This window comes from Pseudomonas gingeri, assembly GCF_013386115.1.
Classification (GTDB): Bacteria; Pseudomonadota; Gammaproteobacteria; order Pseudomonadales; family Pseudomonadaceae; genus Aquipseudomonas; species Aquipseudomonas gingeri.
Map to the genome: position 1 here is coordinate 1 of NZ_JACAOR010000006.1, position 115,343 is coordinate 115,343.

The window sequence follows — 115,343 nt, forward strand, 5'->3', positions numbered from 1 at the left end:
GAAGTGGGGCGAATTATAGGCCTCTGTAATTCGCCGTCAAGGGTTAATTTCAGGTTTATTCGGATTTCAGCGTAATACGCGCAAACGCCTTCTTCCCGGCCTGGCAAACATGGGTAGCGCCCAGCTTGTATATAAAGGTGCGATCGACAACCTCACCATCTATACGCACACCACCCGAACCGAGCAGGTCACGAGCGACCGCCGAGTTCTTGACCAGGCCCGCCTTGTTGAGGATCGCCGCGATCGGCATGTCTTCCGCCGCGCTCAGCTCGACTTCCGGCAGATCATCCGGCAGCTCGCCGTCCTTCATGCGGTTGCCGGCACCGCGATGCGCATTGGCCGCAGCCTCCTCGCCATGGAACCGCGCAACGATCTCTTCCGCCAGCTTGATCTTGATATCGCGCGGGTTCGCACCAGCCTCGACATCCTTGCGGAACTGATTGATCTCATCCATCGAACGGAAGCTCAGCAGCTCGAAGTAGCGCCACATCAACGCATCGGGGATGGAGACCAGCTTGCCGTACATCACACCCGGCGCCTCCTGGATACCGACGTAGTTGCCCAGGGACTTGGACATCTTCTTCACGCCGTCCAGACCTTCGAGCAACGGCATGGTGAGGATGCACTGCGCTTCCTGCCCATAGGCGCGCTGCAACTCGCGCCCCATCAGCAGGTTGAACTTCTGGTCGGTACCACCCAGTTCGACATCGGCACGCAAGGCCACCGAGTCATAACCCTGCACCAGCGGATAAAGGAACTCGTGGATCGCGATAGGCTGCTTGGAGCTGTAGCGCTTGTCGAAGTCATCACGCTCGAGCATGCGCGCCACGGTGTACTGCGAAGTCAGGCGAATGAAGTCCGCCGGCCCCATCTGATCCATCCAGGTGGAGTTGAACGCCACTTCGGTCTTGGCCGGATCGAGGATCTTGAATACCTGAGCCTTGTAGGTCTCGGCATTGTCGAGCACCTGCTCACGCGTCAGCGGTGGACGCGTCGCACTCTTGCCGCTCGGATCACCGATCATCCCGGTGAAATCGCCAATCAGGAAGATGACCTGGTGGCCCAGCTCCTGGAACTGGCGCAGCTTGTTGATCAGCACCGTGTGACCCAGGTGCAGGTCCGGCGCCGTCGGGTCGAAGCCAGCCTTGATCCGCAGCGGCTGGCCGCGCTTGAGCTTCTCGACCAGTTCGGCCTCGACCAATATCTCTTCCGCACCACGCTTGATCAGCGCTAGCTGCTCTTCAACCGACTTCATAACCAACCTGCAAGGCTCAGATTCAAAGGGATCCAACCATACAAGATCGCCGCCCAAATACAAGTTTTGCCCGGCGTACGGCCAAGGTTCTGCGGGCCGGCACATGACAGACTTGCTTCAGAGATGTTTTGGTTATATTTTATACAGTTATTTCATCTTCATCATGTCATTCATCTTTTCCAATTCATCTTCTTCAAAGTCAAATTACCTATGACCACAGAACCGTCTAAAGCGCCGCCGCTTTATCCGAAGACCCACCTGCTAGCCGCAAGTGGTATCGCCGCCCTCCTCAGCCTGGCGCTGCTGGTATTCCCTTCCAGCGATGTAGAAGCCAAAAAGACGACCCTGAGCCTTGAACTGGAAAGTCCTGCCGCTCAACTGACACAAGACAATGACGCTGTAGACCTCGATCAAGCCACAAATGAAGGCAATCCATCGCCCTTCGCCCAGATCGACAACAGCGCCGAAGATACCAAGGACACCGCCAAGACCGAGGCGGCGCCTGCTTTAGAAGAGAAAAAGGCCCCCGGCCACCGCGAAGTGATCGTGGCCCGCGGCGATACGCTCTCCACCCTGTTCGAGAAGGTCGGCCTGCCTGCTGCCTCAGTACATGAGGTCCTGGCCAGCGATAAACAAGCCAAGCAGTTCTCCCAGCTCAAGCATGGCCAGAAACTGGAGTTCGAACTGAGCCCCGATGGCCAGCTGAACAACCTGCACAGCAAGGTCAGCGACCTGGAAAGCATCACCCTGACCAAGGGTCCGAAAGGCTTTACCTTCAATCGCGTAGTCACCAAGCCCACCGTGCAGTCGGCTTATGTCCACGGCGTCATCAACAGCTCCCTGTCCCTCTCGGCCCAGCGCGCGGGCATGCCCCATAGCCTGACCCGGGAAATGGCCAGCGTGTTCGGCTATGACATCGACTTCGCCCAGGACATCCGCCCTGGCGACGAATTCGAGGTGATCTACGAGCAGAAAGTGGTCAACGGCAAGTCCGTCGGCACCGGCAATATCCTTTCCGCCCGTTTCACCAACCGTGGCAAGACCTACACCGCCGTGCGCTACACCAACAAGCAGGGTTCCAGCAGCTACTACACGGCTGACGGCAACAGCATGCGCAAGGCCTTTATCCGCACGCCGGTGGATTTCGCGCGTATCAGCTCGCGCTTCTCCATGGGCCGCAAACACCCGATCCTGAACAAGATCCGCGCCCACAAAGGCGTCGACTATGCCGCACCGCGTGGTACCCCGATCAAGGCAGCGGGCGATGGCAAGGTACTGCTGGCCGGTCGCCGTGGCGGCTACGGCAATACCGTGATCATCCAGCACGGCAATACCTACCGTACGCTCTATGGCCACATGCAGGGCTTCGCCAAGGGCATCCAGACCGGCAGCAACGTCAAGCAGGGCCAGGTGATCGGCTATATCGGCACGACCGGTCTCTCCACCGGCCCGCACCTGCACTATGAGTTCCAGGTCAACGGCGTCCACGTCGATCCACTGGGCCAGAAGCTGCCCATGGCCGACCCGATCGCCAAGTCCGAGCGCGCCCGCTTCCTGGCCCAGAGCCAACCGCTGATGGCGCGCATGGACCAGGAAAAGGCCACCAAGCTCGCCTCGGCCAAGCGCTGAGTCATGGCGCTCTATATCGGCGTGATGTCTGGCACCAGCCTGGATGGGCTGGATATCGCGCTGGTCGAGCTGGATACACGGATCAGGTTGCTGGCGACCCACTACATCCCCATGCCTGACGCCCTGCGCCACGAGTTGCTCGGCCTGTGTGCCAGCGGCCCGGATGAAATCGCCCGGGCCGCGATTGCCGAGCACAACTGGGCAACCCTCGCCGCGCAAGGCATCAACACCCTCCTCGCCCAACAGTCACTGGCGCCTGAAGCGATTCGCGCCATCGGCAGCCATGGCCAGACCATCCGCCACGAACCCGCCCGCGGCTTTACCGTGCAGATCGGCAATCCGGCACTGCTGGCGGAGCTGACCGGCATCAGCGTCGTCAGCGACTTCCGTCGGCGCGACGTCGCCGCCGGCGGCCAAGGTGCGCCCCTGGTTCCAGCCTTCCACGAGGCACTGTTCGAAGAGCGCAACGGCACAGCGCTCAATAGTAGTGCGGTGTTGAATATAGGCGGCTTCAGCAACCTGAGCCTGATCGAACCGGGCAAGCCCGTCTCTGGCTTCGACTGCGGCCCCGGCAACGTGCTGCTGGACGCCTGGATCCATGACCAGCGCGGTGAAAGCTATGATCGCAACGGCCAATGGGCGGCCAGCGGCCAGGTCGAGCCGGCGCTGCTGCAAGCGCTGCTCGGCGACCCCTTCTTCCGTGCCACCGGCCCCAAGAGCACCGGACGCGAAGTCTTCAACCTGAACTGGCTGAAACAGCATCTGGGACAACTGCCCGCCTTCAAGGCCGAAGACGTCCAGGCCACACTGCTCGAACTGACAGCGCAGACCATCATCGAGTCGCTGACGAGCGCCCAATCCGCCACGCAGGAATTGCTGGTGTGTGGCGGCGGCGCCCATAACGCGGCCCTGATGAGCCGCCTAGGCCAACTGCTGCCAGGTGCGACGGTCGCCAGCACCGCGAGCCATGGTGTCGATCCCGACTGGGTGGAAGCCATGGCATTCGCCTGGCTGGCCCATTGCTGCCTTGAAGGCATCCCGGCCAACCGCCCCAGCGTCACCGGCGCCCGCGGCTTGCGGATACTGGGCGCGATCTACCCCGCCTGAGCCCCTCGAGAAAAAAGGCCCACACAGCAAAACGCCGCGAAGATTCGCGGCGTCGAGGGTGAAACACTTGCCAATCGATCAGATCGAGAACGACGAGCCGCAACCACAAGTCGTGGTGGCATTCGGGTTCTTGATGACAAACCGGGAGCCTTCCAGGCCTTCCTGGTAATCCACCTCTGCGCCTGCCAGGTACTGGAAGCTCATCGGATCGACCACCAGACTGACGCCCTCGCGCTCGACGATGGTGTCATCATCGGCGACATCTTCATCGAAGGTGAAGCCGTACTGAAACCCTGAACAACCGCCGCCCGTAACGAATACGCGCAGCTTCAAGCGATCATTACCCTCTTCATCGACCAGGCTCTTCACCTTGTGCGCGGCACCGTGGGTGAATTGCAAAGCCGTGGGGGTGAAGGATTCGACGCTCATGCTGACTATCTCCCGGCGTTACGCCGCCATAATGCGTGATGACGCGCATTATCCGCTTCTCCTAGAAAAGCGGTCAACTATTGTTATGGTATATCAATCAACCCGCACGGCATCACGGAATGCAAAAAGGCCCGCTTGACGGGCCTTTCCGTTGAACGAGGGCGCTGCGTTACGGCAGCATGCCGGCATGGGACAAGCCCAGGCGTTCATCCAGGCCGAACAGGATGTTCAGGTTCTGTACCGCCTGGCCCGAAGCGCCCTTGACCAGGTTGTCGATCACCGAAAGCACGACCACCAGGTCACCATCCTGTGGGCGATGCACGGCAATCCGGCATACGTTCGCACCACGCACACTGCGGGTTTCCGGATGGCTGCCGGCCGGCATCACGTCAACGAACGGTTCGTCGGCATAACGCTTTTCGAACAGTGCCTGCAGGTCGACGGAACGATCCACCACGGTCGCGTAGAGCGTCGAGTGAATACCGCGAATCATCGGCGTGAGGTGAGGAACGAAGGTCAGGCCGACGTCCTTGCCCGCGGCACGGCGCAGACCCTGGCGGATTTCCGGCAGGTGGCGGTGGCCCTTGACGGCATAGGCCTTCAGGCTTTCCGAAGTCTCGGAGTACAGCGAACCGACACTGGCACCGCGGCCGGCGCCGCTGACACCGGATTTGCAGTCGGCGATCAACCGCGAAGTATCAGCCAGGCCGGCTTCGAGCAACGGCAGGAAACCCAGCTGGGTAGCGGTCGGATAGCAGCCGGGCACGGCAATCAGGCGCGCCTGCCGGATCTTCTCGCGATTCACTTCCGGCAGGCCATAGACCGCCTCGTCCAGCAGGGCTGGCGCGCCGTGCGGCTGGCCGTACCACTTGGCCCACTCATCGGCGTCCTGCAGGCGGAAATCCGCGGACAAGTCGATCACCTTGGTCCCGGCGGCCAGCAATTCACCGGCCAGGGCATGGGCAACTCCGTGAGGCGTGGCGAAGAACACCACGTCGCAGGCGCCGAGGGTCTTGATATCCGGCACGCTGAACGCCAGGCCATCGTAATGGCCGCGCAGGTTCGGATACATGTCAGCCACGGCCAGCCCAGCCTCGGATCGAGAAGTGATGACCACCACTTCTGCCTGCGGATGCTGCGCCAGCAGACGCAGCAATTCGACACCGGTGTAACCCGTGCCGCCGACGATACCGACCTTGACCATGACCTGCCCCTCAACGAAACCACTGGAAAGCCCACGATAATAGGGGCCGCGCGCGCCTGCGACAACCGTCAAGGTGACGTGCGGACGCTCAAGCCTCTACTATTCGGCCTACCGTGAACCTGGGAATAACCAAAAATGCTTTATCTATGGCTCAAAGCCTTTCATATCGTCAGTGTCGTCTGCTGGTTTGCCGGCCTGTTCTACCTGCCACGCCTGTTCGTCTACCACGCCCAGAGCGAGGATGCGCTCAGCAAGGAACGCTTCAGCGTCATGGAGCGCAAGTTGTATCGCGGGATCATGGGACCGGCGATGATCGCCACGCTGATCTTCGGTGGCGGGCTGATCGCCCTCAACCCGGGCATCTTCAGCCAGGGCGGCTGGATACACGCCAAGTTGACCCTGGTGGTGTTGCTGATCGGTTACCACCACATGTGCGGCGCCCAGGTGAAGCGTTTTGCCCGTGGCGAGAACACCCGCAGTCATGTCTTTTATCGCTGGTTCAATGAAGTGCCGGTTCTGATATTGCTGGCTATTGTAATTCTGGTCGTGGTCAGACCGTTCTGAATTCAACCCGCCTTCACTCTCGGAGTACCGCCAATGTCGCTGCCCGCTCTGCTCGAACAACGCCTGCGCCTCCCCGTCGTGGCCGCACCCATGTTCCTGATCTCCAACCCGCAACTGGTGCTGGCGTGCTGCCGCAACGGCGTGGTGGGCAGCTTCCCGGCACTCAACCAGCGGGAAAGCAGCGGCTTCAAGGCCTGGCTGGAAGAAATCGAGGCCGGCCTGGCACAGCTGGATGATCCGGCACCCTATGCCGTCAACCTGATCGTGCACAACAGCAACCCGCGCCTGCAGGCAGACCTGCAGATCTGCATCGAGCACAAGGTGCCGATCGTCATCACCAGCCTGGGTGCGGTCAAGGAGCTGGTGGATGCGGTCCACGACTATGGCGGCCTGGTCTTCCACGATGTGACGACCCGGCGCCACGCGGAAAAAGCCGCCGAAGCGGGAGTCGACGGCCTGATCGCGGTTGCCGCCGGTGCCGGTGGCCATGCCGGCACCTGGAGTCCGTTTGCCCTGATCGCCGAGATCCGGCAGTTCTTCGACAAGACCCTGCTGCTGGCCGGCTGCCTCAACCACGGCCATGAGATTCTCGCCGCACAGTTGCTGGGGGCCGACCTGGCCTATTTCGGCACCCGCTTCATCGGCACCACGGAAAGTCATGCCCCAGAAGCCTATAAGGAGATGTTGCTGACCTCCCGCGCCGCCGATATCGTGCATACCGCCGCCGTCTCGGGCGTGCCGGCCAGCTTCATGCGCCAGAGCCTGGAAAATGCCGGCTTCGACCTCGCCGCCCTGCAGGGCAAGGGCGAAGTCAACTTCGGTTCGAAGCTCAAGCCCCTCAGCGACGAGGCCAAGGCCTGGAAGACCGTCTGGTCGGCGGGCCAGGGCGTCGGTGAGATCGGTGACTTGCCGAGCGTCGACCAGTTGATCGCACGACTCGATGATGAGTACCGCAAGGCCCAGGCCCTCGCCGCCCAACTGCCACAGCGCTGGCCACGCTAGCAACCGTATGGCCTGCAAGCACCTTGCGGGCCTACACTACGCGCCAACACTGCCGCGACAAGGACGCCCTCCATGAGCAACAACCGCTTCAAAATCGTATTCGACGGCGCCCTGCTGCCCGGAGTGGAACAAACCACTGCCCAGTTCAACCTGGCCGAACTGTTCAAGACCGATGTCGCCTCCGTGGAAAAACTGTTCAGCGGCCGGCCGATCGCCCTGAAACGCGATCTTTCCTCCGTCGAGGCGCACTCCTACCTCGAAGCCCTGCGCAAGACCGGTATCGATGCCCGCATCGAAGAGGAAGCGCCAGCCGTCGAACTGAGCCTGGCGGATATCAACGAACTTCCGCCGAGTGTCGCGCCGCCGGCCACCCGCATCGCAGATTCGCCTTACGCACCACCAACCGCCCAGGTCGGCGAGAGCCTGCCGACGTTCGGCCCGCTCAAGGCCTTTACCGCCAAGGGGCGGATCGGTCGGCTTCGCTACCTGGCCTGGAGCATGGTTGCCACGTTTATCGCGCTGATCGCCGTCGCCGTGATTGCAATCGCCCTGAGCGGGTCCACCTCCGCCGGTATCAGTCTGGCCCTGATCGCGATGGCCGTGTTCATTGTCTGCACCATCCAGATCGCCATCCAGCGCCTGCACGACATCGGCTGGTCCGGCTGGCTCTGGTTGTTGACGCTGGTGCCCTTTGTCGGCAGCGTGTTCCCTTTCGTCCTCGCGTTCTACCCGGGCAATGCCGGCGCCAACCAATACGGCGCCCCGCCACCGCCCAACAGCACCGCGGTCAAGGTACTGTCGGTTCTGGCGGTGATCGGTATCGTCGCCATTATCGTTTTTGGCGCAGGAGGTGGCGTCAAGGACATCGAGGATCGCTACAACAATGAAGCGGCCAGCCAGTCCGACAACCGCGACGAGGCAGCCGAAGCCGCCGCGCCCGCTGTAGACTATGAGAAAGAATAAACAGCGCTGACCTTGCGACCTCCCTGTCCCAAGGCTCTGCGCCGTTGCCATGGAGAATTGCATGACCCGTTACGCCCTGATCACCGGCGCTTCCAGCGGTATCGGCCTGGCCCTGGCCGAAGCGCTGGCACGCCGCGGTCGCAACCTGATTCTGGTTGCCCGTCAACGTGATCGGCTGGAAAGCATTGCCATCGAGTTGACCCAGCGCTTCGGCGTCGAAGTACTCTTCCGGGCCTGCGACCTGGGCGAGCCGCTGCGCCTGTCCGGATTTCTGCTGGAGCTGGAGGAAGGTGAGCGCCAGATCGACCTGCTGGTCAACTGTGCCGGCATCGGCACCTGCGGTCCGTTCCTGGCCCAGGACTGGGGCACCGAGCAGGACCTGATCGAAGTGAATATCCTCGCCCTCACCCGCCTGTGCCACTCACTGGGCAACCTGATGGCGATACAGGGCGGCGGGCAGATCCTCAACGTGGCGTCCGTTGCCGCCTTTCACCCCGCGCCATGGATGAGCAGCTACTACGCAAGCAAGGCCTACGTCCTGCATTTCAGCGAAGGCCTGCGCGAGGAACTGAAAAAAACCGGGATCAAGGTCTCGGTACTCTGCCCCGGCCTGACCCGCACCGCGTTCTTCGATACCGCCCAGTTGCAAGTCGACAAGCTGCGTAACAACAAGCTGATGATGAGCCCCGAAGAAGTTGCGCTCTACACCGTCCGCGCCCTGGAAAAAAATCGCGCGGTGATCATCCCCGGCTGGCGCAACCGCTGGTTGTCCCGGGCTCCGCGCCTGGGCAGCCGCTGGATGGTGCGCAAGCTTGCCGGCTGGGTCACCCGCGGCTATTGCCCGCGCTGACACTTGAACTCATGGCCCGCTGCAGACAGACTCTGGCCCGCCCCCACCCAAGGAGAAACAGCTGTGGATACTCTGTTCACCAAGATCATCAACCGGGAAATACCCGCGAAGATCATTTACGAGGACGACCAGGTCCTGGCCTTTCACGATATCGCCCCGCAGGCCCCGGTGCATTTCCTGGTGATTCCGAAGAAACCGGTACGCACCCTCAACGACCTGACCGAGGATGACAAGGCGCTGGCCGGGCATATCCTGTTCACCGCCCAGCGCCTGGCACTGGAGTTGGGCTGCGAAGAAGGTTTCCGGGTGGTGATGAACTGCAACGAGCTGGGCGGACAGACGGTCTATCACATCCATATGCATGTGCTGGGTCAGCGCCAGATGAACTGGCCACCGGGCTGATAAACCAGAAAGCACGCAATTGCCCTGTAGGCACTGGTTTGCGGCCGCCATCGCTGGCAGGCCGGCTCCTGCAGGTCTGGCGGCGCCTGAAAAATCGTGTCCCGTCGTCTCTACCTCATGACCCAACGCAAACCTTCCCCGCCCGATTGCGGTAAACTGCAGGCCGAGATTCCTCCGGAGGTCAGCATGACTACCCAACGTCACTACTCGCCGATTGACCGTCTGCTACTGCAAGCCGATACGGCGATGCGCACCTTGCTGCCATTCAGCGGCCAGCCATATCGCCCGTCGCCGGCCATTGTCGAGCCCGAAGCGCAGATGAGCGAGGACGACACCCGGCACGTCGCGGGGCTGATGCGGATCAACCACACCGGCGAAGTCTGTGCCCAGGCGCTGTATCAGGGCCAGGCACTGACCGCCAAGCTGCCTCATGTACGCGAAGCGATGGAACACGCTGCCGAGGAAGAAATCGATCACCTGGCCTGGTGTGAGCAACGCATCCGCCAGTTGGGCAGCCATCCCAGCGTGCTGAACCCACTGTTCTATGGCCTGTCCTTTGGGATCGGCGCGGTTGCCGGACTGATCAGCGACAAGGTCAGCCTGGGATTCGTCGCAGCGACCGAAGACCAGGTGTGCAAACACCTGAACGAGCATCTCGAACAGTTGCCCGTGGAGGATGAGAAATCCCGGGCGATTCTCGAACAGATGCGCATCGACGAAGAACACCACGCCGAATCCGCGCTCGACGCCGGTGGCTTTCGCTTCCCGGCACCGGTGAAGTTCGGCATGAGCCTGCTGGCCAAGGTCATGACCAAAAGCACCTACCGCATCTGAGGCAGCAGATCGCGAAGACAAAAAAGGGCGCCCTGTGCGCCCTTTTCACTGCCTGCCCGTTTTCAGCGCAGGCGAAACCTCGACTCAGCCGAGCTCGATGATCTCGTAGTCATGGCTGATGGCGACGCCCGCGGCACCGAGCATGATCGAGGCCGAGCAGTATTTCTCGGCGGACAGCTCGATCGCCCGCTTGACCTGGGCTTCCTTCAAGCCACGGCCCTTGACCACGAAATGCAGGTGAATCTTGGTGAACACCTTCGGATCTTCGGTCGCCCGCTCGGCTTCGAGGAAGGCTTCGCAGCTTTCGATGGCCTGACGCGACTTCTTCAGGATGCTGACCACGTCGAAATTGCTGCAACCGCCCAAGCCCAGCAGGAGCATTTCCATGGGACGCACGCCCAGGTTGCGGCCACCGCTTTCCGGCGGGCCATCCATCACCACCACATGCCCGCTACCCGACTCTCCGAGGAACATGGCTTCGCCAGCCCATTGGATGCGTGCCTTCATCGCCAAGACTCCACTGCTAAAAAAGGGTCGCCAGCTTAGCACAGCGCCAGACGCGTCCAGGCGACGACCGGCCGGTCGACCCGCTAAATTCCCAAATCTCGACACAATGTGTCTGTTAAGCTGGCGCCAAATCGCTGGCGTTCTGCCAGCTTTCGAGCTACGACTAAAAAAACAAACCACACCGTGCAGTCTTTTCGGGATACAACCATGGTTGCTCTGGCTTCCGCTTCCGCCCCCAAGATCAAGAACCTCGACAAACTGCTGATGCATTGTCAGCGCCGACGCTACCAGGCCAAGAGCAATATCATTTGCGCCGGTGACCGTTCGCAAACCCTGTTTTTCATTGTCAAAGGCTCGGTCACCATCCTGATCGAGGACGATGACGGCCGGGAAATGATCATCGCCTATCTCAACGCCGGCGACTTCTTCGGTGAGCTGGGCCTGTTCGAGCAGGCCGGCCATGAACAGGAGCGCAGTGCCTGGGTACGCGCCAAGATCGAATGTGAAGTGGCGGAAATCAGCTACTGCAAGTTCCGCGAACTGGCCCAACAGGACCCGGACATTCTCTACGCCCTCAGCGGACAGATCGCCCAGCGCCTGCGCAACACCACCCGCAAGGTCGGTGACCTGGCGTTCTTCGACGTCACCGGACGTGTCGCCCGCTGCCTGCTGGAACTGTGCAAGCAGCCGGATGCCATGACGCACCCGGACGGCATGCAGATCAAGATCACCCGCCAGGAAATCGGGCGTATCGTCGGCTGTTCACGGGAAATGGTCGGCCGCGTGCTCAAGGATCTGGAAGAACAGAACCTCGTTCACGTCAAAGGCAAGACCATGGTGGTGTTCGGGACACGCTAGACGGACAGCATGTCCGCCAGCATCTGCTGGTACACGCCGGCCAGGCGCTCAAGGAATAGCGGGGCCGGATACACCTCGTGCAGGGCAATATGGCTTGAAGCACGTACCCGCTGCTCCAGCCCACACGCCTGATTGAAACGATTGACCGCCGCGACCATCGAATCGCGTTCGTCGTCGATCAGCATCGCCCCGTGCACCAGGCCCACCGGGCGGGTTCCGCCGCGACTTTGCCGCCAGCGCTGGGCCGTGCCGACCATCTTGCGACCATTGAGGTTGACGTTATAGCGGCCATCGCAAAACGCGCCCTCGATTTCCCCCAGGGAGGCCGTCCCGCCCAACTCGTCCAGCACCGCACAGATCGGCTGGCACAGACGCAGGTAGCCGGTTTCAATACGGTTCTGATCACCCTCGCTGCGCGGCGGCGCGTAGACCAGGGCGACATTGACCGTCGAGGCGGATTGCGGCACCGGTTCGCCACCGGTCTCGCGTAACAGCACCGGCCAATCGTCGGCCGCCAGCGCTTCACAGGCCGCCTCGAAGCCCGGCAGACGGCTCAGGCGCCGGGGCATGACCAGCGCGCGGTCGGTGGGCTGCCAGAACAGCAGGCCCCACTCCTGCTCACCGGCACAGACTGCCGCGAGCAAATCCTGTTCGGCGCGCAGGCCGGCTTCGACGGTAAGGGCAACGGGCAGTGTCATGGCAAGAAGATCCCTCTTTATCGTGCCTGCAAGCAAGGCCGGTGGGAGCAGGTTGTGTGGGAGCGGGCTTGCCCGCGAAGAGGCCCTCAAGACCGCCAAGAGCTTCGCGGGCAAGCCCGCTCCCACAAAAGCGCCTCATAAAGGCTCACATCGCAAACAAGCCCATTCCTACATTCGAACAGCTCGATTCAATCGAGGGTAGAACCGCTGACCACGGGCGATCCGCGCTCCGGGAAGAACAGTCGCTGCAGCTCGTCGCCCGGGCTTTCCGCGCGCATGAACGCTTCGCCAACCAGGAACGAGTACACCTCGCTGATTTCCATCAGCTCGACGTCGGCACGATTGAGGATACCGCTCTCGGTAATCACCAGGCGGTCGCGCGGCACGATCGGCAGCAGGTCGAGGGTAGTTTCGAGGCTGACTTCGAAGGTATGCAGGTTACGGTTGTTGATACCGATCAGCGGCGTATCGAGGTGCTTCAGCGCCCGTTCCAGTTCGGCGGCGTCATGGGACTCCACCAGCACATCGAGGCCGACGCCCTTGGCGACCGCGGCCAACTCGGCCATCAACCCGTCGTCCAGTGCCGCGACGATCAGCAGGATACAGTCGGCGCCCATCGCCCGGGCCTCGACGATCTGGTATGGATCGACCATGAAGTCCTTGCGGATCACCGGCAACTTGCAGGCCCCGCGGGCCTGTTGCAGGTACAGGTCCGAACCCTGGAAGTAATCGACGTCGGTGAGTACCGAAAGACAGGTCGCCCCACCCTTCTCGTAGCTCCTGGCGATATCGGCAGGGATGAAGTTCTCGCGAATGACGCCCTTGCTCGGCGAGGCCTTCTTGATTTCGGCAATCACCGCCGGCTGCTTCAGCCGGGCCTGCTCGATCAGCGCCTTGGCGAAGCCACGCGGTGCGTCAGCGGCCCGGGCCAGGTTTTCCAGCTCGGCCAGGCTCACGCGAGCGCGACGCTCAGCCACTTCCTCGGCCTTGCGGGCGAGGATCTTCTCCAGAACGGTCGGCACACTCATGCTTCATTCTCCTGCTTGAACACGGCGGTGAACGCGCCCAGCTCTTCGAGCTTCTCACGGGCCAGGCCGGTGTGAAGTGCGTCGTGAGCCAGGGCAACGCCCTCTTTCAGGCTGCTGGCATGATCGGCGGCATACAGCGCGGCACCGGCATTGAGCACGATCATTTCCGCGGCTTTCTGGCCATTCTCGGTTTTGCGGCGACCCAGCGCATCACGGATCAACTCCAGGGACGCCGCCGGACTATCCACCACCAGGCCGAACAGACTCTGGCTTTTTATACCCAAGTCTTCGGGCTGAACCCAATATTCTGTTATTGCATCGTTTTTCAGCTCGGCCACATAGGTCGGCGCCGCCAGGCTGAATTCGTCCAGGCCGTCCTGGGAGTGCACCACCAGCACGTGCTTGCTGCCCAGGCGCTGCAGGACTTCAGCCAATGGACGGCAGAGCGCCTGGGTGAAAACGCCCACCACCTGATGCTTCACGCCGGCCGGATTCGTAAGCGGGCCGAGCATGTTGAACAAGGTGCGCAGGCCGAGATCACGGCGCGGACCGGCCGCGTGCTTCATCGCACGGTGATGGGTCTGGGCAAACATAAAGCCGATGCCGACATTGTCGATGCAGCGTGCCACCTGGACCGGTGTCAGGTTCAGGTAGATGCCGGCCGCCTCAAGCAGGTCGGCGCTGCCGCTCTTGCCCGACACCGCGCGGTTGCCGTGCTTGGCGACGGTACAGCCGGCCGCCGAGACCACGAAGGCCGAGGCGGTGGACACGTTGAAGATATTCGCGCCATCGCCGCCGGTGCCGACCACGTCGACCACGCCGTCGAGGCTCTTGAGCTCGACCTTGTCCGCCAGTTCGCGCATGACCGATACCGCGCCGACGATCTCGTCGATGCTTTCGCTCTTCATGCGCATGGCCATCATGAAGGCGCCGATCTGCGCCTCGGTGCATTGCCCGGTCATGATTTCACGCATGACATCGCGCATTTCTTCGGTACTCAGGTCCAGATGGCCGACGATACGGCTCAGGGCAGTCTTGATATCCATGAAAAGTCCTTAGCGCGTGCCGCCGGTCTGCTTGAGAAAGTTGGCGAACAGCTGGTGGCCCTGCTCGGAAAGAATCGACTCGGGGTGGAATTGCACCCCTTCGATGTTCAGTGTCTTGTGGCGCAAGCCCATGATCTCATCGACCGAGCCGTCCTCCAGTTGCGTCCAGGCGGTCAGCTCCAGGCACTCGGGCAGGGTTTCGCGCTTGACGATCAGGGAATGATAGCGGGTGACGGTCAACGGCAGGTTGAGACCTTCGAACACGCCCTTGCCTTCGTGGAACAACGGGCTGGTCTTGCCGTGCATGACCTGGCGGGCACGCACCACATCGCCGCCAAAGGCCTGGCCGATGGACTGGTGCCCCAGGCAGACGCCGAGAATCGGCAGCTTGCCGGCGAAATGCCTGATCGCCTCCAGGGAAATACCGGCTTCGGTCGGCGTGCAGGGCCCCGGCGAGACCACGATGCGCTCAGGCTTGAGGGCTTCGATTTCGGCCACGGTCAATTCGTCGTTACGCACGACCTTGACGTCCGCGCCCAGCTCGCCGAGGTATTGCACGACGTTGTAGGTAAACGAGTCGTAGTTATCGATCATCAGCAACATGACAAAAAGCTCCTCAGGCGTCGGACGCGGGGGTTTGTTCAGCGAGGGCGACCGCACGGAACATCGCGCGACGCTTGTTCAGCGTTTCCTCCCACTCCAGCGCCGGCACCGAGTCGGCGACGATACCGCCACCGGCCTGCACATGCAGCTCGCCGTCCTTGATCACCGCGGTACGAATGGCGATAGCGGTGTCCATGTTGCCGTTCCAGGCGTAGTAACCGACCGCGCCGCCGTATACGCCGCGCTTGACCGGTTCGAGTTCGTCGATGATTTCCATGGCGCGGATCTTCGGCGCACCGGACAAGGTGCCCGCCGGCAGGATCGCCCGCAATGCATCCATGGACGTCAGGCCGCTTTTCAGCTGGCCGGTGACGTTGGACACGATGTGCATGACGTTGGAATAGCGTTCGATCACCATCTTCTCGGTGAGTTTCACCGAGCCGATCTCGGATACCCGCCCGGTATCGTTGCGGCCCAGGTCGATCAGCATCAGGTGCTCGGCGATTTCCTTGTCATCGGACAGCAGGTCCTCTTCCAGCGCCCGGTCGGCTTCTTCGGTGGCGCCCCGCGGACGGGTACCGGCGATCGGCCGCACGGTGATCAGGTTGTCCTCGACCCGCACCAGCACTTCCGGCGAACTGCCGACGACATGGAAATCGCCGAAATTGAAGAAGTACATGTACGGCGTCGGGTTGAAGCAGCGCAGCGCCCGGTACAGGTCGATGGGCGCGGCCTTGAAGTCGATGGACATGCGCTGGGACGGCACCACCTGCATGCAGTCGCCGGCCAGGATATATTCCTTGATGGTATCGACCGCACGCTCGTAGTCGCCCTGGGTAAAGCTCGAGCGGAATACCGGGTCGGCGGCCGGCGGCCGGTCGAGTTCCAGCCCGCGGCGTGGCGTGATCGGCTGGCGCAATTGCCCCAGCAACTCCTGCAGGCGTGCCTGGCCCTGTTCGTAGGCATTGTCCCGGGAAGGGTCGGCCAGAACGATGGCGTGCATCTTGCCGGCCAGGTTGTCGAAGACCACCACGGCGTCGGAGACCATCAACAGGATATCCGGCACGCCCAGCGGATCCGGATTCGGGCATTTGCCCAGGCGCTTCTCGACGTAGCGCACGCAGTCATAACCGAAGTAGCCCACCAGGCCGCCGTTGAAACGCGGCAGGCCGGCGATGGTCGGTACGTTGTAGCGAGCCTTGAATTCCTCGACGAAGGCCAGGGGATCCTCGGCTTCGCAGCTTTCGATCTCGACGCCGTCATGGGTCACGCTGATGCGGTGGTCATGCACCCGCAGCACGGTGCGGCACGGCAGGCCGATGATCGAGTAGCGGCCCCATTTCTCACCGCCCTGCACCGACTCCAGCAGATAGGAATTGGGCTGGTCGGCCAGTTTCAGGTAGATCGACAACGGCGTATCGAAGTCGGCCAGGGTTTCGCAGGCAAGCGGGATGCGGTTATAGCCGGCAGCGGCCAAACGCAGGAATTCTTCGCGGGTCATGATATGCCTCGTGGCTTGAGGTTCAAACAGTCAGGTATGCAAACGCGCCGCACAGGCGGCCAGGATCATGTCAGGCGCGCCAACGCCAACGGGCCAGGGCCTTGATGACTTTCATCCAGAGTTTGCGAGTGACCACCACGATGGCGTTTCCAGGAGGGGATTGAAGACAGTCCGCCGACATTAGCTCAGCGCCAGCTTCCAGGCAACCGGGAATCAGTGCGCGCAGGTCGTCGATGACCAGCGCCGGCTGTTCTTCGGCGATCGGCCGGCCATGGTTGTAGCCATAGCTGAGGGCCACGCAGATGACACCCGCCGCCTTGGCGGCCTGCACATCGTTGCGTGAATCGCCGACGAACAGGCACTGCGATGCAGGAATCCCGGCCATTTTCATCACATGGAACAACGCCGCGGGGTCGGGCTTGCGCTGCGGCAGGGTATCGCCGCCGATGATCCAGCGGAAAAATCGCCCCAGCTTCATTTCATCGAGCAGCGGCGCGACAAAGCGTTCGGGCTTGTTGGTGATCAGGGCCATTTCCACGCCCTGCTTCTGCATCCACTTCAGGGCTTCGCGCACGCCGGGGTAGACCGTGGTCAGGTCATGGCCGCCGTCATAGGCGTCCATGAAGATTTCCAGCGCATGCTCGGCTTCGCTGTCGGCCACCGCCGCATGATCGAGACCGCCGGCCAATGCCCGGCGCACCAGCACCAGGGCACCGTTGCCGACCCATTCGCGCACGGCCTCGAGGCCGGCGGCGGGACGTCCCAGGGTGAGCAGCATCTTGTCCACCGCCGTCGCCAGGTCCGGCACCGAATCGATCAACGTGCCATCCAGATCGAACATCACCAGTTTGGGCAGACGGCCCGGAAAGAGCTGCTCGAAGCCGCTCATGGACGAGCCAGCGCCAGTTCGGCGCGCATCTTCTCGATCACTTCCCGGTAGTCCGGGGCGTTGAAGATCGCCGAACCGGCGACAAAGGTATCGGCTCCGGCGGCGGCGATTTCGCGGATGTTGTTCACATTCACGCCACCGTCGATTTCCAGGCGGATATCCCGGCCCGAGGCGTCGATCAGCGCCCGCGCCTCACGCAGCTTGTCGAGGGTGCCGGGAATGAACTTCTGTCCGCCGAAGCCCGGGTTGACGCTCATCAGCAGGACCATGTCGACCTTGTCCATCACGTACTTGAGCACGTCGAGCGGCGTCGCCGGGTTGAACACCAGGCCGGCCTTGCAACCGCCTTCGCGGATCATCTGCAGGGAGCGGTCGACGTGCAGCGTGGCTTCCGGGTGGAAGGTGATGTAGGTCGCGCCGGCTTCGATGAAGTCGCCGATGATGCGGTCTACCGGGCTGACCATCAGGTGCGCGTCGATCGGCGCGGTAATGCCGTATTTGCGCAACGCCGCACAGACCATCGGGCCGATGGTCAGGTTGGGGACGTAATGGTTGTCCATGACATCGAAGTGAACGATGTCGGCGCCGGCGGCGAGAACATTGTCCACTTCCTGGCCCAGGCGGGCGAAGTCGGCGGAGAGAATCGACGGAGCAATTGCGAAGGGCTGCATGACGCACCTTTTTTGAGCAGAATCACGGTGGCGCGCATTGTATACCTCCTGCTTCGCCACGCGCACCGTGACCGCGATGATTGGCCGCACCGTCGCCAGGCAGCCTTGCTGCGACTTCAGTAGGCGGCGCGGTAGATCTTCTCGATATCCATCGCACTCAACCGCCGCGGGTTGTTGCGCATCAGCCGCTCGATGCCCGCCGCCTCCACGGCCATGGCCGGGATCGCGTCCATGGGTACGCCGAAGCTGTTCAGGCCGACCGGAATCTCCACCGCGCGACACAGTTCACTCATCGCGGCGACCGCCTTGTCCGCCGCCTCGATGGTACTCAGGCCGGCAATATTCACGCCCATGGCAATGGCGATGTCCTGCATGCGCTCGACACAGGCCAGCTTGTTCCACTGCATGACATACGGCAGCAACAGTGCATTGCTCACCCCGTGGGCGATATTGAAGCGCCCGCCGAGAGGATAGGCCAGGGCATGCACCGCGCCGACGCCGGCATTGCCGAAGGCCATGCCGGCCATCAGGCTGGCCGTGGCCATGTCTTCGCGGGCCGGCAGGTTGGCCGGGTTGGCATAGGCCTTGGGCAAGGCCCTGGCAATCAGCTTGATGGCGCCAATGGCCAGGGCGTCGGTGATCGGCGAGGCGTTGAGCGACAGGTAGGCCTCGACCGCGTGCACCAGCGCATCGACACCGCTGGCGGCGGTCACGCCACGGGGGCAGGTCAGGGTCATCTGCGGGCTGACCAGCGCCACGTCCGGCAGCAGGTAGTCACTGACAATGCCTTTCTTCAGTTGCGCCTGCTTGTCGGAAAGGATCGCCACATTGGTCACTTCGGAACCGGTGCCGGCGGTGGTCGGGATGGCAATCAGCGGCGGGCCTTTGCGCGGTACCTGATCGACGCCGAACAGGTCCTCGAGGGCGCCGTGATAACCGGCGTAGGCGGCGACACTCTTGGCGATATCGATGGCGCTGCCGCCACCCAGGCCGATCAGGCCGTCGTGCCCGCCTTCACGGTAGACCTGCATGCAGTCTTCGACAATGGCGATTTCCGGGTCGGGCATCACCCGGTCGTAGATCTCGTAGCTGCGTCCACCCAGATGGGCGAGGGCCAGTTCGACAGTACCGGAGGTGACCAGCGCGGCATCGGTCACGATCAGCGGGTTGTCGACATCCAGCCGGGTCAGTTCATCGGCCAGTTGCTCGATGGCGCCGGAGCCGGTGATCAGTTTATGGGCGATCTTGAATGCGGAAATGCTCATGGTCGCAGCCTTCTTGTCGTGATGATCAGGGCACGAGCAAGAATAGCCGGGGATTGGCCTTTTTCAGCCTATTCAAACGATGAATGGCAAGCCGATCGTTCCCCCGCAGGCGCGAGGGAACGATCGGACAGCTTGTTCATACCTGGGTGGTACGCAGTTTCTCGCTGCGCCCGCGCAACCACTCCAGGGTCAGCAACAGGATCACCGAGAAGACGATCAGCAGCGTGGCGGCGGCGGCAATGGTCGGGCTGAGGTTCTCGCGGATGCCGCTGAACATCTGCCGTGGCAGCGTCGCCTGCTCGGGACCTGCCAGGAACAGCGTCACCACCACTTCATCGAACGAGGTGGCAAAGGCGAACAGCGCCCCGGAAATCACCCCCGGCGCGATCAGCGGCAAGGTCACCCGGCGGAACGTTGTCAGCGGCGAAGCGCCGAGGCTGGCCGCGGCCCGCACCAGATTGTGGTTGAAGCCCTGCAACGTCGCCGAGACGGTAATGATCACAAAGGGCACGCCCAGCACCGCATGCACCACGATCAGGGAAAAGAAGCTGTTGCCCAATCCCAGCGGCGCGAAGAACAGGTAGCTCGCCACGCCGATGATCACCACCGGCACCACCATCGGTGAAATCACCAGGGCCATGACCAGCGACTTGCCCGGGAAGTCGCCGCGGGTCAGGCCGATCGCCGCCAGCGTGCCGAAGACCATCGCCAGCACGGTCGCCGCCGGCGCCACGATGATGCTGTTCTTCAAGGCACGCATCCACTCGGCCGAGCCGAAGAAGTCCTGGTACCAGTGCAGGGAAAAGCCTTGCAGCGGATAGACCAGGAAGCTGCCCGAGTTGAACGACAGGGGAATGATCACCAGCACCGGCAGGATCAGGAACAGCAGGATCAGCCCGCACAGAATGCGCAAGCTGTAGAACCAGACCCGCTCGACGGGCGACATGTACGGACTCAGCATTTCGATTCTCTCCTTAGCTCAGGCGCAGGCGGCTTGCACCGACCAGCCGGCTGTAGATCAGGTACAGCAGCACGGTGGCCAGCAGCAGCAAGCCACCCAGTGCCGTCGCCATGCCCCAGTTGATGCTGGTGTTGGTGTAGAAGGCGACGAAATAGCTGACCATCTGGTCGTTCGGGCTGCCCAGCAGTGCCGGGGTGATGTAGTAACCAATCGCCAGGATGAACACCAAGAGACAGCCCGCGCCAACCCCGGCATAGGTCTGCGGGAAGTACACCCGCCAGAAACTGGCGAACGGATGGCAGCCCAGGGAAATCGCCGCCCGCATATAGGTCGGCGAGATACCCTTCATCACGCTGTAGATCGGCAGGATCATGAACGGCAGCAGGATGTGCACCATGGAGATGTAGACCCCGGTACGGTTGAAGACCAGTTCCAGCGGCTTGTCGATCACGCCCATGGCCAGCAGGGCGCTGTTGATCAGGCCGCCCGACTGCAGCAGCACGATCCAGGCCGCGACCCGAACCAGGATCGATGTCCAGAACGGCAGCAGCACCAGGATCATCAGCAGGTTGCTCTTGCGCGCCGGCAGGTTCGCCAGCAGGTAGGCCAGCGGATACGCCAGGACCAGGCAGATCGCGGTGATGACCAGGCCCATCCAGAACGTGCGGGCAAAGATATCCAGGTAAATCGCCTGGTCCGGAGTGGCCGGGGCCAGTTCGCCGAGGTCGTCGATCCGATGGTCGACGGCCGCCAGCAGGTAATAGGGGGTCATGCTACTGGTGTTGCGGCGGATCGCCTGCCAGTACGCCGGGTCGCCCCAACGCTCATCGAGGGCTTCCAGGGCTTCTTTATAAGAGGCCGGCTCGGTCTTGAACGGCAAGGCGCGGGCGGTCTTGGTCAGCAGGCTGCGGTAGCCGGCCAGTTCCATGTTCAGGCGCTTGGACAGATCGCCCAGGGTCTGGTTCTTGCGCGCTTCGCCCAGGTCTTCGCTGAGGGCCTTGTACACCGGCTCGCCGGGCAGGCTCTTGCCGTCCCAGGCAGCGACGGCGGCCACGGTCCGTGGCATGGCACCGACCACCTCCGGGTTGCCGACGCTTTTATAGAGCAGCGCCACGATGGGGACCAGGAACACCAGCAACAGAAACAGCACCAGCGGCGCGATCAAGGCCTGGGCCTTCCAGCGGTTGACCCGCTCGGCACGCGCCAGACGCTGCTTCAGGGTGGGACTGGTCCCCTCGTTCAGAGGAACGGTGATGGCCATGGCGAACTCCGGAATACTTTATTGTGACAACGGCCGGTATCCCGTTACGGGACACCGCCTGCTGTTCTTCTGAAACACACAAACCCAACGGGTTGAACAGGGTCCCTGTGGGAACCGGCTTGCTGGCGATGAGGCCCGTAAGGCTTGCATCGCCTGATCGGCCGTCATCGCCGGCAAGCCGGCTCCTACAGGGTTATGCAGCGTCTGCGAGACCGTGTTCCGTTACTTCGCGGCCCAGGCGTTGAAGCGCTGCTCCAGTTGCTCGCCGTTGTCAGCCCAGAAACTGACGTCGATCTGCACCTGGTTGGCGATGTTTTCCGGAGTGGTCGGCATATCCTTCAGGATGTCCTTGGCCAGCAGCGGTACTGCCTGGGTATTGGCCGGGCCGTAGGCGATGTTTTCCGAGTAGGTCTTCTGCTGCTGCGGCATGACCGAGAAAGCGATGAACTTCTTCGCCGCATCGGCACGCGCCTTGTCCAACCCCTTTGGAATGGCCCAGGCGTCGAAATCGTAGATCCCGCCGTTCCAGACCACTTTCAGGTTGCTTTCCTTCTGCACGGCAGCAATCCGGCCGTTGTAGGCCGAGCTCATGACCACGTCGCCGGAAGCGAGGTACTGCGGCGGCTGGGCACCGGCTTCCCACCACTGGATGTAGGGCTTGAGCTCATCGAGCTTCTTGAATGCGCGGTCCTGGCCATCCTTGCCGGCCAGTACCTTGTAGACGTCCTTGGGTGCGACACCGTCGGCCATCAAGGCGAATTCCAGGGTGTACTTGGCGCCTTTACGCAGGCCGCGCTTGCCCGGGAATTTCTTGGTATCCCAGAAATCGGCCCAGCTGGCGGGTGCCGAAGACAGCTTGTCGGCGTTGTAGGCAAGCACGGTCGACCAGACGAAGAAGCCGACGCCGCAAGGCTGGATGGCGCCCTTGACGTAGTCTTCGGACTTGCCGAACAGGGCCGGATCCAGTTGCTCGAACATGTCTTCATCGCAACCACGGGACAGTTCCGGCGATTCGACTTCCACCAGGTCCCAGGACACGCTCTTGGTGTCGACCATGGCCTTCACCTTGGCCATCTCGCCGTTGTATTCGCCGGCAACGATCTTGCCGTTGCCCGCCTGGGCTTCCCAAGGGGTGTAGAAGGCCTTGACCTGGGCCGCCTTGTTCGCGCCACCAAAGGACACCACGGTCAGGTCGGTCGCCGCCATGGCATTTGCCGCGCACATCAGCCCTAACGCGAGGGCACTGAATTTCAGGGATTTGAGCATTTATTCTTCTCTCCACGAGTGCAGGTTGGTGAAGCACGGGGCGATTGATTCGCCTCTTGGGTTACAGCGCTCAGCCAGCGTCGAGCAACGGGTCCAGCGCGCGAACGTGCTCGACCTGCCAGCCAATGGGTACGACATCGCCGACCGCCAGTGCCGGATCCAGCTCGGCAATGGGTTGTTTCACGAAGAAGTCGGTCTTGCCACAGACTTCCAGGCGCACACGAACGTGGTCGCCCAGGTAGATGAATTCGGCCACGCGGCCCGAGAAGCGGTTGACGCACGATTCGCTGGAGCCGTTGAGGCTGATGCGCTCCGGCCTGATCGATAGGGTGACCGGCTCGCCGGTCTTGCCGACATTCACCGCCAGCGCCTCGACCTTTTCCCCGCGCCCCAGCTCGACCACGCAGCGATCGCCGGTGTGGCTGTGCAGGCGACCGTTGAGGCGGTTGTTCTCGCCGATGAAGTTGGCGACGAAGGTGTTCTTCGGCTCTTCATAGAGGGTGCGCGGCGGGGCGATCTGCTGGATTTCCCCCTGATGGAACACCGCCACGCGGTCGGACATGGTCAGGGCTTCGCCCTGGTCGTGGGTCACATAGACCACGGTCACGCCCAGGCGCTGGTGCAGGTGCTTGATCTCCATCTGCATGTGTTCACGCAATTGCTTGTCCAGCGCCCCCAGCGGTTCGTCCATCAGCACCAGTTGCGGCTCGAACACCAGGGCCCGGGCCAGTGCCACGCGCTGTTGCTGGCCGCCGGACAGTTGCGCCGGATAACGCTGGGCGAACTTGTCGAGCTGGACCATGCCCAGGACACGCTTGACCCGCTCGCTGACGTCGGTCTTGCTCAGACCGCGCACGGTCAGCGGGAACGCCAGGTTCTCGGCAACGGTCATGTGGGGGAACAAGGCATAGTTCTGGAACACCATGCCGATATCGCGCTTGTGCGGCGGCACGTTGTTGATGGAGCGTCCGGCCAGTTGGATCTCGCCGGCGGTCGGGGTTTCGAACCCGGCCAGCATCATCAGGCTGGTGGTCTTGCCGGAACCGGAAGGCCCGAGCAGGGTAAGGAATTCGCCCTTGCGAATGTCTAGGTTGAGGTCCTTGACGATCAGGTTCTCGCCATCGTAGCTCTTCTGCACACCACGAAAGCTGACCAGAATGTCCTTCGCCCCAGCGCTTGAATCGACCTCGCTCATACCCACACCTTTTGTTTTTGACTGCCGTGGTCTAAGCCTAGTGAACCCTTGCGGCAGCGCAAATCGGGGGGTGTGAGAGATTGTCCTCAGCAGTGTGGAAGAATTGGGGTAGGGATTGCCCTACAAGGATGGCGTTATTGGATAAGCGGGAAAGCCCTGCCCGGCGAAAGGGCCCGAAGCACCGTTGGACGCACGCGCCAGCCTGTCGTTAATGAGCATGTACCGCCCCTCTGCCTGTCGGAACCGCGGGCGTCGATCCCTACAACAGCTTGTGCTCCATCGCGTATTTCACCAGCTCGGCAAGGGAAGTGATGTTGAGCTTCTGCATCAACCTGGCCTTGTGGGTGCTGATGGTCTTGCTGCTCAAGGCCAGTTGCTGGGCGATATCGTTCACATTGGCGCCCTGGGCGAGGCGCTCGAACACCGAGAACTCCCGCTCCGACAGCAGGGCGTGCAAGGGGCGCGAGTCGGTCAGGCCGACTTCGAAGACCATCCGGTCGGCCAGATCCGGGTCGATATAACGACCGCCGGCCGCCACCTTGCGAATGGCCGTCAACAGCAGTGCCGGATCGCTGTCCTTGGTGGCGTAGCCGGCGGCACCGACCTTGAGCGCGCGGGCAGCCATCTGAGCTTCGTCATGCATCGACAACACCAGGATCGCCGGCGGATTGTTCAACGCCCGGATCCGCGGAATCGCTTCCAGGCCGTTGACGCCAGGCATCGAGATGTCCAGCAGCACGACCTCGCAGGGCGTGTGCCGCAGGGCTTCGAGCAACTGCTCGCCATGGCTTGCCTCCCCCACGACCTGGAGATCCTTGGCCAGGCCGATCAATTGCTTGATGCCTTCGCGGACAATGGTGTGGTCTTCGGCTACCAGTACACGGATCACGCGCTACTCCTGCTCGATCAAAGGGGGATCATCTATCCTGGGGCCGATCCAACGGCACACGGACGCTCAGGGTCGTGCCCTCGCCGACATGGCTTTCCAGCGAGAAGCTGCCGCCGAGCATCAGCACCCGCTCGCGCATGCCCACCACCCCGAAGGATGTCGGCCGGCCACTGGGGGCGACAAAACCCACGCCATCGTCGCTGATACTCAGGCACAGGTCCTGGCCATCAATCGCCAATGTCAGTTCGACAGTATGCGCCTGAGCGTGGCGCATGACATTGGTCAACGCCTCCTGGAGGATCCGGAACAGGCCGATGGCCTTGGCGTCGCTGAGTCTCGGGAGGTTTTCCGGGACCTGCACCAGGCACGGGATCTGCGTGCGCGCTTCAAAGCGCCGGGCCTGCCACTCAATCGCCGAGGCGATACCGGCATCGAGAATCGGCGGACGCAGCGCCGTCGCCACATCGCGCACCAACTGGAACAACTGGGCGATCAGCTTTTTCATGCTGTTGAGGCGGTCATTCAGCCCGGGGTCCAGTTGAGCGTAGGCCAACTCGCACATGGAGGTTTCCAGCTTGAGCACCGTCAGCATCTGACCCAGTTCGTCATGGACCTCACGGGCGATACGGGCCTTTTCTTCTTCGCGGACACTCTCCAGGTGCGCCGACAGCTCGCGCAACTGCTCGCGGGAACTGGCCAGCTCCAGTTCGATGCGCTTGCTTTCACTGATATCCCAGACGATACCGTCCCAGACCACCGTACCGTCCTCGAGGCGGCGGGTGATGGCCTTGATCTCCGCCCACCGCTGCCGGCCTTCGCGGGTCATGATCCGGCCCTGCCAGGACCAGTCGCTCTCGGAGTCCACGGCCAGGTCCTGGACGCGGTGATAATCGGCCCGGTCGTGCGCATGCACCAGGCTGCGCAGGCCGATATCCGGCTGGCGCAGGGTGGCCGGGGGATAACCCACCAGGCTCTCGCTGCCTTCGCTGATATAGGGGAAATACAGTTCGCCGGTCTGCGGCACGCGCTCCAGGCGAAACACCAGGCCGGGGACATTCGCCGCGATCCCCTTGAGCCGCGCCTCGCTTTCCTGCAAGGCCGCCAGGGCACGGCGGCGCTCCGTGACGTCGTTGATATAGACCACCAGGTATTCGCCGTCGCGAAAGCGCAGGAAGCTGAGGGACACATCCGCGGGCAGGATGCTGCCATCGGCGCGCAGGCAGCGGGTCTCGAAGCTTTGCGGCGCCTCGTCACTGGCCCGGGCGCGTTTCCACAGGTTCAGCCAGCGGTCCATATGCAGGTTCGGCTCGAAGTCGATCAGCGGCCGATCGAACAGGGCACCGGGCGGGTAACCCAACATGGCTTCCGCCGCCCGGTTGGCATAGCGTACATGGCTGTCCCAGTTGACCCAGAGGATCCCCACCGTGCTCTGGTCGATGGAGAACTGGGTCAGGCGCAGGGCCTCTTCGCTGGCTTCGCGCAAGGCGAGATCTTCACGAGAGGCCAGCAGGGCCTGCTCGAGGCTGCGTTGCTGACGACGCAGCCAGAACACGATCGCCAGGCTCGCCAGCAACATCACCGCCAGCAGCAGGCAGAGGTTCTGCCAGAACCCCGGCGAGGCGGAAAGTCGCGGATACTTGGGCTGCAACCAGCGCATATGCAACTGGTCGAGGTCCCGGGCCGGCACCGCATGCAGGGCCTTCTCCACGATCCCGGCCAGTTCCGGCCAGTCGCGCCGGGTCGCCACCCGCAGCAGTTGCGGCAGGCCGATATCCCCCACCACCGCCAATCCGGCAAACTCTTCCTCGGCGGACAAACGACTGAGCTGGGCCTCGTCGACCACCGCGTAACGGGCCTGCTGGCTCAGCAACAATTGCAGTGCCTGGCGTTCCAGCGGCACGCCCTGCAGGTTGAGATTGGCATAGGTGCTACGCAGGTAATCGGCAATGGCACTGGGCATGCGCACGGCGACACGGGTCTGGCTGTCGAGCTTTTCCAGCTCGACGGCTCCGGCACCGTTGCGTTCGCCCACCACCAGCTGCGGCACGCGCATGTAGGGATCGGAGAACAACCACAGGCGCAGGCCGGCCGGCGTCTGGGTCAGGCCCGGGGCGAGGTCGATCTCGCCTTCGCCCAGGGCTTTTTCCAGTTGGGCCTGATCGGGAAAGTTACGCCAGGTCAGCTCCACATTCATGGCCTTCGCCAACCAGTTCATCAGCTCGACATTGGCCCCCGACAGCCGCTGCAAGCGTCGGTCGTACTGGGCATAGGGTGCCTGCAGCACCAGGCCGACACGCAATTCCCGATGCGCGTCGAGCCACTGCTGCTGCGCGCCGGACAACGGCAGGCCGGTCCCGTGAGGCGCAGGCGCAGCCCAGGCCCCCGAGGGAAAAGCCATCAAGGGAAAACACAAACAGCCGATAACCCACAGGCAGCAAAAACGCATGATACGACTCATCCACACTGACAAATACTGACCAACCCATTAGGCTGCCAGGATTACTTCTGGCCTGGAAAATCCGATGCCCCCTGTCTACCGCTCGGCACTCCCCGCGCTGTGCCTGTCGTTGATACTACCGCTTGCCGCGCCGGTCCTGGCGGCCGATCCGGCACCCGCAGCAGCACCAGCCCCCGCCGAAAAACCGGTCGAGCGCCAGCCCTTGCCCGAGCGCAGCCAGGAAGACGCGACCGCGCTGGAGCGACAACTGCCGCAGCAGGAGCAGCAACAACTGCAAGCCGCGGGCGACAACTTCCTCGCCCTGTGGAAACCGGCCAACACGCCCTCGCCCACCGGGGCGGTGATCATCATCCCGGGCGCCGGCGAAACCGCTGACTGGCCCCAGGCCGTCGGGCCCTTGCGACGCAAGCTGCCGGACGCCCAGTGGAGCAGCCTGAGTCTGACACTCCCGGACCTGCAAAGCGAAGCCAGCCTGCCGCGGGTCGTCGAAGCCGCCAAACCGGCCGAGCCGGCATCCACCAACAGCAAGGACGCCAGTACCACCGCCAAACCCATCGAGCAGGCGGCCAGCGCCGAAGCCGACAGCCCCGACCCGGCCGTGGTGGAGAATAGCGAAGACCCGCTCAAGGCCGATGCCGAACGGATCTTTGCCCGATTCGATGCCGCCATTGCCTATGCGCAACAGCAGAATGCCCGCAGCATCGTTCTGCTCGGCCATGGCACCGGTGCCTACTGGGCGACCCGCTACATGACCGAAAAGGCCTCGCCGCAGGTGCAGAAGCTGGTGCTCGTGGCGGCGCAGACGCCGATCAGTGCCAAGCCGGACCTGGGGCAACTGACGCCGGGGTTGAAACTGCCGATCGCCGACTTCTTCTACCAGGACAACCCGCTGGATCGCAAAGCCGCCTTGCAGCGCCTGCAGGCCAGCAAGCGTCAGAAGACCTCCAGCTACACCCAGGTGTCACTGAAGGCGCTGCCGGGCAATCCGGGCCAGGAACAGTTGTTCCGTCGTATTCGTGGTTATCTGAATCCCCAGGACGACAGCCAGTAGTTTCCTGGCTGTTGCTCCTGGCTGTTCATGGGCAAACGCCCTAGCGAAAATCCCGCCGTTCGCGGATCAGTGCGTAGGCCTGGTGCAACTCGCGGGTTTTCTCGGTGGCGTCCTGCACTTCGGCGGGCGTCGCCCCGCCGCCCGCCACCTTGTCCGGATGATGGCGACTCAACAGGCGCCGATACGCCCGCTTGATCTGCGCCGGTTCGCTGGTGGGCGCCACCCCCAGGATCCGCAGGGCATCCTGATAGCTTCCGGCACTGCTCATCAGCGGCCTGCGCGCGGGCTCGTAGTCGCTGGCCAGGGCCTGGATCTGCTGCGATGTCCAGCCCAACCATTTGCCCCAGAGCAGAATCAGTTCACGCTCCTCGCGCCCGGCCCGGCCATCGGCCCAGACCATCCGCCAGCAGGCCCGCAGCACACCTTCCGCAGCGTGGGGCTGAGCCTTGAGGTGGCGCAGATAGCCACGCAGGCGGTCACTCCCCGACTTGCCGCGATTGAACGCGGCAATCGCCCGGCGCTGCGCGGCTTCGCCCATATCCAGCTGGCGCATTTCCTGGCGTGCCTGCTGGATATGCCCATCCACTACCCGCCCATCGCTCTTGGCAAGGCGTCCGAGCAGGACAAACAACAACTCGTCGTTGCGCAATGCCGGCTTGCCGCCCAGGCGCTCGCGCAGATGCGCCAGGCTGTGCAGTTGCAGGCGCCGATCCAGCGCCTGCCCCAGCAATGCGCCGAGCATGGCCCCCGGAATGCTGGCAATGGCAAAGCCCGCCCCGGCTCCAATCAGAGTCCCTGGCCACAACATATCAGTGTCTCTCTTCCAGCAATTGCTCGACCTGGGCCAGGCGCTCGACAGTGCCGACGTCCACCCAGTGCCCCTTCATATGTTCTCCGCTGACCTGCCCCCGGGCCATGGCCTGACGCAGCAGCGGTGCCAGCTTGAACGCCCCCGCGACGCAACCGGCAAACAGCCCGGGATGCAGCACCGAGATGCCGCTATAGGTCAGCCTGGCCGCATCCGGCTCATCATCACGCACCTGACCGCCATCCAGGACAAAGTCTCCGCCCGCCGGATGATGAGGCGGATTGTCGACCATCACCAGGTGCGCCAGCCCGGCCAGCGGACGACGCAGTGCAGAAAAGTCGTAGTCGGTCCAGATATCGCCGTTGACCACCAGGAAGGGCTCGTCTCCCAACAACGGCAGCGCCCGGAAGATTCCCCCACCGGTTTCCAGCGGCTCACCTTCCGGCGAATAGGCGATGCTCAAGCCATAACGCGAGCCATCGCCAAGGTAGTCTTCGATCTGCTGCCCCAGCCAGGCATGGTTGATGACAATCTCCTTGAAGCCCGCCGCCGCCAGAGCCCGCAGGGGGTAGTCGATCAACGGGACGCCCCTGGCACGAATCAGCGGCTTTGGCGTGTGCAGGGTCAGCGGGCGCATGCGCTCGCCCTTCCCCGCCGCCAGGATCATCGCCTTCATACGACAGCACCCGCGGGCTGGCGCAGGCTGGCCAACAGCTCGCCCAGCTCGGCCAGTTCCGGACGGCGCGCCAGTACCGCCTCTATATAGGCAAAGAAGCGCGGTACATCCGCCAGGTAGCGCGGCTTGCCATCACGATGGCAGATACGGGCGAAGATCCCGATCACCTTCAAGTGACGCTGCACGCCCATCAGGTCGCTGGCCCGGCGAAATTCCTCGAAGTCCGGCTGGACCGGAATGCCCAGGCGCCCGGCTTGCTGCCAGTAGCTGTGCAACCAGTCACCGACCCGGGCTTCGGGCCAACTGAGGAAGGCGTCCTTGAACAGACAGGTGATGTCATAGGTCACCGGCCCATAGACCGCATCCTGGAAATCCAGCACGCCCGGATTGGGCTCGCTCAGCATCAGGTTGCGCGGCATGTAGTCGCGGTGCACCAGCACTTTCGGCTGCGCCAGCGCGCTGTCGATCAACAGCGTACTGACCCGTTGCCAGCGCTCGAGCTGTGCCTGGCTGAAATCGATGCCCAGCTCACGCCCCACATACCACTCGGGAAAGAGTTCCAGCTCGCGGCGCAACAGCGCGACATCGTAGCTCGGCAGTCCGGCATCCATCGGCAGTTGCTGAAAAGCCAGCAAGGCATCGATGGCATCGGCGAACAGGGCATCGGCGTTTTCGGCGTCGATCACATCCAGATAGGTCCGGTTGCCCAGGTCGTTGAGCAAAAGAAATCCGTTCTGCAGATCCTGCGCATGAATTTTTGGCACGTTGATGCCGGATTTCGCCAGCAAATGGGCGATATCCACGAAGGGTTTGCAGTTTTCCCGGGGGGGCGGAGCGTCCATCACGATAAAGCTGCGGCCCTCGCCTTCCCAACGGAAATATCGGCGGAAACTCGCGTCGCTGCTGGCCGCGGTCAATGTGGCCGCGGGCACGGCACCCCAGCCTTCAGTCAGGAACAACGTGGTCAACTGCTTATCCAGCCAAACTTTCAGGTGTTGCAAGCGTAGATCTTGGTCAGGCATTACAAGGGTCTCCGACGGCGCTAGCCGTCAAGCGGGTCATGCTTTATTATCCAGCATCTTTTTCAGACCATCGATAGGCGTGCGGCCCTTTACCGCGGGCAGATGGCACGCAGGAAGCCCGGACTAATAAGATGGCATTGAAATCCCCCGCGTTTCGTAGAAAGTTTCCGTTGCTGGTCACCGGCGGTTTGCTGGCCCTGCAACCTTTAGCCACTTCGTTCGTCGTCGCTGCTGAACAGTATGACTGTTCGGCCTCAGCTTCGGGCGCCTGGAGCTGTGCGCCCAAGGCGACCACCGCCCAGTTGCCACCACGTCCCGTGCATGAAGCGGGCTCGGTCGGCGGCAGCACCGAGGCCACGGCTGACAGCGGTTCCGGCGGCGATTCCGCACCGGCGACCAAACTGGTCACCGAAGCCAAGGGCCGCGGCCTGAAATCGCGCAGTGCCGACTACAGCCACCTCGACTGGGTCCCACGCGAGAAGCTGACGCCTGCGCAATTGGCCGAAACCGGTCCTTACTGCTCTGGTTCCTATATCGAACCGATTCGTCCTGGCATGAATGACAAGACGAATAAAAGTGACGCGCCGACCTTTATCGGTGCCAAGGCTTCCCGTTACGAGCAGGACCAGCAGGTCGCCAGCCTGGCCGGCGACGTGGTCATGCGCCAGGGCAGCATGCAGGTCGAGGCCGACGAGGCAAGCCTGTACCAGGCGGAAAACCGTGGTGAGCTGAACGGCAACGTGCGTGTCCGCGACAACGGCGCCCTGCTGGTCGGCGATCACGCCGACGTGCAACTGGACACTGGCGAAGCCAAGGTCGACAACGCCGAATACGTTCTGCACAAGTCGCGTATCCGCGGTAGCGCGCTGTATGCCAAGCGTGCCGAAAACGCGATCATCCGTCTCAAGGACGGTACGTACACCACGTGCGAACCGAACAGCAACGCCTGGCAGCTCAAGGGCAACAACATCACCTTGAACCCGGCGACCGGTTTCGGCACCGCGACCAACGTGACACTGCGGGTCAAGGACATTCCGGTCCTGTACACGCCGTACATCTACTTCCCGATCGACGACCGTCGCCAGTCCGGCTTCCTGCCGCCGAGCTTCAGTTCGGGTGGCGATAGCGGCTTCACGTTTGTCACCCCGTACTACTTCAACCTGGCGCCGAACTACGACGCCACGTTGTACCCACGCTACATGACCAAGCGCGGCTTGTTGATGGAAGGCGAGTTCCGCTACCTGACCAAGTCCAGCGAAGGCCAGTTCGGCGGCGCGTACCTGAACGACGACAGCAATGATCGCTCGAAGCAGACCGACTCCGAAAAAACCCGCTACATGATCAACTGGCAGCACAAGGGTGGCCTGGATTCGCGTATACTGACCGAGGTCGACTACACCAAGATCAGCGACCCCTACTACTTCCAGGACCTGACAAGCGACCAGATCGGCGTCACCGATTCCAGCTCCTACGTCAACCAGCAAGGCGCCGTCAGCTACCGCGGCGACGACTACACCGCCCGGCTCAATGTGCAGGCCTACCAACTGGCCAGCGTATCGAACATCACGCCCTACAACCGGCTGCCGCAGATCACCTTCAACGGGACATTGCCTTACCACCCGGAAGGCCTGGATTTCACTTACGAGACTGAAGCGGTACGCTTCGAGCGCAGCCTGGAAAACGGCAACTTCTTCGACAAGGACGGCGGACCGTTCGATATCAACGGCAATGCCATCGGTACTCCTCGCCTGGACACCAACGTGGTGGGTCTGGCACGTGCCAACGGCACTCGCCTGAACCTCAAGCCGGGTGTCAGCCTGCCGATGAACTGGACCTATGGCTATATCACGCCATCGCTCAAGTACCAGTACACCAAGTATGACCTGGACCTGGGCTCCCAAGGCCGGGACGATCTGGTCAATAACACCAGCAACGCTTCGGCACTCGGCGAAACTTTCAACAGTTCGCAAAGTCGCGCCGTTCCTATCGCAAGCATCGACAGCGGCCTGTACTTCGACCGCAACACCAGTCTGTTTGGCACCAACTATCGCCAGACCCTGGAGCCGCGCCTGTTCTATCTCTATGTGCCGGAGAAAGACCAGAAGGACATCCCGGTCTTCGATACTGGTGAGTACAGCTTCAACTACGCCTCCCTGTTCCGCGACAACCGCTTCTCAGGGTCGGACCGCGTCGGCGACGAGAACAAGCTGTCCCTGGGTCTCACCAGCCGCTGGATCGAAGACAATGGCTTCGAACGTCAACGCGTGAGTATCGGCCAGGCGCTGTACTTCAAGGACCGTACCGTCCAGTTGCCGGGTGTCAATTACCGTACTCGCGCCGACGCCACCTCCAACGTTTCGCCCTACGCCCTGGAATACGCCTATCGCTTCAACCACGACTGGCGTGCGACGGCCGACTACAACTGGGACCCGGACAGCCACAGCCCGCGTTCCGGCAGCGCGATGTTCCACTACCAGCCTGAAGACAACCCGAACAAGGTCTTCAACGCCGGCTATCGCTATCGCAACGACCAGGTGATCTACAACCAGAACACCGGCCAATGGCAGTTCGGTGGCGACTACGGCACCCCGGGTACACCAGGCTTCGTGAAGGACTACTACAAGATCCAGCAGCACGACTTCTCGGTGATCTGGCCGATCGTGCCGCAGTGGAACGTCATCAGCCGCTGGCAGTACGACTACAACCGCAACCGTACGCTGGAAGCCTTCGGTGGTTTCGAGTACGACAACTGCTGCTGGAAACTGCGCCTGATCAACCGTTACTGGGTCAAGTATGACGAGTTCAGCCAGGACGCCCCGCAAAACGAGAAAGGCGACCATGGCATCTTCCTCCAAATTGTCCTGAAGGGACTCGGCGGCGTTACCGGCGCCAAGCTAGAGAGCTTCCTCGACAAAGGCATCCAAGGTTATCGTGAACGTGAAGATCAAGCTTTCTGATTGTCTGCGCCCGCTGATGCTGGGCGCGCTGGTCCTGAGTGCGGCGGTTCACGCCGCCGTGCAGCCCCTCGACAACGTCGTGGCGATCGTCGACAACGACGTGATCATGCAGAGCCAACTGGACCAGCGCGTCCACGAAGTCCAGCAGAGCATCGCCAAGCGTGGCGGTGGCGTGCCACCGACCAGCGTCCTGGACCAGCAGGTCCTCGAACGCCTGATCGTCGAGAACCTGCAACTGCAGATCGGCGAACGCTCCGGCATTCGCATCTCCGACGAGGAACTGAACCAGGCCATCGGCACCATTGCCCAGCGCAATAACATGTCGGTGGACCAGTTCAAGGCCGCGCTGGCCCACGACGGCCTCTCCTATGAGGACGCACGGGATCAGGTCCGCCGCGAAATGGTCATCAGCCGCGTGCGCCAGCGCCGCGTTGCCGAACGCATCCAGGTTTCCGAGCAGGAAGTGAAGAACTTCCTCGCCTCCGACCTGGGCAAGATGCAGCTCTCCGAAGAACTGCACCTGGCCAACATCCTTATCTCCACGCCGGACAGCGCCAGTTCGCAGGCGATCCAGGCCGCAGCGGCACAGGCCCAGGACGTCTACCGGCAGCTCAAGCAGGGTGCCGACTTCGCCCAACTGGCCATTGCCAAATCCGGCAGCGACAACGCCCTCGAAGGTGGCGACATGGGCTGGCGCAAGCCGGCGCAACTGCCGCCACCGTTCGACCATTTGCTGAGCAGCATGCCAGTCGGTGACATCACCGAACCGGCGCGTACTCCGGGTGGTTTCATCATCCTGAAGGTGCTGGAGAAGCGCGGCGGCGAAACCCAGATGCGCGACGAAGTCCATGTTCGTCACATCCTGATCAAGCCGAACGCCATTCGCAGCGAAGCCGAGACCCAGGCCCTGGCCCAGAAACTCTACGAGCGCATCCAGAATGGCGAAGACTTCGCCACCCTGGCCAAGAGCTTCTCGGAAGATCCGGGTTCGGCCCTCAACGGTGGCGACCTGAACTGGATCGACCCGAAGGTACTGGTTCCGGAGTTCCAGGAAGTGATGGCAAAAACGCCACAAGGCGTACTGTCCAAGCCGTTCAAGACCCAATACGGCTGGCACGTGCTGGAAGTCCTTGGCCGTCGCGCCACCGACAGCACCACGCAGGCACGCGAACAGCAGGCCATGACCGTGCTGCGTAACCGCAAGTACGATGAAGAGCTGCAAACCTGGCTGCGTCAGATCCGCGACGAAGCCTACGTTGAAATCAAGCTCCCTGGCGCAGACCAGGCGGCCCAGTGAAACCCAAGCGTTTCGCGTTGACACCCGGCGAGCCGGCGGGCATAGGTCCAGACCTTTGCCTGCTGCTCGCCTCGCAGCCCCAGCCTCATCCCCTGATTGCCATTACCAGTCGTGACCTGCTCGCCGAGCGGGCCGCGCAACTGGCCGTGGCCGTCGACCTGCTGGCGGTGGGGCCGGACAACTGGCCCGAACGACCGGCCCCGGCAGGCAGCCTGTATGTATGGGATACGCCGCTGGCGACCCAGGTCGTCGCCGGCAAGCTGGACAAGGCCAATGCGGCCTTTGTGCTGGAAACCCTGACCCGCGCCGGCCAGGGCTGCCTGGACGGCGATTTCGCCGGCATGATCACCGCCCCGGTCCACAAGGGCGTGATCAACGATTCCGGCATCGCGTTCTCCGGCCACACGGAGTTCCTCGCGGACCTGACCCACACGAGCCAGGTCGTCATGATGCTGGCCACCCGCGGATTGCGGGTGGCGCTGGTCACCACTCACCTGCCCTTGCGCCAGGTGGCGGACGCGATCACTCCCGAACGCCTGGAGCGCGTCACACGTATCCTGCATGCCGATCTCAAGGAAAAATTCGGCATTGCCCAACCGCGCATCCTGGTCTGCGGGCTCAACCCCCATGCCGGCGAAGGCGGCCATCTGGGCCACGAAGAGATCGACATCATCGAACCCACCCTGGAGCGTCTGCGCATCGAAGGCATGGATCTGCGTGGCCCGCTGCCCGCCGACACTCTGTTTACCCCCAAATATCTGGAGCACTGCGATGCAGTGCTGGCGATGTACCACGACCAGGGCCTGCCCGTACTGAAATACAAAGGTTTCGGCGCGGCAGTCAATGTGACCCTGGGCTTGCCGATCATCCGCACCTCGGTCGACCATGGCACCGCCCTGGATCTGGCCGGCAGCGGCAAAATCGACACCGGCAGCCTGCAAGTCGCCCTGGAAACCGCCTACCAGATGGCCGAGACCCGTTTATGAGCGAGCAATACCAACACCGGGCGCGCAAGCGTTTCGGGCAGAACTTCCTGCACGACGCCGGTGTGATCGACCGCATCCTGCGCGCCATCCATGCCAAGTCCGAGGACCGCCTGCTGGAGATCGGCCCGGGCCAGGGCGCCTTGACCGAAGGCTTGCTGGGCAGCGGTGCACAGCTGGACGTGGTTGAACTGGACAAGGACCTGATCCCGATCCTGAACCAGCAGTTCGCCGGCAAGGCGAACTTCAACCTGCATCAGGGCGATGCGCTGAAATTCGACTTCACCAGCCTGAATGCCGCGCCGAACAGCCTGCGAGTGGTCGGCAACCTGCCGTACAACATCTCCACGCCGCTGATTTTCCACCTGCTGCACAACGCCAGCCTGATCCGCGACATGCACTTCATGCTGCAAAAGGAAGTCGTCGAGCGCCTGGCCGCCGGCCCGGGTGGCGGCGACTGGGGTCGCCTGTCGATCATGGTCCAGTACCATTGCCGCGTGGAACACCTGTTCAATGTCGGCCCCGGCGCGTTCAATCCGCCACCGAAGGTCGATTCGGCGATTGTCCGCCTGGTGCCCCACGCCGTGCTACCGCACCCGGCCAAGGACCATCGCCTGCTTGAGCGGGTCGTTCGCGAAGCCTTCAACCAGCGTCGCAAGACCCTGCGCAACACGCTCAAGGCCCTGCTCAGCAGCGCCGAGATCGAAGCCGCCGGTGTCGATGGCAGCCTGCGTCCGGAACAACTGGATCTCGCCGCTTTCGTGCGCCTGGCCGACAAGCTCAGCGAACAGTCCGACACGGCAGCCGTCGCCGACTGACATAGCCTCATCGCGCCCGGGTACACCGCCGGATTCCATATCTGGCCTACTGCCCGGCACTTGACCTAGACTGAGCACCACCAGTCGTGTCTTCCGCTTTTGCTTCCAAGGCCTTTCGCATGTCCGATCCCCGCTACCAGGTCGACGTCAGCGTCGTCACCCGCTTCCTCGCTGAACAATCACAGCCCGAGCAGAACCGTTTCGCCTTTGCCTACACCATTACCGTGCAGAACAACGGCCAGCTCCCGGCCCGACTGCTCTCACGGCACTGGGTGATCACCGATGGCGACGGCCATGTCGAGGAAGTCCGTGGTGCCGGCGTGGTCGGCCAGCAGCCGCTGATCGAAGCCGGCGACAGCCACACCTACAGCAGCGGCACGGTGATGACGACCAAGGTCGGCAACATGCAGGGCAGCTACCAGATGCTCGCCGAGGACGGCCAGCACTTCGATGCGATCATCGCACCGTTCCGCCTGGCCGTACCCGGAGCCCTGCACTGATGGCGGTATACGCCGTTGGCGATCTGCAAGGCTGCCTGGAACCGCTCAAATGCCTGCTGGAGCGGGTCAGCTTCGACCCTGCACAGGATCGCCTGTGGCTGGTGGGCGACCTGGTCAATCGCGGCCCGCAATCCCTGGAAACCCTGCGCTTCCTTTATGGAATGCGTGAATCCCTGGTCTGCGTGCTCGGCAACCACGACCTGCACCTGCTGGCTGCCGCGCGGAACATCGAGCGCCTGAAGAAAAGCGACACCCTGCGCGAGATCCTCGACGCTGCCGATGGTCCGGAACTGCTCGACTGGTTGCGCCGGCAAAAACTGCTGCACCATGATCCGGAGCGCAACGTGGCCCTGGTCCATGCTGGCATTCCACCGCAATGGACGCTCAAGAAAGCCCTGAAGCTCGCCGCCGAGGTCGAAGAAGCCCTGCGCGACGATAATCTGTTCGCGCCGTTCCTGGACGGCATGTACGGCAACGAACCGAACAAGTGGGACGGCGATCTGCAAGGTGTCGCACGCCTGCGGGTGATCACCAACTACTTCACCCGCATGCGCTTCTGCACCGCCGAAGGCAAGCTCGACCTCAAGGGCAAGGAGGGCGCCGACACCGCGCCGGCCGGCTATGCCCCGTGGTTCAGCTACAAGGAACGCAAGACCCAGGGCCTGAAAATCATCTTCGGCCATTGGGCGGCCCTCGAAGGCCAGTGCGACGAGCCGGGGATCTTTGCCCTCGACACCGGTTGCGTCTGGGGCGGCGCCATGACCCTGATGAACGTCGATACCGACGAACGCCTGACCTGCAAATGTGACACCCAGGGCGGCGTCGCGCCGCCCCCGACCCTGGCCGAGCGATTCAGGGCCTGGCTCTATCGCTAAACTGTACGACCTACTCGCCCCAGACGGAGCCCATGATGAGCGAATTCAAACGCATTCCCCCCGAACAAGCCCAGGCCCTGCGCGAGCAAGGTGCCGTGGTCGTCGACGTCCGCGATCCGCAGGCGTTTGCCCAGAACCACATCAGCGGTTCCAAGCACCTGGACAACCACTCCCTGCACGATTTCATCGCCAAGGCCGACCTCGACCAACCCCTGGTGGTGTGCTGCTACCACGGCAATTCCAGCCAGGGTGCGGCGGCCTATCTGGTCAGCCAGGGCTTCTCCGAGGTCTACAGCCTGGACGGCGGCTTCGAACTGTGGCGTACGACCTTTCCGTCGGAAACAGCCCAGGATAATTCCGAATAATTTTTTTCTTTCGCTCCAGCCCGCGCCAATAGCGGGCTAGAGCGTTTGCTGACGAACGGTCAGGCGCAACTAATTGCGCATCTCACCTTGATCTCCCGGATTCCGAACTATCCTTAAGCCCAGGCCATCCAAATCAGGGGAGAGCCGGTACACCGGCGTACGGGTCATCGGTAGTAATTTTCAAGGCTATCGTCGCCTTGGAGGTGTTCTGGGGGGTAAACAGCAACTGTTCCGCGGTTGCATGCCAGCACTTGACTGACTGATCCGGCACCGGCTCCAAGTATCGAGCGAGGTGACGTCATGAGCATATTCAGCCATTTCCAACAACGCTTCGAATCCACACGGCAAGAAGAACTCACGCTGCAGGAGTATCTCGAGCTGTGCAAAAAGGATCGCAGCGCCTACGCGTCGGCAGCCGAAAGGCTGCTACTGGCAATCGGCGAACCCGAACTGCTGGACACGTCCACCAACTCACGGTTGTCGCGCATCTTCTCCAACAAGGTGATCCGTCGCTATCCGGCCTTTGAAGACTTCCACGGGATGGAAGAATGCATCGACCAGATCGTTTCGTATTTCCGCCACGCCGCCCAGGGCCTGGAAGAGAAGAAACAGATCCTCTACCTGCTCGGTCCCGTCGGGGGCGGCAAGTCATCCCTGGCCGAGAAACTGAAACAGCTGATCGAGAAAGTCCCCTTCTATGCCATCAAGGGCTCGCCGGTCTTCGAGTCGCCGCTGGGTCTGTTCAACGCCACGGAAGATGGCGCGATCCTCGAGGAAGACTTCGGTATCCCCCGCCGCTACCTGAACACCATCATGTCGCCCTGGGCCACCAAGCGCCTGGCCGAATTCGGCGGCGACATCAGTCAGTTCCGCGTGGTCAAGCTCTACCCTTCGATCCTCAACCAGATCGGCGTGGCCAAGACCGAGCCGGGCGACGAGAACAACCAGGACATCTCCGCGCTCGTGGGCAAGGTCGATATCCGCAAGCTGGAAGAGTTCCCGCAGAACGACGCCGATGCCTACAGCTATTCGGGCGCACTGTGCCGGGCCAACCAGGGCTTGATGGAATTCGTGGAAATGTTCAAGGCACCGATCAAGGTGCTCCACCCGCTGCTGACCGCGACCCAGGAAGGCAACTACAACAGTACCGAAGGCCTCGGCGCGATTCCGTTCACCGGGATCCTGCTGGCCCACTCCAACGAATCGGAGTGGCACACCTTCCGCAACAACAAGAACAACGAAGCCTTCATCGACCGGATCTACATCGTCAAGGTCCCGTACTGCCTGCGGGTCAGCGACGAAGTGAAGATCTACGACAAGCTGCTGTTCAACAGCTCCCTGGCCAAGGCCCACTGCGCCCCCGACACCCTGAAGATGCTCGCCCAGTTCACCGTGCTCTCGCGCCTCAAGGAGCCGGAAAACTCGAACATCTACTCGAAAATGCGGGTCTACGACGGCGAAAATCTCAAGGACACCGATCCGAAGGCCAAGTCGATCCAGGAATACCGCGACAGCGCGGGCGTCGACGAAGGCATGAACGGCCTGTCGACCCGCTTCGCCTTCAAGATCCTGTCGAAGGTCTTCAACTTCGATCCCCATGAAATCGCCGCCAACCCGGTACACCTGCTGTACGTGCTGGAGCAGCAGATCGAACAGGAACAGTTCCAGGCCGAAACCCGCGAGCGCTACCTGCGCTTCCTCAAGGAATACCTGGCGCCACGCTATATCGAGTTCATCGGCAAGGAAATCCAGACCGCGTACCTGGAGTCCTACAGCGAGTACGGCCAGAACATCTTCGATCGTTATGTGCTGTACGCCGACTTCTGGATCCAGGACCAGGAATACCGCGACCCGGAAACCGGCGAAATCCTCAATCGCGTCGCCCTGAACGAGGAACTGGAAAAAATCGAAAAACCGGCCGGCATCAGCAATCCGAAGGATTTCCGCAACGAGATCGTCAACTTCGTCCTGCGCGCCCGGGCCAACAACAATGGCAAGAACCCGACCTGGCTCAGCTACGAGAAGCTGCGGGTGGTGATCGAGAAGAAAATGTTCTCCAACACCGAGGACCTGCTGCCGGTCATCAGCTTCAACGCCAAGGCCAGCAAGGAGGACCAGCAGAAACACAACGACTTCGTCACACGCATGGTCGAACGCGGCTACACCGACAAACAGGTACGCCTGCTCTCCGAGTGGTACCTGCGGGTCAGGAAGTCGCAGTAAAGGCAGCTGCAAGCGCCAGGCTGCAGGTCCCGGGCACGTTGCCGAACGTGCCTGCGACCGTCGCGGCCGACCGCTTGTCTTTAAGCTTCCAGCCTGCCGCTGGAAGCTTGTAACTTGAAGCTGCCCGGAGGGCTCCCCATGAGCTATGTGATCGACCGACGTCTCAATGGCAAGAACAAGAGCACGGTGAACCGTCAGCGCTTCCTGCGGCGTTATCGTGACCATATCAAAAAGGCGGTCGAGGAAGCCGTGAGCCGCCGTTCCATCACCGATATGGAACACGGCGAGCAGATCAGCATTCCCGGTCGCGATATCGATGAGCCGGTACTGCACCATGGTCGTGGCGGCAAACAGACCGTGGTCCATCCCGGCAACAAGGAATTCACCAGCGGCGAACATATCCCCCGGCCGCCGGGCGGAGGCGGTGGGCGCGGTCCCGGCAAGGCCGGCAACTCCGGCGAAGGGATGGACGAGTTCGTCTTCCAGATCACCCAGGAAGAATTCCTCGAATTCATGTTCGAAGACCTGGAGCTGCCGAACCTGGTCAAACGCAATCTCACCGGCACCGACACCTTCAAGACCGTCCGCGCCGGGATCAGCAACGAAGGCAACCCTTCGCGCATCAATATCATCCGGACCCTGCGCTCGGCCCATGCGCGGCGGATCGCCCTGTCCGGCAGCAGTCGCGCGAAACTCAAGGAGGCCAAGGCCGAACTTGAGCGACTGAGACGCGAAGAACCGGACAATTTCGGCGATATCCAGGAAATCGAGGCAGAAATCGAGAAACTCAGCGCACGCATTCATCGCGTGCCGTTCCTCGATACCTTCGACCTGAAATACAACCTGCTGGTCAAGCAACCCAACCCCAGCTCCAAGGCCGTGATGTTCTGCCTGATGGACGTCTCCGGCTCCATGACCCAAGCCACCAAGGATATCGCCAAGCGCTTCTTCATCCTGCTGTACCTGTTCCTCAAGCGGAACTACGACAAGATCGAAGTGGTGTTCATCCGCCATCACACCAGCGCCCGGGAAGTGGACGAGGAGGAGTTCTTCTATTCGCGGGAAACCGGCGGCACCATCGTCTCCAGCGCCCTGAAGCTGATGCAGGAGATCATGGCCGAGCGCTACCCGACCAATGAATGGAACATCTACGCGGCCCAAGCCTCCGACGGCGACAACTGGAACGACGACTCGCCGATCTGCCGCGATATCCTGATCAACCAGATCATGCCGTTCGTGCAGTACTACACTTACGTAGAGATCACCCCCCGCGAACACCAGGCCCTGTGGTACGAATACGAGCGCATCAGCGAGGCGTTCAGCGATACGTTTGCCCAGCAGCAGCTGGTGTCGGCCGGCGATATCTATCCGGTCTTCCGTGAACTCTTCCAGCGCAGGTTAGTGACATGACCGCCAGAGAGCAGAAACAACAGAGGCGCCAACCCATTTCCACCGGTTCGGAATGGACGTTCGAGCTGATCCAGGCCTACGACCGCGAAATCAGCCGTATCGCGGAACGTTATGCCCTGGACACCTACCCCAACCAGATCGAAGTGATCACCGCCGAGCAGATGATGGATGCCTATGCCTCGGTGGGCATGCCCCTGGGCTACCACCACTGGTCCTACGGCAAGCACTTCCTCAGCACGGAAAAGTCCTACAGCCGGGGCCAGATGGGCCTGGCCTACGAAATCGTGATCAACTCCGACCCCTGCATCGCCTACCTGATGGAGGAAAACACCATCTGCATGCAGGCACTGGTGGTGGCCCATGCCTGTTACGGCCATAACAGCTTCTTCAAGGGCAACTACCTGTTCCGGACCTGGACCGATGCCAGCTCGATCATCGATTACCTGGTCTTCGCCAAGCAGTACATCATGCAATGCGAGGAACGCCACGGCATCGATGCGGTGGAGGACCTGCTCGACTCCTGCCATGCCCTGATGAACTATGGCGTCGACCGCTACAAACGGCCTTACCCGATCTCCGCGGAAGAAGAACGGCGGCGGCAGAAGGATCGTGAAGAGCACCTGCAAAAGCAGATCAACGATCTGTGGCGCACCATTCCCAAGGGCGCGGACAAGTTCAGCGACAAGGACAATGCGCGCTTCCCCGCCGAACCCCAGGAAAACATCCTCTACTTCATCGAAAAACACGCACCGCTGCTGGAGCCGTGGCAACGGGAGATCGTGCGGATCGTGCGCAAGATCGCCCAGTACTTCTATCCGCAGCGCCAGACCCAGGTGATGAACGAAGGCTGGGCGACGTTCTGGCACTACACCCTGATGAACGACCTCTACGACGAAGGGCTGGTCACCGAGGGCTTCATGATGGAGTTCCTCACCTCCCACACCAGCGTGGTCTTCCAGCCCGGCTTCGACAGCCCCTACTACAGCGGGATCAACCCCTACGCCCTGGGCTTCGCCATGTACCGGGATATCCGGCGGATGTGCGAGGAACCGACGGAGGAGGATCGTCGCTGGTTCCCGGACCTGGCCGGCAGCGACTGGCTGTCCAGCATCAAGTTCGCCATGAGCAGCTTCAAGGACGAGAGTTTTATCCTGCAGTACCTGTCGCCCAAGGTGATCCGCGACCTCAAGCTGTTCAGCATCCTCGACGACGACCAGCGCGACGACCTGCTGGTCCCGGCCATCCATGACGAAGGCGGCTACAGGACCATTCGGGAAACCCTTGCCGCGCAATACAACCTCGGTAACCGCGAACCCAACGTGCAGATCTGGAGCATCGACCGTCGTGGCGACCGCTCCCTGACCCTGCGCCACCAACAGCACGACCGCAAACCCCTGGGCGACTCGACGGAGGAAGTACTCAAGCACCTGCACCGCCTCTGGGGCTTCGACATCCACCTGGAAACCCTGCAGGGCGACCAGATCATGAAGACCCACCATGTCCCGCCCAGAGGCGAGCACAGCGAAGGCGAATACGGTCGACTGGACCTGGCCGTCATTCACCTCTGAGCACACACGATGCCTCCGTTGGCCGGACACACAGGTTATCCTGTCGCGCTAACGGAGGTTTTTCATGCAGATCTATAAAGTCGGCGGCGCGGTTCGCGATCGCCTGCTGGGCCAACCCGTCACCGATATCGACTGGGTCGTGGTCGGTGCAACCACTGAAGAGATGCTCGCCCAGGGTTTTCGCCCGGTCGGCGCCGATTTCCCGGTCTTTCTCCACCCCAGGAGCGGCGAGGAATATGCCCTGGCCCGCACCGAACGCAAAAGCGGACGCGGCTACGGCGGCTTTACTTTCCACGCCAGCCCCGAGGTCACCCTCGAAGAAGACCTGATCCGCCGCGACCTGACGATCAATGCCATGGCCGAGGACGACCATGGCAAGCTGACCGATCCCTATCATGGCCAACAGGATCTCGAAGCTCGCATACTCCGTCACGTTTCCCCCGCGTTCGCCGAAGATCCCCTGCGAGTCCTGCGCGTGGCCCGCTTTGCCGCACGCTACGCAGGCCTGGGCTTCAAGGTCGCACCGCAGACCCTGGCCCTGATGCACCAACTGGCTGAATCGGGCGAACTCCAGGCCCTGACACCCGAGCGCAGCTGGAAGGAAATTTCCCGCGCCCTGATGGAAGACCAGCCCCAGGTGTTTATCGAGGTACTGCGCGAGTGCGGTGCGTTGGCGGTACTGTTTCCCGAAGTCGATGCCCTGTTCGGTGTACCGCAACCCGAGGCTCACCACCCCGAAATCGACAGTGGCATCCACACCCTGAGCGTGCTGGAGCAGGCCGCCCGCCATCGGCAGCCATTAACCGTGCGCTGGGCCTGCCTGCTGCACGACCTGGGGAAAGGCCTCACGCCCGAGAGCGAATGGCCACGACACATCGCCCATGAGTTCAAGGGACTGAAACTGATCAAGGCGGTCAATGAACGCTACAAGGCCCCTCGCGACTGCCAGGAACTGGCCTTGCTGGTGGGCGAATACCACACCCACGGTCATCGCGCCCTGGAGCTGAAGCCCTCGACCTTGCTGGAACTGTTGCAGAGCTTCGACGTTTATCGCCGCCCGCAACGCTTCGAGGAATTTATCGCCGCCTGCGAGATGGATGCCCGGGGTCGCCAGGGCCTCGAACAGCGGGATTATCCGCAGGCCGATTATTTACGCGGTGCGGCGGCGGTCGCCAAGGCCGTCGCGGTTCAGCCGCTGCTGGAAAAAGGCTTCAAAGGCCCTGAGTTGGGTGAAGCCCTCAAGCGCGAGCGGCTGAAAGCCATCAAGGCCTACAAAGAAAAGAGTGTTGGCTGAAACGCGAATCCGGTAGGAGCTGGCTTGCTGGCGATGGCGGCCAAATAGGCATCACAAGGCTCTAGGCCCTCATCGCTGGCAAGCCAGCTCCTACAAGGATCGCGCGGGCCGTGATGACGAGGTCAAGCCGGCCCTTGCAACAGATCCGTGGGGGTCAACCGGGTACCACGCCACTCGAACGCAACCGGCGCCAACACCTGGTCGATACCCGCTTCCTGCCATAGCGCGGCAAAGCTCCTGCCCACTTCAGGATGCAGCTTTGTCGGCGCGATCAACGACAATGGCCACAAGACAAAGGCATTTTTCAGAATTTCCGCACGGGGCAGGATCAACCCATCGAAATTCCCCACCTGCTCGCCATACAGCAAGACATCGATATCCAGCGGCAGGCCCTTGCGGTCCGGCGCATACCGACCGTTGTCGGCCTCGATGAACTTCAACCGGCGATCCAGCTCCAGCAACGGCAGGTCGGTCACTGCCGACACCACCAGATTGAAGAACGGCCCGCTCTTGATCCCCACCGGCTGGCTTTCGAACACCGGCGAGCAACGAATATCCAGCAGAAAGCCGGACAGCGCATCAAGGCCGGCGCACAAGTGGGTTTCGCGCTCGATATTGCTGCCGAGCCCGAGATAAACCTGAGTTAGCGACATCCGCGCTCGATCTCCACGCCCACGCCCCTGGCGGCCGCGACGGCACCCGGCTTGGTCAGCTTGAGGTGCAACCAGGGGATCTGGAACTCGCTCATCAGCACTTCGGCCAGGCGCTCGGCGAAGGTTTCCACCAGCTGGAACTGCGATTGCCCGGCAAAGGCCTGGATACGCGCCGATACGCTGGCATAGTCGAGCGCCAGGGTCAGGTCGTCACCCGCGGCCGCCGGACGGTTGTCCCAGGCGAAACTGAGGTCAAGACGCAGGCACTGCTTGATGCCGCGCTCCCAGTCATAGGCACCGATCACGGTGTCGACTTCCAGGCCCTCGATAAACACTCTGTCCAAGCGCTCTTCTCCACAGCACGACAAGGGCGCAATGCGCCGTTAGAATCAGGGCGTCCTCGCCCGGAATAGTTAGCATGTTTTGGTTACTGGCGATCCTCGCCTACCTGCTCGGCTCTCTGTCCTTTGCCATTTTGCTCAGCCGCCTGACCGGAAACCCCGATCCGCGAATGAGTGGCTCGGGCAATGCCGGCGCAACCAACATGCTGCGCCTGGCCGGCAAGAAGCTGGCGATCCTGACGCTGCTCGGCGACCTGCTCAAGGGCCTGCTGCCCGTGCTGATCGCCGGGCTCGCCGGGCTGTCACTGCAACAACAGGCCTGGGTCGGACTCTGCGCCGTCCTCGGCCATCTGTTCCCGCTCTACTTCCGCTTTCGCGGAGGCAAAGGCGTCGCGACGGCCGCCGGCATGCTGCTGGGGCTTTACCCACCTGCCGCCCTGCTGGCCATCGCCGCCTGGATCCTGACCTTCTACCTCACCCGCACCAGCTCGCTCGCGGCCTTGATCGCGACACCGCTGACCCTGCCGCTGCTGGCCTGGCAGGAACCGGCGGCGCTGTTGCCGATGAGCGTGCTGACCGGCCTGATCGTCTGGCGCCACCGTGGCAATCTACGCGACCTCTTTGCCGGTCGCGAACGACATTTCTGATCGTCGAGCGTGAAAACGCTTCAACCCGGTCGCTGGCCGGCCATCAAAGCGGCGACAGTTGCTCCATCGGCCAACGCGCCTGCACGCTGATCGCCAGGGTCTCCTGCTGCCCTGCCTGCAACCGCTGGCAACCGGCAAAGGCGATCATCGCGCCGTTATCGGTACAGAACTCGGGACGGGCGTAGAACACATTGCCCTGCATCTCACCGAGCATTTTCTCCAGCGACGCGCGCAAGGCCTTGTTGGCGCTGACGCCGCCGGCGATCACCAGGCGCTTCATGCCCGTCTGCTTCAATGCCCGCTTGCACTTGATGGTCAAAGTCTCCACCACTGCCTGCTGGAAGGCCAGCGAGATGTCGCAACGGGTTTGCTCACCGTCGTCCCCAGTGCTGACACACTGCTGCCAGGTGTTGAGCGCGAAGGTTTTCAGGCCACTGAAGCTGAACGCCAGGCCCGGCCGATCGCACATCGGCCGCGGAAAGACGAAACGTCCGGACACACCCTGCTCCGCCAGGCGGGCAATTTCCGGCCCGCCCGGATAATTGAGACCGATCATCTTCGCCGTCTTGTCGAAGGCCTCGCCGGCGGCATCGTCCAGGCTCTCGCCCAGCAGCTCGTACTGACCGATGCCATCGACACGAACCAACTGCGTATGACCGCCCGAGACCAGCAAGGCGACGAACGGGAACTCCGGCGGCTGCGCTTCCAGCATCGGCGCCAGCAGGTGGCCTTCCATGTGATGCACGCCCAGGGCCGGAATCCCCCAGGCAAAGGCCAGCGCCTGGGCACACGAAGCGCCGACCAGCAAGGCGCCGACCAGGCCCGGGCCGGCGGTATAGGCGATCGCATCGATCTCGGTCGGCACGCAGTCGGCCTCCGCCAGCACCTGGCGAATCAGCGGCAGCATGCGCTTGACGTGATCACGGGAGGCCAGCTCCGGCACCACGCCGCCGTAGGCCCGATGCAGGTCGATCTGACTGAACAGCGCATCGGCCAGGAGTCCGCGTTCACTGTCGTACAGCGCGACACCGGTTTCGTCGCAGGAAGTTTCCAATCCCAGTACTAGCATGGGTTTACGCCCTGAGGCTGAATTCGAAGGCGCGCATAATAGTCGCCACTCAGGGCCCCGACCAGCGGTTTTCGATCAGAGGCTTTGCATTCCTGACGTTGAGGGGTTAACATCCGCAACCCTTAAAAACCGACGATCTCCAGTGCGCTTTTGCCTGAGGACGTTGACCCCGGTAATGAATGAAGGTAGCTCTGGATGCCAGCCGTCAAAGTTAAAGAGAACGAACCCTTCGACGTAGCTCTGCGTCGTTTCAAGCGCTCCTGCGAAAAAGCCGGTGTTCTGGCTGAAGTTCGTAGCCGCGAATTTTACGAGAAGCCGACTTCCGAGCGTAAGCGCAAAGCAGCAGCTGCTGTCAAGCGTCACGCCAAGAAAGTTCAGCGCGAACAGCGCCGCGCCGTTCGTCTGTACTAATACACAGACGTTCGCTGCAAGCTTCTGCCAAGCCCGGCCCTCAGCCGGGCTAATGGCATTTGCGGATATCGCTTGATGCTTCACCGTCAAAGCCGCCGATGCGACCCAGACGAACCCGCTTCATCACGTCAGAACTGGCTTCTTGCCAGTGGTGCGCGTCTTTACTGACGAGCCTGCCAAGGCTACCGACGAGCACACCCTTTCCAGCTTGCGGCATTGCGTGGTCACCTTGACCTGCGGCGCGCCCGACAGCGACAGTTATAAATCGAAACCTGAAAGGCTGATTGAAATTAAGGTCAGTGAGTTTTCGGCAGATACACTTCCCGACGATGATTGAGCAGACGACGAATGATCGAGCAGCGCATATGCCTGCACGCCCCGACGACGTCCAGCCCCTTTCGGGATCTCCTTGCAGCGCAGCAACGACGAGAACGCCATGGCCGGGTTGATTCCCCAGAGCTTCATTGACGACCTTCTGAACCGCACCGACATTGTCGACGTGGTCAGCTCGCGCGTGCAAATGAAAAAGGCCGGCAAGAACTACACCGCCTGCTGCCCGTTCCACAAGGAAAAGACCCCGTCCTTCAGCGTCAGCCCGGACAAGCAGTTCTACTACTGCTTTGGCTGCGGCGCGGGAGGCAACGCCCTCGGCTTCATCATGGACCACGACAACCTGGACTTCCCCCAGGCCGTCGAGGAACTGGCGAAAGCCGCCGGCATGGAGATCCCCCGCGAGGAAAGCGGCCGGCCGCACAAGCCACGCCAGCCGACCGACTCGCCGCTCTACCCGCTGCTGACCGCGGCCGCCGACTTCTATCGCCAGGCACTGAAAAGCCACCCGGCGCGCAAAGCCGCCGTGGACTACCTCAAGGGCCGCGGCCTGACCGGGGAAATCGCCCGCGACTTCGGCCTGGGTTTTGCCCCGCCAGGCTGGGACAACCTGTTCAAACACCTGTCCAGCGACACGCTGCAACAGAAAGCCATGATCGACGCCGGCTTGTTGATCGAGAACGCCGAAACGGGCAAACGCTATGACCGCTTCCGCGATCGCGTGATGTTCCCGATCCGCGACAGCCGTGGCCGCATCATCGCCTTCGGCGGCCGGGTGCTCGGCGACGACAAGCCCAAGTACCTGAACTCGCCGGAAACCCCGGTGTTTCACAAGGGCCAGGAGCTCTACGGCCTGTTCGAGGCCCGCAAGAACAACCGCAACCTCGACGAGATCATCGTCGTCGAGGGCTACATGGACGTCATCGCCCTGGCCCAGCAAGGCCTGCGCAACGCCGTGGCGACGCTCGGCACCGCGACCAGCGAAGACCACATGAAGAAGCTGTTCCGCATCGTGCCCAACGTGCTGTTCTGCTTTGACGGCGACCAGGCCGGCCGCAATGCCGCCTGGCGCGCACTCGAGGCGACCCTGACCAGCCTGCAGGACGGACGGCGCGCGCGCTTCCTGTTCCTGCCCGAGGGCGAAGACCCGGACACCCTGGTCCGCGCGGAAGGCACCGACGCCTTCCGCGCGCGGATCAACCAGCACGCGCAACCGCTGGCCGACTACTTCTTCCAGCAACTGACCGAAGAAGCCGATCCGCGCTCGCTGGAAGGCAAGGCGCACATGGCCACCCTCGCCGCACCCCTGATCGACAAGATTCCCGGGGCGAACCTGAAGATCCTGATGCGCCAGCGCCTCACGGAAATCACCGGCCTGACCAACGAAACCGTCAGCCAGCTGGCCCACAGCGCCCCGCTGGACGCCCCGCCGCCGGCCTATGATCCCGGCATCGACTACGATGCCATCCCGGACTATTCGGACTACCACCAACCGCAGGAGGCCTATGCGCCCCAGCAGGAATGGACGCCGAAGAAACCGGGCGCCGGCGGCAAGAAATGGGACAAGAAACCCTGGGACAAGAACGGCAAGCGCGGCGGCGATCGCGACCAGCCACGTGCCCCGAGAGTCCCGGCCGCCGTCGAACCACCGACCCTGACCGCCTTGCGGACCCTGGTCCACCATCCGCAACTGGCCGAGAAGGTCGAGACCGCCGGTCACTTCGCGGATGAAGACAACACCAATACACAGCTTCTGGTGGCCTTGCTCGAAGCCGTGCAAAAGAATCCTAAGCTAAGCTCATTTCAGTTGATCTCACGTTGGCACGGCACCGAACAGGGCCGATTGCTGACCCGCCTGGCGGAAAAGGAGTGGCTGATCGAGGGAGAAAACCTTGAACAACAGTTTTTCGACACCATAACTAGCTTGTCAGCCCGCCAGCGCGAGCGAAAGCTGGAACAACTTCTCAGGAAATCGCGGCAAAGCGAGTTGAGCGCCGAAGAGAAATCTTTGTTGCTTGACCTGCTAAAACGCAATCTTCCTGCATCAAACCCGACCTCAACTGGCGCGTGAGGTCATAGCTCGGGTATAATCCTCGGCTTGTTTTTTGCCCGCCAAGACCTTCAGTGGATAGGGTGTTATGTCCGGAAAAGCGCAACAGCAGTCTCGCCTCAAAGAGTTGATCAGCCGTGGTCGTGAGCAGGGTTACCTGACTTACGCGGAGGTCAACGACCACCTGCCGGAGGATATTTCAGATCCGGAACAGGTGGAAGACATCATCCGCATGATCAACGACATGGGGATCAACGTATTCGAGAGTGCTCCGGATGCGGATGCCCTTTTGTTGGCCGAAGCCGACACCGACGAAGCAGCCGCCGAAGAAGCAGCTGCGGCGTTGGCGGCCGTGGAAACCGACATTGGTCGCACTACCGACCCAGTGCGCATGTACATGCGCGAAATGGGCACGGTGGAGCTGCTCACACGTGAAGGCGAAATCGAAATCGCCAAGCGTATCGAAGAGGGCATCCGTGAAGTGATGGGCGCAATCGCGCACTTCCCCGGCACGGTTGAACACATCCTCTCCGAGTACACTCGCGTCACCACCGAAGGTGGCCGCCTGTCCGACGTCCTCAGCGGTTATATCGACCCGGACGACGGCATTGCGCCGCCTGCTGCCGAAGTTCCACCGCCCATCGATGCCAAGGCCGCGAAAGCGGACGATGACAGCGACGACGATGAAGCCGAAGCCAGTGACGACGAAGAAGAAGCCGAAAGCGGTCCCGATCCGGTCATCGCCGCACAGCGCTTCGGCGCCGTGGCCGATCAGATGGAGATCACCCGCAAGGCCCTGAAAAAGCACGGTCGCCACAACAAGGCGGCAATCGCCGAACTGTTGGCCCTGGCCGACCTGTTCATGCCGATCAAACTGGTGCCGAAGCAATTCGAAGGCCTGGTCGAGCGTGTTCGCAGCGCCCTGGATCGCCTGCGTCAGCAAGAGCGCGCCATCATGCAGCTGTGCGTGCGTGATGCCCGCATGCCGCGTGCCGATTTCCTGCGCCAGTTCCCGGGCAACGAAATCGACGAAAGCTGGACCGATGCCCTGGCCAAAGGCAAGAGCAAGTACGCCGAAGCCATCGGCCGCCTGCAGCCGGACATCGTCCGTTGCCAGCAGAAGCTGACCGCACTCGAGGCCGAGACCGGCCTGACGATTGCCGAGATCAAGGACATCAACCGTCGCATGTCGATCGGCGAGGCCAAGGCCCGTCGCGCGAAGAAAGAGATGGTCGAAGCCAACTTGCGTCTGGTGATCTCCATCGCCAAGAAGTACACCAACCGTGGCCTGCAGTTCCTCGACCTGATCCAGGAAGGCAACATCGGCTTGATGAAAGCGGTGGACAAGTTCGAATACCGTCGTGGCTACAAGTTCTCGACCTATGCCACCTGGTGGATCCGTCAGGCGATCACTCGCTCGATCGCCGACCAGGCCCGCACCATCCGTATTCCGGTGCACATGATCGAGACGATCAACAAGCTCAACCGTATTTCCCGGCAGATGCTGCAGGAAATGGGTCGCGAACCGACGCCGGAAGAGCTGGGCGAACGCATGGAAATGCCTGAGGACAAGATCCGCAAGGTATTGAAGATCGCCAAAGAGCCGATCTCCATGGAAACCCCGATCGGTGATGACGAAGACTCTCATCTGGGTGACTTCATCGAAGACTCGACCATGCAGTCGCCAATCGATGTCGCCACTGTCGAGAGCCTCAAGGAAGCGACCCGCGAAGTCCTTTCCGGCCTCACTGCCCGTGAAGCCAAGGTCCTGCGCATGCGCTTCGGCATCGACATGAATACCGACCACACCCTCGAGGAAGTCGGCAAGCAGTTCGATGTCACCCGCGAGCGGATTCGTCAGATCGAAGCCAAGGCGCTGCGTAAGCTGCGCCACCCGACGAGAAGCGAGCATCTGCGCTCCTTCCTCGACGAGTAACATCAAAACCCCCGGCCCGCCGGGGGTTTTGCTTTCTGCACAGAGACAAAAGCGGCCTCCCCTCCCCGAATAGCCCGTCTACACTCGAATGATTCCCCGTGCCATAACGAGACCGTTACGTTATGCCCAGACTGCCGGCCCTGCTTCTGCTGATGCTGCTCACCTGGACCGCAACGGCTGGCGCGCTGACTCTGACCGATGATGAACGTAGCTGGCTGGCGAACCACCCGGACCTGCGCCTGGGTGTCGATGCGTCCTGGCCGCCCTTCGAGTTCCGCGACGAAGAAGGCCATTACCAGGGCCTGGCCGCCGACTACATGGCGCTGGTCGAGAAGCGCCTGGGCGTCAAGCTCAACCCCATCGAACCCATGAGCTGGACGGCCGTGCTGCAACTGGCCAGGAACAACCAGGTCAACCTGCTGCCCGGCGTCATGTCCACGCCGGAACGCCAGAGCTATCTGGCCTTCACCCGCCCCTACCTGGACTTTCCGATTGTCATCCTCGCCCACGAGGGCGGCGCCCAGCCACACAACCTGAAGGAACTCTACGGTCTGAAGATCGCCGTAGTGGAGAACTACGCCCCCCATGAGCTGCTGCGTACCCACCATCCGGACCTGAACCTGGTGGCCCTGCCCAATGTCAGCTCGGCCCTGCAGGCATTGGCCACCGACGAGGTGGATGCCGTGGTGGGCGACCTTGCCTCCAGCGTCTGGAGCCTGCGCCAGCTCAAGCTCGAAGGGCTGTATGTCAGCGGCGAAACACCCTACCGCTACCAGCTGGCAATGGGCGTGCCGCAGGAACAGAAGATCCTGGTGGGCATCCTCGACAAGGTCCTGGCCGACATGAGCCCCAGCGAAGTCGACGCCATCCAGAAGCGCTGGGTCGGCAATGTGCTGGTCAATCCCTCGTTCTGGCCCGATGTCCTGGTCTACGGCCTGCCGGGCATCCTGCTACTGATCACCGTGCTGGCGGTGGTGATCCGCATCAACCGGCGCCTGAGCTCGGAAATCTCCCGGCGGGTGGCCCTCGAACAGGAACTGCGCAGCAGCGAATACCACTACCGCGGCCTGGTGGAGAGCCTGTCGGCGATCGCCTGGGAATCGCGCATGAGCGATTACACCTACACCTATGTTTCGCCCCACGCCGAGGCCCTACTCGGTTATCCGCTGTCCCACTGGCTGGTGCCCGGCTTCTGGCGCAGCATCGCCCACCCCGCCGACCTGATCCGGGCCCAGTCCTTCTGCGACCATGAGACCCTGGCCGGGCGCGACCACAGCCTCGACTACCGGGTGATCACCGCCGATGGCCGGGTACTCTGGGTGCGTGACATCGTCAGCCTGATCGAACACGGCCACGAGCCGGTCATGCGCGGGCTGATGATCGACATCAGCGAAACCAAGCGCACCGAAGAGGCCCTGCGCCTGTCGGAACAGAAATTCGCCTCGGTGTTCCAACAATGCCCGGACATCCTGGTGATCGCCCGCCTGTCCGACGGTTGCCTGCTGGAGGTCAACGAAGCCTTCGAGGAACAGATCGGCCTGAGCGCACAAGACGTCGTCGGTCGCACCGCCACCTCACTGAACATCTGGGGTATCGAGGGCGTCGGCCCGGGGCTTCTGCAGCGTCTGCAGGCCGGCAGCATCCGCAACCTGGAGATGCCCTTCCGCCGCAGCAATGGCCAACTGTTCACCGGCCTGATTTCTGCCGAGCCCTTTGATCTCGATACCACACCCGCCCTGGTGGTCGTGGTGCGGGATATCAGCCAGCTCAAGGAAACCCAGCAGCAACTGCAAACCTCCGAGGAGAAGTTTGCCAAGGCTTTCCACGCCTCTCCCGACGGCTTGTTGCTGAGCCGTCAGCGCGACGGACTGCTGATGGAGGTCAACGAGGGCTTCAGCCGTCTCACCGGCTACAACAGCGCCAGCTCGCTGGACCGCTCGACCCTGGATCTGGGCATCTGGGTCAACCTGAACGAACGCAAGCACATGCTCGAACTGATGCTGCGTGACGGTTTTGTCCGCGACTTCAGTTGCCATATCCGCCGCAGCGACGGGCAGATCCGCCTTTGCGAAGTCTCCAGCCGGCCCCTGCCCATCGGCGGCGAAGACTGCATGCTGACCATCGCCCGGGACATCACCGAACGCCACCTCATGCAGGAAAAACTGCAACAGGCCGCCACGGTGTTCGAAAGCACGGCCGAAGGCGTGTTGATCACCGACACCCAGCAGCACATCAGCGCGGTCAACCGCGCCTTCACCGAAATAACCGGCTACAGCGAAACCGAAGCCCTCGGCCACACCCCGCGCCTGCTTGCTTCCGGCCAGCATGACAGCGCCTTCTATGCCGCCATGTGGCACCAGTTGAGCGCCGAAGGCCACTGGCAGGGCGAGATCTACAACCGACGCAAGAACGGCGAGCTCTATCCCAGCTGGTTGACCATCAGCGCCGTACGCAATCGCGACAAGTTCATCACCCACTTCGTTGCCGTGTTCGCCGATATCTCCAGCCTGAAACACGCCCAGGCGCGGCTCGACTACCAGGCCCACCACGACCCGCTGACCGGGCTGCCCAACCGCACCCTGTTCGAAAGCCGGTTGCTGGCCGCGCTCAACAGCCAACAGGAAAATGGCGGCCAGGGCGCGGTGCTGTTCCTCGATCTCGACCGCTTCAAGCACATCAACGACAGCCTCGGCCATCCGGTCGGCGACCTGCTGCTCAAAGGCATCGCCCTGCGCCTGAAAGAGCAGTTGCGGGATATCGACACCGTCGCCCGCCTCGGCGGCGACGAATTCATCATCCTGCTGCCCGGCCTGCAACAGCCCAGCGACGCCGAGTACCTGGCCGAAAAACTGTTGAACTGCTTCGGTGCACCGTTCCAGGCCGGCGAGCACGAGTTCTTTATCAGCGCCAGCATCGGCACCAGCCTCTATCCCAAGGATGGCAACGACGTCGCCACCCTGATCAAGAATGCCGATGCGGCCATGTATCGCTCCAAGGCCAAGGGGCGCAACCGGGTCGAAAGCTATACCCGCGACCTCACCGCCCAGGCCAGCGAGCGCGTGGCCCTGGAGCACGAACTGCGGCGGGCCATCGAGCGCCAGGAACTGTTCCTCTACTACCAGCCCAAGGTCAGCCTCGATAGCGGCGCCCTGGTCGGTGCCGAAGCCCTGATCCGCTGGCATCACCCGACCTTCGGCGACGTGCCGCCCGAGCACTTCATCCCGCTGGCGGAAGAGAACGGCATGATCCTCCAGCTCGGCGATTGGGTGCTGGAGCGCGCCTGCCGCCAGATGCAGCGCTGGACGACGCGCTATGGCGACTTCGGCCCCCTGTCGGTCAACCTCGCCGGCGCCCAACTGCGCCAGCCGAACCTGCTGCCGCGCATCGAGCAGTTGCTCAAGGACAACCACCTGCGACCCGGCTGCCTGCAACTGGAGATCACTGAAAACTTCATCATGAGCCAGGCCGAAGAAGCCCTGGAAGTACTGCACCAGCTCAAGCGCCTCGGCGTGCAACTGGCCATCGACGACTTCGGCACCGGCTACTCATCCCTCAGCTATCTCAAGCGCCTGCCACTGGATATCCTGAAAATCGACCAATCGTTCGTCCGCGGCCTGCCGGACGATCCCCATGATGCCGCCATCGTGCGCGCCATCATCGCCCTGGGTCGCAGCATGCAGTTCACGGTGATTGCCGAGGGCGTGGAAAACCTGGCGCAACAGGCATTCCTGGCAGCCGAAGGCTGCGAACAGATCCAGGGCTACATCGTCAGCCTGCCGCTGGCGGCCGAGGAATTCGCCGCGACTTTTCTTCATATAACGCTTTCGGAGTTTTCGGATAGCACAGGCGAGAAACCGTCGCTATAATTCGCGGCCTACTGAGGGCCTATAGCTCAGTTGGTTAGAGCAGAGGACTCATAATCCTTTGGTCCACGGTTCAAGTCCGTGTGGGCCCACCACCTTTGAAAGCCGCGCATTGCGCGGCTTTTGCGTTTCTGAAGGGTCAATTACCCACCCGCGAGGGCAAGAAAATGATACTTCGGTTCCTTGAGAGTACGTTCCGCCCGATTCATGATGCCGAGACGGCAGATTGAACTCTCCAGTTAAGGCTCGCCCGCTGCCAGCAGCGAGTCCACCACCGCTCGCGAAAGCTCAAGCGAATGCATCACGCCTATGAACAGATCGCGCTCGACACTGCCGAGGCGCGGGCCGATTTCGTCGGCATTCAGTTCGGCGATTCTGAGCAGATCCGACACATGGGTCAGTGCCACCCTGGCAGTGATGCCCGGTTGGACGGCAAATAACGGTGACTTATCAGCGGAGTCGGAGGCGGCGGGCTTGAAAGCGGTTGTTTCGAGGGTATCGAGCGAAAGAGGCGGCGGGTCTGAATTTATCTGATCTAAAGCGCTGTGCAGGATGCCGCGCAGAAAGACGCTCTTTTCAGAAAAACTTGAAGTGCGGCAAGGCGGTGGATCAGGCGTGATTTTTTTCATCGTCGGTAAACCCTTGTTTCAGAGACACCTTGAGGAAGCCCGCCATCTTTCGTGTCCAAGCGAAAGGGTGGCGAACCGTGCGCAGGTTGGACAACCGGGGAAACAAGTAAACCCGGCACACCCATTACAAGTGTCCCGCGCACAGTCCGCCATAAAGCAGACACAAGAATACCGCTTACGCGGCATTGTGCGCTTGTTTCCAAAAACACGGGTGTCCAAGCCCGGTCGCTGAATTTGCAGCGACGCCTCAACACTAGTCGCCGACCGAAACCGAATCAACGCGATAGACGTGGGAACCACCCGCTAAAAGGTGCTCTTCTTTCCTAATCTGATGACAGAAAAATAACCACTGAGAAAGCGGCATCCCATCACCAGCACTTTGCCTTTCGACTGGACGCTGAGCCGAATAACTCGCACAATCGGCTCATCAAATGAGCCGAATAGCGTTTCTATTCGGCTCACGCTCAAGCCGAGACGCTGATGACCGAACTTCCCTACTGGATCTGGCAGCAACCCGACTGGCCCCGTTTCACCTGGCAGGCCGAAACACTCGCGCCCTGGCTGCTGGCGTGTGGTCAGGCGCAGGGACGCTTGCTCGGAATGGCCCATGCCATCGGCTCGGATAGCAGCGCACAGAACGAGCTGGATGCCCTGCTGCAGAACATCATCACGTCCTCGGCCATCGAGGGCGAGCAGTTGAATGTCGGCTCGGTTCGGTCCTCACTCGCAAGACGCCTGGGATTGCAGGCTGACCAGCAGGCCAGTCCGCGCAGCGAAGGCCTGGCGGAACTCCTTCTCGATGCCACGCAAGGTCACGAAACGCCCCTGAGCCTTGAACGCTTGCTGCATTGGCATACGCTATTGTTCCCCGGTAACGGAAGCCCGTTGGCTCACCGGATACGCGTGGGCGAGATGCGCGGCGAGGAGCCGATGCAGGTTGTCTCCGGGCGTCTCGATCGACCGGTGGTGCATTTCGAAGCCCCGCCCCGTCACGTGCTCGACCAGGAACTGAAGGCTTTTATCCATTGGTTCAATAGCAGCCGGACGGACGCAACACTTCCCCCGCTGCTACGGGCCGGGATCGCTCACTTCTGGTTCGTGACCCTGCACCCTTTCGATGATGGCAACGGACGCTTGACCCGTACCCTCACCGACCTTGCCTTGGCCCAGAGCGAGCAGCAGGCCATCCGTTTTTATGCAATGTCCGCCAGCATCCTCGAAGACAGGAAAGGTTACTACCAGATACTCGAGAACAGCCAGAAAGGCTCGCTGGATATAACGCCCTGGCTGCAATGGTTCCTGCAAACACTGCTGCGCAGCCTGGAGCAGGCGCAGGACAGGATTGATCGGGTTCTGATCAAGGCCAGATATTGGCAGCAACACCGCCAGCTTCAGCTTTCGCCCGAACAACTCAAGGTGCTGAACCGACTGCTCGATGGTGGCGAAAAGGGCTTCGTGGGCGGTATCAGCGCCGCGCAATATCAGGCGGTCGCCAAAGTCAGCAAGGCCACGGCGACACGGCACCTGGCGGACTTGCTGGAAAAAGGCTGCGTTGTTCGCCTGCAGGGTGGAGGACGCAGTACCCGCTATCAGATCCCCGGACTGCAAGCCAAAGATCAAACGGATCAGTAGCATGAGCCTCATCAATCACCGGAGCCCCACCTTGCCCGACACCCGCCCTCCCGCTCTCGACGAAATCGACCGCCAGCTGATCGCCGCCCTGCAGATCAATGCCCGTGAAAGCGTGGCGATGCTCGCCCGGCAGTTGGGAATCGCGCGCACCACGGTCACCTCGCGACTGGCGCGCCTGGAGAAAGCCAGGGTGATTACCGGCTATGGCGTGCGCCTGGGCCAACGGGTGGTGGACGGCGGCCTGCAGGCCTATGTCGGGATCACCGTGCAGCCACGCTCCGGCAAGGATGTGGTGCGCCGCCTCAGCGCCATGGCGCAGGTCCAGCAGTTGTGCGCGGTGAGCGGCGAGTTCGACTACGTTGCCTGGCTGCGCAGCGATTCACCGGAGCAACTGGACCAACTGCTCGACCAGATCGGCAGCGTCGAAGGCGTGGAGAAAACCACCACCTCGATCATCCTCAGCAGCAAGGTCGATCGCGGCCAACCAGTCTGACACTCGGGTTTACTGGCTGAACGCGGCCCCTGCAGGAGCCGGCTTGCCGGCGATTGCGATACGCCATTCACCCTCGTCATCGCTGATAAAACGCCGCGCTGTGGGCGCGGCGATCAACGCGGATAGCCCTCATATTCTCCAGCGTTCTTACCGAAGCTGTCGCCAGCAAGCCGGCTCCCACAAGATTTCGTCATTCCGAGCAACGATATCGTCATAAAGCATCAATACCTTTCAAAACGACGACACTTTGCGTCTTATTTACGTACTCCCCGCTCCCTACAATGGCGCCAGTCTTTTCCTATCTATACTCCAGCCGGGTAAAAACCGGCCCGAGTCGCCAGCAAGGTCAGCCATGAACAAGAACAATCGCCATCCTGCCGACGGTAAAAAACCGATCACCATCTTCGGTCCGGACTTTCCCTTTGCCTTCGACGACTGGATCGAGCACCCGGCCGGGCTGGGCAGTATTCCCGCGCACAACCACGGTGCCGAAGTCGCGATTGTCGGGGCCGGTATCGCCGGCCTCGTCGCCGCCTACGAGCTGATGAAGCTGGGCCTCAAGCCGGTGGTGTACGAGGCTTCGAAAATGGGCGGGCGCCTGCGCTCCCAGGCCTTCGAAGGGGCCGAGGGCATCATTGCCGAGTTGGGCGGCATGCGCTTCCCGGTGTCCTCCACCGCGTTCTATCACTATGTCGACAAGCTCGGCCTGGAAACCAAACCCTTCCCCAACCCGCTGACCCCGGCTTCCGGCAGCACGGTGATCGACCTCGAAGGCCAGACCCATTACGCGGAAAAACTCGCCGACCTGCCGGCGCTGTTCCAGGAAGTCGCCGACGCCTGGGCCGATGCCCTGGAAGACGGCTCGCGCTTCGGCGATATCCAGCAGGCCATCCGCGACCGCGATGTGCCGCGCCTGAAAGAGTTGTGGAACACCCTGGTGCCGCTGTGGGACGACCGCACCTTCTACGACTTCGTCGCCACCTCGAAGGCCTTCGCCAAACTATCGTTCCACCATCGTGAAGTGTTCGGCCAGGTCGGTTTCGGCACCGGCGGCTGGGACTCCGATTTCCCCAACTCGATGCTGGAAATCTTCCGCGTGGTCATGACCAACTGCGACGACCACCAGCACCTGGTGGTTGGCGGTGTGGAACAGGTGCCGCTGGGTATCTGGCGCCATGTGCCGGAGCGTTGCGCCCATTGGCCGGCCGGCACCAGCCTCAGTTCGCTTCACCACGGCGCGCCGCGTACCGGCGTGAAACGTATCGCCCGCGCCGCCGACGGCCAGTTCGCCGTGACCGACAACTGGGGCGACACCCGGCATTACGCCGCCGTGCTGACCACCTGCCAGAGCTGGCTGCTGACCACCCAGATCGAATGCGAGGAATCGCTGTTCTCGCAGAAAATGTGGATGGCCCTGGACCGCACGCGCTACATGCAGTCGTCGAAGACCTTCGTCATGGTCGACCGGCCATTCTGGAAGGACAAGGACCCGGAAACCGGGCGCGACCTGATGAGCATGACCCTGACCGATCGCCTGACCCGTGGCACCTACCTGTTTGATAACGGTGACGACAAGCCCGGCGTGATCTGCCTGTCGTACTCGTGGATGAGCGATGCGCTGAAAATGCTCCCGCAGCCCATCGACAAGCGGGTCAAGCTGGCGCTGGATGCACTGAAGAAGATCTATCCGAAGGTGGACATCGCCGCGCGTATCATCGGCGACCCGATCACTGTCTCGTGGGAAGCCGACCCGCACTTCCTCGGCGCCTTCAAGGGCGCGCTGCCGGGCCACTACCGCTACAACCAGCGGATGTATGCGCACTTCATGCAGGCCGACATGCCGGTCGAACAACGCGGGATCTTCATTGCCGGCGACGATGTGTCCTGGACTCCGGCCTGGGTCGAAGGCGCGGTGCAGACCTCGCTCAACGCCGTGTGGGGCATCATGAATCACTTCGGCGGCAGCTCCCACGCCGAGAACCCCGGACCGGGCGACGTCTTCGCCGAGATCGGCCCGATCGCCCTGGCCGACTGAACGGAAGCGACTCCATGCGCGTAGCCCTTTACCAATGCCCACCGCTGCCCCTGGACGTGGCGGGCAACCTGCAACGCTTGCAGCAACTGACCGTCGAAGCGCGCGGTGCCGATGTGCTGGTGGTGCCGGAGATGTTCCTGACCGGCTACAACATCGGCGCCGAAGCGGCGGCGGCACTGGCAGAGGCCCGTGACGGCGCGGCGGCGCAACATATCGCCGCGCTCGCCAGGGCCTCGAATATCGCCATTGTGTATGGCTACCCGGAACGGGCCGAGGACGGCCGGATCTACAACGCCGTGCAGTTGATCGACGCCCACGGCCGCAGCCTGTGCAACTACCGCAAGACGCACCTGTTCGGCGACCTCGATCACTCGATGTTCAGTGCCGGACCGGACGACTTCCCGGTGGTCGAGCTCAACGGCTGGAAGCTCGGGCTGCTGATCTGCTACGACGTGGAGTTCCCGGAAAACACCCGGCGCCTGGCCCTGGCCGGCGCCGAGCTGATCCTGGTGCCCACGGCGAACATGGTGCCCTTCGACTTTGTCGCCGACGTGACCATCCGCGCCCGGGCCTTCGAGAACCAGTGCTATGTGGCCTACGCCAACTACTGCGGCCATGAAGGCGAGATCCAGTACTGCGGCCAGAGCAGCATTGCGGCCCCGGACGGCAGCCGGATCGCCCGGGCCGGCCTGGACGAGGCCCTGATCATCGGCACCCTGGATCGCCCGCTGATGCAGCAGTCGCGAGCCAGCAACCGCTATCTGCTGGACCGCCGCCCCGAACTCTACGGCGACCTCGGCCAGGACTGACCCGCCGTTATCCGCTAGCATGAGCGCTTCTCTGTCACGGAAGTGCTCATGTCTGCGCCGATCTCCCCCGCCCCTGAATGGACAACCCTGGCCAACGGCCTGCGCGTCTCGCTACGCCATGTGCCCCAGCTCAAGCGCTGCGCGGCAGTGCTGCGGGTCACGGCGGGCAGTCATGACGCGCCGCCAGCCTGGCCGGGCCTGGCGCACTTCCTCGAACATCTGTTCTTTCTTGGCACCGAGCGTTTTCCTGCCGCCGAAGGGCTGATGGCCTACGTGCAGCGTCAGGGTGGCCAGCTCAACGCCCGGACCAGCGAACGGACCACCGACTTCTTCTTCGAGCTGCCGCCCCAGGCCTTTGCCGGCGGACTTGAGCGTCTGTGCGACATGCTCGCCCACCCGCGCCTGGCGCTGGAGGACCAACAGCGCGAACGCGAGGTGCTGGAAGCGGAGTTTATCGCCTGGTCCCGAGACGCCGCGGCGCAACGGCAGTTCCGGCTCTACGACAGACTGTCCGCCGATCACCCGTTGCGTGGTCTGCACGCCGGCAATCGCTCCAGCCTGAAGGTCGAAGATCCGGCCTTTCAGCAGGCACTTCACAGCTTTTACCAGGACTTCTACCAGACCGGGCAAATGACCCTGAGCCTGGTCGGCCCGCAGTCGCCGGACGAACTGAAGGCCCTGGCCCAGGCGCTGACGACAGATCTGCGCCCTGGACCGGCCACCGTACAGGCCCCCCCGCCGGCGCTGCTCGACGCCAGCGGGCAGACTTATCCACAGCCCGACCACCAGCGGCTCGACCTGCTCCTGGCCTATGAAGCCTTGCCCGACGGCTCACGGCAGGCCCTGGACTTTCTCTGTACCTGGCTGAACGACAGCCAACCGGGCGGCCTCTGCGCCGAGTTGCGCTCACGCCTGTGGATAGATTCGCTGAACGCCACGCCGATCTACCAGTTCGGTGGACAGGCCTTGCTGCATATCGAGTTCAGGCTGACGCCCGAGGGCGCCAACCACGCCGCCTCGATCCAGGCACTGCTCGGCGACTGGCTGGCGTTTTTCCGCGGCCACGCCGACTGGCCGGCGTTGCGTCGGGAATACCGTTTGTTGCAAGTGCGCAAGGCACGCGGCGGCAGCGCCCTGGAACGGGCCCGGCGGGACAGCGAGCAATGGCCGCTGGAGCTCGGCGAAGCCGGTCTGGTCGCCCTCGGGGAACTGCTCCGACAGACCGCTTCCGCACCTGTGGATAACCTGGCCGTGTCCTGGCAACTGCCTGCCGCCAATCCGTTCCTGCGCTCCACGGCGCCGGCCGAACATCCCGGCCTGATCCGCGGGCAGAGCAGCGCCCACCGAGGCCTGCGGACCTTTGCCCAGGACCGCCTGCGCGGCCGCCAGACCGCCGTGATCACCTACCACCAGACAACGGACGAGAGCGCAGAGGCAGTGATTTACCTGCGTTGGCAGCTGGACAGCAGCGCCGACACCTGCCCCTTGCACGCACGACTGGAGCACAGCCTGCGAAACCTGGGAGCCCAGGCACGCCAGGCGGGCGTGGAACTGTCTTTCACGATTCACGGCGGAGCCTGGCAACTCAAGCTGAGCGGTTTGCGCGAACCGATGCCGGCCATCCTCGAACAGGCCCTGCGCACGCTGGCCCAACCTGCCGACAGTCTCTGGCAGAGCGCTGCCGACCTGCCCGAACGGGAGCCGCTGATCCCCATCCGCGAACTGCTCAGGCAACTGTCCGAACGCGCAGGCCTCGACCAGGCTACCGCGCCGCTCCACGGTGCCGAGGCTCTGCGGGCACTCTGGTCCGGCGCCAGCTGGCACGGCCTGGCGCTTGGTTTCCCGCCAGCGGCACAACCGGCGCTCAACAGCGCACTGAGCCGGGTTCCCGGGCGCATCGGCCGGCAGCAGACCCCGTCACCCTTCACAACAGGCGAAAAGCACTGGCAGACCGTCCCCTGCGACAACCGCGAACAGGCCCTGCTGCTGTTCTGCCCAAGCCCCACGCAAGCCCCCGTCGATGAGGCCTGCTGGCGATTGCTCGGCCACTTGCTGCAGGCGCCCTTCTACCAGCGCCTGCGCGTCGAGTTGCAATTGGGTTATGCCGTCTTCAGCGCCGTCCGCCAGATCGACGGCCGCACCGGTCTGCTGCTGGGCGTGCAATCCCCCGATACCACGCTCGCTGAGTTGCTCGGCCACGTCGAAAGCTTTCTGTCGCAGCTTCCCGACCTGATCAACGCCCTCGACGACAACACTTGGAACACCCGGCGCGATGCCCTGGCCGAGCACTTCATACTCGACGACCGGCCCCTGGACGAGGCCGCCGAACTGCTCTGGCAGGCGCAACTGGCTGACCGTTCGTCGGATCACTTCGAACAGCTCGGTCCGGTCATTCGCGGCCTTGGTCGCGAACAACTGCTGAGGGCCGCCCGACAGCTCGAACAGGCCGCGGGCGGCTGGTTGTGCCTGGCAAACGGGCCCGGACCAACCTCTGGCTGGCAGGTCACAGGGTGATCGTTACCGGTACTGCAATGAGCTTTCTCCGGCAACGCGGTCTATCCTCAGTGTCAGATTTAGTAACATTAGCTGCCTAAGCATCTGAACATCTCCGGCCGGAGGTGGACTATATGTATAGACACCCACCGCCCACCCACCCGAAGGAGTCATTCATGTCCTGGACCAAACCCGCCTACACCGACCTGCGCATCGGCTTCGAAGTCACCATGTACTTCGCCAACCGTTGAGCCGCGTTTTTATCCCGCTGCATGCAGTGCAACGCCTCGGCTCGCCGGGGCGTTTTTATTTTCAGGGCTTTATTTCCTGCACTTTATTTCAAAGAACCTTTTTCAAAAAACTCAGAGAGCGAGTGCCACTGCCATGTTCGTCCAGATCCTAGGTTCCGCCGCCGGCGGCGGTTTCCCCCAGTGGAACTGCAACTGCGCCAACTGCGCGGGATTCCGTGATGGCAGCCTGCGCGCCACGGCGCGTACCCAGTCGTCCATTGCCCTCTCCGACGATGGCGTGAACTGGGTGCTGTGCAATGCCTCGCCGGATATCCGCGCCCAACTCCAGGGCTTCGAGCCGATGCAACCGGGCCGCGCCCTGCGTGACACCGGTATCCGCGCGATCATCCTGATGGACAGCCAGATCGACCACACCACCGGCCTGCTCAGCCTGCGCGAGGGCTGCCCGCATCAGGTCTGGTGCACCGACATGGTCAAGGAAGACCTGAGCACCGGCTTCCCGCTGTTTCCCATGCTGACCCACTGGAACGGCGGCCTCGACTGGCAGCGCATCGAGCTGGCTGGCAGCTTCACCATTGCCGCCTGCCCCAACCTGCGCTTCACCCCGCTGCCGTTGCGCAGCGCCGCACCGCCCTACTCGCCGCATCGCTTCGACCCGCACCCCGGCGACAATATCGGCCTGGTCGTCGAGGACCTGCGTACGGGCGGCAAACTGTTCTACGCACCGGGCCTGGGCAAGGTCGACGAGCCCCTGCTGGAGATCATGGCCGGCAGCGACTGCCTGCTGGTGGACGGCACCCTGTGGGACGACGATGAAATGCAGCGGCGCGGCGTCGGCACCCGCACCGGGCGGGAAATGGGCCACCTGGCCCAGAACGGCCCCGGCGGCATGCTCGAAGTGCTGGAGCAACTCCCGGCCCCGCGCAAGGTCCTTATCCATATCAACAACACCAACCCGATCCTCGATGAGGATTCGCCGGAACGGGCGGAGCTTGACCGGCGCCAAGTTGAAGTGGCGTATGACGGCATGAGTATTGTGCTGTAGCCGAGGGCCCTTTCGCGGGCAAGCCCGCTCCCACAGTGATCGCGTAAACCTGTGGGAACGGGCTTGCCCGCGAAGGCGTCCGACCAGACACCAAAGACTTCAACGGTTGTACACCGGAGAACCGCAATGACCGACACCCCGATGTCCCCTGCCGAGTTCGAGCAGGCCCTGCGCGCCAAGGGCGCCTACTACCACATTCATCACCCTTACCACGTCGCGATGTATGAGGGCCGCGCCAGCCGCGAACAGATCCAGGGCTGGGTCGCCAATCGCTTCTATTACCAGGTGAACATTCCCCTCAAGGACGCCGCGATCCTGGCCAACTGCCCGGACCGGGAAATCCGCCGCGAGTGGATCCAGCGCCTGCTCGACCATGACGGCGCGCCAGGCGAAGACGGCGGCATCGAAGCCTGGCTGCGCCTGGGCCAGGCGGTCGGCCTCGACCCGGATCAACTGCGCTCCCAGGAACTGGTGCTGCCGGGCGTGCGTTTCGCGGTGGACGCCTACGTCAACTTCGCCCGCCGCGCCAGTTGGCAGGAAGCCGCCAGCAGTTCGCTGACCGAACTGTTCGCGCCACAGATCCACCAGTCGCGCCTGGACAGCTGGCCCCGGCACTACCCGTGGATCGATCCCGCCGGCTATGAATACTTCCGCACCCGCCTGGGCCAGGCCCGGCGCGATGTCGAGCACGGGCTGGCGATCACCCTGCAGCACTACACCAGCCACGAAGGCCAGCAGCGCATGCTGGAAATTCTCCAGTTCAAACTGGACATACTCTGGAGCATGCTCGATGCCATGAGCATGGCCTACGAACTGAATCGTCCGCCGTACCACAGCGTGACCGACCAGCGTGTCTGGCACAAAGGAATCGCCCTATGAGCTTCGATCGCAACAAGATCCCGAAATGGCGCCCCGGTTACCGTTTCCAGTACGAACCGGCGCAGAAAGGCCATGTGCTGCTGTACCCGGAAGGCATGATCAAGCTCAACGAAAGTGCCGCCCTGATTGGCGGCCTGATCGACGGTGAACGCCAGGTGACGGCGATCATTGCCGAGCTGGAGCAACAGTTCCCCGGCGTGCCCGAGCTTGGCGAGGATATCGAGCAATTCATGGAGGTCGCCCGTGCAGAGCACTGGATCGAACTTGCCTGAGTCATCCGGCCTGCCACCCAAACCGGAAATCGGCCTGCCGCTGTGGTTGCTCGCCGAGCTGACCTACCGCTGCCCGCTGCAATGCCCGTATTGCTCCAATCCACTGGATTTCGCCGGGCAAGGCAAGGAGCTGAGCACCGACCAATGGCTCAAGGTGTTCAGTGAGGCCAGGGAAATGGGCGCCGCCCAACTGGGCTTTTCCGGCGGCGAACCGCTGGTGCGCCAGGACCTTGCCGAACTGATCGCCGGGGCACGCCAACTGGGGTTCTACACCAACCTGATCACCTCCGGCATCGGCCTCACCGAACAGAAGATCAGCGATTTCAAGGAAGCCGGACTGGACCATATCCAGATCAGCTTCCAGGCCAGCGACGAGCAGGTGAACAACCTGCTGGCCGGCTCGAAAAAGGCCTTTGCGCAGAAGCTGGAGATGGCCCGGGCGGTAAAGGCCCATGGTTATCCGATGGTACTCAACTTCGTGACCCACCGGCACAACATCGACAAGATCGACCGCATCATCGAGTTGTGCATTGCCCTCGAAGCCGACTTCGTCGAACTCGCCACCTGCCAGTTCTACGGCTGGGCGCAGCTCAACCGGGCGGGGCTGCTGCCGACCCGCGAGCAACTGGTGCGCGCCGAGCGCATCACCAACGAATACCGCGCCCGACTCGAAGCCCAGGGACATCCGTGCAAGCTGATCTTCGTCACCCCGGACTATTACGAGGAACGGCCGAAAGCCTGCATGAACGGCTGGGGCAGCCTGTTTCTCACCGTCACGCCGGACGGCACCGCGCTACCCTGCCACGGCGCGCGGCAGATGCCGGTGCAGTTTCCCAACGTGCGCGATCACAGCCTGCAACACATCTGGTACGACTCGTTCGGCTTCAACCGCTTTCGCGGCTACGACTGGATGCCCGAGCCATGCCGTTCCTGCGATGAAAAGGAAAAGGACTTCGGCGGCTGCCGCTGCCAGGCCTTCATGCTCACCGGAGATGCCAGCAACGCGGACCCGGTCTGCAGCAAGTCAGCCCACCACGACATTATTCTCCAGGCCCGCGAGGACGCCGAACACGCCACCCAGACCATCGGGCAACTGGCCTTTCGCAATGAACGAAACTCACGCCTCATCGCCAAAGGCTGAAACGCCCCGCTGATCAGGCGAGTATCTGCAAGCCGTGCTTGTGCACGATGCTCAACAGCTTGAGCGCCATGCCGCCGGGTTGCTTGTCCCCGGCCTCCCACTGCTTGACCGTCGAGGCACTGGTATTCAGGTAGCGGGCGAACACGGGCTGGCTGACATGATTGCGCTCGCGCAGCGATTTGATCTGCTCGGGAGCCATTTCGTCAGGCACCCGCGCCAGGCAGGATTGGTCGAACTCGCGCATGGTCGCCTTGCTGATCGCGCCAATGGCATGCAGGGCACTGGCCGACTCATGGATCGATTCGAGTGCCCCGGTTTTGAATTTCTTGCTCATAAGCTATCTCCACAAACTCTCTCATATCCAGCAGTTGCTGAATCTGCCGGCTGCTCAGGCCTTCATAGGCCTTGGCCAATGCCTTGAACGCCCGAAGCTCCTGCTGACTGATATTGCCCTGGTCGCTCTTGGCGAACAGGAACTGGAAGATCCAGTAGCAACGTCCCCGCGCCAGGACAATGGACCGATGGCGGTTTTCATTCAGGCGTTTTTTCCAGACCCCTCCTCCCAGGTCACTGCCCTGTCCCCTGATCACATCGCCCAGCGCCATCACCAACTCGGCATCGTCAATCTGCGCCTTTCTGGCACTCGTGGCGAAACCCCGGGTTTTGAAGACCCTGTATCGCATGGAAATCCCTCTCCATAAAACATACCACTCAGTGGTATATAAATTCAAACCCATTCGCGATGCCGCCCGCCAAAAAGCAGCAGCAAGCCCGAACCAGCGGGCTGTCCCATGACCCGGCTGAATGCCGCCGACAAAAAAACACCCCGTGCCAAAAGAGTCAGGCACAGGGCGACGCGTTATACCGCGAGACGGTTCGGGAACAGGTTCAGGAAAGGGCGCCGCAATCTGTCAGACGGCAATACCCTTGCGGCATTGCACCTGGGCGGTACGCACCCGCGAGAAGGCTCGCGCCAGTCGCAGCAGCATCTCGTCGATGGCGCCCTGGCTGACGGTCAGGGCCGGAGAAAAGCGCAGGGAGTCCGGGGTCGGCGCATCCAGCAGCAAACCTTCGTGGCGGGCGGCCTTGACCACTGCGTCCGCCGAATCGTCGCTCAAGGTCAGTCCCCAGAGCAGTCCGGCGCCCCGCAGTTCGCCATGGGCATAACGCCGGGCCAGGCGTTCGAGGCCTTGTTGCAGGTACGCGCCCCGCTCGGCCACCTCGGCGAGGAAATCGCCCGCCAGCAGCGTATCGATCACCGCCAGGCCCGCCGCACTCATCAAGGCATTGCCGTGATGGCTGCCGCCGATCTCACCGGATTCGAAACAGCAGGCCTTGCCACGGGCCAGCAAGGCGGACAACGGCGTGCCACCGCCCAGCCCCTTGCCCAGCGCGATGATGTCGGCCCGCACGTCATAGCGTTGTTCGGCCAGCAGGCTGGCGCAGCGCCCCATCCCGGTCTGGACCTCATCGAAGATCAACAGGATGCCCAGTTCCCGGCACAGGCGCTCCACGCCCTTGAGATACGCCTGCTTCGCCGGCGTGACACCGGCTGCGCTCTGGATCGGCTCGAGCATGATCGCCACGGTCTTGGCATCGACCGCCGCGTGCAGCGCGGGCAGGTCATTGAACGGCACCTGGCTGAATCCCGGTAGCTGGGGTTCGAAGCGGTTGCCGAAGACGTCCTGGCCGGACGCCGACAGCGCCCCGAAACTGCGGCCATGACAAGCGTTGCTCGCCGTGATGATCCGGCAGGCACCGCCGCGATGCAGCTGGCCCCACTTGCGCGCCAGCTTGATCGCCGCCTCGCACGCCTCGGAGCCGCTGTTGAGAAAGTACACCTGGTCACTGTGGGTGGCACGGCACAGGCGATCAGCCAGTTTCGATTGTGTCGGGTTATGAAAACCCGCGCCGGCATTGATCAGGCCGTGGGCCTGGTCCGCCAGGGCACGGGCCAGCACGCCAGGGCTGTGACCGAGGCTGTTGGCCCCGCCACCCTGGCTGAAATCCAGGTAGGCGCGTTCCTCGCTGTCCCACAACCACGAGCCCTGGCCACGGACAAATACCGGACATGGTCGCTCGGCAGCGGGCATAAGGTACTCACTGGCCGCCTGGTCATGTCGCGGGGAAGGCCGGAAGTCGGCGGTCAGGTCATCCAGGCTCGGCTGCGGCCGACGCAGTTTGAACAGATTCATGCGCTGCTCTCCGGCCCTGTGAGCCGTGTGAATTGGGGTTAGACTAGGCCTCCCCGGCGTTCACGGCCATTTCGATTTTCGAGCATTTTCGATAAGTACAGCTTATGGATTTCAAGCAACTGCGTTATTTCGTCGCGGTGTATGAAGAGGGCCATGTCGGACGCGCCGCCGAACGACTGTCAATCTCCCAGCCGGCCCTGTCGCAACAGATACGCCATCTGGAACACCACCTGGATGTCAGCCTGTTCGAACGCAGCAGCAAGCGCCTGTTGCCCACCCTGGCGGCCCATACCCTGTACAACCACGCCTTGCCGTTGCTGGACGGCATGCAACGCGCCCGCGATGCCTTGCGCAACTTCCAGGGCCAGGCCCTGCGGACCATCGCCATCGGCGTGCTGCAGACCGTGCATACCAGCCTGGTGCCGCAGATGCTCGAACGGGTGCGCAAGGCCCAGCCCCACCTGGTGGTGCAGATCTACGAATTGACCGGCATGGAGATCGAACGGCGCCTGTTGAACGGCTCGCTGGATATCGGCATCAGTTATCTGCCACCGCGCCAGCCGGGGCTGCACGGCCTGCCGTTGTACGAAGACGAACTGCAACTGGTCATCACCGCCGACCACCCGCTGCGTGAATTCAAGAAAGTCTCCGTCAGCCAGGCAGCGGAACTGCCCATGCTGTTACTCGGCGAAGAGTTCCAGATCCGGCAGATCTGGCAGGCGCAACTGTCCAACCTGGGTCGTCGGCCGCAGGTGCAGGCGGAATTGAACACGATGGCGGGGATTCTCGACAGCCTGCCGCACACCCGCCTGGCGACCGTCCTGCCCGGACGCTCGCGGGACGAACACGACGATCAGGCACTGCTCTGGAAACCACTGACCGAGCCACGGGTACCGCTGAAAGTCGGCCTGGTCTGCCGGGATGTACAACGACAGCAAGCGACGCTGGGGCTGCTGCGCAACTTGCTGGAGGACGTGACGCACGGCCCGGGCGGGCACCTGCCGGGGACGGCGGGGCTCGAAGGCCTGGGCTGAGGAAGACTTTTTCGCGCGCAAAAGAAAACCCCGCCGAAGCGGGGCTTTGCAGACTGTTTCCCTGACATCCATTTCTCTCCACCATCCTGGCGGAATCCTACGTGTCCCTGTTGTTGCTTTTGAGCTTCCTGCTCGACGTCCTTGATTTGTAGGTTAACCCTGGATCCAATCCGGCGATATGGGTAAACAGCAGCACGTTATGTAAGCAAATGCTTACGCGAAAAACGCAGCATCAGAACTGCTCGGCATCCAGTAGGAAGAGCGATTCGCTGCCCGCTTTCACCGAGGCGGTCAGCGAGTGAATACGCGGCAACAGGCGTGCGAAATAGAACCGCGCAGTGCCCATTTTGCTCGCGTAGAACGCCTCCTGTTTCTCCTTGCCCGAGGCTGCCTTGGCCATCAGCGCCCACATGTAGGCATAGGCGGTATAGCCAAAGGCTTGCAGGTATTCGACTGATGCCGCACCGATCTCGTCCGGGTTGGTCCTGGAGCGATCCAGTACCCAGGCCGTCAGTTCGTCGAGGTTATCCACCGCCGCCGCCAGGGGCTGGGTGAACTCGTTCAGGTCAGCGCTCGCCGTGTCGATGAAATGGCGTATTTCCTCGGCAAACAGCCGGTAGTAGGCACCACCGCTGCCGACGATCTTGCGCCCCACCAGGTCCAGGGCCTGGATACCGTTGGTGCCCTCGTAGATCTGGGTGATGCGCACATCACGCACCAGTTGCTCCTGGCCCCACTCGCGGATATAGCCGTGACCGCCAAAGATCTGCTGGCCGTGCACCGTGGTTTCCAGGCCCAGGTCGGTCAGGAACGCCTTGGCCACCGGGGTCAGCAAGGCCACCAGTTCATCGGCACGCTTGCGGGTCGCCGCGTCTTCGCTGAACTTGGCGGTGTCCAGTTGCATCGCCACATAGGTGGAGAACGCCCGGCCGCCTTCGTTCGCCGCCTTCATGGTCAACAACATGCGGCGCACATCAGGATGGACGATGATCGGGTCGGCCACTTTATCCTTGGCCTTGGGCCCGGTCGGCGAACGGCTTTGCAGGCGATCGCGGGCATACTCGACGGCGTTCTGGTAGGAACGCTCACCCGAGGCCAGGCCCTGGATGCCGACGCCCAGGCGTTCGTAGTTCATCATGGTGAACATCGCGGCCAGGCCCTTGTTCGGCTCGCCGATCAGATAGCCCACGGCATCGTCGAAGTTCATCACGCAGGTGGCGGAAGCCTGGATGCCCATCTTGTGCTCGATGGAGCCGCAGTTCGCCGGGTTGCGCGCACCGAGGCTGCCATCGGCATTGACCAGGAACTTCGGCACCAGGAACAGCGAGATGCCTTTCGGACCGGCCGGCGCGTCCGGCAGCTTGGCCAGGACCAGGTGAATGATGTTTTCGGTCAGGTCGTGCTCACCACCGGTGATGAAGATCTTGGTGCCGCTGACCTTGTATGAACCGTCGGCCTGCGGTTCGGCCTTGGTGCGGATGATCCCCAGGTCGGTGCCGGCATGGGGTTCGGTCAGGCACATCGACCCGGCCCAGACACCGGCATACATGTTCGGCAGGTAGGCCGCCTTGAGCTCTTCGCTGGCGTGGGTGTTGATCGACACGCAGGCGCCGGCCGTCAGCATCGGGTACAGGCCGAAAGCGAGGCTGGAGGAGTTGATCATTTCCTCGACCTGGGCCGAGACGGCCTTGGGCATGCCCATGCCACCGAAGGCCGGATCGCCGCCGACACCCACCCAGCCGCCTTCGGCATAGGTCTGGTAGGCCTGGGGGAAACAGGCGGGCGTGGTGACCGCGCCGTTGTCCCAGCGGCAGCCTTCTTCGTCGCCACTGCGGCTCAGCGGTGCAATGCTCTTGGCGGTGACCTTGCCGGCTTCTTCGAGAATCGCCTCGACGGTTTCCGCGTCCACGCTCTCGGCCAGGGCAGGCAGTTGGGCCCAGAGATTGGCGACCTCGAAAACTTCATTGAGGACGAAGCGCATATCGCGCAGGGGCGCTTTGTAGTCAGCCATGGCAAACCTCGCAAGATCTAAAACGATACGGCCGCGCAGGGCCGATTTCCGAAGGTTTGAGTGTACCCGAACAACTTTTGCGACACATAGGGTCGGGATGTGACGTTTTTGTTATTTTTGGTCACTGGCAAACCCTGAGGGTAGGCGGCGCCTGTTCTGGCGCCTTCGCGGGCAAGCCTGGTTCCTACAAGGCAGGAGCCGTTTCTGGATGTCGTGCACAAGCGCAAACCTGTAGGAGCCGGGCTTGCCCGCGAAGAGGCCCTCAAGGCCAGCAACCCGACTACAGGGCAAACACCTGCGCCGGTAAACGCATCAGGCACTCGCTCCCCGCCTCCACCGCCGCCCGATGAGCGGCAGTGCGTGGCAGCAACCGCTTGAAGTAGAACTCGCAGGTCGCCAGCTTGCCCTGGCAATACTCCGCGTCGCCGCTACCGTCCTCCAGTTGTGCCTGGGCCACCAGCGCCATGCGCAGCCACAGGTAGGAGAGGATGATGTAGCCGCTGTACATCAGGTAATCCAGGGCCGCCGCGCCCACTTCGTCGGGGTTCTTCATGGCGGCCATGCCGACCTGCATCGTCAGGTCGCCCCATTGCCGGTTCAGTTCATCGAGTTGTGCCACATAGGCCTTGAGCTGGGGATGCCCGGCATTCGTCGCGCAGAACTTGTGCACGATCCGGGTGAAGCCGCGCAGCAGCTTGCCCTGGCTGCCGAGCACCTTGCGTCCCAGCAGGTCGAGCGCCTGGATGCCATTGGTGCCTTCGTAGATCGGCGCAATCCGGCAATCGCGCACCAGTTGCTCCATGCCCCATTCGCGAATGAAACCGTGGCCGCCAAATACCTGCATGCCGTGGTTGGTCACCTCCAGCCCGGTCTCGGTCATGAAGGCCTTGCAGATCGGCGTGAGGAACGCCAGCAGGTCCTCGGCTTCCTGGCGCTGTTCGGCCTGCGCGCCGAGGTGGGCGATGTCGAGCCACTGCGCGGTGAAATAGGTCAGCGCCCGGTTACCCTCGTTGAAGGCCTTCATGGTCAGCAGCATGCGCCGCACATCGGGGTGCACGATAATCGGATCAGCCGCCTTGTCGGGTGCTTTCGGTCCGCTCAAGGCACGCATCTGCAAACGGTCGTTGGCATATTTCACCGCGCCCTGGAAGCTTGCTTCCCCAAGGCACAGGCCCTGCATCCCGGTACCGAGGCGCGCATGGTTCATCATGGTGAACATGCAGTTGAGCCCCTTGTTCGCCTCACCGATGAGGAAGCCCTGCGCTTCATCGAAGTTCAGCACGCAGGTGGCCGAAGCCTTGATGCCCATCTTGTGTTCGATCGAGCCGCAGCTCACGCCGTTGCGCGGACCGGCATCACCCGCGGCATCCGGCAGGAACTTGGGCACGATGAACAGCGAGATGCCCTTGGTGCCCGCCGGCGCATCCGGCAGCTTGGCCAGCACCAGGTGCACGATGTTCTCGCTCATGTCGTGCTCGCCGGCGGAGATGAAGATCTTGCTCCCGGACAACGCATAACTGCCATCGGCCCGAGGCACGGCGCGGGTCTTGATCAACCCCAGGTCGGTGCCGCAATGGGCTTCGGTCAGGCACATGGTGCCGGTCCAGACGCCCGCCGTGAGCTTGCTCAGGTAAGTGTCTTTCTGCTCATCGGTGCCATGGGCATGGATCGCCGACATGGCGCCGTGGGTCAGTCCGGGGTACATGCCCCAGGACGTGTTGCTGGAGCCGATCATCTCGCTGATCACCAGCCCCAGCGAATGCGGCAGGCCCTGGCCGCCGTACCGCGGATCGGCGGCCAGCCCATGCCAGCCACCTTCGACGTACTGGGCAAAGGCCTGCTTGAATCCCTGCGGCGTCGTCACCACGCCATTGTCGAAGTGACAGCCCTCTTCGTCGCCGGAGCGATTCAGCGGCGCGAGCACCTGTTCACAGAACTTCGCGCCTTCCTCAAGGATGGCCCCGACCATGTCGGGGCTGGCATCGCTGGCACCCAGGCGGTCGTAATGGGTGTGGAAATCGAAAACATGGTCGAGCAGAAAGCGCATGTCGCGTAGCGGGGCTTTGTATTCAGGCATGGTCGTTTCTCCGGCAGCAGATCACTCAACCTACTGCCGTGTCCCGCCCCCGGACAATCACAGTCCAGTCGCTGAATGCGCCGCCATAACTCAGCCGACAGCTTCGCCCGTGCGTACCGCGCCACGGCGCGAGGTCTGCCCGGCGGCCATCACACAGTTGCGTCCGGCGCCCTTGGCGGCGTAGAGCGCCTGGTCGGCGGACTTGAGCACTTCTTCCGGGGTGCGCTGGTCCTGCTGGCGCTCGGCGACGCCGATACTGACCGTCACCGAGACGCTCGACGCCGCGCTGCCGGCCCGGCGCTGGCGGCCTTGCTGGTCATCCTGCGGGCGATTCTCCGGATTGCGCAGATGGATGTTGTAGTTGGCGATGACTTCACGAATCACCTCCAGGTGCGGCAGGCATTCCTCCAGGCTCTTGCCGGCGAATACCACCGCGAACTCCTCGCCCCCGTAACGGTAGGCGCGACCACCGCCGCTGACCTTCGCCAGCTTGCTAGCCACCAGGCGCAGCACCTGGTCACCAACGTCATGGCCGTGGGTGTCGTTGAATTTCTTGAAGTGGTCGACGTCGGTCATCGCCAGCACATAGTTGCGTCCCAGGCGCTGCATCCGCTCGTTGAGCGCACGGCGTCCCGGCAGGCCGGTCAGCTCGTCGCGGAACGCCATCTGATAGGCCTCGTGGGCCACCGCCGCGGCGATCATCAGCATCACCTGGCTGCACATGATGTTCAGGGTGAACGGCAGGATAAAGGTCATGGGCAACATCCAGAACAGCCCCACGAGGCCGATCAACTGGGCCGCATGCAAGGGTCGCGGACTGCGCCAGTACTGCACCGCCAGCAGCAGGAACGCCCCCAGGAAGACCGGGTAGGACAACTGGATCAGGCTCATCCAGGCGCCGTGCAACGCGGGCCAGCGAATCTCCGCCAGCCAGCCGAGCAGCGCATCCGGATAGCTTTGCTCCAGCCCCAGGGCGACGCTGCCCACCGCCAGCAGCACGGCAAAACGCGCCACCATGTCCTGGAACAGGTGCGTGCGCTCCTGCCAGGCACCGAACACGCCGAACAGCAGCGGCAGCAACAGGCAGACCAGGTGGAAAACCACCGCGGCGTCTTCGCGGACCTTGCCGTGGTCGCGGTAGTAATCGGCCTGCGTCGACAGCAGGAAGTAGGCGATATACACCGTGAGCATCAGAAACAGTTCGCGCTGGCGCCGGTACACCGCGCAATAGGCCCCGCCCAGCAACAGCACCAGGGTCGGCAGGACGTTGAACAGCGAAGTGAAGAAAACGTTGAGGTCCTTGACGTAGGCAGCCGCCAGCCCCGCAAGCAACAACAGTAAAGAGGGTAGGAAATGACTGAAATGTACAGCGGAAGAACGCGGCAAGGGTAAAGCTCCGACCGGCTGAATCAAGAGGTGGCATTGTGCCTTTATTTGTGCGAGTAAAGCACAAGGAATGTGACATGGATCACGAATGCTCTCTCTTTAACGGCAGGAAACGGCTTCTTCTTAGTGTTTTGCTCAGGAATATTTGTTGTCGCAAGCGACACCGTCGCGGTACTGGAAAAGCGCCCATGAAAAAGCCGCTTCCCCCGGAGGAGAAGCGGCTTTTCAGAGGTCAGCCCGGCGGGAATCAGTAGCCCAGGCTGAAGTTCTCTTCCTTCATGTCCATCAGGTTGTTGGCACCCGACAGCATGGTTGCAACGTGGGCCCGGGTACGCGGCAGGATGCGCTGGAAGTAGAAGCGCGCGGTCTGCAGCTTGGCGGTGTAGAAACCTTCCTCGGTGGTGCCGGCGGCCAGTTTCTCGGCAGCCAGGCGCGCCATGTCGGCCCAGAAGTAGGCCAGGCAGGCGTAACCGGAGTACATCAGGTAGTCCACCGAAGCGGCACCGACTTCTTCACGATCCTTCATCGCGGCCATGCCCACTTTCATGGTCAACTCGCCCCACTCCTTGTTCAACGCGGCCAGCGGAGCGACGAACTCGCTGACGGCCTCGTTGCCTTCGTTGTTCTGGCAGAACTTGTGGACGATCTTGGTGAAGCCCTTCAGCGCTTCGCCCTGGGTCATCAGCACCTTGCGACCCAGCAGGTCGAGGGCCTGGATACCGGTGGTGCCTTCGTACAGCATCGAAATACGGCTGTCGCGAACGTTCTGCTCCATGCCCCACTCGGCGATGAAGCCGTGGCCGCCGTAGATCTGCACGCCGTGGTTGGCGGCCTCGAAGCCGACTTCGGTCATGAACGCCTTGGCGATCGGCGTCATGAACGCCAGCAGCGCGTCAGCCTTCTTCTTCTCTTCTTCATCCTGGCCGTACTTGACGATGTCGACCTGCTTGGCGGTGAAGTAGACCATCGCCCGGTTACCTTCGGCGAAGGCCTTCATGGTCAGCAGCATGCGACGCACGTCAGGGTGCACGATGATCGGGTCGGCGGCCTTGTCCGGCGCTTTCGGACCGGTCAGGGAACGCATCTGCAGACGCTCGCGAGCGTACTTCAGGCCACCCTGGAAACCGATCTCGGCGTGGGACAGGCCTTGCAGCGCGGTACCCAGGCGAGCGGTGTTCATGAAGGTGAACATGCAGTTCAGGCCCTTGTTCGGCGGGCCGATCAGGAAGCCGGTGGCCGCGTCGAAGTTCATCACGCAGGTGGCGTTGCCGTGGATGCCCATCTTGTGTTCGATGGAGCCGCAGGAAACCGCATTGCGCTCACCGACCGCACCGTCGGCGTTCGGCAGGAACTTGGGCACGATGAACAGCGAGATACCCTTGGTGCCGGCCGGTGCATCCGGCAGGCGTGCCAGGACGATATGGACGATGTTGTCGGCCATGTCGTGTTCACCGGCCGAAATGAAGATCTTGGTGCCGCTGACCTTGTAGGAACCGTCGGCCTGAGGCTCGGCCTTGGTGCGCAGCATGCCCAGGTCGGTGCCGCAGTGCGGTTCGGTCAGGCACATGGTGCCGGTCCACTCGCCGGATACCAGCTTGGTCAGGTAGGCCTCTTGCTGCTCGGGCGTACCGTGCTCGGAAATGGTGTTCATCGCGCCATGGGACAGGCCCGGGTACATGCCCCACGACCAGTTGGCCGCGCCGACCATTTCGCTCACTGCCAGGCCCAGGGACTCAGGCAGGCCCTGGCCGCCGTGGGCCACGTCATGGGCCAGGCTCGGCCAGCCGCCTTCGACGAACTGCTTGTAGGCTTCCTTGAAGCCGGTCGGCGTCTTCACGCCCGATTCGCTCCAGGTGCAGCCTTCGGTGTCACCAACGCGGTTCAGCGGAGCCAGGACCTGTTCACAAAACTTGGCGCCTTCCTCGAGGATGGCGTCAACCATGTCCGGGGTAGCGTCCTGGCAAGCCGGCAGGCTCTGATAGTGCGCTTCGTAGCCGAGCAGTTCGTCACGAACGAAGCGAATATCACGCAAGGGGGCCTTGTAGTCAGGCATAGCGATAAACCTCTGCTGATGAAACCTGGAATAAGCGACCGCGTCGATTTGCCACGCCGGTCAAACAGTTGTTTGAAACATACGTTTGCGCTCAAATCTTGTCAAGCATCGTTCATAAGCCATTCGTCATACATAAGGGACAGGCGCGCAGGAAAAGGCCTGCGGCCTGGAGCGCAACGGCTGGCGATAAGCTAAGAATAGTCGAGAGAAAAGCAGGCTTTGAGATCAGTGCATGGGACGCGGAGCGTCCAGAGAAACATTCCCACGGGGACCGTCGGAACGATCAGGTGAGAGGCAACGATCAGGTGAGAGGCAACGATCAGGTGAGGGGGAACGGCCAGGTGCGCAGGAACGCTCAGCGAACGAGGAAACAGGGATCAACGGATTTTTTGAGCGTTCCCCACGCTCTGCGTGGGAATGCAGCCCGTGACGCTGCGCATCACAGAGACAGGATCAGGCGTAGGTGTCGATCAGCGTACCCAGGGCCTTGTCGGCGGCCTTCTCGACCTTGGCACCCAGTTCGACCTGGAGCTTGCCCTGGGACATGTCGACCATGGTGCTCGACAGATCCTGCTGGCTACGGTCCACCGACAGCAGGCGCTCGACCTGGGCATCGGAAGACTGGCTCTTCACCGAACGTTCGACAGTGGTATTGGCGATCTGGCTGGCAGCCTGATCGACACGGTTCTGCCCAGACTGAATAGTGCTCAGACCGGCATAAAAAGCGGTATTTCCTGAGATTTCCATGGGCGAACTCGACTGTACGGAAAAGTAACAGTGCTCATTGAAGCAGACCTGCCGGGAAAAGGCTCGTCAAAAACACTAATGGCACAATGCCCCGTGATAGTCAAAACCTAGTCCAGCAGGTCCAGTTGCAGATGCGCCGCCACCGCTTCGGCCGTGGCCGCCTTGAGCTTCGGCACCCGTCCCAGGCACGGCGCGGGCAGGCGCTCCGCCAGCGTCGCGAGGTTTTCTTCCAGACGAGAGGTCTTCGGGTCGATGATATTGGCGACCCAGCCGGCCAGTTGCAGGCCATCACGGGCAATCGCCTCGGCGGTCAGCAAGGCATGGCTGATGCAGCCAAGGCGCACCCCGACCACCAGGATCACCGGCAGCCCCAAGCCCTGGGCCAGGTCCGACAGATTGGCCTGGTCCGCCAGGGGCACCCGCCAGCCGCCGGCGCCCTCGATCAGGGTGAAGTCGGCATTTTTCGCCAGCACCTCACGCATCGGCCCCAGCAGCGATTGCACGGTCAAGGCGACGCCCGCCTCGCGCGCCGCCAGATGCGGAGCGATGGCCGGTTCGAAGGCCACCGGATTGACCTCGGCATAGGACAGCGGCACCGAGCACTCGGCCATCAATGCCAGGGCATCGGCGTTGCGCAGGCCCTTGGGTGTCACTTCGCAACCGGAGGCCACCGGCTTGCCGGCCGCCGTACTCAACCCGGCTACCCGCGCAGCGTGCAACAGGCCCGCGGCGATGGTGGTCTTGCCGACATCGGTATCCGTGCCGGTCACAAAATAGGCTGCACTCATAGCGGCTTCTCCAGCACGGCGTAGACCACCTGATAGGTCGCCGGCAAACCCTGCTCCTGGCGAAATTGCTCGTACGCGTTCATCAGCCCGAGAATCCGTGCCCGGCCCGTCAGTCCGCCCGGCCGTCCGGGATTGAGGTTATGCGCGCCCAGGGCCTTGAGTTCATGGGTCAGGCTGCGCACATCGGGGTAATACAGGACCTGCGGCCGGCTTTCCAGGCTCAGCACCCGCAGGCCACTGGCCGCGCACAGGCGCTCATAGTCGGCGAATTCGCGGAAACGATTGACGTGGACCATGCCATCCACGGCCCGCCAGCTGTCGCGCAACTCCTGCAAGGTGCCGACACACAGGCTGGCAAAGGCCATCACGCCGCCTGGCTGCAGGACCCGTCGGGCCTCATTGAGCACTGCCGCGAAATCCGCGCACCATTGCACCGCCAGGCTGGAGAACACCAGCGCACAGCTCTGCGCCTGCAACGGCAACCGCTCCGCATCCCCGGCGATAAAGTGCCGGGCGCCCCCCAGGGGCCGGGCGTGCTCGAGCATGCCCTCGGCGATATCCAGCGCCAGCCCGCGCTCCTCACCGAATCGGGCACCCAGCGCGCGGGTGAAATACCCCGTGCCGCAGCCGACATCGAGCCAGCGCGACGGCTTCAGTGGCGCCGGCAAGCGCAGCAACAGTTCGTGTCCGACATCGCGTTGCAACTCGGCAACGCTGTCATAGCTGGCGGCCGCACGGGAAAACGAAGCCGCGACCTGACGCTTGTCGGGCAGGCCGCCCGGCAACGGTGGGTGGGAAAGATCAGTCATCACCGGACTCATGCAGAAAAGCCTGGATGGCCCCGGCCACTCCGTGGGGGTCCTCCAGAAGAAAGGCGTGGCCGGCCTGCTCAATCAGGCCGACTTCAACATCCGGCAACAACGCCAGCAACGCAGCCGCGGCCTCGGCCGGGACCAGGCCATCGAGCCCGGCGAACAGATGCAACTGCGGTCCACGGTAGGCTTGCAGGGCCTCGCGGGTATCCAGTTGCGCCAGCACTTCCAGGCCGCTCAACAAGACCTGGGCAGCGCTGTTCGGCGCGCCACTCGACAGCAGACGCGACTGCCCACGCGGGTCCGCGCTGCCCTGGGCACACAGCAGGCTGAAGCGCTTGAGGGTGGCCTGGGGCTGCTCGCGGCAGCCGGCGAGGAACTGATCGAACGTCTCGTTGGCCATCGCGCTGGGCCAGCCGTCGCTGACGACGAAGCACGGGTTGCTCGCCAATGTCAGCAAGCCGCAGCAACGATCGCCACGACGCGCCGCCAGCTCCGAGGCGAGCATCCCACCCAGGGACCAGCCGCCCAGCCAGGTATCCTCCGGCAGGGTCGCATCCAGTTCCTCGATCCATTGCCCCAGCTCACCGGAGTCCAGTTCCGGCAGCGGTTCGATTTCCACCCGCAGGCGCTCGTCCAGCCCGCGCAAGGCGGCCGCCAGCGGCTCCAGCGGTGAAACACCGAGGCCCCAACCGGGCAACAGGATCAGACGATCACGCATGGTGTGGCTCCAACGGCTCATGGGGACCCAGCAACCTGGAACATTCTGCCAATCCTTCTAACAATAGCTGCACCTGCGCTTCACTGTGGGCGGCGGACAAGGTCACCCGCAAACGCGCGCTGCCGGCGGGCACGGTCGGCGGACGAATCGCAGTGACCATCAGCCCGCGCTCGCGCAGTAACTGCGAGAAACGCAGCGCCCGTCCGGCATCGCCGATCAGGATCGGCTGGATCGGCGTGAAGCTGTCCATCAGTGCCAGGCCGATCTGCAGCGCGCCCTCGCGGAACTGGCGGATCAATGCATCCAGATGTGCCCGCCGCCAGTGTTCGGTGCGCAGCAACTCCAGGCTTTTCAGGGTGGCGCAGGCCAGCGCCGGTGGCTGGCTGGTGGTGTAGATATAGGGGCGGGCGAACTGGATCAGGCTCTCGATCAACTCTTCGCTGCCGGCGACAAACGCCCCCGCCGTGCCAAACGCCTTGCCCAGGGTGCCGACCAGCACCGGCACGTCCTCCTGGCTCAGGCCGAAGTGCTCGACGATCCCGCCACCGTTGGCGCCCAGCGGGCCGAAGCCATGGGCGTCATCGACCATCAGCCAGGCGCCCCGGGCCCGGGTCTCACGGGCCAGGGCCGGCAGGTCGGCGAGATCGCCGTCCATGCTGAACACCCCGTCGGTGACCACCAGCGTATTGCCGGTGGCCTTTTCCAGGCGCTTGGCGAGGCTCCCGGCGTCGTTGTGCAGATAGCGGTTGAAACGCGCGCCCGAGAGCAGCCCGGCGTCCAGCAGCGAGGCGTGGTTGAGACGGTCTTCCAGCACCGTGTCGCCCTGCCCGACCAGCGCCGTGACCGTACCGAGGTTGGCCATGTAGCCGGTGGTGAACAACAGCGCCCGAGGCCGTCCAGTGAGGTCGGCGAGGGCTTCTTCCAGCGCATGGTGCGGGCCGCTGTGGCCGATCACCAGGTGCGACGCCCCGCCACCCACGCCCCAGCGCGCCGCGCCGGCCTGCCAGGCTTCGATCACCTGCGGGTGATTGGCCAGCCCCAGGTAGTCGTTGTTGCAGAAAGCCAGCAGCCGCCGGCCATCGACCACCACGTCCGGCCCCTGGGGGCTGTCGAGCAGCGGTCGCTGGCGATAGAGGTTTTCGGCACGACGGGCAGCCAGGCGTGCAGAGAGATCGAAGGACATGGGCGCCTCGCAGATGCAATCTCAGGAACACAACATGACCTTGTGGGAGCCGGGCTTGCCCGCGAAGCTCTTGGCGACCTCAAGGACGCCTTCGCGGCGACGCGGCATGCCGACAAGCCCGGCTCCCACAGGTTGTGTGTTCCCGCAGGAAGGACGGAGTGGATCAGACCGCAGCGTTATAGAACTGCTCGCTGCTCTTCTGCTCCACCAGCGCCTGCTCGATGGCCGCCTGGTGCACTTCGTCGGCGTGCTCTTCACGGGCTTCCGGCTGGATGCCCAGGCGGGCGAACAGTTGCATGTCCTTGTCGGCCTGCGGGTTGGCGGTGGTCAGCAGCTTGTCGCCGTAGAAAATCGAGTTCGCGCCGGCCAGGAATGCCAGGGCCTGCATCTGCTCGTTCATCGCCTCGCGACCCGCCGACAGGCGCACGTGGGATTTGGGCATGAGGATCCGCGCCACCGCCAGCATGCGGATGAAATCGAACGGATCGACATCATCGGCGTTTTCCAGCGGCGTACCGGCGACCTTCACCAGCATGTTGATCGGCACCGACTCCGGGTGCTCCGGCAGGTTGGCCAGTTGGATCAGCAGCCCGGCGCGGTCATCGAGGGACTCGCCCATGCCGAGGATGCCGCCGGAGCAGATCTTCATGCCGGCATCACGCACGTAGGCCAGGGTCTGCAAGCGTTCGCCGTAGGTGCGGGTGGTGATGATGCTGCCGTAGAACTCCGGCGAGGTATCGAGGTTGTGGTTGTAGTAGTCGAGACCGGCCTCGGCCAGGGCGGCGGTCTGGTCCTGGTCGAGACGCCCCAGGGTCATGCAGGTTTCCAGGCCCATGGCCTTCACGCCCTTGACCATCTGCAGCACGTAGGGCATGTCCTTGGCCGACGGATGTTTCCACGCCGCGCCCATGCAGAAGCGGGTCGAACCGATGGCCTTGGCCCGTGCGGCTTCTTCCAGCACCTTCTGCACTTCCATCAGCTTTTCTTTTTCCAGCCCGGTGTTGTAGTGGCCGGACTGTGGACAGTACTTGCAGTCTTCCGGGCAGGCACCGGTCTTGATCGACAGCAGGGTCGACACTTGCACGCGATTGGCATCGAAGTGCGCGCGGTGCACGCTCTGGGCCTGGAACAGCAGGTCGTTGAACGGCTGGACAAACAGCGCCTTGACCTCGGCCAAAGACCAATCGTGACGCAAAGTGGCGGTGATGCTGGCGCTCATCGGCGGAGTTCCTTGTTTTATGCTGGGCAAGCGGCGGGGCAAGCAATACCCACAACCGCGACACGGATGCTCGGCATATTTAAGGAAGCGACATGGACTGTCAACCACATAACAAATCACAGGTTTACATTTGGTTAAAAAACAAACAGATCTGTTTATTATGCGATGAGCCCGGTGACAGCAGTCATCCACTCTGCACGCCCTGTGAAAGCGAACTGCCCTGGCTGCTGGACGGCTGCCAGACCTGCGCCCTGCCCCTGCCGATGTCCGGCCTGACCTGCGGCCACTGCCTGAAGCGGCCGCCCAGCTTCGAACAGGTGATCGCCCCCTGGACCTACCGCTTCCCGGTGGACAGCCTGATCACCCGCTTCAAGCACCAGAGCCAATGGCCGCTGGGACGCCTGCTCGCCGAGCTGCTGGCCGAGGCCCTGCGCGAGCGTTTCGACACCGGCCTGCCCCGCCCGGACCTGTTGCTGCCGGTACCCCTGGCGATCAGGCGCCAGCGCCAACGCGGCTACAACCAGGCGGCGATGCTGATGGACTGGCTGGGCCAAAGCCTGGAAATCCCCGTGGATGAACACCGTTTGCTGCGTATTCAGGACACGGTGGCGCAGCAGGACCTGGACGCCAGGGCACGCCGGCGCAACCTGCTGAACGCCTTTGCCCTGGCGCCCGGCGCCCGGGTCGAGGGCCTGCACCTGGCCCTGGTCGACGACGTGCTGACCACCGGCGCCACCGCCGAAAGCCTCGCCCGCCTGCTGCTCAAGGCCGGTGCCCGGCGCATCGACGTCTATTGCCTGGCGCGCACGCCGGCCCCACAAAGCCGCTAGTTGTGGGAGCTGGCTTGCCAGCGATGAGGCCCGTGAGCCTTGTATCGCCTGACCAGCCGCCATCGCCAGCAAGCCGGCTCCTACAAGGTTGTGACTACCTCATATGCAGCGCCGAAGCCCACATGTTGTGGGAGCTGGCTTGACGCCACCGACGCCGAAAGGCACCTTGCCTGGCACCTCTACCGTTCGAAGCTCGCCCATGTCCCTGCCCGTCCTGCTCACTCAACATATCGTCCGTCGCCCGCAGCGCATTGCCCTGCTGCAACATATCGCCGAGCAGGGTTCGATCACCCGTGCGGCGAAAAGCGCCGGCTTGAGCTACAAGGCGGCGTGGGACGCTATCGATGAACTGAACAACCTGGCGCAGAAGCCACTGGTGGAACGCAGTGTCGGCGGCAAGGGCGGCGGCGGGGCAAAGCTGTCGGCCGAGGGCGAGCGGGTATTGCGCCTGTACCAGCGCCTGCAAGTCATCCAGGCCCAGGTGCTGGAAGCCGCCGAGGACGCCAGTGACCTCGACCTGCTCGGGCGCCTGATGCTGCGTACCAGCGCCCGCAACCAACTGCATGGCACCGTGATCGCGATCGACAGCCACGGGCGCAATGACCTGATCCGCCTGGAACTAGCCGGCGGCCTGACCCTGCAGGCGCAGATCACCCACGACAGCACCCTCAGGCTGGAACTGGAAATCGGCACCCAGGTGGTCGCCCTGATCAAGGCCGGCTGGCTGGAATTGATCGCCCCGCAGGCCTCAGTAACACCTGGACACAATTGTCTCGGTGGTCTTGTCGAGGAAATTCTCGAGGACGAAAGCGGGCCTTCGGAGGTCAGGATCGCCCTGCCGAACGGACAAACCCTTTGCGCCCTGGCCGGGCCAGAACAGTTGGCCGCCCTCGGCCTCGCGGCGGGAAGCCCGGTGCAGACGCAGTTTGCGCCGTCCCTCGTATTGCTGGGTACACCGTTGTGACCTCATCACCGGCAAGCCGGCTTCCACAACAGCCCGCCTGCCTCCGGTAGGAACCGGCTTGCCAACGATCGATCCAGCAACACTCGCGACTTTTTCCTGCAACAAATCCGTCATCCCCCCTCACTAAGGTGACCGCTTAACCGCAGGGAGCCTGATGATGAAACTACTAGAAGAAAACCAATCCACCGACCTCGAGCAGATGGTCGGCCTCAGCCGCCGTGGCTTTATCAGTGCCGGTGCCCTGTGCGGCGCGGCGATGTTCCTCGGTGGCAACCTGCTGACCCGCAGCGTGATGGCCGCCAGCGTCAGCGCCGCCTCCGGCAAGCTGCTGGGCTTCGACAGCATTGCCGCCGCCACCAGCGACAGCCTGACCCTGCCGCCCGGCTATACCTCGTCGGTACTGATCAGCTGGGGCCAGCCCCTGGAGAAGAACGGCCCGGCCTTCGACCCCAGCGGCAACGGCACCGCCAAGGCCCAGGAAGTCCAGTTCGGCGACAACAACGACGGCATGAGCCTGTTCCCGTTCCCCGGCGACGACAACCGTGCGCTGATGGCGATCAACAACGAATACACCAACTACCGTTACCTCTACCCCCACGGCGGCCAGCCGAAATCCCTCGAAGACGTGCGCAAGGCCCAGGCCAGCGAAGGCGTCTCGGTGATCGAAGTGCGGCGCAAGGGCGAGCAATGGCAGTTCGTCCAGGGTTCCTCCTACAACCGACGCATCCACGGCAACACGCCGATCAGATTCGGCGGCCCGGCAGCCGGCCATCCCTGGCTGCAGACCAAGGCCGACAAGCAGGGGCGCAAAGTCCTCGGCACCTTCCAGAACTGCGCCAACGGCAAGACGCCGTGGGGCACCTACCTGACCTGCGAAGAGAACTTCACCGACTGCTTCGGCAGCAGCAACGCCGAACAGAAATTCGATGCCGGGCAAAAACGCTATGGCGTGGTCGCCACCAGCAAGGAGATCAACTGGCACCTGCACGACCCGCGTTTCGACATGGCCCTGAACCCCAACGAACTCAACCGTCACGGCTGGGTGGTGGAGATCGATCCGTTCGACCCGCAGTCCACTCCGGTCAAGCGCACCGCCCTCGGTCGCTTCAAGCACGAGAACGCCGCCCTGGCCGAAACCCGCGACGGTCGCGCCGTGGTCTACATGGGCGACGATGAACGCGGCGAGTTCATCTACAAGTTCATCAGCCGCGACAAGATCAACCACAAGAATGCCAAAGCCAACCGCGACCTGCTGGATCACGGCACCTTGTACGTCGCCCGTTTCGACAATGGCGACGGCAACCCGGATCGACCCAAGGGCGCGGGCGAATGGGTCGAGCTGACCTTCGGCAAGAACGGCATCGATGCCAACAGCGGCTTTGCCAGCCAGGCCGAAGTACTGATCCACGCCCGGCTGGCCGCCAGCGTGGTCAAGGCGACGCGCATGGACCGTCCGGAGTGGATCGTCGTCAGCCCCATCGACGGCCAGGTCTACTGCACCCTGACCAACAACGCCAAGCGCGGCGAAGACGGCCAGCCGGTGGGCGGGCCGAACCCACGGGAGAAAAACGTCTACGGGCAGATCCTGCGCTGGCAGGCCGCGGGTAACGATCATGGTGCCCTGCGCTTTGACTGGGACCTGTTCGTGGTCGCCGGCAACCCGGGCGTGCATGCCGGCACCGCCAAGGGCGGCTCGTCGAACATCACCCCGCAGAACATGTTCAACAGCCCGGACGGCCTGGGTTTCGACAAGGCCGGTCGGCTGTGGATCCTCACGGACGGCGACTACAGCAACGCCGGCGACTTCGCCGGCATGGGCAACAACCAGATGCTTTGCGCCGACCCGGCGACCGGCGAAATCCGTCGCTTCATGGTCGGCCCGGTGGGTTGCGAAGTCACCGGCATCAGCTTCGCGCCGGACCAGAAGACCCTGTTCGTCGGCATCCAGCATCCGGGTGAAAACGGCGGTTCGACCTTCCCCGAGCATCTGCCGAACGGCAAGCCGCGCTCGTCGGTGATGGCGATCCGGCGGGAAGACGGCGGGATCGTCGGCGCCTGATAAACCGCTTTCGCGGGCAAGCCCGCTCCCACATGGGTGCTGTCGTTCACAGGAAAACCTTACGACACAGCACCTATGGGAGCAGGCAAGGCCGCCCCCACATGGGGGCTGTCGGTTACAGGAAAGCCTTGCGACACAGCACCTATGGGAGCAGGCAAGGCCGTCCCCACATGGGGGCTGTCGGTTACAGGAAAATCTTACGACACAGCACCTGTGGGAGCAGGCAAGGCCGTCCCCACATGGGGGCTGTCGGTTACAGGAAAACCTTACGACACAGCACCTGTGGGAGCGGGCTTGCCCGCGAAGAGGCCCGCCCAGCCACCCCATTTCCCAGCCCGCGACAGCGACTGGAACAGTCACCACACTTCATGGCCCCGGTGCGCTAACATGCTTGGCCGGACGCGGCAGCCTGCTGCGCGCAGGAGCCAGTATGTCCCACCCGTTTGAAACACTTACCCCCGACCTGGTGCTCGACGCCGTGGAAAGCATCGGCTTTCTCAGCGACGCCCGCGTACTCGCGCTCAACAGCTACGAAAACCGCGTCTATCAGGTGGGCATCGAAGATGGCGAACCACTGATCGCCAAGTTCTATCGGCCCCAGCGCTGGACCAACGAAGCCATTCTCGAAGAACACCGCTTCACCTTCGAACTGGCCGAGTGCGAAGTCCCCGTCGTCGCGCCGATGATCCACAACGGCGAAAGCCTGTTCGAGCATGCCGGCTTTCGCTTCACCCTGTTTCCCCGTCGCGGCGGTCGCGCCCCGGAGCCGGGCAATCTCGACCAGCTCTATCGCCTGGGCCAACTGCTCGGTCGCCTGCATGCCGTCGGCGCCACCCGTCCGTTCGAACACCGCGAAGCCCTCGGGGTGAAGAATTTCGGCCAGGACTCCCTGACCACCCTGCTCGAAGGCAACTTCATCCCGCGCAGCCTGCTGCCCGCCTACGAGTCGGTGGCCCGTGACCTGCTCAAGCGCGTGGAACAGGTCTACAAGGAAACCCCGCACCAGAACATCCGCATGCACGGCGACTGCCACCCCGGCAACATGATGTGCCGCGACGAGATGTTCCATATCGTCGACCTCGATGACTGCCGCATGGGCCCCGCCGTCCAGGACCTGTGGATGATGCTCGCCGGCGACCGCCAGGAATGCCTCGGCCAGCTCTCGGAACTGATGGACGGCTACAGCGAGTTCCACGACTTCAATCCCCGTGAGCTGGCGCTGATCGAACCCCTGCGCGCCTTGCGCCTGATGCACTACAGCGCCTGGCTGGCCCGCCGCTGGGACGACCCGGCGTTTCCCCACAGCTTCCCGTGGTTCGGCAGCGAACGTTACTGGGGCGACCAGGTGCTGGCCTTGCGCGAACAACTTTCCGCGCTGAATGAAGAACCTCTGAAATTATTCTGACGGTTGTGGCAGGATTTGCTGACAATGGCGTCTGAAAAGACGCCATCGCTGGCAAGCCAGCTCCCACAGTGAAGAGGCAACAGTCCGTTGCCCTCCAGCCGTTCCCGCAACCTGTAGGAGCTGGCTTGCCAGCGATAGGGCCCTCAACCCCAGCACACTCATCAACCCCCTGACACCCATAAACGACAATCAGTCCGCAGCCCAAGAAAGGACTCTGCATGCAAGCCGCCAACCCGCGCCGCGGGTACATCCTTGGCCTCACCGCCTACATCATCTGGGGCCTGTTCCCGCTCTACTTCAAAGCCATCGCCAGCGTACCGGCCGTAGAAATCATCATTCACCGCGTGCTCTGGTCCGCGCTGTTCGGTGCCGCGCTGCTGGCCGTCTGGAAACACCCGGGCTGGTGGCGCGAACTGCGGGAAAACCCGCGCCGCCTGGCGATCCTGGCCCTGAGCGGCACACTGATCGCCGCCAACTGGCTGACCTATGTCTGGTCGGTGAACAACGGGCGGATGCTCGAGGCCAGCCTCGGTTACTACATCAATCCGCTGATCAACGTCTTGCTGGGCATGTTGCTACTGGGTGAGCGCCTGCGCCGCCTGCAATGGATCGCGGTCAGCCTCGCGGCCATCGGTGTGGCGCAGCAGGTCTGGCAGGTCGGCAGCCTGCCATGGGTCTCGCTGGTGCTGGCGCTGACCTTCGGTTTCTACGGCCTGATCCGCAAGCAGGCGCCGGTCCAGGCCTTGCCCGGCCTGGTGGTGGAAACCTGGATGCTGGTGCCGATCGCCATCGCCTGGCTGCTGTTCCATCCCGCCGCCGGCACCGCGCAGGCCGATTTCTGGAGCAGTTCCCAGGCCTGGTGGCTGGTGGCCGCCGGCCCGGTCACGCTGATCCCGCTGGTGAGCTTCAACGCCGCCGCGCGCCACCTGCCCTACACCACCCTCGGCTTCCTCCAGTACCTGGCGCCGACCCTGGTGCTGCTGCAGGCCGTGTTGCTGTTCGACGAACATCTGTCGCCGGCCACGCTGCTGGCGTTCATCTTCATCTGGGCCGGCCTGGCGGTGTACAGCGTCGATATCTGGCTCAGCCTGCGCAAACGCAGCTGATCAAAAAACATACAGAAGCCTGAAAGGCACGGTTTCAAAGGGCCGCAGGCTTCCATCCCAAGGTTATCCACAAGCCGGTCCACGCCGTTTGTGCACAACCCCTTGAAACTGCTCGTTTTTTGCTCAAACCTCGACAAGCCCCGGCCTACCTGGCCGGGCGCCGTGTCTCCCCAGGTTATCCACAGGCCCGTCCCCGGTTAACTTGGATAACCCGCCTCAACCTTCGCTGCGCAACACCAGTTCCACCATCAGGTCATCCGCCAGGGTTTCCAGGCGTGCCTGCAAGGTATCCAGGGACAAGGTCAGCGGCACCGCCAGAATCGCCTCGGCATGGAACAAGGGTTCGCTGCTCATCGGCGCCGGGCGGACGTCCGTCACCAACCGCTCGAGGTTGACCCCCTGCTCGCTCAGCAACCGGGTGATATCGCGGACGATCCCGGGGCGGTCGTTGCCCACCAGTTCCATGGCGATGGGCTTCCAGGTACAGGACTGCTCGATGCCGGTTTCGGCGACCAGCACGCGGATGCCCTGGCCGGCGAGCGCCTGCAGGGCGTCGATCAGTTCATCATGGGCTTCGGCCGGCACCCCCACCCGCAGGATTCCGGCGAACTGCCCGGCCAGGCGCGACATTCGGCTTTCCAGCCAGTTGCCGCCGTGCTCGGCGATGCACTGGGCGATCCGTTCCACCTGGCCGGCTTTATCCGGGGCGAATACTGTCAGTACGAGATGGTCCACGGGATAGCCCTCTTGTCGTTGATCGGTCCAGTATAGGCAAGGGGCCAGGGGAGCACCGTCCAGGGCGTCGGCGAGCCACAGAACAAATCGTGTACCATTTTCAGATTTATCTGGAACAATCTGCACATTTCTTGAGAACATTGAAGCCTGCGGCGTGACCGGATAGAACTCATTGGTCGCAGAACGACGCATTTAGTCTGATTTTCACAACCGCAATCCATCATGTAGTATGCGCCAGCGCACACTACATAACGTTGGATGGATGTCTGCCCGAGTGTCTGTGAAACCACGGAAAGCCCCGCCGGCCAAGCTTGGCGAGGCTAGCCCAGCCGTCCGCAAGGGCATGTTCTGGTACTGTGTTCAGAGAAGCACGCAAGGCTTTAAACAGAAGAGCTGAATAGCTGAGCAGAGTGAGGCAAGCAATGACTGAACACGTTCAAGTCGGTGGCCTGCGGGTCGCCAAAGTCCTGTTCGACTTCGTGAACAACGAAGCCATTCCCGGTACCGGTCTGACCGCCGACCAGTTCTGGGCCGGTGCCGACAAGGTCATCCACGACCTGGCGCCGAAGAACCGAGCCCTACTCGCCAAACGCGATGATTTCCAGGCACGTATCGATGCCTGGCACCAGTCGAGAGCCGGCCAGGCTCACGATGCCGTGGCTTACAAAGCCTTCCTGCAAGACATTGGCTACCTGCTGCCAGAAGCGGCGGATTTCCAGGCCACTACCCAGAATGTCGACGACGAGATCGCCCGCACCGCCGGCCCGCAGTTGGTGGTCCCGGTGATGAACGCGCGTTTCGCCCTCAACGCCTCGAACGCCCGCTGGGGCTCGCTGTATGACGCCCTGTACGGCACCGACGCCATCAGCGAAGCCGGCGGCGCGGAAAAGGGCAAGGGCTACAACAAGGTCCGCGGCGACAAGGTCATCGCCTTCGCCCGCGCCTTTCTCGATGAAGCCGCACCGCTGGCAGCCGGCTCCCATGTCGACTCCATCGGCTACAAGATCGTCGACCGCAAGCTCGTGGTCGCCCTCAAGGGCGGCAGCAACAGCGGCCTGCGCAACGATGCCCAGCTGATCGGCTTCCATGGCGATGCCGCGGCACCCACCGCGATCCTGCTGAAGAACAACGGCCTGCACTTCGAAATCCAGATCGACGCCAGCAGCCCGGTCGGCCAGACCGACGCCGCCGGCGTGAAAGACCTGCTGATGGAAGCAGCCCTGACCACCATCATGGACTGCGAAGACTCGGTCGCCGCGGTCGATGCCGATGACAAGGTGGTGATCTACCGCAACTGGCTCGGCCTGATGAAGGGCGACCTGGCGGAAGAAGTCGCCAAGGGCGGCACCACCTTCACCCGGACCATGAACGCCGACCGCACCTACACCGCCCTCGACGGCAGCGAACTGAGCCTGCACGGTCGCTCGCTGTTGTTCGTGCGCAACGTCGGTCACCTGATGACCATCGACGCGATCCTGGACAAGGACGGCAACGAAGTGCCCGAAGGCATCCTCGACGGCCTGGTCACCAGCCTCGCGGCGATCCACAGCCTCAACGGCAACAACGTGCGCAAGAACAGCCGTACCGGCTCGGTCTACATCGTCAAGCCGAAGATGCACGGTCCGGAGGAAGCGGCGTTCACCAACGAACTGTTCGGCCGCATCGAAGACGTCCTGAACCTGCCGCGCAACACCCTGAAAGTCGGGATCATGGACGAAGAGCGGCGTACGACGGTCAACCTGAAGGCCTGCATCAAGGCCGCCAGCGAGCGCGTGGTGTTCATCAACACCGGCTTCCTCGACCGTACCGGCGACGAGATCCACACCTCCATGGAAGCCGGCGCGATGGTGCGCAAGGCCGCCATGAAGGCGGAAAAATGGATCGGCGCCTACGAGAACTGGAACGTCGATATCGGCCTGAGCACCGGCCTGCAGGGCCGCGCCCAGATCGGCAAGGGCATGTGGGCCATGCCCGACCTGATGGCGGCGATGCTCGAACAGAAAATCGCCCACCCGCTGGCCGGCGCCAACACCGCCTGGGTGCCGTCGCCGACCGCCGCCGCGCTGCACGCGCTGCATTATCACAAGGTCGACGTGTTCGCCCGCCAGGCCGAACTGGCCAAGCGTACCCGCGCCTCGGTGGACGATATCCTGACCATCCCGCTGGCGGGCAACACCGACTGGTCGGCCGAAGAGATCCGAAACGAACTGGACAACAACGCCCAGGGCATCCTCGGTTACGTGGTGCGCTGGATCGACCAGGGCGTCGGCTGTTCGAAAGTGCCGGACATCAACGACATCGGGCTGATGGAAGACCGCGCGACCCTGCGCATTTCCAGCCAGCACATCGCCAACTGGTTGCGCCATGGCATCGTCACCCGGGACCAGGTCATGGAAAGCCTCAAGCGCATGGCGCCGGTGGTTGACCGGCAGAACGCCGGCGACGCCCTGTACCGTCCGCTGGCTCCGGACTTCGACAGCAATATCGCCTTCCAGGCGGCGGTCGAACTGGTGATCGAAGGCACCCGGCAGCCAAACGGCTACACCGAGCCGGTGCTGCATCGTCGTCGCCGCGAGTTCAAGGCCCGCAACGGCCTGTAATCAGGCGACACAACGGAAAAAGCCCTGGTCGGCAACGACCAGGGCTTTTTTCATTACGCAGGCTTCAATACACCGCCATTCCCTGTAGGAGCTGGCTTGCCAGCGATAGCGGCGGTGTGGCTTGCATCGCCATCACCGGCCAGCCGGCACCCACAAGTTTCAGGCCTAGGCCACCAGCCCCAGTTCGCGCTTGACCAGTTTCAGCAGATGATCGGCATTGATCGGCTTGAGCAGGAAATCCACCACGCTCAAGTGCATGGCATCAATGGCATCGCGCACCTCGGCATTGCCGGAGACGATGATGATTGGCAGCGCCGCCCGCTCCGAAGCGCGGACCTTGCGGATCAGGTCCAGGCCATCGTCGGCCATGCGCAGGTCGGTGATCAGCAAGCCGATCGAGCGGTTCGCCTCCAGCAGCTCGAACGCCGCGCCACCACTGGCTGCGGTCATGCAGTGAATACCATCCAGGGCAAAAATCTCCGACAACAGCTCACGGGCGTCCTGGTCGTCATCGACGATCAGCACGCGTTGCGGTGGTAATTGCGGTGCCTGCATCACCTGGAGGAGTGCCTCACGCTCGGCATCGCTCAAAATATCGTGGTCGGACATACGGTTCTCTAGCTTCCCTTAGCTATCCAATCCCCTAGCATTGTGGTCAGACATCGCTAAACGGGTGCTCAATGTGCACTTCGTCGGAAAGTTTTCCAAGTGGGACTTCATTAAGAACTCGACTAGTTAACTGTAGGTTATTTCTCAAACCTAGACTTACGTCCAATGGGCACCCGCCAGCAAGCATCCGACCATGGGTAAAACAGTCCGATAACAACAACAGACAACAGCGATAGCGGTCATGAGCAAAGCGGATGCCTTCACCCAGGCAGGGAAGACCGCGGTGTTGCAAAACATCCACGGCACCATGCAGTTCCTGCAGCGATTCCCCCCTTTCAACCAGATGGAACACGCCCATCTGGCGTACCTGGTCGAGCAGTGCCAGCTGCGCTTCTACAGCCAGGGCGAGAGCATCATCAAGCCGGCCGACGGCCCGGTGGAACACTTCTATATCGTCAAGCAGGGCCGCATCGTCGGCGAACGCCCGCACACCGCCAGGGGCGGTACCGAGACCGTCTTCGAAATCGCCACCGGCGAATGCTTCCCGCTGGCCGCGCTGTTGGGCGAACGCGCCACCCGCACCGAACACCTGGCGGGCGAAGACACCTTCTGCCTGCAACTGAACAAACCGGCCTTCATCAAGCTGTTCTCGCTGTCCGACCGCTTTCGCAACTTCGCCCTGCGGTGTGTCAGCAGCCTGCTGGACCAGGTCAACCAGCAGGTCCAGCAGAAAGCCGTGGAAACCCTCGGCACGCAATATTCCCTGAACAGCCGCCTCGGTGAGCTGGCCATGCGTCATCCGGTCACCTGCAGCCCACACACGCCGCTGCGCGAGGCGGTGACCCTGATGCACGAGCAGCAGGTCGGCAGCATCGTGGTCGTCGACGAGCTCAAGGCCCCGGTGGGCATCTTTACCTTGCGCGACCTGCGCCAGGTGGTGGCCGACGGCGTCAATGACTTCAACCAGAGCATCGACCGGCACATGATCAAGGCGCCGTTCGCCCTGACCCCGGACCACAGCGCCTTCGACGCGGCCATCGCCATGACCGAACGGCATATCGCCCATGTCTGCCTGGTAAAGGACCAGCGGCTGTGTGGCGTGGTCTCCGAACGCGACCTGTTTTCCCTGCAACGGGTCGACCTGGTGCACCTGGCGCGCACCATCCGCACCGCCGCCCGGGTGGAAAACCTGGTGGCGATACGCGGCGAGATCGGCCAGTTGGTGGAACGCATGCTGGCCCACGGCGCGTCCTCGACCCAGATCACCCATATCATCACCCTGCTCAACGATCACACGGTGTGCCGGGTGATCGAACTGACCCTGGCCGACCGCGGTGATCCGGGCGTGCCCTTCAGCTGGCTGTGTTTCGGCAGCGAAGGCCGTCGCGAGCAGACCCTGCACACCGACCAGGACAACGGCATCCTCTTCGAAGCCCGCGACGCGGCCCATGCCGCCGAGATCCGCGGCAAGCTGCTGCCGCTGGCCCAGCAGATCAACCAGAGCCTGGCCCTGTGCGGCTTCACCCTGTGCAAGGGCAATATCATGGCCGGCAATCCCGAGCTGTGCCTGTCCCGCGCCGAATGGGCCCGGCGCTTCGCCGCCTTCATTCGCGAGGCGACGCCGGAAAACCTGCTGGGTTCGAGCATCTATTTCGACCTGCGGGTGGTCTGGGGCGACGAACAGGCCTGCCAACAACTGCGCCAGGGGATTCTCGCCCAGGTCGCCGACAACCGCCTGTTCCAGCGCATGATGGCCGAAAATGCCCTGCGCAACCGTCCGCCGGTGGGGCGTTTCCGCGAGTTCGTGCTGAGCCGCAAGGGCAGCGACAAGGCGACCCTCGACCTCAAGGTCCAGGGCCTGACACCCTTTGTCGACGGTGCCCGCCTGCTGGCGCTGGCCAACGGCATCGAGGCCAACAACACCCTGGCCCGCCTGCAACAGCTGGTCGCCCGGGAAGTGATCGAGCCCCTCGACGGCGCCGCCTATGAAGAGGCCTATCACTTTATCCAGCAGACCCGCATGCAGCAGCACCAGTTGCAGACCCGGGACAACCTGCCGTACTCCAACCGGGTCGACCCGGAAAGCCTCAATCACCTGGACCGGCGCATCCTGCGTGAGTCCCTGCGCCAGGCCCAGCGCCTGCAAAGCAGCCTGGCCCTGCGGTATCAACTATGAGGCTGTTTTCCTGGTTGAAGTCCAGCACACCGCAGCTCACGCCGGCGCAACTGGAACGCCTGCGGCAATTGCCGGGCGCGGCCCCCCTGGGCGAATGTTCGCTGCGTGAACAGCGCTGGATCGTCGTCGACCTGGAAACCACCGGGCTCAATCTCAACCGCGACCTGGTGATCTCGATCGGCGCGGTGGTGATCGAGGATGGCGCCATCGACCTGGGGCAATCCTTCGAGCGCACGCTTTTGCGTACCGAGCAGAGCGTCAGCCCCAGCGTGCTGATCCATGGCCTGGGGCCGAGCGCCCTGGCAGCGGGCAGCGATCCGGCCGAAGCCTTGCTGGACTTCATGGATTTTGTCGGCGACAGCCCGCTGCTGGCCTTCCACGCCCCGTTCGACCAGCACATGCTGTCCCGCGCCCTGAAGGACAGCCTGGGCTATCGCCTGCAACACCCGTTCCTCGATGTCGCCGATATCGCGCCGCTGCTGTGCCCACAGGCCACTCTGCGCGAAGCCGGGCTGGATGACTGGATCGGCCACTTCAACCTGCACGTCGAAGAACGCCACCACGCCAGCGCCGATGCCCTGGCCACCGCCGAGCTGGCGCTGATCCTGTTCAGCCGGGCCCGGCAGCAGCAGATCCACAGCCCGCTGAACCTGCAGCAGCGGCTGAACCAGTGGAAACGACGCCAGCACAGCCACTCGTTCTAGCCAACATCACTTGATCGTTCCCACGCTCCGCGTGGGCATGCAGCCCGTGACGCTCCGCGTCACTTGCAGAGCGGACGCGGAGCGTCCAGTGAGGCATTCCCACGCAGAGCGTGGGAACGATCATCGGAGCCCTCATGCAAGCTGCTTTCACACAAACTCCATACCGCGTAATGGCTTCCCGACCAGCAACCATTGCGCCTTTTCCTACGCCCTGACACAATCGCGAATAATTCTCGTTAGTTTAAACTTCCTATCGGTAACGTCCGTGTCGTCAGCCCGAAGCCCGCACAATGAGCTTGTTGGAGCCTTGTATCGCGACCATCGCGGCTGGCTGCTGTCGTGGCTGCGACGCAACATCGCCTGCCCGCAGCGGGCCGAGGACCTGAGCCAGGACACCTTCGTCCGCCTGCTGGGACGGGACGAACTGAAGACGCCCCGTGAACCCCGGGCCTTCCTCGCGGCCATCGCCAAGGGCCTGCTGTTCGACTATTTCCGCCGCGCCGCGCTGGAACAGGCCTACCTCAACGAACTGATGCTGATCCCGGAAGGCGAACAACCGTCCCTGGAAGAACAGCAACTGATCCTCGAAGACCTCAAGGCCATCGACCGCCTGCTCGGCAGACTGTCGAGCAAGGCCCGCGCGGCGTTTCTCTACAACCGCCTGGAGGGCCTGAGCCACGCCGAGATCGCCGGCAAGCTCGGCGTCTCGGTGCCCCGTGTGCGCCAGTACCTGGCCCAGGGCATTCGCCAGTGCTACATCGCCCTGTATGGCGAGCCGACATGAATCAGTTCAGTTCCAAACCGGTTTCCGCCCGCGTCCTCGACGCAGCCATTGCCTGGCAGCTGTGCCTGGACACCGGCGGGCGCGGCTCCGTGGAACAGGCCGAGTTCGAGAAATGGCACGCCGCCCATGAAGAGCACGCCAGGGCCTGGAGCCAGCTGGGCATGCTCGACCAGCGCTTCAGCGGCACCAGCGCGCCGGCCCGCAGTGCCCTGCTGAAATCCCGCGACGGTGTCCGCCAGCGCGTGCGCAAGCTCGGCAGCGGCCTCGCCAGTGTGATGCTGGCCTGCGGCCTGGCGCTGTTCCTCGGCAATCGCTATCTGCCCATCGATTACTGGCTGGCCGACCAGCGCACGGCCACCGGCGAGCAGCGCACCCTGCACCTGGCCGACGGTACCGTTATCCAGCTCAACACCCACAGCGCCCTGGATGTGCGTTTCGACGAGACGACCCGACGCATCGTGCTGAGGGACGGCGAGATCCTGATCGAGACCGGCCATAACGATGCCCGGCCGTTTATCGTCGAAACCGAGGATGGCCGCATGCGCGCGCTGGGGACGCGGTTCCTGGTCAAGCGCGAGGAAGACGGCACGCGGCTGAGTGTCCTGCAGTCGGCGGTTGCCGCCCGTCCGTACGCGGTCACCGACGAACAGATCCTGCATGAAGGCCAGCAGGTGCTGATGCACCGCGATGGCCTCGGCCCGCTGCTGGCCCTCAACCCCGGCGCCGATGCCTGGACCCGCGGCATGCTGGTGGTGGACAACGTTCGGCTGGCGGACATGCTCGAAGAACTGGGCCGCTACCGACGCGGCCACCTGGGCGTCGACCCGAAAGTCGCCGACCTGCGGATCACCGGCAGCTTCCCGCTGCACGACACCAACCTGGCGCTGACCGCCCTGCTGCCGACCTTGCCGGTGCAGATCGAGCGGCATACCCAGTGGTGGGTAACGGTGCAAGCCAAGGCCATCAGCAAACCCTGAATAACAACGCCGATCGCTCCCACGCTCGGCGGTTGATCGTTCCCACGCTCTGCGTGGGAATGCCTCTCTGGACGCTCTGCGTCCGCTGTGTAACGCAGAGCGCACGGCTGCCTACCCACGCAGCCTGTGGGAACGATCCAGATATCAAGGACGAACACAGACCTGTGGCTCACTCGCCACAGGAGCCCACTTGATATTTTGTAAGCAGAAAATTCGTGAATCTAAATTATTTTCAATCAGCTCTATCACTTTTCGGATTTCGTTCGGCACATAGGCATTGAGAAACATTTCCATTCAGGAACCCATGCCATGTCCCGTTCGCTCGATACCCTGCTCCGCCCCAGTCTCCTGGCCGTCGCCATCGTCCTCGGCACTCCCCTGCTCAGCCCGACGCTGGTCGCCGCCGAACAGACTGCCAGCGTGCGCGCCTACAACCTGCCGGCCGGCCCACTGGGCGTGACGCTGAGCCAGATCGCCAGTCAGGCGGGACTGACCCTGAGCCTCGATCCGGCGCTGGCGTCAGGCAAGACCTCGGCGCCGGTCAAGGGCCAGCTCGATGCGATCACCGCACTGCACACCGCCCTCGGCGGCACCGGCCTGCAACTGGTGCAGAGCAGCGCCGGGACCTACACCCTGATCGCTGTTCCGAGCGGCGTCATGGCCCTGCCGGAAACCAATATCACTGGCGAGGGCAGCGCTGAAAGCGCCTGGGGTCCGGTCGAAGGCTACACCGCGACCCGCACTGCCGCCGGGACCAAGACGGACACCGCGATCGTCGAGGCACCCCGCTCGATCTCGGTCATTACCCGTGAACAGATGGAAGATCGCGGCGTACAGAATCTCGACGATGCCCTGCGCTACACCCCGGGCGTGATCGCCAGCAGCTACGGCAGCGACTCACGCGCAGACTGGCTGCGAATCCGCGGCTTCGAACCGACCCAGTTCCTCGATGGCCTGCCGCTGCCCAAGGGTTCCTATGCCAACCCCAAGGCTGAAACCTGGGATCTGGAACGCATTGCCGTCCTGCGCGGCCCGGCCTCCTCGGTCTATGGTCAAACCCCGCCAGGCGGCATGCTGGACATGGTCAGCCGACGCCCCGAGGCCGAGACCAGCCACGAAGTACGCGCCGAAGTGGGCAGCAACAATCGCAAGCAGATCAGCTTCGACAGCACCGGCAAGATCGATGACGAAGGCCGGTTCCTCTACCGCATCGACGGCGTGATCCGTGACGGCGGCACGCCCATCGACCATATCGACGACAAGCGCTACAACATCGCCCCCAGCCTGACCTGGAATATCGACGACGATACCCACCTGACCTTCCTGTCGCAGTACACCCGCGACGATACCGGCATCAGCGGTCAGTTCCTGCCGCTGCAGGGCACCAAGCTGCCTTCGGCGGCCGGGGATATTTCTCATCACAAGAACCTGGGCGACCCGGACTCGGACTACTACGACCGTACCTACTACGCCCTGGGCTACAGCTTCGATCATCGGTTCAACGATGTCTGGCAGTTCAAGCAGAACCTGCGCTACACCAAAAGCGAACTGGCCTTCCGCCAGGCCTATGCATCCTTTGGCAATGTCGTCGCCCCGGATGGCACCCTTACCCGCCTCGTCGACAAGGTCAACGAAGACATCAGCCAGTTCGCGCTGGACAACAACTTCCAGGCCGACTTCCAGACCGGAGCCCTCAGCCACACCGTGCTGCTGGGCCTCGATCATCAGCGCAGCGACACCAGCTACCACTGGCAGGAAGGCAGCGCGCCCAGCAGCAACGTGATCCACCCGATCTTCGGGCAGGACTTCTCCAACATCGCCTACAACACCTTCTATAACTACAACCAGAAGACCAACCAGACCGGCCTGTATGCCCAGGACCAGATCTCCCTGGACAAGTGGCGCCTGACCCTCGGCGGGCGTGAGGACTGGATTCATACCGGCACCACCTTCTTCAACCAGAACGATGCCACCAGCACACGTCGCGACAAGGCCTTCAGCGGCAACGCCGGGCTGAGCTACGTCTTCGACTCCGGGATCACCCCGTATATTTCCTATACCGAGTCGTTCCAGCCGTCCCAGGGTGCCAACGCCAGCGCGACCCAATCCTTCAAGCCGACCGAAGGCCATCAGTACGAACTGGGCGTGAAGTACCAGCCGCCGGGTAGCAAGACCCTGCTCACCGCCGCCGTGTTCGACCTGCGCCAGGAAAACGTCTCGGTCAGCGACCGTGGCATCACCAGCCAGATCGGCGAAACCAAGGTCCGTGGCCTGGAGCTCGAAGCCACCTCCAACGTGACCGAGAACCTCAAGCTGATCGCGGCCTACACCTACACAGACTCGGAAATCCTCAAGGGCGACGACAAGGGCAACCGCCTGCAACTGGTGCCACGCAACCAGGCCTCCGTCTGGAGTGACTACACCTGGCGCACCGGCTTCCTCGACGGTTTCGGCGTCGGCGGCGGCGTGCGTTATGTCGGTGACACCTACGGCAACACCGCGAACACTGCCAACGGCCACGTAGGCTCCTACGCGGTCTACGACGCGGCCGTGCACTACGACTTGGGTCGCCTGAGCAGTTCATTGGCCGGTGCTTCGGTGGAAGTCAACGCGAAGAACCTGTTCAACAAGGACTACCTTTCCACCTGTGATGGCACCTGGTGTTACTACGGTGACGAGCGCAACGTGGTCGCCAGCGTGAACTACAAGTGGTAACAGCACCCGCCTTGATCACGCGGACCACCTGAACCACCGCGGACCTGTAGGAGCCGGCTTGCTGGCGATGAGGCCCTTGAGCCTTGCAGCGCCCATTCGGACGCCATCGCCGGCAAGCCGGCTCCCACAGGCCTTGTGACGTTTCCCGCCTCCCACTTGCTTAGCCGGGCAACCTTGAGGCAAGCCGCATTCCCATAGCGCGCCCTCATCCAGACTGTGGTCAACCATGAAAAGCAAAACCATCCGCCGCTGGTCCTTTATCCACACCTGGACCAGCCTGATCTGCACCCTGTTCCTGCTGATGCTGGCGCTGACCGGCCTGCCGTTGATCTTCCACCATGAGATCGACCACCTGCTGGGCGATGCCGCCGAGCTCAGGCAGATGCCCGCCGACACCCCGGCGCTGGACCTGCAGCAACTGGTCCGCGCCGCCGAGGCCCATCGTCCGGGCGAGGTCATGCAGTACTTCGGCTGGGACGAGGAAGACCCCAATGGCGTGATCGCGATCATGGCGAAAACCGCCGGCACCGAGCCCAACTCGTCCCATACCTTCATGCTCGACGCCCGCACCGGAGAAGCCCTGGAACTGCCCTCGGCCAACGGCGGGCTGATGATGGTCATGCTGCGCCTGCACGTGGACATGTTCGCCGGGCTGCCCGGCAAGCTGCTGCTGGCCTTCATGGGTGTGCTGTTCGTGCTGGCGATCATCTCCGGCGTGGTGCTCTACCTGCCGTTCATGCGTCGCCTGAAGTTCGCCACGGTCCGCCAGGACAAATCCACCCGCCTGCGCTGGCTCGACCTGCACAACCTGATCGGCGTCGTCATCCTGACCTGGTGCCTGGTGGTTGGCATCACCGGCGTGATCAGCGCCTGCGCCGACCTGATCATCGCCGCCTGGCGCAACGACAGCCTCGGCGCCATGGTCGAACCCTACCGCAACGCCCCACCGCTGACCGACCGCGCGCCCGCCACGCATCTGCTGGAGATCGCCGCCCAGGCTGCCCCCGGCATGCGCCCGGACTTTATCGCCTTCCCCGGCACGCGCTTCTCCAGCGAGCACCACTACGCGGTGTTCATGAAGGGCAGCACGCACCTGACCTCCCACCTGCTGACCCCGGTGCTGATCGATGCCAGCACCCTGCAGGTCACCGCAGTGGCCGAACGGCCCTGGTACATGGACGCCATGGGCATGTCGCAACCGCTGCACTTCGGCGACTACGGTGGCATGCCGATGAAAATCCTCTGGGCCGTCCTCGATGTGCTGACCATCATCGTGCTCGGCAGTGGCGTGTACCTGTGGTGGGTCCGGCGCCGGACCACGGCGGGCGTCGCGGCGGAGGTCGTGGGATGAAGCCGAGGCAATCGAACTTCTGGAAGGTCTTCGGCCTGCCGACCGTGATCGCCCTGCTCACCGCCGCCGGGCTGTTCGCCGCCTTGCTCGGTGACGGTGCCTGGGATGCGCTGAGCTGGCTGGGGCTGGGGATACCGGCACTGATCGCGGTGCAGGCGTTGCTCAGACGCGCTTCGCGAAAATAAGCGAAGTCATACGATGACGGCCTGCGTCGTGTCTTTCGCGGGCAAGCCCGCTCCCACCTAAGACAGGGCCAGTCCGCCCCGAGCGCTCGTCGGTAAAAAGCCGTTACGGGCGCTTTTTTATTGCGCTCGCGATTGACATCCCCGCCAGACACTCCTTATAAAGGCCAAAGTCATACGACGACATACAACGAAACAAATTTACTCCAATAAAAATAATTCAAAGAGTGTCCACGCCAATGATCCGAGCCGCCGCTTTCTCCGCAGGCCTTCCCCGATTGCGCTCCCTGCGCTTGCACACGGTCGGTACGCCGCCCTTGTGATGTCTTTCCCACCCCGCCAGGCGCTCGCGCGCGGGGTGCCATGCACCACCCCATTCCAAAAATAACAATGGTGAAGTGATGAAAGTCAAAGGCATCCGCTGGTGGATGATCGCCCTGGTCACCTGTGGCCTGATGGTCAACTACCTGGCTCGCAATACCCTGTCGGTGGCGGCACCGACGCTGATGAACGAGATGAACATCTCCACCGAGCAGTACTCGCATATCGTCGTCGCCTGGCAGATCGGCTACGCCCTGATGCAACCGATTGCCGGTTATATCGTCGACGCCATCGGCACCAAGCTGGGCTTTGCGATCTTCGCCATCGCCTGGTCCCTGGCCTGCGCGGCGGCGGCCCTGGCCACCGGCTGGCAGGGGCTGGCGTTCATGCGCGGCCTGCTCGGCGTCACCGAGGCCGCCGGCATGCCGTCGGCGGTCAAGACCTCCACCGAATGGTTCCCGGCCAAGGAACGCTCCGTCGCCATCGGCTGGTTCAATATCGGCTCGTCCTTTGGCGCGCTGCTCGCCCCGCCACTGGTGGTCTGGGCCATCCTGCACAGCGGCTGGCAACTGGCGTTCATCAGCGTCGGCGTCCTGGGCATCGCCTGGAGCGCGGCCTGGTTGCTGCTGTACAAGCATCCCCGTGACCAGAAGCGCCTGAGCGACGCCGAACGCGACTACATCCTCAGCGGTCAGGAAGACCACTTCAAGGACACCACGACGAAAAGAGGCAACTGGAAAAAGGTCGTCGCCAGCCGCAACTTCTTCGCCATCGCCAGCGCGCGTTTTCTCTCCGAGCCGGCCTGGCAGACCTTCAACGCCTGGATCCCGCTGTACCTGATGACCGAGCGGCACATGAACATCAAGGAAATCGCGATGTTCGCCTGGCTGCCGTTCCTCGCCGCCGACCTGGGGTGCATCGTCGGCGGCTACCTGAGCCCGTTCTTCCACAAGCACCTGAAGGTCAGCCTTTTCACCTCGCGCAAAATGGTGATGTTCCTCGGCTGCAGTTGCATGATCGGCCCCGCCTGCATCGGCCTGGTGGACAGCCCCTACGTCGCCATCGCCCTGCTCTGCGTCGGCGGCTTTGCCCACCAGACCCTGTCCGGCGCGCTGTATGCGATCACCTCCGACTCCTTCGGCAAGAACGAGGTGGCCACCGCCACCGGTGTCAGCGGCATGTTCGGCTTCTTCGGCGCGGCCCTGTTCACCATGGTGCTGGGCATCATGGTGACCAAGGTCGGCTACAGCCCGCTGTTCGTGACCCTGGCCATCCTCGATATCGTCGCCGCTTTCCTGGTGTGGAACGTGGCCCGGCCGCTCAAGTCGAGCCCGGTCGAACCGTCGCCGGCCGGCAGTCCTGCCCTGGCCTGAACCGGGGCGGAAACAGGCTGGCGATCCGTTTCGCCAGCTGCGCCCCGCAGCGCTGATCCTCGCGCAGCCCCAGCGACCTACTCATGGGCCACCCCGCTCTCGGCGGGCAGCGCCCCGGCCGCCCTGGCCTGGCCGATGCCGTACCAGTCGAGCTTGCGGGTCAGTACCATGAACACCCCGAGCAGGCCGAACAGCAGCAGCGAGCCCATCAGCAACGCATAGTCTTCGGCACTCAGCAGCCCAAATAGCAGGCCATACAAAGCGGCCAGGGCGGCGGCAAAGCCCAGGCCATGGCTCAGACTGCGCAACACATGGCAGACATAGAAACCGATCAGGCCGACACAGGCAGCGGCTGACAACAGGTAGGCCAGGCCGAACCCCAGGTGTTCCGACAGCGACAGCAACAGCAGGTAGAAGAACGCCAGCGCCGCGCCGACCAGGGCGTACTGGATCGGGTGCACCGCCAGGCGCTTGAGCACTTCGAACAGAAAGAAGCCGGCGAAGGTCAGGGCAATGAACAGCAGGGCATATTTGATCGCCCGGTCGGACTTGAGGTACTGGTCCACCGGCTCGATAAAGCTCACCCCGAAACTGCGCGCCTTGAACGCCTCGCAATTGGTCGTCTCCAGGCACTGGTTCAACGCTTCATGCAGGTTGGTGGAGAAGAACGACGTCTGCCAGTTGGCGCTGAACCCCTGATCGGTGATTTCCCGCTGGGCAGGCAGGTAGTTGCCGATAAAACTCGGATGCGGCCAATCGGCGCTCAGGTGCACGCTGCTGGTCTTGCCCACCGGCATCACCTGCAATTGACCGGTGCCCTGCAAGGCCAGGTCGAAGGCAAAATCCAGGCGTTTTTCTTCGCGACCGTCGACACGCGGCAAGGTCACGTGGACGCCATCCCCCAGCCAGCTCACCTGGGTCCCTGGCAGGAACTCCAGTTGCTGATTGCCCAGTTGCAGGGTCAGCGCGTTCTCGATGCCACGGATATCGCTGATGCCCACCGCCAGGTACGGCTCGTCGAAGCGGTAATCGGCGAAGTCCTCGCTGATGCCCAACTGCGCCGGCAACGCGAAGGTGCCGCTGATGTGGTTGCTGGCGTGAAACAGCCGCGCTTCATAGATACCCCGCGCACGCAGCTCGGTCTGCACCTTGCCATCGAGCTCGAAACGCTCCGGCAGGAAGTACAGGCGCCCGCTGGTTTCGCTGGTCTGCTGGAAACGCTCACCCTTGTCATTGGTCTTCCACTCACGCACCGTCTGGCGATACGGCACGACCATCACCGGGCCGCTCACCAGCTGGCTGTAGCTGGAACTGCGGGCGATGTCCTCGAGGACGCCGTCACGCAGGCCCTGTCGCTCATCGATCATCCCGTCGATCATCATCAGGGGAATCAGCAACAACAGCATCAGTAGGGCAATCGCCCCGAATTTTATCGCCAGACTACGGTTCATGGGGTCTCTCTCCCTGTTGGAATGGGAGAGAGTCTGTGCTGCCCGTGTGGAGCCTTGATGGGCGAAATATGGAGACTGTGTGGAGACTGCGTGGAGAGTCAGGGCAGACGCAACGTCACCTCGACGCCGCCAGGGACATTGCCGATCAGCAGCTCGCCGCCATGCAGCTTCACCACTTCCTCGACAAAGTTCAGTCCCAGCCCGGTACTCTTGCGCCCGCTGCCCGGACGCGGCAGCGAATAGAAACGCTCGCTCAGGCGCGGCAAGGCGTAGTCGGGAATCGCCTCGGCCTGATTGAACAGGGTGAAGCACGTCTGCCGCCCCTGCTGTTCGGCGGTGAAGCGGATCAGCCCGCCCTCCGGGGTGAAATCGAGGGCATTGTCCAGCAGGTTGCCGATGGCCTGGCGCAGCAGAAAACGTTCACCGAACACCTGGATGCCCGCCGCGATCGTCTGTTCGATCCGCAGCCCGGCCCGTTCGATACGCGCCCCCTGGGCCTGCACGACTTCGTCCACGAGGGCCGCCAGCGGCACCTCGACCTGTTCTTCGAGCACCTGGCGCTGCTCCACCAGGGCCAGGTTCAGCAGCCGCTCGATCAGTTGCTGCATGCGTGCGCTTTCGCTCTCGATATTGCTGACGAAGCGCTGTTGCTGCGTCGCCGGCATGTCGCCCTGCAACAACTCCGCCGCGCCGCGAATCGCCGCCAGCGGGCTTTTCAACTCATGGGTCAGGGTATGCACATAACGCTCGACATAGGCCTTGCCTTCCAGTTGCGTGCGCATATGTTCCACGGCATTGGCCAACTGCTCCATCTCCCCGCCGCGATAATGCGGCAGCTCGGCCCGGCGGCCTTCACTCACCGCCTGGGCGTAGGCGGTCAAACGGCGCAATGCCGCGCTCAGCCACCAGGACAGCAACGCACCGAACAACAGGCCCAGGGCGATCAGCCCCGCGCCCCACCACAGCAGGCGGCGCTCGGTGCGGTCGACATAGGGCTGCAACGAACTGTTGGGCTTGGCTACCGTGACCACGCCGATGATCTGGCCGTTATCGGTAATCGGCGCGCCGACATGCATCACCGAGGAGTTCGGATCGTTCGCCTCGGAGCGGGTCGAGCGGGCGCCGTATTCGCCACGCAAGGTCAGGTAGACGTCGTTCCAGCGCGAGTAGTCCTGGCCCACCGCCAGCTCGGCGGAATCGAGCAGGACAATGCCCTTGGCGTCGGTCACGTAGATCCGGTGATTGACCTGGTTCTTCGCCAGGCCCCAGATCTTCGCCCCCGGCTTGCGCTGACCGTAGGCCTTGAGCACTTGTGGTAGGCGACTCTGGCCGAGTGTGCCGGCCTTGACGTCGTCGTGGAGGATTTCCGCCAGCAGGTTGGCGGTGTCCACCAGGGTTTCCTCCGTGGACTGGCGCACGCCGGGACGGATTTCCTTCATCACCGTGCTCAGCACGAAATAGCCGGTGAGACCGACGAACAGGAAATACATCAGGAAGATCCGGATCCCCAGCGGCATCAGCTGTTCCCCGGACTGTAGCTGTAGCCCAGGCCACGGTGGGTCTGGATCGGCTCAGCCTCGGCGGCCACCGCCCGCAGCTTGGCCCGCAGGCTCTTGATATGGCTATCGATGCTGCGTTCATAACCGGCATCCGCCGGCACCCCGACGGCATCGAGCAACTGCTCGCGGCTGAAGACCCGCTCGGGCTGCTCCAGCAGGCAGGCCAGCAGGCGGAATTCATGGCGGGTCAGGTTCAGGGCCTGGGCGCGATAACTGATCTGCACCCGTTCGTGATCGACCAGGAAACGCTCGCCGGGCAACACCGGCGACGCCTGGGGCACCACGCGCTTGAGAATCGCCCGGACCCGCGCCGCCACTTCCCGTGGGCTGAAGGGCTTGACCACATAGTCGTCGGCGCCGATCTCCAGGCCCACCACGCGGTCGATCTCGCCGTCACGGGCACTGAGGAACATCACCGACACTTCGGTAAAGCGCCGCAGTTGCTTGCACACCTCGAAGCCGCTGATATCCGGCAGGCCGATATCGAGAATCAGCAGGTCGGCCGGCGTGGCGCGCTGATGTTCGACCGCGGCGCCGCCCAGGTTCAGCCAGGTGGTGGTGAACCCTTCGCCCTGCAAGGCATACACAAGGGTATCGGCAATCGCCGCTTCGTCTTCGACAATCAGGATATGGGGCATGGCGTCCGAGCACTGGCATCAATGGCGCAACGGTGCCGGACGCGTGTCGCCCCGTCAATCAGCAGTCGGGTTTGTCGGCGGTATAACGCCGCGCCGGATTCACCGCCGCACCGAACTCGCGCAGGGCCTTGGCACCGATCAGCAGCGGGTAGTTGAAGCTGCTGCGGTTGGTCAGGTTGACCTCCACCGTGCGCTTGACGTTGCCCAGGCACATTTCCAGGTCCACCACCGGGCGCTTGCTCGGGTCGGCGACCTCGCTGTCCTCGTCTTCCTCGGTACGGGTCTTGATCTTGCTGATGCGCGAAACCTTGTGCTCATAGACCTTGTTGTCGGCATCGGCGGTGCCCAGGCGGAAGCGCACCCAGTCCTCGCCGTCGCGCTTGAACAGCTCGATATCCTTGGCCGACAGCGAGGCGGTCAGGGCACCGGTGTCCATCTTGGCCTTGAAGGTCTGGCCGATTTCCGGCAACTGGATGTATTCGTAGCGCCCGTACAGGGTCGGCTCGGCGGCCAGGGCGGGCAGGGCCAGTAGGGGCAACAGGGCAAGAAGAGCTTTCACTGGGGCGGTACCTTTGAGTGGACGCACATGGGTCGGCATTTTAGACCGCGCCGACCGCGTTGGTTCATGAACAAATCAGAAACAACCCGTCACCTTGTAGGAGCTGGCTTGCTAGCGATGACGTCCGCAAGGGCGCCGCAGGGTTGGAGGGCCTCATCGCAGGCAAGCCAGCTCCCACAGGGGATGTGTCCGCCACTGGATTTGGCGTCCGGCCGCGCCACCTTTATCATGGCGCGCCCTCACGTTTTTAAAGAGTTCCCGTATGCGCCGCCTGCTCACCGGCAGCTTCGTCACATTGCTGCTATTGCTCAACACGCTGGTGCTGTTCGGCCCGCTGATGGTCTTTGCCCTGCTCAAGCTGGTACTGCCCGGCCGTTTTCGCGACTACGCCAGTTGGGCGGTGATGTGGATCGCCGAGACCTGGGCCGAGATCGACAAGCTGATCTTCGCCCTGTGCATTCCCACCCGCTGGGATATCCGCGGTGCCGAAGGCCTGCGTGGCGATACCTCGTACCTGGTGGTCAGCAACCATCAGTCCTGGGTCGATATCCCGGCGCTGATCCAGACGCTCAACCGGCACACGCCCTTCTTCAAGTTCTTCCTCAAGAAGGAACTGATCTGGGTGCCCTTCCTCGGCCTGGCCTGGTGGGCCCTGGACTACCCGTTCATGAAGCGCTACTCCAAGGCCTTCCTCGACAAGCACCCGGAACTCAAGGGCCAGGACCTGGAAATCACCAAGGCCGCCTGCGAGCTGTTCAAGCGCCAGCCGGTCACCGTGGTCAACTACCTGGAAGGCACCCGGTTCAGCGAGGCCAAGCGCCAGCAACAGGCCTCGCCCTTTACCCACCTGCTCAAGCCCAAGGCCGGCGGCGTGGCCTTCGTCCTCGCGGCCATGGGCGAGCAGCTGGACGCGATCCTCGATGTCACCGTGGTCTATCCGCAAGCGCGTATTCCGGGCTTCTGGGACCTGATCAGCGGCAACGTGCCCAAGGTCATCATCGACTTCCAGACCCACGCCATGGACCCGTCGCTGTGGCAAGGCGACTACGAGAACGACCCGGCATTTCGCGAGCATATCCAGAACTGGGTCAACCAGCTCTGGAGCGAGAAAGACCGCCGTATCGCCGCCCTGCGCAACGAGCGCGGCTGAACCTCAGTCGAGGATCACATGGGGCAGGAAACGGCTGGTGTCCTTGGTGATCAGTGAGTTGTCCTCGCGGATGCCGATGCCGGCCGGCTGATCGCCGATCACCCAACTGCCCAGCACCGTGTGACTGCCGGCAAACAACGGCAGCGGCTGGAACTGCTGGAGGAGAAACGGCCCTCGTTCATAAGGCCCCGGCTGGCTGACCCGTTCACCGTCAGGCGTATGGATCTCGACATTGGCGCCCTCCCGGGAAAAGAACGGCTTGCGTACCCAGCCCGCCCCCAGTCGCGCGGTGGGGTCCGGGTCGATAAAGGTCGGCAGCAGGTTCGGGTGGCCCTGGTTCATTTCCCAGAGCAGCGCCATGGCCCCCTTGTTCGACAGGATCGCCTTCCACGGCGGCTCGACGAACAGCGTCCGGCTGTGTTCGATGGCCGGTCCGAACGCTTCGCTGAACAGGTTTTCCCAGGGGTAGAGCTTGAACAGGGTAGCGATCGGCGAGCCCAGCTCATCGACAAAACGCCCGGCCTGATCCAGCCCGATGTCCTCGATATCGATCAGCCGTGTACCGAGTCCGGCCTGGCGGGCGATATCGCGCAGGTACTCGACCGTGCCGCGATCCTCCAGCGAGCACCTGATCGACGAAAAGTGGAACGGCGACTGGAAGCCACCCTCGACAAAGGCCTGCAGCAACTTGTCCTCGATGCTGTTGAACTGATCGGCCCGGGCCGGCAGTTGCCCGCGCTTCATCTGTTCTTCCAGCCAGACGTACTGGAAAAAGCTCGCCTCGTACAACGAGGTCGGCGTGTCGTAATTGGTTTCCAGCAGTCTCGCCGGGCCCTGGCCGTCGTAGCACAGGTCCATCCGCCCATAGAGATGGGGGTGGCCCTGGCGCCAGGAGTCGCGGATCAGGTCGCGATAGGCCTCGGGAATCGCCAGCCGGTCGAGCAGTTGCTCGCTGTCCACCACCTGTTCGACCAGGGCCATGCACAGTTCATGCAGTTGCCGCGTCGGCTCTTCCAGCTCGTCCTCGATCTGGCGCAGGCTGAACCGGTAGTACGCCGACTCATCCCAATAGGGCTCGCCGTCGAAGGTGTGAAAATGAAAGCCCAGGCGTTCGGCGGTGGCCCGCCAGTCCGGACGTGGCGCTATCTGGATGCGCTGCATCAGGAACCCCAGCTGCCATGGGACGAGCCGAAACCGCCGCGGCTGACCGCCCGTGGCGCCGAGCCGTCATAGAAGCCGGTGATGAAATGCGCCGGGCTCGCCACCCGGAAACGCGCATTACGCGACTGGGCGAAGGTCTTGCCGGCCTTGACCTGCTGGTCGAGGCTGCTCAGGCGGTAACCACCACGCCCGTCGCGCTCCTGGTACAGCGGCTCGCTGAAGTAGCGCGGCGCATAGGGGTCGGTGCCCAGGCCGATCCAGCGCCAGACCCGGCTGGCCCAGCCATTGGAATGGCTGGCCGTTGCCGAACCGCCGCTCGAACCCCCATAGCCGCCACCACTGCTGCCCCCCGACGACCAATAGCTCGAAGTCGCGGCTTGCTCGTCCTGTTTCTGCGCCGGCACCGGTTGCTCCGGCGGCACCGTCACCGCGCGCAAGGTGGTCAGGGCGAACCCGGCCATCAACGGATTGAACTGCGCACGCTGCGGATCGGCGACACAACTGTCGAGGGAAAAATCAATGGCACAGGCCGTCTGGTCGCCATAGACCGGCGCGATCTCCCGATGCTGCTCCAGGGCCGTCGCCGCCGCATCGGCACAGACATCCGCCGCGATACCGGCGGCCACACAGGCCTGCTCGTTGGCATACCGAGCGGTCTCGCTGACGTCGCGCGTCAGGACCTGCTCGCCATCGCAGGCCACCAGCACAAAGGGCACGCTGCCCAGCAATACCAGGCCCACACGTTGACTGCGTTTCATCGCGGGCGCCCTCAGACCGAAGGCGTCATGCAGGCCGCATTGAGCAGGCCGACGCTGATGGAGATGGCCGCCGCCAGGATCGCCGCCGCCGACTCGCCGTTGCCGATGCGTGTCGACAGGCCGCGGATCACCCAGGCGACCAGGGCGAACGCCGCCAATTGCGCCACCAGCGCGATCAACGCCCAGACCAGGAAATCCACCAGTGAGACCGAATGGGCAATGGCGCTGGCGGCGGGAATCGCAAAACCGACCAGGGCACCGCCCAGGGCGATTGCCGCGGCCACGTTGCCCTCGCGGATCAACGTCCATTCCTTGTGGGGTGTCAGACGGGTATAGAGACAGGCATACAGCCCAAAGACCAGCAGCGCCACCAGCAGATACAGGACAAATCCCATGACCGCATCCAGGTGCAACGACATTTTCACTGCATCGACCAACATGCTTGCGCCACTCTCTCCATGAACAGGCGGCGACAAATAGCACACTGCACGACAGAACTGAACAGACCTTCGCCGCCACAGACAAAAACGCACCGGGCCTTTTCAGGTTCCCGGTGCGTTTTTCAGTCGCGCTGGCACTGCCGGCCTGCCGGAGCCCTCAGCTGCCGGCGCCCCAGATCCCGCTCAGGCTCTGCAACAGCGGCCCGCCCACACCCTGGTCGCCCAGGTACTTGAGAATGATCGGGGCGAACTGGCCGACCATATTGCTGTTCATGCCCAGGGCGCCAAAGGCATTGTTCAGGTCACCGGTATCCTTCACGTTGCCCAGGGCACTGCCGACGTCGGCAGTGCTGCCCGACTTGCCGCCCAGCAACCCACCGAGCCCGGCCAGCGCGCCGCCACCGGACAATTGATCCAGCCCCGGCACGCTCTGGCTCAGTTGCGAATAATCGTTGCCGCTGAGTTTGTTCTTCGCCAGCCCGAGCATCGCGCCGGTCCCGCCGATGGCCTGCTCCGGCGTGACATGGAGCTGCGAACCGAGGGAACTGAGCAACCCATTGGCCGGTGCCGCGGCATTCTTGTCGCCGCCCTGCATGGACGACACCGCATTGGCCGCATCGCTCAGGCTGAAAGCCGCAAACACCGGCGTGACGGCGAACGCCATGAGCGAAGCCAATACAACACCGCGTGAAATCTTCATCGCTACCACCTCTTGAGTCATCGAAAACCCCTTCGCACAGGGGCCTGGCACTGCTCGTTGGAGTCGGAAAACCCCGGCTTGTTCCCCAGGGGCCGCGCACCACCGCAATTGCATCCGATTCAGGCTCGCCTGCGTATATCAGGCACGGATGGCCAATGGCCGGAACCCTGGACGCCCCTTCTGCGAGCCGCATGAATGAATGGAATAACCCCGTGCCGTGGACTAACCTCAGCCAGCAAGGTGCACCGCGCGCGGTCCATTCAACGTAGTGTGATTGTCTGGAGAATGCCCATTTCCACCGCCGACGCCGATCAACTCAGGCAGCTGCTGGCCCAGTGCTCACTGGGTAACCGCCGCGCATTCGAGACGCTTTATCGCAACGTCGCCCCGCGTCTCCACGGCATAGCCCTGCGCTGCATGGGCCGCCCCGACCTGGCCGAAGAAGTGCTGCAGGAAAGCTTCGTGCGGATCTGGAACAGCGCCTCGCGCTACGACGCCAATCTGTCGGCACCGATGACCTGGATGGTGAATATCACCCGCAACCTGGCCATCGACCAGTTGCGCAAGAAGCGCGAGGAACGCCTGGGCGAGTTCCGGGAACAGGAACTGCCCGACGACGCCCCCAGCGCCCACGACCAGTTGACCAGCAGCCGCGACGCCTCGGCACTCAACCGCTGCCTGGACAGCCTCGAAGGCATGCAGCGCCAGTCGATCACCATCGCCTACTTCCACGGCCTGTCGTACGCGGAACTGGCCGAACAACTGGCCGCACCGCTGGGCTCGGTCAAATCCTGGATCCGCAGGGGCATGGAGCGCCTGCGCCGGTGCCTTGAATCATGAACTACCAGAACCCCCGCCTGCGCCGCGCCCTGGCGGCCGACTACGCGATCGGGCTGATGTCCGCCGCTGGTCGTCGTCGCTTCGAAAGCCTGATGCGTGACGACGCGCGGCTGCGCGCGCAAGTCGCCGAATGGCAGGAAACCCTGGCCACGCTGACCGAATCCGTGCCGCCGCAACCGGTGCCGGACCGGGTCTGGCAAGCCATCGTCGCGCGCATCGACCCGCAGCAGTTGCACATACCGGCCAGGCGACCGTTCTGGAACTGGCTGCGCGCCACGGCGGCGATCGGTTCACTGGTGGTGGTCGTGGCCCTGGGCGTGCTCTACCGGCATGACCCGATCAGCGCCAGCGCGACCCTGCTCAGCGGCACGCAACAGCCGGCACTGCGGATCGAGGCCCATGCCGGCTACCTGCAAGTCGAGCCATTGACCCTGGCCGCGGTGGACGCCAACCGCAGCCTGGAACTCTGGGCGATTCCACTGGATGGCAAGCCAGTGTCCCTCGGCCTGGTGCCCCGGGAAGGCAAGGGTCGTCTTGAATTGAGCGAGGCCCACAAGACCCTGCTCGGCACCTCGGTGGTGCTGGCGGTCAGCCTGGAACCACAAGGCGGCTCGCCGACCGGACAACCCAGCGGGCCGGTACTCTACTCGGGGCCGCTGGCGGCGCTGTGATCTTCGATGCTCGCTGCGCGGATCACCCGACAGCCGATTGAGGAACGGTTACTCAGAAAGAAACGCCTGCTTCAGGTCGCCTGATCAATCGGCCCTTGGCTGCCAGCAGCAATTGCAAACGATGTGCGGCTTCAGGTG

At 63.0% G+C, this 115,343-nt stretch carries 104 protein-coding genes and 1 tRNA gene (1 of these 105 running past the window's edge); 56 read left to right on the forward strand and 49 right to left on the reverse strand.

Annotation, left to right across the window (positions count from 1 at the left end; genetic code table 11):
• Positions 1–55: 55 nt before the first annotated feature.
• Positions 56–1,255, reverse strand: coding sequence for a tyrosine--tRNA ligase (gene tyrS, locus HX881_RS11765; protein WP_177084598.1), 1,200 nt, complete (start codon positions 1,253–1,255; stop codon positions 56–58).
• A gap of 210 nt (positions 1,256–1,465) precedes the next feature.
• On the opposite strand from tyrS, the gene HX881_RS11770 reads away from it, so the two are divergent.
• A complete protein-coding gene (locus HX881_RS11770; protein ID WP_177084600.1) occupies positions 1,466–2,884 on the forward strand; it encodes a peptidoglycan DD-metalloendopeptidase family protein in 1,419 nt (472 codons plus the stop codon).
• 3 nt (positions 2,885–2,887) lie between these two features.
• Positions 2,888–3,991, forward strand: a complete 1,104-nt coding sequence (locus HX881_RS11775) for an anhydro-N-acetylmuramic acid kinase (protein WP_177084602.1) — start codon at positions 2,888–2,890, stop codon at positions 3,989–3,991.
• Between the two features lie 78 nt (positions 3,992–4,069).
• On the opposite strand, the gene erpA is transcribed toward HX881_RS11775, so the two are convergent.
• Together erpA and argC are read right to left on the reverse strand one after the other, a co-directional pair.
• Entirely contained in the window at positions 4,070–4,420 is a 351-nt protein-coding gene (erpA, locus tag HX881_RS11780) for an iron-sulfur cluster insertion protein ErpA (RefSeq protein ID WP_003176443.1), read from the reverse strand.
• Positions 4,421–4,589: 169 nt separating this feature from the next.
• The gene (gene argC / locus HX881_RS11785) at positions 4,590–5,624 is read right to left on the reverse strand and encodes an N-acetyl-gamma-glutamyl-phosphate reductase (RefSeq protein WP_017128655.1); all 1,035 of its coding nucleotides are present in this window, start codon (positions 5,622–5,624) and stop codon (positions 4,590–4,592) included.
• Between the two features lie 135 nt (positions 5,625–5,759).
• On the opposite strand from argC, the gene hemJ reads away from it, so the two are divergent.
• From hemJ to coq7, 6 genes are all read left to right on the forward strand, one after another.
• Entirely contained in the window at positions 5,760–6,188 is a 429-nt protein-coding gene (gene hemJ, locus HX881_RS11790; protein ID WP_017128656.1) for a protoporphyrinogen oxidase HemJ, read from the forward strand.
• Positions 6,189–6,221: 33 nt separating this feature from the next.
• A complete protein-coding gene (locus HX881_RS11795; RefSeq protein ID WP_177084604.1) occupies positions 6,222–7,190 on the forward strand; it encodes an NAD(P)H-dependent flavin oxidoreductase in 969 nt (322 codons plus the stop codon).
• Between the two features lie 72 nt (positions 7,191–7,262).
• Positions 7,263–8,153 carry a DUF805 domain-containing protein gene (locus HX881_RS11800; protein ID WP_017128658.1) on the forward strand — a complete coding sequence of 297 codons (891 nt, stop codon included), beginning with the start codon at positions 7,263–7,265 and terminating at the stop codon, positions 8,151–8,153.
• 61 nt (positions 8,154–8,214) lie between these two features.
• Positions 8,215–9,003: an SDR family NAD(P)-dependent oxidoreductase gene (locus tag HX881_RS11805; RefSeq protein ID WP_017128659.1), complete on the forward strand. Its 789-nt coding sequence runs from the start codon at positions 8,215–8,217 to the stop codon at positions 9,001–9,003.
• 63 nt (positions 9,004–9,066) lie between these two features.
• The gene (locus HX881_RS11810; protein ID WP_017128660.1) at positions 9,067–9,405 is read left to right on the forward strand and encodes a histidine triad nucleotide-binding protein; all 339 of its coding nucleotides are present in this window, start codon (positions 9,067–9,069) and stop codon (positions 9,403–9,405) included.
• Positions 9,406–9,591: 186 nt separating this feature from the next.
• Positions 9,592–10,239: a 2-polyprenyl-3-methyl-6-methoxy-1,4-benzoquinone monooxygenase gene (coq7, locus tag HX881_RS11815; RefSeq protein WP_177084606.1), complete on the forward strand. Its 648-nt coding sequence runs from the start codon at positions 9,592–9,594 to the stop codon at positions 10,237–10,239.
• An 84-nt stretch (positions 10,240–10,323) separates the two neighbouring features.
• On the opposite strand, the gene HX881_RS11820 is transcribed toward coq7, so the two are convergent.
• Positions 10,324–10,746 carry an OsmC family protein gene (locus HX881_RS11820; protein WP_017128662.1) on the reverse strand — a complete coding sequence of 141 codons (423 nt, stop codon included), beginning with the start codon at positions 10,744–10,746 and terminating at the stop codon, positions 10,324–10,326.
• A gap of 207 nt (positions 10,747–10,953) precedes the next feature.
• Here HX881_RS11820 and crp point away from each other — a divergent pair, with 207 nt between their 5' ends.
• Positions 10,954–11,604, forward strand: a complete 651-nt coding sequence (crp, locus tag HX881_RS11825; RefSeq protein ID WP_017128663.1) for a cAMP-activated global transcriptional regulator CRP — start codon at positions 10,954–10,956, stop codon at positions 11,602–11,604.
• Here the strand turns inward: crp and HX881_RS11830 are convergent.
• The 14 genes from HX881_RS11830 to HX881_RS11895 all read right to left on the reverse strand — a co-directional run bounded on the left by HX881_RS11830 (position 11,601) and on the right by HX881_RS11895 (position 27,326).
• Complete coding sequence (locus tag HX881_RS11830) at positions 11,601–12,302, reverse strand: lipoate--protein ligase family protein (RefSeq protein ID WP_177084608.1); 702 nt, start codon at positions 12,300–12,302, stop codon at positions 11,601–11,603. The genes crp and HX881_RS11830 overlap by 4 nt on opposite strands.
• A 188-nt stretch (positions 12,303–12,490) precedes the next feature.
• A complete protein-coding gene (gene trpC, locus HX881_RS11835) occupies positions 12,491–13,330 on the reverse strand; it encodes an indole-3-glycerol phosphate synthase TrpC (RefSeq protein WP_017128665.1) in 840 nt (279 codons plus the stop codon).
• The gene (gene trpD, locus HX881_RS11840; RefSeq protein ID WP_177084610.1) at positions 13,327–14,376 is read right to left on the reverse strand and encodes an anthranilate phosphoribosyltransferase; all 1,050 of its coding nucleotides are present in this window, start codon (positions 14,374–14,376) and stop codon (positions 13,327–13,329) included. The genes trpC and trpD overlap by 4 nt, the downstream gene beginning before the upstream one ends.
• 9 nt (positions 14,377–14,385) lie before the next feature.
• Complete coding sequence (locus tag HX881_RS11845; protein WP_017128667.1) at positions 14,386–14,979, reverse strand: aminodeoxychorismate/anthranilate synthase component II; 594 nt, start codon at positions 14,977–14,979, stop codon at positions 14,386–14,388.
• Positions 14,980–14,992: 13 nt separating this feature from the next.
• Positions 14,993–16,480 (reverse strand): anthranilate synthase component I, encoded by a 1,488-nt coding sequence (trpE, locus tag HX881_RS11850; RefSeq protein ID WP_017128668.1) that lies wholly within the window; start codon positions 16,478–16,480, stop codon positions 14,993–14,995.
• Between the two features lie 70 nt (positions 16,481–16,550).
• Complete coding sequence (locus tag HX881_RS11855) at positions 16,551–17,369, reverse strand: phosphoglycolate phosphatase (RefSeq protein WP_177084612.1); 819 nt, start codon at positions 17,367–17,369, stop codon at positions 16,551–16,553.
• On the reverse strand, positions 17,366–18,040 hold the full coding sequence (gene rpe, locus HX881_RS11860; RefSeq protein ID WP_177063045.1) for a ribulose-phosphate 3-epimerase: 675 nt from the start codon (positions 18,038–18,040) through the stop codon (positions 17,366–17,368). The genes HX881_RS11855 and rpe overlap by 4 nt, the downstream gene beginning before the upstream one ends.
• Before the next feature lie 116 nt (positions 18,041–18,156).
• Positions 18,157–19,305 (reverse strand): iron-containing alcohol dehydrogenase, encoded by a 1,149-nt coding sequence (locus HX881_RS11865; RefSeq protein ID WP_177084614.1) that lies wholly within the window; start codon positions 19,303–19,305, stop codon positions 18,157–18,159.
• A 136-nt stretch (positions 19,306–19,441) separates the two neighbouring features.
• Positions 19,442–20,266, reverse strand: coding sequence for an ABC transporter permease (locus HX881_RS11870; RefSeq protein WP_017128672.1), 825 nt, complete (start codon positions 20,264–20,266; stop codon positions 19,442–19,444).
• A gap of 13 nt (positions 20,267–20,279) precedes the next feature.
• Positions 20,280–21,527 (reverse strand): ABC transporter permease, encoded by a 1,248-nt coding sequence (locus tag HX881_RS11875; RefSeq protein WP_017128673.1) that lies wholly within the window; start codon positions 21,525–21,527, stop codon positions 20,280–20,282.
• Between the two features lie 222 nt (positions 21,528–21,749).
• A complete protein-coding gene (locus HX881_RS11880; RefSeq protein WP_177084616.1) occupies positions 21,750–22,793 on the reverse strand; it encodes an ABC transporter substrate-binding protein in 1,044 nt (347 codons plus the stop codon).
• Positions 22,794–22,863: 70 nt separating this feature from the next.
• Positions 22,864–23,988, reverse strand: coding sequence for an ABC transporter ATP-binding protein (locus HX881_RS11885; RefSeq protein ID WP_177084618.1), 1,125 nt, complete (start codon positions 23,986–23,988; stop codon positions 22,864–22,866).
• 259 nt (positions 23,989–24,247) lie between these two features.
• Positions 24,248–24,877, reverse strand: a complete 630-nt coding sequence (locus tag HX881_RS11890) for a response regulator (RefSeq protein ID WP_017128676.1) — start codon at positions 24,875–24,877, stop codon at positions 24,248–24,250.
• 28 nt (positions 24,878–24,905) lie between these two features.
• Positions 24,906–27,326 carry a PAS domain S-box protein gene (locus tag HX881_RS11895; protein ID WP_177084768.1) on the reverse strand — a complete coding sequence of 807 codons (2,421 nt, stop codon included), beginning with the start codon at positions 27,324–27,326 and terminating at the stop codon, positions 24,906–24,908.
• A gap of 73 nt (positions 27,327–27,399) precedes the next feature.
• Between HX881_RS11895 and HX881_RS11900 the strand changes: the two genes are divergently transcribed.
• On the forward strand, positions 27,400–28,386 hold the full coding sequence (locus tag HX881_RS11900; protein ID WP_177084620.1) for an alpha/beta hydrolase family protein: 987 nt from the start codon (positions 27,400–27,402) through the stop codon (positions 28,384–28,386).
• Positions 28,387–28,426: 40 nt separating this feature from the next.
• Here the strand turns inward: HX881_RS11900 and HX881_RS11905 are convergent, their stop codons facing one another.
• The 3 genes from HX881_RS11905 to HX881_RS11915 are packed head-to-tail and all read right to left on the reverse strand — an operon-like array spanning position 28,427 to position 30,892.
• Positions 28,427–29,194: a TerB family tellurite resistance protein gene (locus HX881_RS11905; protein WP_177084622.1), complete on the reverse strand. Its 768-nt coding sequence runs from the start codon at positions 29,192–29,194 to the stop codon at positions 28,427–28,429.
• A gap of 1 nt (position 29,195) precedes the next feature.
• Positions 29,196–29,870, reverse strand: a complete 675-nt coding sequence (gene murU / locus HX881_RS11910) for an N-acetylmuramate alpha-1-phosphate uridylyltransferase MurU (protein WP_177084624.1) — start codon at positions 29,868–29,870, stop codon at positions 29,196–29,198.
• Entirely contained in the window at positions 29,867–30,892 is a 1,026-nt protein-coding gene (locus tag HX881_RS11915) for an aminoglycoside phosphotransferase family protein (RefSeq protein WP_177084626.1), read from the reverse strand. The genes murU and HX881_RS11915 overlap by 4 nt, the downstream gene beginning before the upstream one ends.
• Before the next feature lie 131 nt (positions 30,893–31,023).
• On the opposite strand from HX881_RS11915, the gene HX881_RS11920 reads away from it, so the two are divergent.
• From HX881_RS11920 to HX881_RS11970, 11 genes are all read left to right on the forward strand, one after another.
• A complete protein-coding gene (locus HX881_RS11920) occupies positions 31,024–33,849 on the forward strand; it encodes an LPS-assembly protein LptD (protein ID WP_177084628.1) in 2,826 nt (941 codons plus the stop codon).
• A complete protein-coding gene (locus HX881_RS11925) occupies positions 33,830–35,146 on the forward strand; it encodes a peptidylprolyl isomerase (protein ID WP_042936631.1) in 1,317 nt (438 codons plus the stop codon). Before HX881_RS11920 ends, HX881_RS11925 begins: the two co-directional genes overlap by 20 nt.
• The gene (pdxA, locus tag HX881_RS11930) at positions 35,143–36,132 is read left to right on the forward strand and encodes a 4-hydroxythreonine-4-phosphate dehydrogenase PdxA (RefSeq protein ID WP_177084630.1); all 990 of its coding nucleotides are present in this window, start codon (positions 35,143–35,145) and stop codon (positions 36,130–36,132) included. The genes HX881_RS11925 and pdxA overlap by 4 nt, the downstream gene beginning before the upstream one ends.
• Positions 36,129–36,947, forward strand: a complete 819-nt coding sequence (gene rsmA, locus HX881_RS11935; RefSeq protein WP_177084632.1) for a 16S rRNA (adenine(1518)-N(6)/adenine(1519)-N(6))-dimethyltransferase RsmA — start codon at positions 36,129–36,131, stop codon at positions 36,945–36,947. The genes pdxA and rsmA overlap by 4 nt, the downstream gene beginning before the upstream one ends.
• Before the next feature lie 119 nt (positions 36,948–37,066).
• Positions 37,067–37,447, forward strand: coding sequence for a Co2+/Mg2+ efflux protein ApaG (apaG, locus tag HX881_RS11940; RefSeq protein ID WP_017128686.1), 381 nt, complete (start codon positions 37,067–37,069; stop codon positions 37,445–37,447).
• Positions 37,447–38,322, forward strand: a complete 876-nt coding sequence (locus tag HX881_RS11945; protein ID WP_017128687.1) for a symmetrical bis(5'-nucleosyl)-tetraphosphatase — start codon at positions 37,447–37,449, stop codon at positions 38,320–38,322. Before apaG ends, HX881_RS11945 begins: the two co-directional genes overlap by 1 nt.
• Positions 38,323–38,357: 35 nt before the next feature.
• On the forward strand, positions 38,358–38,687 hold the full coding sequence (gene glpE / locus HX881_RS11950; protein WP_017128688.1) for a thiosulfate sulfurtransferase GlpE: 330 nt from the start codon (positions 38,358–38,360) through the stop codon (positions 38,685–38,687).
• Between the two features lie 300 nt (positions 38,688–38,987).
• Complete coding sequence (locus HX881_RS11955) at positions 38,988–40,910, forward strand: PrkA family serine protein kinase (protein WP_017128689.1); 1,923 nt, start codon at positions 38,988–38,990, stop codon at positions 40,908–40,910.
• Between the two features lie 138 nt (positions 40,911–41,048).
• Positions 41,049–42,320: a YeaH/YhbH family protein gene (locus HX881_RS11960; RefSeq protein ID WP_017128690.1), complete on the forward strand. Its 1,272-nt coding sequence runs from the start codon at positions 41,049–41,051 to the stop codon at positions 42,318–42,320.
• Positions 42,317–43,888 carry a SpoVR family protein gene (locus HX881_RS11965; RefSeq protein WP_017128691.1) on the forward strand — a complete coding sequence of 524 codons (1,572 nt, stop codon included), beginning with the start codon at positions 42,317–42,319 and terminating at the stop codon, positions 43,886–43,888. The genes HX881_RS11960 and HX881_RS11965 overlap by 4 nt, the downstream gene beginning before the upstream one ends.
• A 64-nt stretch (positions 43,889–43,952) precedes the next feature.
• Positions 43,953–45,182 (forward strand): multifunctional CCA addition/repair protein, encoded by a 1,230-nt coding sequence (locus HX881_RS11970; protein WP_177084634.1) that lies wholly within the window; start codon positions 43,953–43,955, stop codon positions 45,180–45,182.
• Between the two features lie 122 nt (positions 45,183–45,304).
• On the opposite strand, the gene folK is transcribed toward HX881_RS11970, so the two are convergent.
• Together folK and folB are read right to left on the reverse strand one after the other, a co-directional pair.
• Positions 45,305–45,835, reverse strand: a complete 531-nt coding sequence (folK, locus tag HX881_RS11975) for a 2-amino-4-hydroxy-6-hydroxymethyldihydropteridine diphosphokinase (protein WP_017128693.1) — start codon at positions 45,833–45,835, stop codon at positions 45,305–45,307.
• Positions 45,826–46,179, reverse strand: a complete 354-nt coding sequence (folB, locus tag HX881_RS11980; protein ID WP_017128694.1) for a dihydroneopterin aldolase — start codon at positions 46,177–46,179, stop codon at positions 45,826–45,828. The genes folK and folB overlap by 10 nt, the downstream gene beginning before the upstream one ends.
• 74 nt (positions 46,180–46,253) lie before the next feature.
• Here folB and plsY point away from each other — a divergent pair, with 74 nt between their 5' ends.
• On the forward strand, positions 46,254–46,823 hold the full coding sequence (plsY, locus tag HX881_RS11985) for a glycerol-3-phosphate 1-O-acyltransferase PlsY (protein ID WP_017128695.1): 570 nt from the start codon (positions 46,254–46,256) through the stop codon (positions 46,821–46,823).
• Between the two features lie 43 nt (positions 46,824–46,866).
• On the opposite strand, the gene tsaD is transcribed toward plsY, so the two are convergent.
• Positions 46,867–47,892: a tRNA (adenosine(37)-N6)-threonylcarbamoyltransferase complex transferase subunit TsaD gene (gene tsaD / locus HX881_RS11990; RefSeq protein ID WP_177084636.1), complete on the reverse strand. Its 1,026-nt coding sequence runs from the start codon at positions 47,890–47,892 to the stop codon at positions 46,867–46,869.
• Positions 47,893–48,087: 195 nt separating this feature from the next.
• Between tsaD and rpsU the strand changes: the two genes are divergently transcribed.
• From rpsU to HX881_RS12020, 6 genes are all read left to right on the forward strand, one after another.
• Positions 48,088–48,303 carry a 30S ribosomal protein S21 gene (gene rpsU / locus HX881_RS11995; protein WP_002551877.1) on the forward strand — a complete coding sequence of 72 codons (216 nt, stop codon included), beginning with the start codon at positions 48,088–48,090 and terminating at the stop codon, positions 48,301–48,303.
• A 142-nt stretch (positions 48,304–48,445) separates the two neighbouring features.
• Positions 48,446–48,640 (forward strand): hypothetical protein, encoded by a 195-nt coding sequence (locus HX881_RS12000; protein ID WP_146049139.1) that lies wholly within the window; start codon positions 48,446–48,448, stop codon positions 48,638–48,640.
• Positions 48,641–48,739: 99 nt separating this feature from the next.
• On the forward strand, positions 48,740–50,704 hold the full coding sequence (gene dnaG, locus HX881_RS12005) for a DNA primase (RefSeq protein ID WP_177084770.1): 1,965 nt from the start codon (positions 48,740–48,742) through the stop codon (positions 50,702–50,704).
• 67 nt (positions 50,705–50,771) lie between these two features.
• Positions 50,772–52,619, forward strand: coding sequence for an RNA polymerase sigma factor RpoD (gene rpoD / locus HX881_RS12010; protein WP_017128699.1), 1,848 nt, complete (start codon positions 50,772–50,774; stop codon positions 52,617–52,619).
• A 122-nt stretch (positions 52,620–52,741) separates the two neighbouring features.
• Positions 52,742–56,485 (forward strand): EAL domain-containing protein, encoded by a 3,744-nt coding sequence (locus HX881_RS12015; RefSeq protein WP_177084638.1) that lies wholly within the window; start codon positions 52,742–52,744, stop codon positions 56,483–56,485.
• A 15-nt stretch (positions 56,486–56,500) separates the two neighbouring features.
• Positions 56,501–56,577, forward strand: a tRNA-Ile gene (locus HX881_RS12020).
• Between the two features lie 144 nt (positions 56,578–56,721).
• On the opposite strand, the gene HX881_RS12025 is transcribed toward HX881_RS12020, so the two are convergent.
• Positions 56,722–57,111, reverse strand: a complete 390-nt coding sequence (locus tag HX881_RS12025) for a hypothetical protein (protein ID WP_177084640.1) — start codon at positions 57,109–57,111, stop codon at positions 56,722–56,724.
• 480 nt (positions 57,112–57,591) lie between these two features.
• Between HX881_RS12025 and HX881_RS12030 the strand changes: the two genes are divergently transcribed.
• From HX881_RS12030 to pqqE, 10 genes are all read left to right on the forward strand, one after another.
• Positions 57,592–58,743, forward strand: coding sequence for a Fic family protein (locus HX881_RS12030; protein ID WP_177084642.1), 1,152 nt, complete (start codon positions 57,592–57,594; stop codon positions 58,741–58,743).
• A 31-nt stretch (positions 58,744–58,774) separates the two neighbouring features.
• Positions 58,775–59,236 (forward strand): Lrp/AsnC family transcriptional regulator, encoded by a 462-nt coding sequence (locus tag HX881_RS12035; protein WP_177063064.1) that lies wholly within the window; start codon positions 58,775–58,777, stop codon positions 59,234–59,236.
• Positions 59,237–59,588: 352 nt separating this feature from the next.
• The gene (locus HX881_RS12040; RefSeq protein WP_017128714.1) at positions 59,589–61,271 is read left to right on the forward strand and encodes a flavin monoamine oxidase family protein; all 1,683 of its coding nucleotides are present in this window, start codon (positions 59,589–59,591) and stop codon (positions 61,269–61,271) included.
• 14 nt (positions 61,272–61,285) lie between these two features.
• Positions 61,286–62,080, forward strand: coding sequence for a carbon-nitrogen hydrolase family protein (locus HX881_RS12045; protein ID WP_177084644.1), 795 nt, complete (start codon positions 61,286–61,288; stop codon positions 62,078–62,080).
• Positions 62,081–62,128: 48 nt separating this feature from the next.
• Positions 62,129–64,594, forward strand: coding sequence for a pyrroloquinoline quinone biosynthesis protein PqqF (gene pqqF / locus HX881_RS12050; protein ID WP_177084646.1), 2,466 nt, complete (start codon positions 62,129–62,131; stop codon positions 64,592–64,594).
• Positions 64,595–64,749: 155 nt separating this feature from the next.
• Positions 64,750–64,824, forward strand: coding sequence for a pyrroloquinoline quinone precursor peptide PqqA (gene pqqA, locus HX881_RS12055; RefSeq protein ID WP_010444206.1), 75 nt, complete (start codon positions 64,750–64,752; stop codon positions 64,822–64,824).
• 133 nt (positions 64,825–64,957) lie between these two features.
• Positions 64,958–65,869 (forward strand): pyrroloquinoline quinone biosynthesis protein PqqB, encoded by a 912-nt coding sequence (gene pqqB, locus HX881_RS12060; RefSeq protein WP_177084648.1) that lies wholly within the window; start codon positions 64,958–64,960, stop codon positions 65,867–65,869.
• A gap of 126 nt (positions 65,870–65,995) precedes the next feature.
• Positions 65,996–66,748 (forward strand): pyrroloquinoline-quinone synthase PqqC, encoded by a 753-nt coding sequence (pqqC, locus tag HX881_RS12065; protein ID WP_177084650.1) that lies wholly within the window; start codon positions 65,996–65,998, stop codon positions 66,746–66,748.
• Entirely contained in the window at positions 66,745–67,020 is a 276-nt protein-coding gene (gene pqqD, locus HX881_RS12070) for a pyrroloquinoline quinone biosynthesis peptide chaperone PqqD (RefSeq protein ID WP_017128720.1), read from the forward strand. Before pqqC ends, pqqD begins: the two co-directional genes overlap by 4 nt.
• Positions 66,992–68,161, forward strand: coding sequence for a pyrroloquinoline quinone biosynthesis protein PqqE (gene pqqE, locus HX881_RS12075; protein ID WP_042936648.1), 1,170 nt, complete (start codon positions 66,992–66,994; stop codon positions 68,159–68,161). The genes pqqD and pqqE overlap by 29 nt, the downstream gene beginning before the upstream one ends.
• Positions 68,162–68,174: 13 nt before the next feature.
• Here pqqE and HX881_RS12080 read toward each other — a convergent pair whose 3' ends face one another.
• The 3 genes from HX881_RS12080 to HX881_RS12090 all read right to left on the reverse strand — a co-directional run bounded on the left by HX881_RS12080 (position 68,175) and on the right by HX881_RS12090 (position 70,356).
• A complete protein-coding gene (locus HX881_RS12080; RefSeq protein WP_017128722.1) occupies positions 68,175–68,495 on the reverse strand; it encodes a helix-turn-helix domain-containing protein in 321 nt (106 codons plus the stop codon).
• Positions 68,452–68,844, reverse strand: a complete 393-nt coding sequence (locus tag HX881_RS12085) for a type II toxin-antitoxin system RelE/ParE family toxin (RefSeq protein WP_177084772.1) — start codon at positions 68,842–68,844, stop codon at positions 68,452–68,454. The genes HX881_RS12080 and HX881_RS12085 overlap by 44 nt, the downstream gene beginning before the upstream one ends.
• Before the next feature lie 228 nt (positions 68,845–69,072).
• Entirely contained in the window at positions 69,073–70,356 is a 1,284-nt protein-coding gene (locus HX881_RS12090) for an aspartate aminotransferase family protein (protein WP_177084652.1), read from the reverse strand.
• A gap of 104 nt (positions 70,357–70,460) precedes the next feature.
• Between HX881_RS12090 and HX881_RS12095 the strand changes: the two genes are divergently transcribed.
• The gene (locus tag HX881_RS12095; RefSeq protein WP_177084654.1) at positions 70,461–71,390 is read left to right on the forward strand and encodes a LysR family transcriptional regulator; all 930 of its coding nucleotides are present in this window, start codon (positions 70,461–70,463) and stop codon (positions 71,388–71,390) included.
• A gap of 232 nt (positions 71,391–71,622) precedes the next feature.
• Here HX881_RS12095 and HX881_RS12100 read toward each other — a convergent pair whose 3' ends face one another.
• From HX881_RS12100 to bioB, 10 genes are all read right to left on the reverse strand, one after another.
• Positions 71,623–73,401 (reverse strand): acyl-CoA dehydrogenase C-terminal domain-containing protein, encoded by a 1,779-nt coding sequence (locus HX881_RS12100; RefSeq protein ID WP_177084656.1) that lies wholly within the window; start codon positions 73,399–73,401, stop codon positions 71,623–71,625.
• 280 nt (positions 73,402–73,681) lie between these two features.
• Entirely contained in the window at positions 73,682–75,478 is a 1,797-nt protein-coding gene (locus tag HX881_RS12105) for an acyl-CoA dehydrogenase C-terminal domain-containing protein (RefSeq protein ID WP_177084659.1), read from the reverse strand.
• A 90-nt stretch (positions 75,479–75,568) separates the two neighbouring features.
• Complete coding sequence (locus tag HX881_RS12110) at positions 75,569–76,864, reverse strand: GGDEF domain-containing protein (protein ID WP_177084661.1); 1,296 nt, start codon at positions 76,862–76,864, stop codon at positions 75,569–75,571.
• A gap of 247 nt (positions 76,865–77,111) precedes the next feature.
• On the reverse strand, positions 77,112–78,917 hold the full coding sequence (locus HX881_RS12115) for a phenylacyl-CoA dehydrogenase (protein WP_177084663.1): 1,806 nt from the start codon (positions 78,915–78,917) through the stop codon (positions 77,112–77,114).
• 453 nt (positions 78,918–79,370) lie between these two features.
• Positions 79,371–79,664 carry a hypothetical protein gene (locus HX881_RS12120; RefSeq protein WP_017128730.1) on the reverse strand — a complete coding sequence of 98 codons (294 nt, stop codon included), beginning with the start codon at positions 79,662–79,664 and terminating at the stop codon, positions 79,371–79,373.
• Positions 79,665–79,771: 107 nt separating this feature from the next.
• Entirely contained in the window at positions 79,772–80,452 is a 681-nt protein-coding gene (gene bioD, locus HX881_RS12125; protein WP_017128731.1) for a dethiobiotin synthase, read from the reverse strand.
• Positions 80,449–81,261 (reverse strand): malonyl-ACP O-methyltransferase BioC, encoded by an 813-nt coding sequence (gene bioC / locus HX881_RS12130; protein ID WP_177084664.1) that lies wholly within the window; start codon positions 81,259–81,261, stop codon positions 80,449–80,451. The genes bioD and bioC overlap by 4 nt, the downstream gene beginning before the upstream one ends.
• Positions 81,254–81,985, reverse strand: coding sequence for an alpha/beta fold hydrolase (locus HX881_RS12135; RefSeq protein ID WP_017128733.1), 732 nt, complete (start codon positions 81,983–81,985; stop codon positions 81,254–81,256). The genes bioC and HX881_RS12135 overlap by 8 nt, the downstream gene beginning before the upstream one ends.
• Entirely contained in the window at positions 81,978–83,168 is a 1,191-nt protein-coding gene (bioF, locus tag HX881_RS12140; RefSeq protein ID WP_177084666.1) for an 8-amino-7-oxononanoate synthase, read from the reverse strand. The genes HX881_RS12135 and bioF overlap by 8 nt, the downstream gene beginning before the upstream one ends.
• A gap of 163 nt (positions 83,169–83,331) precedes the next feature.
• Positions 83,332–84,387 (reverse strand): biotin synthase BioB, encoded by a 1,056-nt coding sequence (gene bioB / locus HX881_RS12145; RefSeq protein WP_017128735.1) that lies wholly within the window; start codon positions 84,385–84,387, stop codon positions 83,332–83,334.
• A gap of 92 nt (positions 84,388–84,479) precedes the next feature.
• Here bioB and HX881_RS12150 point away from each other — a divergent pair, with 92 nt between their 5' ends.
• The 5 genes from HX881_RS12150 to rarD all read left to right on the forward strand — a co-directional run bounded on the left by HX881_RS12150 (position 84,480) and on the right by rarD (position 90,751).
• Positions 84,480–85,217 (forward strand): ComF family protein, encoded by a 738-nt coding sequence (locus HX881_RS12150; protein ID WP_177084668.1) that lies wholly within the window; start codon positions 84,480–84,482, stop codon positions 85,215–85,217.
• 199 nt (positions 85,218–85,416) lie between these two features.
• Positions 85,417–86,181 carry a TOBE domain-containing protein gene (locus HX881_RS12155; RefSeq protein WP_177084670.1) on the forward strand — a complete coding sequence of 255 codons (765 nt, stop codon included), beginning with the start codon at positions 85,417–85,419 and terminating at the stop codon, positions 86,179–86,181.
• A 157-nt stretch (positions 86,182–86,338) separates the two neighbouring features.
• A complete protein-coding gene (locus HX881_RS12160; RefSeq protein WP_177084672.1) occupies positions 86,339–88,240 on the forward strand; it encodes a PhoX family protein in 1,902 nt (633 codons plus the stop codon).
• A 430-nt stretch (positions 88,241–88,670) separates the two neighbouring features.
• On the forward strand, positions 88,671–89,645 hold the full coding sequence (locus HX881_RS12165; protein WP_177084680.1) for a serine/threonine protein kinase: 975 nt from the start codon (positions 88,671–88,673) through the stop codon (positions 89,643–89,645).
• Positions 89,646–89,863: 218 nt separating this feature from the next.
• Positions 89,864–90,751, forward strand: coding sequence for an EamA family transporter RarD (rarD, locus tag HX881_RS12170; protein ID WP_177084682.1), 888 nt, complete (start codon positions 89,864–89,866; stop codon positions 90,749–90,751).
• Between the two features lie 216 nt (positions 90,752–90,967).
• Here the strand turns inward: rarD and HX881_RS12175 are convergent, their stop codons facing one another.
• Positions 90,968–91,486, reverse strand: a complete 519-nt coding sequence (locus HX881_RS12175) for a glycine cleavage system transcriptional repressor (protein WP_017128741.1) — start codon at positions 91,484–91,486, stop codon at positions 90,968–90,970.
• A gap of 422 nt (positions 91,487–91,908) precedes the next feature.
• Between HX881_RS12175 and HX881_RS12180 the strand changes: the two genes are divergently transcribed.
• Positions 91,909–94,086, forward strand: coding sequence for a malate synthase G (locus HX881_RS12180; protein WP_177084684.1), 2,178 nt, complete (start codon positions 91,909–91,911; stop codon positions 94,084–94,086).
• A gap of 165 nt (positions 94,087–94,251) precedes the next feature.
• Here the strand turns inward: HX881_RS12180 and HX881_RS12185 are convergent, their stop codons facing one another.
• Positions 94,252–94,695 (reverse strand): response regulator, encoded by a 444-nt coding sequence (locus HX881_RS12185; protein WP_017128743.1) that lies wholly within the window; start codon positions 94,693–94,695, stop codon positions 94,252–94,254.
• 241 nt (positions 94,696–94,936) lie between these two features.
• Between HX881_RS12185 and HX881_RS12190 the strand changes: the two genes are divergently transcribed.
• The 8 genes from HX881_RS12190 to HX881_RS12225 all read left to right on the forward strand — a co-directional run bounded on the left by HX881_RS12190 (position 94,937) and on the right by HX881_RS12225 (position 105,278).
• Positions 94,937–96,871: a putative nucleotidyltransferase substrate binding domain-containing protein gene (locus HX881_RS12190; RefSeq protein WP_017128744.1), complete on the forward strand. Its 1,935-nt coding sequence runs from the start codon at positions 94,937–94,939 to the stop codon at positions 96,869–96,871.
• Entirely contained in the window at positions 96,868–97,575 is a 708-nt protein-coding gene (locus HX881_RS12195; protein ID WP_017128745.1) for a 3'-5' exonuclease, read from the forward strand. The genes HX881_RS12190 and HX881_RS12195 overlap by 4 nt, the downstream gene beginning before the upstream one ends.
• A gap of 265 nt (positions 97,576–97,840) precedes the next feature.
• Positions 97,841–98,359, forward strand: coding sequence for an RNA polymerase sigma factor (locus tag HX881_RS12200; protein ID WP_177084686.1), 519 nt, complete (start codon positions 97,841–97,843; stop codon positions 98,357–98,359).
• A complete protein-coding gene (locus HX881_RS12205; RefSeq protein WP_017128747.1) occupies positions 98,356–99,336 on the forward strand; it encodes a FecR family protein in 981 nt (326 codons plus the stop codon). Before HX881_RS12200 ends, HX881_RS12205 begins: the two co-directional genes overlap by 4 nt.
• 816 nt (positions 99,337–100,152) lie before the next feature.
• Positions 100,153–102,051 (forward strand): TonB-dependent siderophore receptor, encoded by a 1,899-nt coding sequence (locus HX881_RS12210; protein ID WP_425503505.1) that lies wholly within the window; start codon positions 100,153–100,155, stop codon positions 102,049–102,051.
• Between the two features lie 226 nt (positions 102,052–102,277).
• Positions 102,278–103,402 carry a PepSY-associated TM helix domain-containing protein gene (locus tag HX881_RS12215; RefSeq protein WP_177084690.1) on the forward strand — a complete coding sequence of 375 codons (1,125 nt, stop codon included), beginning with the start codon at positions 102,278–102,280 and terminating at the stop codon, positions 103,400–103,402.
• Entirely contained in the window at positions 103,399–103,587 is a 189-nt protein-coding gene (locus HX881_RS12220; protein ID WP_017128750.1) for a hypothetical protein, read from the forward strand. The genes HX881_RS12215 and HX881_RS12220 overlap by 4 nt, the downstream gene beginning before the upstream one ends.
• Before the next feature lie 398 nt (positions 103,588–103,985).
• Positions 103,986–105,278 carry an MFS transporter gene (locus tag HX881_RS12225; protein WP_177084692.1) on the forward strand — a complete coding sequence of 431 codons (1,293 nt, stop codon included), beginning with the start codon at positions 103,986–103,988 and terminating at the stop codon, positions 105,276–105,278.
• Positions 105,279–105,355: 77 nt separating this feature from the next.
• On the opposite strand, the gene creD is transcribed toward HX881_RS12225, so the two are convergent.
• The 4 genes from creD to rloA2 form a co-directional block, all read right to left on the reverse strand.
• Positions 105,356–106,729, reverse strand: coding sequence for a cell envelope integrity protein CreD (creD, locus tag HX881_RS12230; protein WP_017128752.1), 1,374 nt, complete (start codon positions 106,727–106,729; stop codon positions 105,356–105,358).
• Between the two features lie 98 nt (positions 106,730–106,827).
• On the reverse strand, positions 106,828–108,246 hold the full coding sequence (creC, locus tag HX881_RS12235; RefSeq protein ID WP_017128753.1) for a two-component system sensor histidine kinase CreC: 1,419 nt from the start codon (positions 108,244–108,246) through the stop codon (positions 106,828–106,830).
• Positions 108,246–108,926: a two-component system response regulator CreB gene (gene creB, locus HX881_RS12240; RefSeq protein WP_177084694.1), complete on the reverse strand. Its 681-nt coding sequence runs from the start codon at positions 108,924–108,926 to the stop codon at positions 108,246–108,248. The genes creC and creB overlap by 1 nt, the downstream gene beginning before the upstream one ends.
• Positions 108,927–108,984: 58 nt before the next feature.
• Positions 108,985–109,485: a retropepsin-like aspartic peptidase RloA2 gene (rloA2, locus tag HX881_RS12245; RefSeq protein WP_042936670.1), complete on the reverse strand. Its 501-nt coding sequence runs from the start codon at positions 109,483–109,485 to the stop codon at positions 108,985–108,987.
• A gap of 262 nt (positions 109,486–109,747) precedes the next feature.
• On the opposite strand from rloA2, the gene HX881_RS12250 reads away from it, so the two are divergent.
• A complete protein-coding gene (locus HX881_RS12250; protein WP_177084696.1) occupies positions 109,748–110,635 on the forward strand; it encodes an acyltransferase in 888 nt (295 codons plus the stop codon).
• Positions 110,636–110,638: 3 nt separating this feature from the next.
• On the opposite strand, the gene HX881_RS12255 is transcribed toward HX881_RS12250, so the two are convergent.
• The 4 genes from HX881_RS12255 to HX881_RS12270 form a co-directional block, all read right to left on the reverse strand.
• The gene (locus tag HX881_RS12255; protein WP_177084698.1) at positions 110,639–111,796 is read right to left on the reverse strand and encodes a glutathionylspermidine synthase family protein; all 1,158 of its coding nucleotides are present in this window, start codon (positions 111,794–111,796) and stop codon (positions 110,639–110,641) included.
• Positions 111,796–112,554 (reverse strand): DUF1190 domain-containing protein, encoded by a 759-nt coding sequence (locus tag HX881_RS12260; protein WP_103032536.1) that lies wholly within the window; start codon positions 112,552–112,554, stop codon positions 111,796–111,798. The genes HX881_RS12255 and HX881_RS12260 overlap by 1 nt, the downstream gene beginning before the upstream one ends.
• An 11-nt stretch (positions 112,555–112,565) precedes the next feature.
• Positions 112,566–112,991, reverse strand: a complete 426-nt coding sequence (locus HX881_RS12265) for a DUF350 domain-containing protein (protein ID WP_177084774.1) — start codon at positions 112,989–112,991, stop codon at positions 112,566–112,568.
• 160 nt (positions 112,992–113,151) lie between these two features.
• A complete protein-coding gene (locus HX881_RS12270; RefSeq protein WP_017128760.1) occupies positions 113,152–113,694 on the reverse strand; it encodes a DUF2780 domain-containing protein in 543 nt (180 codons plus the stop codon).
• Between the two features lie 195 nt (positions 113,695–113,889).
• Between HX881_RS12270 and HX881_RS12275 the strand changes: the two genes are divergently transcribed.
• Complete coding sequence (locus tag HX881_RS12275; protein ID WP_177084700.1) at positions 113,890–114,534, forward strand: sigma-70 family RNA polymerase sigma factor; 645 nt, start codon at positions 113,890–113,892, stop codon at positions 114,532–114,534.
• On the forward strand, positions 114,531–115,205 hold the full coding sequence (locus HX881_RS12280; RefSeq protein WP_177084701.1) for an anti-sigma factor: 675 nt from the start codon (positions 114,531–114,533) through the stop codon (positions 115,203–115,205). Before HX881_RS12275 ends, HX881_RS12280 begins: the two co-directional genes overlap by 4 nt.
• 52 nt (positions 115,206–115,257) lie before the next feature.
• On the opposite strand, the gene HX881_RS12285 is transcribed toward HX881_RS12280, so the two are convergent.
• On the reverse strand, positions 115,258–115,343 hold the final stretch of the coding sequence (locus tag HX881_RS12285; protein ID WP_177084703.1) for a hypothetical protein. 100 nt of this gene lie beyond the right edge of the window; only the last 86 of its 186 coding nucleotides appear in the window; its start codon lies off the right edge, out of view — the gene reads right to left on this strand; its stop codon occupies positions 115,258–115,260.

What these genes read in the sequence shown, in the direction of transcription:
- HX881_RS11915 (WP_177084626.1), bottom strand. Translation starts at nt 30,892, where the DNA reads ATGCCTGACCAAGATCTACGCTTGCAACACCTGAAAGTTTGGCTGGAT.
- HX881_RS11960 (WP_017128690.1), top strand. Translation starts at nt 41,049, where the DNA reads ATGAGCTATGTGATCGACCGACGTCTCAATGGCAAGAACAAGAGCACG.
- HX881_RS11795 (WP_177084604.1), top strand. Translation starts at nt 6,222, where the DNA reads ATGTCGCTGCCCGCTCTGCTCGAACAACGCCTGCGCCTCCCCGTCGTG.
- HX881_RS12220 (WP_017128750.1), top strand. Translation starts at nt 103,399, where the DNA reads ATGAAGCCGAGGCAATCGAACTTCTGGAAGGTCTTCGGCCTGCCGACC.
- HX881_RS11830 (WP_177084608.1), bottom strand. Translation starts at nt 12,302, where the DNA reads ATGACACTGCCCGTTGCCCTTACCGTCGAAGCCGGCCTGCGCGCCGAA.
- HX881_RS12195 (WP_017128745.1), top strand. Translation starts at nt 96,868, where the DNA reads ATGAGGCTGTTTTCCTGGTTGAAGTCCAGCACACCGCAGCTCACGCCG.
- HX881_RS11885 (WP_177084618.1), bottom strand. Translation starts at nt 23,988, where the DNA reads ATGAGCGAGGTCGATTCAAGCGCTGGGGCGAAGGACATTCTGGTCAGC.
- HX881_RS12095 (WP_177084654.1), top strand. Translation starts at nt 70,461, where the DNA reads ATGGATTTCAAGCAACTGCGTTATTTCGTCGCGGTGTATGAAGAGGGC.
- HX881_RS11770 (WP_177084600.1), top strand. Translation starts at nt 1,466, where the DNA reads ATGACCACAGAACCGTCTAAAGCGCCGCCGCTTTATCCGAAGACCCAC.
- HX881_RS11875 (WP_017128673.1), bottom strand. Translation starts at nt 21,527, where the DNA reads ATGGCCATCACCGTTCCTCTGAACGAGGGGACCAGTCCCACCCTGAAG.
- HX881_RS12085 (WP_177084772.1), bottom strand. Translation starts at nt 68,844, where the DNA reads ATGCGATACAGGGTCTTCAAAACCCGGGGTTTCGCCACGAGTGCCAGA.
- HX881_RS11845 (WP_017128667.1), bottom strand. Translation starts at nt 14,979, where the DNA reads ATGTTGCTGATGATCGATAACTACGACTCGTTTACCTACAACGTCGTG.
- HX881_RS12270 (WP_017128760.1), bottom strand. Translation starts at nt 113,694, where the DNA reads ATGAAGATTTCACGCGGTGTTGTATTGGCTTCGCTCATGGCGTTCGCC.
- HX881_RS12090 (WP_177084652.1), bottom strand. Translation starts at nt 70,356, where the DNA reads ATGAATCTGTTCAAACTGCGTCGGCCGCAGCCGAGCCTGGATGACCTG.
- hemJ (WP_017128656.1), top strand. Translation starts at nt 5,760, where the DNA reads ATGCTTTATCTATGGCTCAAAGCCTTTCATATCGTCAGTGTCGTCTGC.
- rarD (WP_177084682.1), top strand. Translation starts at nt 89,864, where the DNA reads ATGCAAGCCGCCAACCCGCGCCGCGGGTACATCCTTGGCCTCACCGCC.
- HX881_RS11805 (WP_017128659.1), top strand. Translation starts at nt 8,215, where the DNA reads ATGACCCGTTACGCCCTGATCACCGGCGCTTCCAGCGGTATCGGCCTG.
- HX881_RS12115 (WP_177084663.1), bottom strand. Translation starts at nt 78,917, where the DNA reads ATGCCTGACTACAAGGCCCCCTTGCGTGATATTCGCTTCGTTCGTGAC.
- bioC (WP_177084664.1), bottom strand. Translation starts at nt 81,261, where the DNA reads ATGACTGATCTTTCCCACCCACCGTTGCCGGGCGGCCTGCCCGACAAG.
- HX881_RS12180 (WP_177084684.1), top strand. Translation starts at nt 91,909, where the DNA reads ATGACTGAACACGTTCAAGTCGGTGGCCTGCGGGTCGCCAAAGTCCTG.
- creD (WP_017128752.1), bottom strand. Translation starts at nt 106,729, where the DNA reads ATGAACCGTAGTCTGGCGATAAAATTCGGGGCGATTGCCCTACTGATG.
- rpoD (WP_017128699.1), top strand. Translation starts at nt 50,772, where the DNA reads ATGTCCGGAAAAGCGCAACAGCAGTCTCGCCTCAAAGAGTTGATCAGC.
- HX881_RS11800 (WP_017128658.1), top strand. Translation starts at nt 7,263, where the DNA reads ATGAGCAACAACCGCTTCAAAATCGTATTCGACGGCGCCCTGCTGCCC.
- argC (WP_017128655.1), bottom strand. Translation starts at nt 5,624, where the DNA reads ATGGTCAAGGTCGGTATCGTCGGCGGCACGGGTTACACCGGTGTCGAA.
- HX881_RS12165 (WP_177084680.1), top strand. Translation starts at nt 88,671, where the DNA reads ATGTCCCACCCGTTTGAAACACTTACCCCCGACCTGGTGCTCGACGCC.
- bioD (WP_017128731.1), bottom strand. Translation starts at nt 80,452, where the DNA reads ATGAGTGCAGCCTATTTTGTGACCGGCACGGATACCGATGTCGGCAAG.
- HX881_RS11965 (WP_017128691.1), top strand. Translation starts at nt 42,317, where the DNA reads ATGACCGCCAGAGAGCAGAAACAACAGAGGCGCCAACCCATTTCCACC.
- HX881_RS12135 (WP_017128733.1), bottom strand. Translation starts at nt 81,985, where the DNA reads ATGCGTGATCGTCTGATCCTGTTGCCCGGTTGGGGCCTCGGTGTTTCA.
- pqqD (WP_017128720.1), top strand. Translation starts at nt 66,745, where the DNA reads ATGAGCTTCGATCGCAACAAGATCCCGAAATGGCGCCCCGGTTACCGT.
- tsaD (WP_177084636.1), bottom strand. Translation starts at nt 47,892, where the DNA reads ATGCTAGTACTGGGATTGGAAACTTCCTGCGACGAAACCGGTGTCGCG.
- HX881_RS12025 (WP_177084640.1), bottom strand. Translation starts at nt 57,111, where the DNA reads ATGAAAAAAATCACGCCTGATCCACCGCCTTGCCGCACTTCAAGTTTT.
- HX881_RS12160 (WP_177084672.1), top strand. Translation starts at nt 86,339, where the DNA reads ATGAAACTACTAGAAGAAAACCAATCCACCGACCTCGAGCAGATGGTC.
- HX881_RS12205 (WP_017128747.1), top strand. Translation starts at nt 98,356, where the DNA reads ATGAATCAGTTCAGTTCCAAACCGGTTTCCGCCCGCGTCCTCGACGCA.
- rpe (WP_177063045.1), bottom strand. Translation starts at nt 18,040, where the DNA reads ATGCAGCCCTTCGCAATTGCTCCGTCGATTCTCTCCGCCGACTTCGCC.
- rsmA (WP_177084632.1), top strand. Translation starts at nt 36,129, where the DNA reads ATGAGCGAGCAATACCAACACCGGGCGCGCAAGCGTTTCGGGCAGAAC.
- HX881_RS12120 (WP_017128730.1), bottom strand. Translation starts at nt 79,664, where the DNA reads ATGGAAATCTCAGGAAATACCGCTTTTTATGCCGGTCTGAGCACTATT.
- pqqF (WP_177084646.1), top strand. Translation starts at nt 62,129, where the DNA reads ATGTCTGCGCCGATCTCCCCCGCCCCTGAATGGACAACCCTGGCCAAC.
- HX881_RS12210 (WP_425503505.1), top strand. Translation starts at nt 100,153, where the DNA reads ATGGAAGATCGCGGCGTACAGAATCTCGACGATGCCCTGCGCTACACC.
- HX881_RS11775 (WP_177084602.1), top strand. Translation starts at nt 2,888, where the DNA reads ATGGCGCTCTATATCGGCGTGATGTCTGGCACCAGCCTGGATGGGCTG.
- bioF (WP_177084666.1), bottom strand. Translation starts at nt 83,168, where the DNA reads ATGTCCTTCGATCTCTCTGCACGCCTGGCTGCCCGTCGTGCCGAAAAC.
- erpA (WP_003176443.1), bottom strand. Translation starts at nt 4,420, where the DNA reads ATGAGCGTCGAATCCTTCACCCCCACGGCTTTGCAATTCACCCACGGT.
- pqqC (WP_177084650.1), top strand. Translation starts at nt 65,996, where the DNA reads ATGACCGACACCCCGATGTCCCCTGCCGAGTTCGAGCAGGCCCTGCGC.
- HX881_RS11955 (WP_017128689.1), top strand. Translation starts at nt 38,988, where the DNA reads ATGAGCATATTCAGCCATTTCCAACAACGCTTCGAATCCACACGGCAA.
- crp (WP_017128663.1), top strand. Translation starts at nt 10,954, where the DNA reads ATGGTTGCTCTGGCTTCCGCTTCCGCCCCCAAGATCAAGAACCTCGAC.
- HX881_RS12045 (WP_177084644.1), top strand. Translation starts at nt 61,286, where the DNA reads ATGCGCGTAGCCCTTTACCAATGCCCACCGCTGCCCCTGGACGTGGCG.
- creB (WP_177084694.1), bottom strand. Translation starts at nt 108,926, where the DNA reads ATGCCCCATATCCTGATTGTCGAAGACGAAGCGGCGATTGCCGATACC.
- HX881_RS11880 (WP_177084616.1), bottom strand. Translation starts at nt 22,793, where the DNA reads ATGCTCAAATCCCTGAAATTCAGTGCCCTCGCGTTAGGGCTGATGTGC.
- HX881_RS11970 (WP_177084634.1), top strand. Translation starts at nt 43,953, where the DNA reads ATGCAGATCTATAAAGTCGGCGGCGCGGTTCGCGATCGCCTGCTGGGC.
- HX881_RS11905 (WP_177084622.1), bottom strand. Translation starts at nt 29,194, where the DNA reads ATGTTGTGGCCAGGGACTCTGATTGGAGCCGGGGCGGGCTTTGCCATT.
- HX881_RS11865 (WP_177084614.1), bottom strand. Translation starts at nt 19,305, where the DNA reads ATGAGCATTTCCGCATTCAAGATCGCCCATAAACTGATCACCGGCTCC.
- plsY (WP_017128695.1), top strand. Translation starts at nt 46,254, where the DNA reads ATGTTTTGGTTACTGGCGATCCTCGCCTACCTGCTCGGCTCTCTGTCC.
- HX881_RS12275 (WP_177084700.1), top strand. Translation starts at nt 113,890, where the DNA reads ATGAATGGAATAACCCCGTGCCGTGGACTAACCTCAGCCAGCAAGGTG.
- HX881_RS12040 (WP_017128714.1), top strand. Translation starts at nt 59,589, where the DNA reads ATGAACAAGAACAATCGCCATCCTGCCGACGGTAAAAAACCGATCACC.
- HX881_RS12250 (WP_177084696.1), top strand. Translation starts at nt 109,748, where the DNA reads ATGCGCCGCCTGCTCACCGGCAGCTTCGTCACATTGCTGCTATTGCTC.
- HX881_RS11870 (WP_017128672.1), bottom strand. Translation starts at nt 20,266, where the DNA reads ATGCTGAGTCCGTACATGTCGCCCGTCGAGCGGGTCTGGTTCTACAGC.
- HX881_RS12185 (WP_017128743.1), bottom strand. Translation starts at nt 94,695, where the DNA reads ATGTCCGACCACGATATTTTGAGCGATGCCGAGCGTGAGGCACTCCTC.
- tyrS (WP_177084598.1), bottom strand. Translation starts at nt 1,255, where the DNA reads ATGAAGTCGGTTGAAGAGCAGCTAGCGCTGATCAAGCGTGGTGCGGAA.
- dnaG (WP_177084770.1), top strand. Translation starts at nt 48,740, where the DNA reads ATGGCCGGGTTGATTCCCCAGAGCTTCATTGACGACCTTCTGAACCGC.
- HX881_RS12190 (WP_017128744.1), top strand. Translation starts at nt 94,937, where the DNA reads ATGAGCAAAGCGGATGCCTTCACCCAGGCAGGGAAGACCGCGGTGTTG.
- HX881_RS11945 (WP_017128687.1), top strand. Translation starts at nt 37,447, where the DNA reads ATGGCGGTATACGCCGTTGGCGATCTGCAAGGCTGCCTGGAACCGCTC.
- HX881_RS12105 (WP_177084659.1), bottom strand. Translation starts at nt 75,478, where the DNA reads ATGCCTGAATACAAAGCCCCGCTACGCGACATGCGCTTTCTGCTCGAC.
- trpD (WP_177084610.1), bottom strand. Translation starts at nt 14,376, where the DNA reads ATGGATATCAAGACTGCCCTGAGCCGTATCGTCGGCCATCTGGACCTG.
- HX881_RS12215 (WP_177084690.1), top strand. Translation starts at nt 102,278, where the DNA reads ATGAAAAGCAAAACCATCCGCCGCTGGTCCTTTATCCACACCTGGACC.
- creC (WP_017128753.1), bottom strand. Translation starts at nt 108,246, where the DNA reads ATGCCGCTGGGGATCCGGATCTTCCTGATGTATTTCCTGTTCGTCGGT.
- HX881_RS12150 (WP_177084668.1), top strand. Translation starts at nt 84,480, where the DNA reads ATGGACTGTCAACCACATAACAAATCACAGGTTTACATTTGGTTAAAA.
- HX881_RS12155 (WP_177084670.1), top strand. Translation starts at nt 85,417, where the DNA reads ATGTCCCTGCCCGTCCTGCTCACTCAACATATCGTCCGTCGCCCGCAG.
- HX881_RS12225 (WP_177084692.1), top strand. Translation starts at nt 103,986, where the DNA reads ATGAAAGTCAAAGGCATCCGCTGGTGGATGATCGCCCTGGTCACCTGT.
- HX881_RS11920 (WP_177084628.1), top strand. Translation starts at nt 31,024, where the DNA reads ATGGCATTGAAATCCCCCGCGTTTCGTAGAAAGTTTCCGTTGCTGGTC.
- coq7 (WP_177084606.1), top strand. Translation starts at nt 9,592, where the DNA reads ATGACTACCCAACGTCACTACTCGCCGATTGACCGTCTGCTACTGCAA.
- HX881_RS12260 (WP_103032536.1), bottom strand. Translation starts at nt 112,554, where the DNA reads ATGAAACGCAGTCAACGTGTGGGCCTGGTATTGCTGGGCAGCGTGCCC.
- HX881_RS12280 (WP_177084701.1), top strand. Translation starts at nt 114,531, where the DNA reads ATGAACTACCAGAACCCCCGCCTGCGCCGCGCCCTGGCGGCCGACTAC.
- glpE (WP_017128688.1), top strand. Translation starts at nt 38,358, where the DNA reads ATGAGCGAATTCAAACGCATTCCCCCCGAACAAGCCCAGGCCCTGCGC.
- rpsU (WP_002551877.1), top strand. Translation starts at nt 48,088, where the DNA reads ATGCCAGCCGTCAAAGTTAAAGAGAACGAACCCTTCGACGTAGCTCTG.
- bioB (WP_017128735.1), bottom strand. Translation starts at nt 84,387, where the DNA reads ATGAGCGCCAGCATCACCGCCACTTTGCGTCACGATTGGTCTTTGGCC.
- HX881_RS11820 (WP_017128662.1), bottom strand. Translation starts at nt 10,746, where the DNA reads ATGAAGGCACGCATCCAATGGGCTGGCGAAGCCATGTTCCTCGGAGAG.
- HX881_RS12100 (WP_177084656.1), bottom strand. Translation starts at nt 73,401, where the DNA reads ATGGCTGACTACAAAGCGCCCCTGCGCGATATGCGCTTCGTCCTCAAT.
- HX881_RS11900 (WP_177084620.1), top strand. Translation starts at nt 27,400, where the DNA reads ATGCCCCCTGTCTACCGCTCGGCACTCCCCGCGCTGTGCCTGTCGTTG.
- HX881_RS12030 (WP_177084642.1), top strand. Translation starts at nt 57,592, where the DNA reads ATGACCGAACTTCCCTACTGGATCTGGCAGCAACCCGACTGGCCCCGT.
- pqqB (WP_177084648.1), top strand. Translation starts at nt 64,958, where the DNA reads ATGTTCGTCCAGATCCTAGGTTCCGCCGCCGGCGGCGGTTTCCCCCAG.
- trpC (WP_017128665.1), bottom strand. Translation starts at nt 13,330, where the DNA reads ATGAGTGTGCCGACCGTTCTGGAGAAGATCCTCGCCCGCAAGGCCGAG.
- murU (WP_177084624.1), bottom strand. Translation starts at nt 29,870, where the DNA reads ATGAAGGCGATGATCCTGGCGGCGGGGAAGGGCGAGCGCATGCGCCCG.
- HX881_RS12015 (WP_177084638.1), top strand. Translation starts at nt 52,742, where the DNA reads ATGCCCAGACTGCCGGCCCTGCTTCTGCTGATGCTGCTCACCTGGACC.
- folK (WP_017128693.1), bottom strand. Translation starts at nt 45,835, where the DNA reads ATGTCGCTAACTCAGGTTTATCTCGGGCTCGGCAGCAATATCGAGCGC.
- HX881_RS11855 (WP_177084612.1), bottom strand. Translation starts at nt 17,369, where the DNA reads ATGAGCGGCTTCGAGCAGCTCTTTCCGGGCCGTCTGCCCAAACTGGTG.
- apaG (WP_017128686.1), top strand. Translation starts at nt 37,067, where the DNA reads ATGTCCGATCCCCGCTACCAGGTCGACGTCAGCGTCGTCACCCGCTTC.
- HX881_RS12255 (WP_177084698.1), bottom strand. Translation starts at nt 111,796, where the DNA reads ATGCAGCGCATCCAGATAGCGCCACGTCCGGACTGGCGGGCCACCGCC.
- HX881_RS12080 (WP_017128722.1), bottom strand. Translation starts at nt 68,495, where the DNA reads ATGAGCAAGAAATTCAAAACCGGGGCACTCGAATCGATCCATGAGTCG.
- trpE (WP_017128668.1), bottom strand. Translation starts at nt 16,480, where the DNA reads ATGACCCGCGAAGAATTCCTGCGTTTGGCCGCTGCCGGCTATAACCGC.